This is a genomic window from Yersinia sp. 1652 StPb PI, assembly GCF_041538345.1.
Taxonomy (GTDB): Bacteria; Pseudomonadota; Gammaproteobacteria; order Enterobacterales; family Enterobacteriaceae; genus Yersinia; species Yersinia enterocolitica_E.
In genome coordinates this window covers 2,358,424-2,473,766 of record NZ_JAULSM010000001.1, presented here as the reverse complement: position 1 = coordinate 2,473,766, position 115,343 = coordinate 2,358,424, and the positions used below count along the sequence as shown (strand labels likewise).

The window sequence follows — 115,343 nt, the reverse complement described above, 5'->3', positions numbered from 1 at the left end:
ATGTACAGCACTTTTGGCTTCGAGAAAATTGTGGTTAAGCTGTCTACCCGCCCTGAAAAACGGATTGGGAGTGATGATCTGTGGACTCGTGCCGAAGATGATTTGGCCGCTGCGCTGACTGAAAATGGTATTCCATTTGATTATCAGCCGGGTGAGGGAGCGTTTTACGGTCCGAAAATTGAGTTTACCTTGCATGATTGTTTGGATCGCGCGTGGCAGTGTGGTACCGTACAGCTCGATTTCTCATTACCGGGCCGCTTAAGTGCGTCTTACATCGGCGAAAATAACGATCGTCAGGTGCCAGTAATGATTCACCGGGCTATTTTGGGGTCAATGGAGCGCTTCATCGGTATTTTAACCGAAGAGTATGCAGGCTTCTTCCCAACGTGGTTAGCTCCGGTACAAGTCGTGGTGATGAATATCACCGATAGTCAGTCTGATTATGTCCAACAAGTGACCAAAAAACTGCAAGATGCAGGGATTAGGGCAAAAGCGGACTTGAGAAATGAGAAGATTGGCTTTAAAATTCGTGAACATACGTTGCGTCGGGTTCCATATATGTTGGTCTGTGGCGATAAAGAGGTCGAATCAGGCAAAATTGCCGTTCGTACCCGCCGTGGTAAAGACTTAGGAAGCTTGGACGTCAACGTGGTCGTAGACCAGCTGCTAGCAGAAATTCGCAGCCGTAGTCTTCATCAACTGGAGGAATAAAGTATTAAAGGCGGAAAACGAGTTCAACCGGCGCGTCCTAATCGCATCAACAAAGAGATTCGCGCCACAGAAGTTCGCTTAACAGGCGTCGATGGTGAGCAGATTGGCATTGTCAGTCTGAATGAAGCTCTTGAAAAAGCTGAGGAAGCTGGTGTTGATTTAGTAGAAATCAGTCCGAATGCCGAGCCGCCGGTTTGCCGAATCATGGATTACGGCAAATTCCTCTATGAGAAGAGCAAGTCGACAAAAGAACAGAAGAAGAAGCAAAAAGTCATACAGGTCAAGGAAATCAAATTCCGTCCTGGTACCGATGATGGCGACTATCAGGTCAAACTACGCAACCTGATTCGCTTTCTGGAAGATGGCGATAAAGCCAAAATCACCCTGCGATTCCGTGGGCGTGAAATGGCGCACCAGCAGATCGGCATGGAAGTCCTTAACCGTGTCAAAAAAGATCTGACTGAAGATTCTGATTTGGCTGTCGTGGAGTCTTTCCCGACTCGTATCGAAGGCCGTCAGATGATCATGGTGCTCGCACCTAAGAAGAGACAGTAAGGCACTCAAGTAATAGGCCTCTTTCTGCTTGCAGAGTAGGGGTCTGTTCGCCTAGCTAGCTCGTTGTAATTAACAATGCGAAGTGGATATATTCAATGCCAAAAATTAAGACAGTACGCGGCGCCGCTAAGCGCTTTAAAAAAACCGGTGCCGGTGGTTTTAAGCGTAAGCATGCCAACCTGCGTCATATTTTGACCAAAAAAGCTACTAAGCGTAAACGTCATTTACGTCCAAAAGGCATGGTATCTAAGAACGATCTAGGTTTGGTCGTAGCATGTCTGCCATACGCATAAGTAATTTTGGTTTGAATTAAGACGATAGGAGAAGTAAATGGCTCGCGTAAAACGTGGTGTGGTAGCTCGTGCACGTCACAAAAAAATATTAAAGCAGGCGAAAGGTTACTACGGTGCCCGTTCGCGCGTTTATCGTGTTGCTTTCCAGGCAGTAATCAAGGCAGGCCAATACGCCTACCGTGACCGCCGTCAACGGAAGCGTCAATTCCGCCAACTGTGGATTGCACGTATCAACGCAGCTGCTCGTCAGAATGGTCTGTCTTACAGCCGTTTCATCAATGGTCTGAAAAAGGCTTCTGTTGAGATCGACCGTAAGATCCTGGCTGACATCGCAGTATTCGATAAAGTGGCATTCTCTGCACTGGTCGAAAAAGCGAAAGTAGCTCTGGCGTAAGTCAGAATTGAAGAGGGAGCTTGTCTCCCTCTTTTAATCTTTATCTTCTTGGTAAGAAGGTTTTTTGTATGATACACGCAGTTAATTTTCGCTTCTTTTTTTACTTTAGCGCCTGATTTCAGGAGGCTTGCGCGTAAGAATAGAAACGAAAAATAGCGCCTAAGCCTCCCATCGTGGAGGCTTTTTTGTTTTTACTCTACGGCACTTACCGTGACTAGAGTGCAGATATCACTAATAGTGATATCTTGCTGATTTTGTGTAAAAAATTTATTTCAGTTATCGGGGTTTAACTCATTATATATATCCAAAGTTATTGGAGTTGCAGGTAGGCAGCAAGCGAGTAAATCCCGATGAGCTTACATAGGTAAGTGATTCGGGTGAGTGAGCGTAGCTAACACTCCAGCAGCTTCAAGAACAAAGGATATAACTACAAGCGGGCCATACTGGCCAGAGGAAGAGAGAACAATGCCACATCTCGCAGAGCTGGTTGCCAAAGCTAAAGCAGCCGTAGAAGATGCCCAAGATGTTGCCGCGTTGGATTTGGTACGCGTCGAATATCTAGGTAAAAAAGGCCATTTGACCCTTCAAATGACATCACTGCGCGAGCTGCCAGCTGAAGAGCGCCCGGCAGCGGGGGCCGTTATCAATCAGGCCAAGCAGGAAGTACAAGAAGCGCTTAATGCACGCAAGGACAAGCTGGAATCAGCGGTCATGAATGCCCGATTGGCAGCCGAAACCATTGATGTCTCTCTACCGGGGCGTCGTATGGAAAATGGTGGGTTGCATCCGGTTACCCGCACTATCGATCGTATCGAAACGTTCTTTGGTGAGTTGGGCTTTTCCGTTGAGTCTGGCCCGGAAATTGAAGATGACTATCATAACTTCGATGCATTGAATATTCCGGCTCATCACCCAGCGCGTGCTGACCACGACACCTTCTGGTTTGATACTACCCGGTTGCTGCGCACGCAGACCTCGGGCGTGCAAATTCGCACCATGAAAACCCAGCAGCCACCTATTCGAATTATCGTGCCGGGCCGTGTGTATCGTAATGATTACGACCAAACGCACACTCCAATGTTCCATCAAATGGAAGGGCTGATTGTTGACCGTGATATCAGCTTCACCAATTTGAAAGGCACCTTGCATGACTTCTTGCGTAATTTCTTCGAAGAAGATTTGCAAATTCGTTTCCGCCCTTCCTATTTTCCGTTTACCGAACCGTCCGCTGAAGTGGATGTGATGGGTAAAAATGGTAAATGGCTTGAAGTGCTTGGTTGCGGCATGGTGCATCCAAATGTATTGCGAAACGTCGGTATTGATCCTGATATTTATTCAGGTTTTGCATTCGGTATGGGGATGGAACGCTTAACTATGTTGCGTTACGGCGTCACCGATTTGCGGGCATTCTTCGAAAATGATCTGCGTTTCCTCAAACAGTTTAAGTAAGGCGGGAATATCTCATGAAATTCAGTGAACTTTGGTTACGCGAATGGGTAAACCCAGCCATTAGTAGTGATGACCTGGCCCATCAAATCACTATGGCCGGTTTAGAAGTTGATGGTGTAGATGCGGTTGCGGGCGAATTCAATGGTGTCGTTGTCGGTCATGTTGTCGAATGTGGCCAACATCCCAACGCCGATAAACTGCGGGTGACCAAAATTGATGTAGGCGGTGACCGCTTATTGGATATCGTGTGTGGTGCACCGAACTGTCGTCAGGGCTTGAAAGTCGCTGTTGCGACTGTTGGTGCTGTGCTGCCGGGCGATTTCAAAATCAAAGCTGCCAAACTGCGTGGTGAACCATCAGAAGGCATGCTGTGCTCTTTCTCTGAGCTGGCTATTTCAGAAGATAGTGACGGTATTATTGAACTGCCTGCTGACGCGCCTATTGGTGTCGATCTGCGTGAATATCTGCATCTGGACGATAAAACCATTGAAATCAGTGTGACACCAAACCGTGCCGATTGCTTGGGCATTATTGGTGTCGCGCGCGATGTGGCGGTTGTGAATCAATTGCCATTAATCGAACCGGATATGAGTCCTGTTGCGGCTTCCATTTCAGATACATTCCCAATCCATGTAGAAGCTCCGCAGGCTTGTCCGCGCTATCTGGGCCGAGTAGTTAAAGGGATTAACGTTAAGGCTGCAACACCATTGTGGATGCGAGAGAAACTGCGCCGCTGTGGTATTCGTTCGATTGATCCGGTGGTAGACGTTACTAACTTTGTGTTGCTGGAGTTAGGCCAGCCAATGCATGCGTTTGATCTGGACCGTATTGAAGGCGGGATTATTGTTCGCCTGGCGGCTGAAGGTGAAGAATTAACACTGCTGGATGGCACAAAAGCCAAATTGAATGCAGATACGCTGGTCATTGCTGATCAGCATAAGCCGTTGGCGATGGCCGGTATCTTTGGTGGTGAACATTCAGGTGTTAACGAAGCAACCCGCAATGTCTTGCTGGAATCCGCTTTCTTCAATCCATTATCAATTACTGGTCGTGCGCGTCGCCACGGTTTGCATACCGATGCATCTCACCGCTATGAGCGTGGTGTCGACCCTGCGTTACAGCATAAAGCGATTGAGCGTGCGACACGTCTGCTAATTGATATCTGTGGTGGTGAAGCGGGGCCGGTAATTGACGTGACCGCGGCCGCAGAATTACCAAAATGCGCCACCATCACGCTACACCGTGAGAAATTGGATCGGTTGATTGGTCATCATGTCCCTTCACCGCAGGTGAGTGACATTCTGCGCCGGCTCGGTTGTCAGGTGACTGAACTCGGTTCTGATTGGCGGGCAGTAGCGCCAAGCTGGCGTTTCGATATGGAAATCGAAGAAGATCTGGTGGAAGAAGTTGCCCGCATCTACGGTTATAACAATATCCCGGATGTGCCTATCAAAGCTGATTTGGTGATGACCAAACATCGCGAAGCTGATTTATCATTGAAGCGTGTAAAAACCGCTTTAGTCGATCGCGGCTATCAGGAAGCAATTACTTACAGTTTTGTTGACCCGAAAGTACAAGCACTTCTGCACCCACAGCAAGACGCATTAATTTTGCCAAGCCCTATCTCGATTGAGATGTCTGCGATGCGCTTATCATTGTTGACAGGTTTACTGTCAGCAGTGGTTTATAACCAGAATCGCCAGCAATCTCGCTTGCGTTTATTTGAAAGTGGGTTACGCTTTGTACCTGATAGTACAGCAGATCTCGGGGTTAGACAGGATGTAATGCTAGCCGGTGTCATTGCTGGCCACCGTTTTGAAGAGCATTGGGATCTGGCGCGTCAGCCAATCGACTTCTATGATTTGAAAGGTGATCTGGAAGCAATTCTGGAACTTACCGGCAAATTATCTGATGTTCAGTTCCGTGCACAAGCACATCCTGCACTGCATCCAGGGCAGAGTGCGGCAATTTATTTAGCAGGGGAACACATTGGTTTCATTGGTGTAGTTCATCCTGAGTTGGAACGTAAGCTGAGTCTAAATGGTCGGACTGTGGTGTTTGAAGTGCAGTGGAACAAGCTCGCAGACCGCGCTGTGCCTCAGGCCAGCGAGATTTCACGCTTCCCAGCAAACCGTCGTGACATCGCCGTTGTGGTGGCCGAAAACGTCCCCGCAGAAGATATTTTGGCGGAGTGTAAGAAAGTTGGCGCAAATCAGGTAGTTGGCGTAAACTTGTTTGATGTGTACCGTGGCAAGGGCGTAGCAGAGGGCTATAAGAGTCTGGCTATTAGTCTGGTGTTGCAGGATACCGCACGTACACTGGAAGAAGAGGAGATCGCCGCTACCGTTGCAAGATGTGTAGAGGCGTTAAAACAGCGATTCCAAGCATCCTTGAGGGATTGAACCTATGGCGCTTACTAAAGCTGAAATGTCAGAACATCTGTTTGAAAAGCTAGGGCTTAGCAAACGTGATGCCAAAGATCTGGTTGAGTTATTCTTTGAGGAAGTACGTCGTGCTCTCGAGAATGGCGAACAGGTCAAACTGTCTGGCTTTGGCAATTTTGATCTGCGAGACAAGAACCAACGTCCGGGCCGTAATCCGAAGACGGGTGAGGACATTCCTATTACGGCGCGCCGTGTGGTGACTTTCCGTCCAGGGCAAAAGCTAAAAAGCCGGGTAGAGAGTGCTACTCCAAAAGAGTAAGTATTTCCCCAAACAAAAGGCCGCGCAAGCGGCCTTTTTCTTGCCTGTACCTCATTGAGAATCATCGATTTTATTTTATAAGTGCCCACATCATGATCGCAGGTTGGGGCCATTTCCCTTTATTTGTTTTCTACCTTAGCCTTAAGGTGGGATCACTGAAACCAATGGGGTTGATTGGCAATGGAATTTTCAGCATTTAGTTTGTCTAGTCTACAACCGTTGCCAAAGCATTAATCTAGAGTAGGATTTGTCATGTTTCTGCTAATGTTCGGTGGAGTGGCACCATTCATTCTATAACATTTTTTTTAATTAAATTGTAAGGGCTATATTAATCATTAAGTGATAATTAATTTTTGCATCCAAATCAGATTGGGCGTGATTATATTTTCATGAAATACTTAAGTTAGCACTCAATATATTTTCTAAATAAATTAGACTATTCTTATTGAATGCCAGTTTTATACTTGTTTTTTAGGATGTAATCTAACGCAACTGATGGTTGTCATAATGCATCCTTGGGCCGCCACCGCCACCGCCACCGCCACCGCCACCGCCACCGCCACCGCCACCGCCACCGCCATGCGGTGGGAATATACAGCAAGCTGATAATGTAGTGCTTAATAAGAGTACTATTGTCATTAACGTTATACGTTGCATTTTATTTGTCTCATCTTTTATTATCGGGCTAAGCTGGGATTATAATTCAATACAATAAATGTCACTGTCAGATAAACGTTAAGATATGTTAGGAGTGGTGGTAAATGAAAATGTCTGACTTGTAAGGACTGTATGTATTGCGTAAGTAAGATGAAATGAAAATGAAAAGAGCGGATTGTCTGATAGATGGTTTTTATTTTCGCTGATATAAATTTAATAACTGTTAAATGATATATTCGGATGTATATGAAAAGATATCTGCTATTACTTGGGGTGTTGGCATTAATGCCATCGTTTGCACAGGCAGACGTATCACTTGACATCAATATACCCGGAGTCAGCTTACATCTAGGTGATCAGGACAACCGTGGCTATTACTGGGATGGTTATGATTGGCGTCCGCCACAGTGGTGGCATGAACATCGTGGTGGCCATATTGGTGATCGCAATGACCGTGGCTATTATTGGGACGGGGGGCGTTGGCAACATCCACAACCGCAGGATGGCCATAACCCGTTCCGTGGGCAGCAAGGTAGTCAACGCCATAATGAACGCAGCGATTACGGTAATTCGCCACAGCACAATAATGGCAGTGAGAATAATGGGCGCGGCCAGCCAGTGAATAATAGCCGACAGGGTAGTGGTGCTAAGCAAGGTGGGCCAAATAATAACGATAATCATGATGGTCAGCCACTCTACCCATCGCAAAATAAGGGCCATCGTTGACAGTAAGTAACCGATGAATGCAGGCTTTGTCGCTAAAATCATCGACAGAGTTTGCGTTCTCAGCCATAAAAAAGTCTTATTCTTCATGCAAAACTTCCCCTTATCGCGTTAACCCCCTACTATCTGTAGCCTAGCTATGGGTATCAGCCCCTAATATTTATGAGACATCTTCAGGTTAATCCTGAGGCAGCGACCGAGGATGTAATGCAGACCAGTCAGTTATTTACTGCGCTTCAACAGCGGCAACAACAACGTGATCACCGTTACCTCAAGGGATTGGTGGTGATACTTTTTTTTGCGCTGGTAGTCAGCTTGTGTGCTGGAGATGCGTGGATTTGGCCCACTCAGTGGTTCGGTGAAAGCGGGCAATTATTCGTCTGGCAGTTGCGCTTGCCCCGAGCCTTAGCCGTAATGATGGTTGGTGCAAGTCTTGCTGTTGCGGGTGCTGTAATGCAGGCATTGTTTGAAAATCCATTAGCCGAACCCGGTCTGTTGGGGGTGGCGAATGGTGCAGGTGTTGCATTAGTTATGGCGGTCTTGTTAGGGCACGGGTTATTACCGATCTGGTTTTTAAGTGGCTGTGCTATTGCTGGAGCCTTACTTATGACGGTGCTGCTGTTAGGTTTCGCTCGCCGGCGTTTGTTGACTAACGCTCGTCTGTTACTGGTTGGTGTTGCATTGGGGATCGTTTGCAGCGCGGTGATGACATGGGCTGTTTATTTCAGTACCAGCTTGGATTTACGCCAGTTGATGTATTGGATGATGGGGGGATTCAGCGGCATAGATTGGCGACAGCAGGGATTGGTCGTAGCATTGGTGCCGATCGTGGTATGGCTTTGTTGCCAGGGGCGAGTGCTCAATTTTATGTCATTGGGTGAGCAGCAAGCCAGGCAGTTGGGGATCCCACTCCATTTATGGCGGAATTTATTAGTACTGGCTATAGGATTGCTGGTAGGTATTAGTGTTGCTCTGGCTGGTGTTATCAGCTTTATTGGCCTGGTTATTCCCCATATCTTGCGATTGACCGGTTTAACTGACCAACGCCATCTGCTAAGCGGATGTGCACTAGCTGGCGCTGGAATACTGTTGTTTGCGGATGTTATCGCACGTATCGCTCTATTTTCGGCTGAGCTGCCCATTGGTGTGGTGACCGCAACGTTGGGTTCGCCATTATTTATCTGGTTGCTGACACGAGTGAAAAGTGTAAAGTGATCTGCCTTACACCTATTGATACTCTTGTAAGTTCATCTGTATATCATCGCTGAATAAGGATCCTTCCTGATGAGTAATCCAATTTATTCCATTCCTGTTAAAACCATTGAAAGTGAATCTATTCTGCTGGAAAAGTATAAAGGCTCAGTGCTGTTGGTGGTTAATGTGGCTTCTCAGTGTGGTCTGACTAAGCAGTATGAAGGGCTTGAAAACCTCTATAAAACATATCATCAGCAAGGTTTTGAAGTCTTAGGTTTTCCGAGTAATGAATTTGCGGGGCAGGAGCCTGGCAGTGATGAAGAGATCCAAGCTTTCTGCCGTGGCACATTTGGGGTTGAATTTCCGATGTTTAGTAAAATTGAGGTTAATGGCCCGCAACGGCACCCTTTGTACCAGCAATTGATTGCGGCTAAGCCTGTCGCAATAAAACCGGAAGGGAGCGAATTTTATCAACGGTTAGCCAGTAAGGGGCGTGAGCCAAAGCAACCGGGTGATATTCTGTGGAATTTTGAGAAATTCCTGGTTAGTCGTGAGGGCGAAGTCCTTGAGCGTTTTGCTCCCGATATGGCACCAGAAGATTCGATTCTAATCAGTGCAATTACTCAAGCGTTAGCCACCAAATAATTTACCGACAACAGGTTTATTTTGATGCTTTTGCAACTCAGCAATGTCCATGTCGAAACCCGCCTTGCGCCTTTTTCTGCCCAGGTGGCTGCTGGGTTGCAAATTCATTTGATAGGTCCAAATGGTGCCGGGAAAAGTACTCTGTTGGCCGCTCTGGCAGGCTTGTTGCCTGCTCGTGGTGATATTTTACTGGCCGGGCAACCACTGCCCATCTATGCAGGGCACGACTTGGCCCGTTCACGAGCCTATCTAAGTCAACAGCAATCGGCTCTGACTCTAATGCCGGTTTTCCAATATCTGGCTCTGTATCAGCCAGCCGGTGCCGCTTTGGATGCTGTAGCGGCAACGATTGGTTATCTCTGTAAAAAATTACGATTAACCGATAAATTGCCAAGAATGTTATCGCAACTTTCAGGCGGCGAGTGGCAGCGTGTTCGGCTCGCGGCGGTATTCTTGCAAGTTTGGCCGGATATCAACGCTGACAGCAAGCTGTTATTACTTGATGAACCCTATACCGGGCTTGATGTGGCGCAAAAAGTGGCACTTGATAGTCTGCTTGCTGAGTTTTGTGCGGCTGGGCGCAGTGCTATCATTAGTGCTCATGACCTTAACCATACCTTGCAACAGGCTGATCAGGTTTGGTTAATGTCTAAAGGGGACGTGCTTGCACAGGGTGGGGCTAAACAGGTAATGGAGGCAGATATTTTATCTGATGTGTTCGAAGTGGAGTTTCAAATACATAGTTTTGATGGCCAGAATTGGATTATTACAAAAAGCATATGATGCTTACATTTAGCTACTAAGTTTATTGGTAGTATAAAATTAATAACCTGTATTTATAATTTGCATTAATATTTATTATGACGCCTATTTTTCTTTTTCTCCGCAGATAAAATCTATTAAATCATTGTGATGAAACATCCCACAGTGTTTTATGTTAGTTGTTTGATTTTTCTATGAAAACTAATTCCTTTCTTCGTGACATACCCTTTCTGAATATATCAGCAAAAAAACGCTATCTTAAGGTTTATTTAAGGTTAATGGACTAGAGTTGACCCTAGCAGACCACCGGTTTATCTGATGGGCGTTTAGTTTTCGTTAACTTAAGTGAGCATATAGTTGCCGACAGCTCTGGTGTCCTAAGGGATTATTCAATGCAGAATTTTTTGCCATTTTCACGTCCGTCAATCGGTACGGACGAAATTAATGCGGTCATAAATGTATTAGGCTCAGGTTGGATAACCACCGGCCCACAGAATCAACAGTTAGAAACTGATTTTTGTAAGGCATTTGGTTGCAAGCATGCTATTGCTGTCAGTTCGGCCACTGCGGGAATGCATATCACCTTGATGGCCTTGGGTATTGGCCCAGGAGATGAAGTTATTACCCCGTCTCAAACGTGGGTTTCTACTCTTAATATGATTGTGTTGCTGGGCGCTGAGCCGGTAATGATTGATGTTGATCGCGACACTTTAATGGTAAATGCTGCGGATGTTGCAGCAGCTATCACCGCAAAAACCAAAGCCATTATCCCGGTACATTATGCCGGCGCTCCCTGTGATCTTGATGCTTTGCGTTTAATTGCTCAGCATCAAGGTATCCCATTGATTGAAGATGCGGCCCATGCTGCTGGCACCCGCTATGGTAATCAATGGATTGGCGAGAAGGGCACCGCTATTTTCTCTTTCCATGCCATTAAAAACATGACTTGTGCTGAAGGCGGCTTAATTGCTACTGATGATGATGAGCTAGCCGACAAAGTACGGCAACTTAAGTTTCATGGCCTGGGTGTGGATGCCTTTGATCGACAGCGACAAGGGCGTAGCCCACAGGCCGAAGTCATAGTGCCTGGTTATAAATATAACTTATCTGATATTCACGCAGCGATTGCGGTAGTGCAACTCAGGCGTTTACCTGAAATCAATGCTCGTCGCCAGGAATTAGTTGCCCGCTACTATAAGGCATTGAACGATTCCCCCTTGCAACCCCTGGCGGTTCCCGACTATGCCCATCTCCATGCATGGCATCTGTTTATGGTGCGTGTTGATGAAGGTCGCTGCGCAATGAGTCGCGACTCACTGATGGAGCGGTTGAAAGAGTCAGGAATTGGTACTGGTCTGCATTTTCGTGCCGCCCATACTCAAAAGTATTATCGCGAACGCTATCCACAGTTGCACTTACCCAATACCGAGTGGAATTCCGCCAGATTATGCACATTGCCCCTTTTCCCCGACATGCTAGACAGTGATGTTGACCGGGTAGTTGATGCATTGGCAACTATTATAGGGCCGCACCGTGTTACAAAATGAGCAAATCAAAAAAGTATCAATAGTTATCCCTGTTTATAACGAGCAAGAGAGCTTGCCGGCATTAATAGAGAGGACGTCGGCTGCCTGTAAGTTACTCACCCAACCTTATGAAATTATTCTGGTTGATGACGGGAGTAGTGATAGTTCTGCTGAAATTTTGACAACAGCGGCGAACGTACCTGAAAACCACATAATCGCAGTTTTGCTAAATCGTAATTATGGCCAACATTCAGCCATTATGGCTGGATTCAATCAGGTTAGTGGTGATTTGGTCATTACACTTGATGCTGATCTGCAAAACCCGCCGGAGGAAATCCCACGGCTGGTCAGTGTGGCAGAAGAGGGCTACGACGTCGTCGGGACTGTGCGCGCTAATCGGCAAGATTCGCTGTTTCGTAAAACAGCCTCCCGTTTGATTAATCTGATGATTCAACGTGCTACAGGTAAATCTATGGGTGACTATGGCTGCATGTTACGAGCCTACCGCCGTCATATCGTAGAAGCAATGTTACACTGTCACGAACGCAGTACCTTTATTCCCATTCTGGCAAACACCTTTGCCCGCCGTACCACTGAAATTACAGTTCATCATGCTGAGCGCGAATTCGGTGACTCAAAATACAGCCTGATGAAGCTCATTAATCTCATGTATGACTTGATAACTTGCCTGACAACGACCCCATTACGTCTGTTAAGCCTGGTGGGCAGTGTCATTGCACTTTCTGGTTTTACTCTTGCTGTGCTGTTAGTGGTTTTGCGTTTGGTATTTGGCCCGGAATGGGCAGGCGGCGGTGTCTTTACGCTCTTTGCCGTGTTGTTCATGTTCATCGGTGCCCAATTCGTTGGTATGGGGCTACTCGGTGAATACATCGGTCGAATTTATAACGATGTGCGCGCGCGCCCACGTTATTTCATACAGAAAGTGGTCGGGACAGAGCATACCGACAATAATCAGGAAGTAGAAAAATGAAAGCGATTGTATTTGCCTATCATGATATTGGCTGTGTAGGTCTAAAAGCACTAGTAGCAGCAGGTTACGATATTCAGGCAGTATTTACCCATACTGACGATCCTAATGAGAATCGTTTTTTCTCTTCAGTGGCCCGGGTTGCTGCTGATTTAGAACTTCCTGTATTTGCACCGGATGATGCCAATCATCCGTTATGGGTTGAGCGTATTAAGCAATTACAGCCGGATATTATTTTCTCTTTCTATTATCGCAATATGCTGTGTGATGAAATTTTGTCGTTAGCACCGCAAGGAGGGTTCAATTTACACGGCTCCTTGTTGCCGAAATACCGTGGGCGTGCTCCGATTAACTGGGCGCTGGTTAATGGGGAGACCGAAACAGGTGTAACCTTGCACCAAATGGTAAAAAAAGCTGATGCAGGCCCAATTGTGGGCCAACACAAAGTTACCATCAGCGATACAGATACTGCATTGACATTACATGCAAAAATGCGTGAAGCGTCGCAAGAGTTGTTACGTGATTTATTGCCAAAAATGAAGTGTTCTTCACTGCATCTGACACCACAAAAAGAAGCCGATGCCAGCTATTTTGGCCGACGAACTGCTGCTGATGGAGAGGTCAATTGGCAAAAGTCAGCATCAGATATCAATAATTTAGTTCGTGCCGTGACGGAGCCTTATCCCGGTGCATTCAGCTATCTTGGACAGCGTAAACTCATCATCTGGCGTGCGCGACCGCTGAAGATGGCACACGGAAAGTTACCCGGCACCATACTCTCAATTTCACCTTTAGTTGTCGCCTGCGGTGAAGGTGCGCTGGAGATTGTTACTGGTCAGGGAGACGCGGGTTTGTATGTTCAGGGCAGCCGATTAGCCCAAGAAATGGGCATTGTCACGGATGTGCGTTTAGCTAACAGACCAAGCAATGCTTTGAAAAGACGTACTCGTGTACTGATCCTTGGTGTGAACGGCTTCATTGGTAATCACTTAACCGAACGCTTGTTGCGTGATGACCGTTACGAAGTCTATGGTTTGGATATTGGTTCTGATGCTATTAGTCGTTTCTTGGATAACCCTTTCTTCCATTTCGTGGAAGGCGACATCAGTATTCATTCCGAATGGATCGAATATCATATTAAAAAATGTGATGTCATTTTGCCGCTGGTGGCTATTGCGACGCCAATTGAATATACCCGCAATCCACTGCGTGTTTTCGAATTAGATTTTGAAGAAAATTTAAAGATTGTTCGCGATTGCGTTAAATACAATAAACGTATTGTCTTCCCATCCACTTCTGAAGTTTATGGTATGTGTGATGACAAAGAGTTTGACGAGGACAGTTCGCGACTGATTGTTGGGCCAATTAACAAACAACGCTGGATATATTCGGTATCCAAACAATTATTGGATCGTGTTATCTGGGCTTATGGTGCGAAAGAAAACCTCAGATTCACATTGTTCCGCCCATTTAACTGGATGGGGCCACGTTTGGATAACCTTGACGCTGCTCGTATTGGCAGTTCCCGCGCCATTACACAATTGATATTAAATCTGGTTGAAGGCTCTCCTATTCAACTGGTTGATGGTGGCGCGCAAAAACGCTGTTTTACTGATATTCATGATGGCATTGAAGCGCTATTTCGCATTATTGAGAACAATGATGGCTGCTGTGATGGTCAGATAATCAATATTGGTAACCCGACGAATGAGGCCAGTATTCGCGAATTAGCGCAAATGCTGCTGAGTAGTTTTGAAAAACATCAATTACGTGGTCACTTCCCACCATTTGCTGGCTTTAAAGATATCGAAAGCAGTGCCTATTATGGTAAAGGCTATCAGGATGTCGAATATCGCACCCCCAGCATCACGAATGCGCGACGTATTTTACATTGGCAGCCAGAAATCGCTTTGCAGCAAACTGTCAGCGAAACCTTGGATTTCTTCCTTCGTGGTGCTGTACTGGAACTGGGTGAAACCCAAAAGGATGAGCATTATCTATGAAGCAAGTTGGACTAAGAATTGATGTGGATACCTACCGTGGAACAAAAGAAGGTGTGCCATCATTACTTGCTGTATTGGAACAGTATGATATCAGCGCCAGCTTTTTCTTCAGTGTTGGCCCAGATAATATGGGGCGTCACTTGTGGCGTCTTTTCCGACCTCGTTTCTTGTGGAAGATGTTGCGTTCTAATGCCGCTTCGCTTTATGGCTGGGATATCTTACTGGCCGGAACCGCCTGGCCGGGTAAAAAAATCGGTAAAGACCTTGGCTCATTAATGAAAGCCACGTTACAAGCAGGGCATGAGGTTGGTTTGCATGCATGGGATCATCAAGGCTGGCAAGCTAAGGTTGCATCGTGGTCAACACAACAGCTAACTGAGCAGGTTCAATGGGGTGTGGATGCATTACAGAACAGCATTGGGCAGCCGGTAACTTGTTCCGCGGCTGCCGGCTGGCGTGCAGACTCGCGGGTGTTAGCCATCAAGCAACCGTTCGCTTTTCGTTATAACAGTGATTGTCGTGGTACTCATCCTTTCCGCCCCCTATTACCTGATGGCAGTCTTGGCAGTGTACAAATTCCTGTTACGTTGCCAACGTACGATGAAGTCGTAGGGAGTGAAGTGCGGGCTGAGGATTTTAATAATTTCATCATTGAAGCTATTTTGCGTGATAGAGGTGTCTCGGTTTATACCATTCATGCTGAAGTTGAAGGGATGTCTCAGGCAGTAATGTTTGAGCAATTATTAGTCCAGGCCAAAAAACAAGGTATCCAGTTTTGCCCGCTTCGAGAGTTATTACCCGATGATTTAGATTTATTGCCGATAGGGACCGTCGAGCGTACCACCTTTCCTGGCCGAGAGGGTTGGTTAGGGTGTCAGACAAAAATTAAGGATGTCGGATGAAACTGTTAAAAGGAGGCGGGGCAGCACTGTTGGCGTTGTTTTTTGCTTTGCTATACCTATTGCCAATCAATAGTCGTTTACTGTGGCAACCTGACGAAACTCGCTACGCTGAGATTAGCCGGGAAATGTTGCAACGTGGTGATTGGGTTGTGCCGCATTTTCTGGGGATCCGCTATTTCGAAAAGCCTATCGCTGGATATTGGTTTAATAATATTAGCCAGTGGATATTTGGCGACACTAATTTTGCCGTCCGATTTGGTTCCATTTTTAGTACCGCGCTAAGTGCAATATTAGTCTATTGGTTAGCGACTTTATTGTGGCGTAATCGCTCCACATCGGTACTGGCGACATTAATTTATCTCTCCATGTTGTTGGTATTTAGTATCGGCTCCTATGCGGTATTGGACCCGATGATTTCATTATGGCTGACCGCTTCAATGGTCTGTTTTTATCTCACATTGCAGGCCGAAACCTTGGCGCAGAAGGTGGGGGCTTACCTTTTGCTCGGCCTTGCTTGTGGCATGGGCTTTATGACCAAAGGTTTTCTGGCGTTGGCCGTGCCGGTTATTTCGGTATTGCCTATTGTCATACAGCAAAAGCGAATAAAAGAACTCATCATTTTTGGCCCGATAGCGATATTGGGTGCGGTAATCTTGAGCTTGCCGTGGGCATTGGCCATCGCGCAACGTGAACCCGATTTCTGGCATTACTTCTTTTGGGTTGAACATATTCAGAGATTCGCTGAAAAAGATGCTCAACATAAAGCCCCCATTTGGTATTACCTGCCTATTCTTTGCATCGGTGTATTGCCGTGGTTGGGGTTATTACCGGGAGCGTTACTTAAAGGGTGGCGTGAACGGGTGGCAAAACCAGAGCTGTTCTTTTTGCTCAGTTGGGTCGTCATGCCGTTGTTATTCTTCAGTGTGGCTAAAGGAAAACTCCCAACGTATATCTTGCCATGTATGGCTCCACTATCTTTACTGATGGCGGCATATGCAACAGATTGCGCCAGTAACATGCGTATGCGCGCGCTGAAAATAAATGGTGCAATAAATCTTATTTTTGGATTAGTTTGCGCGCTGGCGGTGTTAGTTATTGGTTTGAATTTGGTAGGGCACTTGGTCGCCTATGGGCCACACGAGCAGCAGAAAGTAGTGTTGGGGATAGTCGCCTTTACTGGATGGGGGTTGGTGGGGCTGATTACATTGTATAATAACGCCCGTTATTGGCGTTGGGCTGCCGCCTGTCCATTATTGTTGGTTTTGCTGGTGGGTTACCTGATTCCTCAACAGGTTATTGATTCCAAACAGCCGCAAAATTTTATTCAGAATAATTTTGATGCGTTGAGCAGCAGTCGCTATGTGCTTACCGACAGTGCGGGGGTAGCGGCAGGGTTAGCGTGGCAACTGAAACGTAGCGATATACTGATGTTCAGCGAAAAGGGCGAGCTGTCTTATGGGCTGAACTATGCTGACAGCAAAGATAAATACATTAGCAATAAAGATTTTAGTGAATGGTTGGCTCATGCAAGGCAGCAAGGTGACGTGTCGTTAGTTGTGCAATTATCTCGCGGTGAGGACATCTCTGCCCATTATCCGGTAGCCGACAAGGTTAATTTAATGAATCGTTTGGCACTTTTGTGGTACCAAAAGACACCATGACAAATTATTTGCTATTGATAGTTGTCAGTTTATTGACCTGTGCGGGGCAACTGTGTCAGAAGCAAGCTGCACAATGCTGGGGGCAATCTGGTGAAAAACGGCTTGCGCCAACACTGCGTTGGCTTGCTATCGCAGTGATATTGCTGGGCTTAGGAATGGTGCTGTGGTTACGTTTATTGCAACATCTGCCTTTGAGTGTGGCTTACCCGCTATTAAGCTTTAACTTTGTGTTGGTGACCTTGGCCGCGCAGTTGTTTTATGGAGAAAAGACAACTTCTCGCCATTGGTTGGGTGTTGCCGCCATTATGTTTGGCATCCTTTTGATTAGTTGGCATTTATGAAAGGTTACCTGTGGGGAATAGGCAGTGTGGTGTTGGTGACCATGGCCCAACTCATGTTGAAGTGGGGGATGATGCATACCCCATTAATATCGTTGGCAGATATTAATGGTCAGTTTTTAGCACATCATCTGACACAATTAATGGCGGTAACTTTCGGGCTAGCCGGCTATGCAGTATCTATGTTGTGCTGGTTTTTTGCCTTAAGGTATTTGCCACTCAATCGAGCCTATCCATTACTGAGTCTTAGTTATGCGCTCGTCTATTTAGCCGCTGTATTGTTACCCTGGTTCAATGAGTCGGCGACGTTATTAAAAACGTTAGGGGCGGGGTTTATCCTACTGGGGATATGGCTGATTCACACCAAACCCATAAAAAGTGATTAAATCTATTATCTCATTCATATAACTTGTTTTTTCCAGACTCGATAGCTAAATTAGCTCTACTGGTACCTCTTGCTGGCCAGATATAGCGCCGAATAGCTTGCTGTGCGGTGGATTGGCTAAGCCTTACCCTGGTGATATCTCGATGCGGATGCGTTTCTGGATCTTTTTGGTCAGTATGATTCTTGCTGGTTGTAGCAGCCATGCTCCAACACCGAGTGGTCACTTATCAGATTCTATTGTGGTAGTTGCTAAACTGAATGAACAACTGCGTCAATGGGAAGGAACGCCATACCGTAATGGTGGGCTGGATCAAAGTGGGGTTGATTGTTCAGGGTTTGTTTACCGCACATTCCGTGATCGTTTTGATATGCAATTACCCCGAACAACAGCAGCGCAGACCACCTTAGGCACTAAAGTCTCTCGTGATGAACTCATGCCTGGCGACTTGGTGTTTTTCAAAACTGGCAGTGGACAAAATGGGTTGCATGTCGGTATTTACGATACTAATGATGAATTTATTCATGCCTCAACGAGTAAAGGTGTGATCCGTTCATCGCTAGAAAATGTTTATTGGAAACGTGTGTACTGGCAAGCGCGTCGCATTTGATGCATTTTCGATATAGTTATTAATCAATACAGAATGAATCCTCGAACCTAAAGATATCGGCGTTGGTTATGTTATCTTAATAGCTGCTTATTTTGGTTCGGAGCCGCGTTTATGTCATCCCTTCGCTTACTCATTTCTGATTCTTATGACCCCTGGTTTAATCTGGCGGTAGAAGAGTGCATTTTCCGTCAGATGTCCCCGGATCAGCGAGTGTTATTTTTGTGGCGTAATGCTGACACCGTGGTGATAGGCCGCGCTCAGAATCCATGGAAAGAGTGTAATACGCGCCAAATGGAGCAAGATGGCGTGAAGCTGGCTCGGCGCAGCAGCGGCGGCGGGGCGGTATTTCATGATTTGGGCAATACCTGTTTCACCTTTATGGCGGGTAAACCTGAATATGATAAAACGGTCTCCACTCAAATTATTCTTACTGCGTTAGCCTCGCTCGGAATTCAGGCCACCGCTTCAGGTCGTAATGATTTGGTGGTTAAGAACGGTGATGATGAGCGCAAAGTTTCGGGCTCGGCGTATAAAGAGACCAAAGATCGTGGTTTTCATCATGGCACATTGTTATTGAGTGCGGATCTGAGTCGTTTGGCCGATTACCTTAATCCTGATCCGAAAAAATTGCAGGCCAAAGGGATTACATCAGTGCGCTCCCGAGTCACCAATCTGGTGGAGCTATTACCGGGAATTGAGCATCAACAGATTTGTGTCGCCATTGAGCAGGCTTTTTTCGATTATTATAATGAAAAGGTGCTGGCGGAAAGAATCTCCCCACAAGCATTGCCCGACCTACCTGGTTTTACCGAACAATTTGCTAAACAGAGTAGCTGGGAATGGAATTTCGGTCAGGCCCCCGCCTTTAGCCACTTAGTCGATACCCGTTTTATTTGGGGCGGAATTGAACTGCATTTTGATGTATTACAGGGTGCCATCGCTCGCTGCCAAATCTTTACGGATAGTTTGAATCCGGCTCCGCTGGAAGCTTTGGCTGCGCGGCTACAAGGGACGGTGTATCGTCCCGAGGCTATTAACGTTGTTTGTCAGCAATTAAGCGATGATTTTCCTGAGTCACACGCTGAGCTGTTGCAAGTTAGTCACTGGCTGGCTGAGGTATTACGCTGATGACCACTTTTAACTTTATTCCATCAGATAGCGCTTCAGAATCTGAGAATACGCCTCAATTTAATAATAGCTACGGGCAGCAATTGAGTGGTTTTTATACTCACTTGCAACCAACGCCGTTAAAGGGGGCACGCTTGCTGTACCACAGTTCCCCTTTAGCGCAGGAGCTTGGGCTGGATGAGCGTTGGTTTAGTTTGCCGAAAGCCAGCGTATGGGCAGGAGAGGCTTTGCTACCAGGTATGGAGCCGCTGGCACAAGTATATAGTGGCCACCAGTTCGGCGTATGGGCAGGGCAGCTCGGGGATGGCCGTGGGATTTTGCTCGGGGAACAACAACTCAGTGACGGCCGCAGTATGGATTGGCATTTGAAAGGCGCGGGGTTAACCCCTTATTCCCGCATGGGGGATGGGCGGGCCGTTTTGCGCTCAGTCGTCCGGGAGTTTTTAGCCTCCGAAGCATTGCACCATCTAGGAATACCTACCAGCCGTGCACTGACCATTGTTACCAGCGAACATCCTGTTTATCGTGAGCAACCAGAACGTGGGGCGATGCTATTACGCGTGGCTGAAAGTCATGTTCGTTTTGGCCATTTCGAACACTTCTATTATCGACAGCAGCCTGCGCAGGTCAGACAGTTGGCTGATTATGTTATTGCTCGTCACTGGCCGCAATGGGCCGGTCAACCGGAAAGTTACCTGTTGTGGTTTACTGATGTGGTAAAACGCACGGCACGTTTAATCGCTCATTGGCAAACGGTCGGTTTTGCTCATGGTGTGATGAATACCGATAATATGTCGATTCTTGGTATTACCATGGACTATGGTCCATTTGGTTTTCTTGATGACTATGTACCGGGATATATTTGCAATCACTCTGATGGTCAGGGGCGTTATGCTTTCGATAATCAGCCAGCGGTCGCACTATGGAATCTGCATCGGTTGGGGCAGGCGTTGTCCGGCTTAATGTCGGTGGAGCAGCTACAGTTGGCACTAGGGGCTTATGAGCCAGAGTTAATGGCAGCTTATGGCCAACAGATGCGCGCTAAACTAGGTTTTGTCGAAAACAGCAGCCAGGATAACGAGTTACTGACAGGATTATTGAGTTTGATGATTCAAGAGGGGCGAGATTATACCCGCACATTCCGCTTGTTGAGCCAGGTTGAAATGCATTCGGCGCAATCGCCACTACGTGATGATTTTATCGATAGGGCCGGTTTTGACAGTTGGTACCACCATTATCGTACACGTTTGCAACAAGAGCCGATTGACGATGTTCAGCGTCAGCAATTGATGAAAGCGGTTAACCCGAAATATATATTGCGTAACTACCTGGCACAGCAAGTGATTGATCACGCTGAAAAGGATGATATTCAACCGCTACAGCGATTGCATCAGGCATTACAGCATCCTTTCGCAGAGCAACCTGAATTTGATGACTTGGCGGCATTACCCCCTGACTGGGGGAAACATCTGGAAATCTCCTGTTCCAGTTAGTTGCATATCCAACGTATTCAGTGACTCGGGTGAGTAACAGCCGCTAACTTAGCTGCGGCTTCAAGGATGAAAGGTATTGCAATCACTCCTACTCGTCGCTAACAGAAGACGCTTTTACCGGCTGGACTCCCCGGCACTCCGCAACTGTTGTAGAACTTGGGGTGTTTGCAGGCCAAAACTCAGTAATGCTCTATCATCAATTACCAGTAATCGTTGCTTTTTACCCGCAGGAGTCAGAGCTATTCCCGGTAAACGCCATATATTATCAATACCACCCAGTGATTTAACGCTATATGACGTAACAATCAGCAGGTCAGGAGCACTGGCGATAATCCCTTCTTGTGATAAAGGGCGATATCCGCTGAATTTTTGCATGGTGTTGTTCAGGCCTGAAAGGCGAAATAAGCTATCCGCAGCAGTATTTTTACCCGCAGCCAGCGGCGGTAACCCCGCGTGGCTTATGATAAATAGAACCTTTACCGACAATGGTGTGGAATCTATCATTGCTAGCTGTTGCTGGTAGTGATTGATCAGTTGTCGGCCTTTCTGTTGCTGATTAACTGCGCTGGCAATCAACTGAATTTTAGTTACCACTGTTTGTGGCGAACTGTCCGCGGGAATAAGTATGACCTTTACCCCATAGTCAGTGATTTGCTTTAGCGCTCGTGACGCTGAAGCCTGTTTACGACATAACACCAACGTAGGCTGTAACGCGAGAATGCCTTCGGCATTGAGTTGTCGCAAGTAACCCACGTCGGGTAAGGCTTTCAATTCACTGGGGTGTTGGCTGGCACTATCCCTGGCCACAATGTTGGCACCTACGCCTAATGCGTAGGTGATTTCAGAGATATCACTGCCGAGTGTGATAATGCGTTGGCTGGCAATGCCACTGATTGGAATTATAATGGCAATAAATATTAGCCATTTATTCATCAGCGGAGCCTATGGCAGTCAATTCGGCCAGTTGCTGATGCCAGTGGTGCTGCTCTGGTTGGCCTTCGCTACGTTGCCCAAATAGTTGCAGAATATGGTTACCTTGAGTATCCAGCAGCTCCAGACTTGAGATGTAACCCTCTTTGGTCGGTTTGCGGGTTACCCAACTTTCTGCAATGGCATTCTCATGCAGGTGCAAAGCAAAACGGCGGTTAAGCACACTCATCCAATGAGGCGGCGGTGTTTGCTTCCCCTGACAGGCAATGAATTGTTCTATCACGCCAGTGAAGATCTGCATACACCCGGTGTTACCGACAAAGATCATCACTTCATTCTGGCAAGCCTGTGCCGCATATAAAATTTGCCTTAATGCTTTATTATCAACCGGATAAGCCAGATCATCACCGACAGCCCGGAAGGCTTGCCGGCGGGTGATTTTATTGCGTTTGAGTAGCATAAAGAACCGATGGATATCGTTCATCTTGCGCCATTCATTATCTATCGCAGCGTTATCAATGACTGTCTCTTGAGTGAACGCTTTCTCTGTGGGGGAGAACACCAACCGCGCATTGGTTTCACAGCGATACTTTTCCACCAACTGCTGCCATGCGTTAAGGTCTGTTTCTTCGGTACAGTAGATTTGATGGATTGCCTTGCCTTGCAGATTACAGCAGTGAATACTCAATTGCTTACCCTGTGGTGTCTCCTCGCTCAGGCTAAAAATGCTGTCCCATTGACGGAAAAACAGCCTTAAATCCAGCGCGCGTGGATTAAGAACCAAACCCAGGTGACCGTGCAAGCGCAAATTCTGGTACTCACCCCAATGCTCATGTATTGCATAATCGTTACGGGTGATCGATTTAGTGACACCGACACTGGCTAACTCAGTCAGCAGTCTATCGGCACTGATATCCAGGCGTTGCGCATCCTGTCCTACCCGCGCATAAAATAGCTCGGCTTCACTGATATTCATCATACGAGCGATATCGTGTAGAGGCTTGCTGGGGTGTTGCTGCCGAGTGTTGAGATAGTGTTGGTAATGTGATATTTCCATGAGCCGCTTCCTTGTGATTACCACTGATAGCTGATTAATAGTTTGGCATTACGACCATCCTGCGGGATTGCTTGTGGTGAGTAGTGCACCTTATTGAATGCATTACCCAATACTGCGGTGGTGGTGAGGCCATTCAAGCTGCCAGCCCCATGGTAGCTTAGGTAAAAGTCATGGACCGCATAACCAGCTTGCGGTGCATAGGGACGGCGTGACGACGTTTTGGCATCGTTATTTTTCATAAACTTGGTATTTTCTGCCATTGTCAGGATCCAGCCAGTGCTAAAACCACTGTTGGCAATAGGGATATTAAGCCTGCTGGTGACGGTATCTGGATTGATACTGTTAATAAATTGGCGGGTGTCGAGATTAATAGCACGAGTGCGGTTATAGGCCAGCGTCCAGTCAATCCATTGATTCTGGTAATCCAATGACACATCCCAACCCCAGCTTTTACTGCGCGGGATATTGATGTAGCTGGAGCTCATCATATTGACATGACTGGTAATGCGGTCTTTAGCGTGGATATCAAAATAGCTGGCTTTAAATTTAACTGAATCGTTATCGGCGAATAGATTATCAAAATACACTCCGAACCCCGTTTCGCGGGTGACGTTGCTTTCTGGTCTTAAGTTTGGATTAGGGGACCAGTAATTAGAGAACCATCCGGCAGAGAAGTGTAGCGAGTTGTTATAAAGCTCAGTCAGCGTTGGGGTACGGAACGCCTGACTGTAAGCACCAAACAGCATCAACCAATCGGTTGGATCAATCGTAATTGCCCCCCGTGTTGACCAGTTTTTTGCCTCCTTATCAGCAAATCCTATGCGGCTGTTTTTATAACTGTCGAAGCGGCTGCCTACCAGCAAGGTAACGGGTAAATCACGCAGTGTAACTTCGTCTTGCAACCAACCGGAGGAGAATTTGATTTCAGCAGGGGGAAAATTACGAATAACGCCGGTTGGAACTTGCTCTTGATGGTAGGCTTCCACACCATAAGTGAACAAATGTGCGACTGGGCTGTAGGCAAATAGCTTACTGTTATTTTCCAGCTTTATGCCGTGGGTGATCTGTTTACGGCGGCCTGAACCCTCGCGATTGACGTCATCACTAATATTGATCTCGGAATAGTAGAGTTGGCTGGTGGCATCCAACCAATCAAGGTGTTGTGGTTGCAGGCGGTAGGTTAACTCGGCATCACGTTGCAGGGTGGAACGATTCATCATTGGACTTTTATTAAATTTTAAGTCAGGTGTACTAAGGTTAGCCATGCGCGGTTCTAGTGCCTGGTTATTGTAATAACGCAAGGCGGTGGTTAACGATTGGCTGTCAGAAAGATAGGCGGTGCCCTTAAACATCAAGCTGTTAATCGTTTCATCATTCGGCGCTTCATTACCGTTACCGTGGTAAATATTGCCGACCTTACGTTTACTTAGCGCGATAATGCCATCAAGACTCTCTGTACGGCCAAAAATGGACATCCCAGAGCCGATACTGTGATAACCCGTGGCACCATAACCGCTGACGCGGAAACCAAGATTTTGGCCCTCTGCCAGCAAATCGGCCGCATCAATGGTCTGGTAAGCAATCACCCCGCCCATGGCGCCACTGCCAAACCTTGATGTTGATGGGCTACGAATGACGCTGACCCGCTTTATCAGTGCCGGATCAAGGAAAGTACCACTGATATTGGCCCCCGTGATGCCCTGACGAATACCATCAATGAGCACCAGCACACCATACTGATCATAGCCTCTGATATTAACGTTCTGTCCATTGGTGCGCCCAACACCGCTAACACTCACACCGGGTACGTTTTGCAACATTTCTGCGGCGGAGGTGGCAGTTTGTTTGTCTGGTAATGCAGCATCAATGACGGTGACTGTGCCGGGGGGGGGGAAACTGTCAGTCGTCGGTTGATTTCCGGTAACAATAAGGGTGTGATTCTTACTGGCGGGTGCTGAATGGGCTGTCGCCAGTGGAGATAACGCCACTGTTATTGCCAGACTGCATAAAGATAAACGAAAGAAACGAAGCATGAGCAACTCTCCCTATGTTATTAAACATAATCAATAAGTTGCTGGCTGCCTTAGTGTTCAGTATGAGGTGGCTGGCGTAGTGGATTTTTTTTGCAAATAGCATTGAGTGACTAAAAATTATTTAGTCAGTATCAGTTTTCCTGCTTTGGTTTGGCGCAAATAATAGAGCTGCCCTTGGTGATTGATCACCACGACATCATGTTGACCAAGCAGTTGTCCGCTGTTGATACAGGATAATTGCAACACCGCAGGAAATGGGTCTGGTGTGCAATTTACGGCTTGAGTAGGATAGGTGCCCTTACGCATAAGAAGTATTCTTTAGAGTATCCAGTTAAGTGATAATTATTATCATCTTCATGTGTGGATAGTTTCAATAACAATCTCTATTACTTTTTATGTTAATTACTTTATTTTGCTTAGTAATTAATATGTTGGATAGATAGTTTAGAATTGATTGGTAGAGAAAGGGTTTGAGCGGTATGAGAGGGCGTAGAACATTTAATTCAGTGATAGAACAGAACCGCTATAGCGGTTAAACCATTCTATCACTGTGTGTTAATCAAAACCGACTGCTGACCGCGTCCGCTAACAAGCTCAATAATTGCTCAGTATCCGCCCAGTTTAGGCACGGGTCGGTGATGGACTGCCCGTAGGTCAAGGCTTGACCCGCAACAATTTTCTGCGAGCCCTCAATCAGGAAGCTTTCAGCCATCACACCGACAATAGCGCTAGAACCGTTACGGATTTGCTGCCCGATATCAGCGGCAACTTCCAACTGGCGGCGGTGCATTTTCTGACAATTACCATGGCTAAAATCGACCACCAGATGTTCCGGTAAATCGAATTCACGCAGGCTGTCACAGGCTGTGGCAATATCAGATGCACCATAATTAGGCTGCCGACCGCCACGCATAATAATGTGCCCATGCGGGTTGCCACTGGTTTGGTAAATCGTCATCTGGCCGTTTTTATCCGGGGATAAAAACATATGGCTGGCTTGCGCGGCACGGATAGCATCAATTGCAATGCGGGTATTGCCGTCAGTGCCATTTTTGAAACCCACCGGGCAGGAGAGGGCCGATGCCATTTCTCGATGAATCTGGCTTTCCGTGGTACGTGCGCCAATGGCCCCCCAACTGATCAGGTCGGCAATGTACTGACCTGTCACCATATCAAGGAATTCGGTGGCAGTAGGTAGACCTAGCTCATTAACTGCCAATAGCAGTTTGCGCGCCATCTCAATCCCACGATTGACCTGACATGAGCCATCCAACGCCGGGTCAGAAATCAACCCCTTCCAACCCACGACGGTGCGCGGTTTCTCGAAATAGGTGCGCATGACGACTTCCAGGCGATCCTGATAGCGCTCGCGTAATACATTCAGTCGGGTGGCGTAATCAATGGCGGCATCAAGGTCGTGAATCGAGCAGGGACCGACAACCACTAGCAAGCGGGAGTCTTCGCCGGTGAGGATCCTTTCAATTCGTTTACGTGACGCTGTCACGTTATCGGCAATGCTGGCGGAAATCGGTAATTTTTCCGCCAGTTGTTGTGGCGTGATTAAGCTATCGATGCGCGCAGTCCGCAGTTCATCTGTTTTATGCATGGAAATTCTCTAAATCTGTTCTTCTCTGCGGCAGGAATACCGGGAAGTGATGGCGATCACAATAAACCAAAACTAAATGAATTCAACCGCCACGGCCTTGATTCATACAATTTGTGATGAAATAAACTGTAAATAATATCCCAGGCAAATATTCCATTAGAACATGCGGCGACTCATGCCTAAAATATCCAGGATTTTGGTGGAGATTTCCTCAACGGAGTAGTTAGTGGAGTTCAGATAGCGAATCTGATTCTTGCGAAATAGCGCTTCTACTTCACCCACTTCTATTCGGCATTGGTGCAGCGAGGCATAACGGCTATTTTCACGCCGTTCTTCACGGATTGCCGCCAGCCGTTCAGGGTTAATTGTCAAACCAAACAGTTTTTGCTGAAAAGGTTTCAGCGCGGCGGGAAGTTGCAAATTGTCCATATCATCGGCGATAAATGGGTAGTTGGCAGCACGAATCCCAAATTGCATGGCTAAATAGAGGCTGGTTGGGGTTTTACCGCAACGGGAAACCCCCAATAGAATCACCTGTGCCTGGTCCAGATTGCGCAGAGAAATACCGTCATCATGGGCCAGGGCGTAGTCGATAGCCGCAATCCGCGCATCGTATTTGCCCAAATTGCTTTCAGTAAGACCGTGGGTTCGGTTGAGCACCGGCTGGGGGGCAACCCCCAGTTCGCCCTGTAGTGGGGCAACCAGTGCTTGCACAATATCCTGACAAAATCCTTCACTGTGCTGAATGAGTTCACGCACTTCCGCACTGATTATCGAATAGAAAACCAGCGGTCTAACGCCAGTGTCTTGATATATCTGATTAATCTTCTGGCAAACCTCTTGCGCACGCGCAGCACTTTCGACAAACGGCAGCGTAAAGGTAGTGGCTTTAACAGGGAACTGCGACAAGACAGCATGACCGAGCACTTCTGCGGTGATGGCGGTACCATCCGAAATATAAAACACACTTCTCTCCACGCTGACTCCTGAGTATTTTTCTGATCGGATTTTCGCACTGATAAATGAGCATCTGGTGACAAGTTTAGCCTAATCAGTGTGCCTGATTCGGCCTATCGGTAAAGCGTTTGCTGTCAGAATCGCCTGAAAATAACTTTTCTTGTTGGGTTGATCGATTCACCTGTCCATGGACTATGGATCATTGTGCTAGTCTGAAACAGCTGATTCGTCAGCCGTGATACTTCCGTCTGTACCCTACTGACCGTCCATAATTAATAGACAATGTAAAAAGGATTGTTTCGATGTCCAACAATGGCCTAAATCTGTGCAATGTGCTTTGGTACAATCAGCTTGGCATGAACGATGTTGAGCGGGTAGGCGGCAAGAATGCCTCCCTGGGTGAAATGATAACCAATCTTTCAGACCTGGGTGTTTCGGTACCTAATGGTTTTGCTACCACAGCTCAAGCATTTAACGAATTTCTGGAGCAAAGCGGTGTTAACCAACGCATTTATCAATTGTTGGATCAGACCAATGTTGATGATATTGCAGCATTAGCCAAAGCGGGCGCGCAGATTCGTCAATGGGTGGTTGAGACGCCGTTCCATCCCGAGTTTGAACAGGCTATTCATGAAGCCTACCAACAATTAGCTGACGGTGAGCCAGAGGCTTCTTTTGCCGTGCGTTCATCGGCTACTGCCGAAGATATGCCAGATGCCTCCTTTGCCGGCCAGCAGGAAACCTTCTTGAATGTGCAGGGGATTGATGCGGTGATGGTTGCTATCAAGCACGTATTTGCCTCACTGTTCAATGATCGCGCTATTTCCTATCGTGTGCATCAAGGCTACGACCACCGTGGGGTGGCGCTGTCTGCTGGTGTACAACGGATGGTGCGCTCTGATCTCGCTTCGGCGGGCGTGATGTTTACTATTGATACTGAATCAGGCTTCGATCAGGTGGTTTTTATCACCGCAGCTTATGGTTTAGGCGAAATGGTGGTGCAAGGGGCGGTGAACCCGGATGAGTTTTATGTCCATAAGCCAACATTGCGTAATGGCAAACCCGCGATAGTACGCCGCACTATGGGTTCGAAAAAAATTCGCATGATCTATGCCGAAAGCCAGGAGCATGGCAAACAGGTGCAGATTGAAGATGTGCCAGAAGCACAACGCAATCGTTTCGCTCTCAGTGATGAAGAGGTGCAAGCGCTGGCGCATCAGGCACTATCAATCGAAAAGCATTATGGCCGCCCGATGGACATTGAGTGGGCCAAAGATGGTCATACCGGTAAGCTGTTTATCGTGCAAGCTCGCCCGGAAACAGTACGTTCCAACGAGCAAGTTATGGAGCGTTATCTGCTGAATGCCCAAAGTGAGGTGTTGGTGGAGGGGCGTGCCATTGGTCATCGTATTGGTGCGGGGCCGGTTAAGGTGATTAATGATATCAGCGAGATGGACCGAATTCAGGCCGGTGATGTACTGGTAACCGACATGACGGACCCTGACTGGGAACCGATCATGAAAAAAGCATCAGCGATTGTGACCAACCGTGGCGGGCGTACCTGCCATGCGGCAATCATCGCTCGTGAGCTGGGGATCCCAGCCGTTGTGGGTTGTGGTAATGCCACTGATATTTTGAGAGAAGGGCAAAAGGTTACGGTTTCCTGTGCTGAAGGGGATACGGGCTATGTTTATCAAGAGTTGCTCGATTTCTCGATTCAGAGCTCACAAGTTACTGAACTGCCTAATTTGCCGTTGAAAATAATGATGAACGTTGGCAATCCAGACCGAGCCTTCGACTTTGCCCGTCTCCCTAATGACGGCGTTGGCTTGGCGCGCCTGGAATTTATCATCAACCGCATGATTGGTGTGCATCCTAAAGCATTGCTGGAATTCGATAGCCAGGAGCCTGCAATTCAGGCGGAAATCAAAGCCTTGATGAAGGGTTATGACGATCCGGTCGAGTTTTACGTTGGTCGCTTGACCGAAGGGATCTCTACCCTGGGTGCCGCTTTCTGGCCGAAACGTGTGATTGTGCGCTTGTCGGATTTTAAATCTAACGAATACGCCAATCTGGTTGGCGGAGAAGCTTATGAGCCACATGAAGAGAATCCGATGTTAGGTTTCCGTGGGGCGGGTCGTTATGTCGCAGACAGCTTCCGTGATTGTTTCGCACTGGAGTGTGAGGCGGTTAAGCGGGTGCGGAATGTGATGGGGTTGACTAACGTCGAAGTCATGGTGCCTTTCGTACGTACAGTGGCTCAGGCAGAGGCGGTGGTGGCAGAACTGGCAAGACAAGGGCTGAAACGTGGTGAGAATGGCCTGAAGCTTATTATGATGTGCGAAATCCCGTCCAATGCATTGCTGGCGGATCAATTCCTAGAGCATTTTGATGGCTTCTCTATCGGCTCCAATGATATGACTCAGTTAACATTGGGTCTGGATCGCGACTCCGGTGTGGTTTCTGAACTGTTTGATGAGCGCAATGAAGCCGTTAAGGCGTTGCTGTCGATGGCCATTCAGGCGGCGAAACGTCAAGGCAAGTATGTGGGGATTTGTGGTCAGGGTCCGTCAGACCATGAGGATTTTGCTTTATGGCTGATGGAGCAGGGGATTGACAGCTTGTCCCTTAACCCAGACACCGTAGTACAAACGTGGGTCAGTTTGGCGCAACATACTAAGCATTGATTGGACTCGGGTTATACCGATAGAGAGACATTTAATTATCCGCAGCTTAGGTTGCGGATTTTTTGCAATAATAAGTAAAAAAAAAGCCCGTCTAAGATGACAGGCAAAGACTACACACAGCAATACGTGTATTCGATTACAGATATTTAAATAAGTCATTTGAAGATGAATTATTTAAATGCCTTGGGGAAAGCACTTTCTAATAATAATATTAAGTAAATTCCGTGGCTTAGTCATTAAGAATCTTCTGAATATAATAGGTTAAATAAATGTTTTTATAGGATTAATTTCATATAGTTATTAATAATCATTCTATTTAATAACTAATGAAATACAGGTTGAGAATAGAAATAGAGGAATTAAAACGGTTGTTCTTAATTGTTAATAGCGAATGTCGCTGGATAATAGGGGTTCGGCAGCATAACTACCAAACCCCGGTAAGTGCTAAAGCTCTTCTAAATGCTTGGCAACTTCCTTCATACTCTCTTCAGGCTCCGGTGCTTCATTGACCCAGGCAGAAGTCAGGCGATAGGAGATGGCTAACACCACCGGCCCAATAAACAAGCCAATCATGCCGAATGACAACAAGCCACCAATCACCCCGGACAGGATGAGAATCATCGGCATATCGGCTTCCATACGGATAAGGTAGGGGCGCAAAACGTTATCCATAGTACCAACGATACAGCTCCAAACCAGCAGTGCCGTACCCCAGGTGGTATCACCGGTCCAATACAACCAGATAATCGCCGGGACCAGTATCAACAGTGGCCCAAGTTGAGCTACGCAGCAGATAAACATTAATACGGTAAACAGTGTGGCGTATTGAATGCCCGCAATCGCCAGCCCAATCCCGCCCAGCACTGCCTGTACCAGTGCGGTGACCACGACCCCCAATGCGACGGCCCGGATAGCTTTAGCGGCCAGCACCACGACGGCATCGCCACGTTTATCGGCAGCGCGCACCGCAAAATGGCGGATACCCAGCCCGACTTGCTCACCATGGAAATAGAGTAAAACACTGAATAGCACCATCAGCGCCAGATGAATCAAAAAATAACCGACATGGGCGGCTTGAGCTACCAGCCAGGTCGCGGCCGCACCAATATAGGGTTGAACTTTGGCGATCATCGCATTGCCACCACCGGCAACCAATGTATGCCAACTACTATAGAGTTTGTTCCCCACCATTGGGATCGATTGCAACCAGGTCATATCCGGCATGCGCACATTAGACGGGCTGGATGCCCACTGGATAAGCGGGCCGCTGTTTTCCACCAGGCTGCTGACCAGTAGGGCTATCGGGATGACAAACAGCAACACCAGCAGCAGAGTCATGACAATAGCAGCCAGCCAGCGCTTACCCCAAAGTAGCCTTTGCAGCCTAATCAGCAGTGGCCAGGTCGCAATGACTACCATGCCCGCCCAGGCAAAACCCATAATAAAAGGCTGTACCACCCAGAAACTGGCGATAATCATTATCATAATGAATATCACCCCAAACATCAGTTTAGGTAAATCGAAACGGCGCTGCTGCGGGTAATTCATCAATGGGTTCTCACATCGAAAGTCATGGCAAGGTGGCCATCGCACTGTTTTTTAGGCACTCATTAGATTTTGAACTAATTAAGCATCTGTACTAATCATGGTGTATTTTTTAATGTTTTAACAGACAACGCCGGATTTTACTGCTGTGATTTGTTAAAAAATAGCATTAGCTTGGACATAACAAAACACCGACCGCAACCAAGGTGCTGAAACAATGTTCTTTCGGCGTGGTGCGACTATTATTTATACAATATATAATTTTGATACTTAATGATTTATTGCCGCATTTATCCTCGGCAGATACGCATCACTTTCTCATCATTCTGAATTGACATAAATTATTCGACAAAGAGGATTGCTAGCAGATAATCTCTTGGCGGAACCACAAACATACCTATTAGATAGGGTCACACTAATGATCCCACAGATTTCTCAGGCACCGGGTGTCATCCAGTTGGTGCTGGATTTTTTGGATGCTTTGAAGCAAAACGGATTCACCGGCGATACCGCCACTAATTATGCCGATCGCCTGACCATGGCAACGGACAACAGCATTTACCAACTGCTACCCGACGCCGTGGTTTTTCCTCGTTCGACTGCGGATGTTGCCTTGATTGGCCGTCTGGCTGGCCTGGAGAGTTTTAAATCCCTGGTATTTACGCCGCGCGGCGGCGGGACTGGCACCAATGGCCAGGCACTGAACAGTGGCATTGTGGTGGATATGTCGCGCCATATGAACCGTATTCTGGAGATTAATCCCGAACAGGGTTGGGTGCGGGTTGAAGCGGGGGTGATTAAAGATCAGCTCAATCAATATTTGCGGCCATTCGGCTACTTCTTTTCGCCCGAGTTATCGACCAGTAACCGCGCTACGTTGGGTGGAATGATCAATACCGATGCTTCCGGTCAGGGGTCGCTAGTGTATGGCAAAACGTCCGACCATGTGTTGGGGCTACGTGCCATATTGCTGGGTGGAACCCTGCTCGATACCCGCGCCATGCCGACGGCATTGGCACAAACGATTGCGCAGGAGGACTCTGTAACCGGCCGTATTTATCATACGGTGCTGCATCACTGCCGTGAGCAGCGCGCGCTGATTCTGGAGAAATTCCCGCAATTAAACCGTTTCCTGACCGGGTATGATTTACGTCATGTTTTCAGCGATGACCTGCAAACCTTTGACCTGACAAGAATTTTAACCGGTGCAGAAGGCACTCTGGCCTTCATTACTGAAGCGACACTGGATATAACGCCGCTGCCTAAAGTTCGCCGTCTGGTGAATGTAAAGTATGACTCCTTCGATTCCGCTCTGCGTAATGCCCCGTTTATGGTGGAAGCCAAAGCGCTGTCAGTGGAAACCGTGGACTCTAAAGTTCTTAATCTGGCCAAAGAAGATATTGTCTGGCACTCAGTAAAAGAGTTGATTACCGATATCCCTGATAAAGAGATGCTGGGGTTGAATATCGTTGAGTTTGCCGGTGATGATAAGGCACTGATCGATAGTCAAATGGAGGCACTTTGTCAGCGCTTGGATGACCTGATGTCTGCTCAGCAAGGCGGCGTTATTGGTTACCAGATTTGCAGTGAGTTAGCGGGTATTGAGCGCATCTATGGTATGCGCAAAAAAGCGGTTGGCTTGTTAGGCAACAGTAAAGGCCAGGCTAAGCCCATTCCGTTTGCGGAAGATACCTGTGTACCACCACAACATTTGGCCGATTATATTGTCGAGTTCCGCCAACTGCTTGATAGCCACAATTTGAGCTACGGCATGTTTGGCCACGTGGATGCGGGGGTATTACATGTACGCCCAGCGCTGGATATGTGCGATCCACAGCAAGAAATGCTGATGAAACAGATATCTGACCAAGTGGTGCAACTGACGGCGCGCTATGGCGGCTTGCTATGGGGCGAACACGGTAAGGGTTTCCGTGCAGAATACAGCCCTGACTTCTTTGGTGAAGTGCTTTACCACGAGTTGCGGCGCATTAAATCCGTTTTCGATCCTGATAATCGCTTAAATCCGGGGAAAATATGCTCACCGTTGGGCAGTGATGCGCCAATGATGAAAGTGGATACCTCAGATAAACGCGGTACCTTGGACCGGCGTATTCCGTTAGCAGTAAGAACCTCATTCCGTGGTGCGATGGAATGTAATGGTAACGGTCTGTGCTTTAACTTTGATGCACGTAGCCCGATGTGCCCGTCGATGAAGATTACCGGTGACCGTATTCATTCACCAAAAGGCCGGGCAACGCTGGTGCGAGAATGGTTACGGCTGTTATCTGAGCAAGGGGTTGACCCCATTGCACTAGAGAAAGGGCTGGCGACCAAACGCCCCAGCCTGCGTAGTTTGATTGAGAAAACCCGTAATACCTGGGCTGCCAGTCTGGGGGATTATGATTTCTCACATGAAGTCAAAGAGGCGATGTCAGGTTGTCTGGCATGCAAAGCTTGCTCGACGCAGTGCCCGATAAAAATTGATGTACCGGGCTTCCGCTCCCGCTTCCTACAGTTGTATCACACCCGTTATCATCGCCCACTGCGTGACTATGTGGTGGCTGGAGTAGAGAGTTATGCGCCGTTAATGGCCAAAACCCCAAAAGTGTTTAACTTTTTCCTTAAACAGCCGTGGGTCAGGGAGCTAAGCCGGAAGAGTATTGGTATGGTGGACTTGCCGATGCTTTCTAGCCCAACGTTGAAGCAATCATTATCCGGCCATTATGCCAGTACTATGACCCTGGAGCAGTTGGAGAAACTGTCTGAGTCAGAGCGCCGCCAGCATGTGCTGATCGTGCAGGATCCCTTCACCAGTTACTACGACGCTCAGGTGGTGGCGGATTTTGTTCGCTTGGTCGAAAAACTGGGCTTCAATCCCGTGCTGTTGCCATTCTCACCCAACGGTAAAGCGCAGCACATTAAAGGTTTCCTGCAACGTTTTGCTAAAACGGCGCGTAAGACGGCAGATTTTCTTAATCGCATTTCGTTACTGGGGATGCCGATGGTTGGGGTTGATCCGGCGCTGGTTCTTTGTTATCGCGATGAATATAAAGAGATTCTTGGTGATACGCGCGGTGACTTTGCGGTGCAATTGGTGCACGAATGGCTACAAGTGGCCCTGGCTGACCTGCCAGAGCAGCAGATGAGTGGCGAATCCTGGTACCTGTTTGGACATTGCACCGAAACCACGGCACTACCTGCCAGCAGCCAGCACTGGGCAGCAATATTCTCCCGTTATGGTGCCAAACTGGAAAACATCAGTGTCGGGTGTTGTGGCATGGCCGGAACTTATGGTCATGAAGCGAAGAACATCGATAACTCGTTGGGTATTTACGCGTTATCCTGGCAACAGGCGTTACAAAAGTTACCGGGTAAACGTTGTTTAGCCACAGGTTACTCTTGCCGGAGTCAGGTTAAACGTATTGAAGGCAATGGACTGAGACATCCGTTACAAGCTTTGCTTGAGCTGGTTTAACCTGCGAGCTGAGTATGCTATTTACTTGGTGCTACTTGCCGCCGCCTCGCAGAGGCAAAGCCCAAGGATGGGCTGAGTAATCAGAACAGCTATTACTGCTGTAATTTCAACAACCAAGGGGAAAAGATGCTGTGGAAACGCACCGCAACGCTGGAACAGTTAAACCAGCAATGCCAGGGCTGTATGGTTGGGCATTTGGGCATTGAGTTTACCCGCCTCTCTGATAACGAAATAGAAGCCACGATGCCAGTAGACCAGCGGACAACTCAACCTTTCGGTTTACTTCATGGTGGTGCGTCGGTGGTGCTGGCGGAGTCGCTCGGTTCGATGGCCGGATATCTGTGTACCACCGAAGGCCAGCAAGTCGTGGGGTTGGAGATTAATGCTAACCACCTGAAAGCAGTACGTTCCGGGAAAGTACGGGGTTGCTGTCGGGCCATTCATATCGGCCGCAGCCATCAGGTGTGGCAGATTGAGGTTTTTGATGAAGAAGACCATCTGTGTTGTACCTCGCGTTTAACCGTCGCCGTGTTGTCCCGATAAGGTCATTCCCCGCCAAATTACACGTGATTAGACTACTCAGGGCCAGCCAACGGCTCTGAGTGACTTCAACAGCTCATGGCACTTGCTGCTGCTCCCTTCAGACTGTTTCATTTATCCGATAAATGCGGCGAATCTCTATGATAGGTTTCCCCTGTGGGGGTTTTCAGCTAAAGTTAAAACAGAAATAGGTATTTTTTATGAATGTTTTAAATACTCAGCGGCTGACTGCGATTAGCCCTTGATATAGTAAGGGAATTTAGCGTCGCCGGGGAATTTATTCATTTATTTCAGGGTGATAAAAGTGCATTTTTTCCTCCAGACCTCTTCGGCCATCGCAGCATGCTTACTCGTTGCCGCCTCATTCGAGGTTCAAACGGCACTTTTCTTAATATCCCTGCAAAACAAACGGTTGAAGTGATAATTATTATCACTACCATTGTGAATAATCTGTGTTGATTCTTCAATAATCAGCCAGCAAATTGTTAACCTGAAAAGATCAACCTAATGGGTGATTGCGAAATATAAGGTAGGGCATATGCAACAGGAATCAGTCGGGACATTTTCACTCGACGAGAATGTCTGGCAGGGTGTGACGATAACAGAGAGCGCTGCCGCACAAATTACACGGCTCATGCAGCAAGATCCGCAAATTAAAGGATTGCAGCTTGGCGTGAAACAATCCGGTTGTGCGGGGTTTGCTTATGTAATGGATATGGCTAAAGAGCCCGCCAGCGACGCTCTGGTTTTCGAACAGGGCAGTGCCAAACTCTACGTACCGTTAAAAGCGATGCCGTTTATCGATGGCACCGAGGTGGATTATGTCCGCGAAGGGCTAAACCAGATTTTTAAATTTAATAATCCTAAAGCTCAGCATTCCTGCGGGTGTGGCGAGAGTTTTGGCGTTTGAGCGATGTAAACGAAATGACACGAAGCAATGTAGAGGTTCCAGATGATGTGCAGGCTTGGGTCAGCGATGGTCGTTACAAAGAAGGCTTTTTTACCCAGCTTGCGACTGATCAGTTAGCGAAAGGCCTTAGTGAAGATGTCATTCGCGCCATCTCAGCGAAACGTAATGAGCCTGAATGGATGCTGGAGTTTCGTCTTGGTGCTTATCGTAGTTGGCTCGAAATGGAAGAGCCTCACTGGCTGAAAGCCAATTATAAAAGTCTGGATTATCAGGATTACAGTTATTACTCCGCCCCATCCTGTGGCAGTTGTGATGACAGTTGTGATTCGCAACCCGGTGCAGTGCAGCAATCGTCTGCGGACAGTGCGGCACCACGTGATCTGTCTGAACAGGCGATGAATGAGTACCTCACCGCAGAGGTCGAATCTGCCTTTGCCCAGCTAGGGGTTCCGGTACGCGAAGGGGCCGAGGTAGCAGTAGACGCTATTTTTGACTCGGTTTCGGTTGCGACTACCTATCGTGGGAAATTAGCCGAACAAGGGATTATTTTCTGCTCATTTAGCGAAGCCATTCAGGAATACCCGGATTTGGTACGTAAATATCTGGGGTCGGTGGTACCGGCTAAAGATAACTTTTTTGCCGCGTTAAATGCGGCGGTGGCCTCTGATGGCACTTTTGTTTATGTGCCAAAAGGTGTGCGCTGTCCGATGGAGCTATCCACCTATTTCCGTATTAATGCGGCTAAAACAGGGCAGTTTGAACGCACCATTCTGATTGCTGACGAAGACAGTTATGTCAGCTATATCGAAGGGTGCTCAGCGCCAGTGCGAGACAGCTACCAGCTACACGCTGCGGTCGTTGAAGTCATTTTGCACAAAAATGCTGAAGTGAAATACTCAACGGTGCAGAACTGGTTCGCCGGTGCTGATAGCACTGGCGGTATTCTTAACTTCGTGACCAAACGTGCGCTGTGTGAAGGTGCGGGTTCAAAAATGTCATGGACTCAATCTGAGACTGGCTCCGCTATTACCTGGAAATATCCAAGCGTTATTTTACAGGGTGATAACTCAATCGGTGAGTTCTTCTCGGTGGCACTAACGAATGGCCACCAGCAAGCCGATACCGGTACCAAGATGATTCATATTGGCAAAAACACCAAATCAACAATTATTGCCAAAGGGATCTCTGCTGGGCATAGCCAGAACACCTACCGTGGTTTGGTGAAAATCCTGCCCGGTGCGGATAACGCACGTAACTTCACGCAATGTGATTCGATGTTGATTGGGCCGGACTCCGGTGCGCATACCTTCCCGTATGTGGAAGTGCGCAATAACTCAGCCCAATTGGAACACGAAGCGACAACATCAAAAATTGGCGATGACCAACTGTTTTATTGCTTGCAGCGTGGCATCAGTGAAGATGATGCCATCTCAATGATTGTTAACGGATTCTGTAAAGATGTGTTCTCCGAACTGCCACTGGAGTTTGCCGTCGAAGCACAGAAACTGTTAGCCATCAGTCTGGAACACAGTGTCGGTTAAGTGTGAGTTGAAACACGCATTCGCAGAGTTTTGCGCTCTGGCGCACCAAGGAACCCTATGTTAAGCATTAAGAATTTAAAAGTCAGTGTTGAAGGTAATGAAATCCTCAAAGGTTTGGATCTGGAGATCAAACCCGGTGAAGTGCACGCCATCATGGGGCCAAACGGCTCAGGGAAAAGTACATTATCTGCCGCGTTGGCGGGGCGTGAAGAGTATGAGGTGACCGAGGGGCATATAACCTTTAAAGGGAAAGACCTGCTGGAGTTGGACCCAGAGGATCGCGCGGGTGAAGGCGTATTTTTGGCTTTTCAGTACCCGGTGGAAATTCCGGGTGTCAGTAACCATTTCTTCTTGCAAACTGCCGTCAATGCGGTGCGTAAATATCGCCAGCAAGAGCCATTGGACCGCTTTGATTTCGCTGATTTTATTGAAGAAAAAATTGAGTTACTGAAGATGCCGGCTGATTTGTTGACCCGTTCGGTTAATGTGGGCTTCTCCGGCGGCGAAAAGAAACGTAACGATATTCTGCAAATGGCGGCACTGGAACCCTCGTTATGTATTCTGGATGAAACCGACTCTGGGCTGGATATTGATGCGCTGAAAATTGTCGCTAACGGGGTTAACTCGCTACGTAACGAAAACCGTGCATTTATTATTGTGACTCACTATCAGCGTATCCTTGATTATGTAAAACCCGACTTTGTGCATGTGCTGTATCAGGGGCGGATCATTAAGTCAGGTGATTTCACATTGGTAAAACAGTTGGAGGAGCAAGGCTATGGCTGGCTTACCGACCAACAGTAAAATGCTGGAACAGCAGCATCTGCAACAAAAACAGCGTGCTGATGCGCTCAAGCACTTCGGTCAACTGTTTAATCAGCGCCAGAGTGGCCATTCAACACAGGCTAGTGCGCACTGGCAACAGGTGTTGCAGTTGGGCTTCCCGAGCTTTAAACATGAAGACTGGAAATACACGCCACTGGAACGTTTGCTGGTCAATAATTTCAGTTTCGCCAGCCCTGCGCAGGTGACGGCTAGCCAACGCGATGAACTGTCGTTGGTGCAAGATGCTCATCGTTTAGTCTTTATTGATGGCCGATATGCACCTGAACTCAGTGATATTGAGTGTGGCCCTTATCAACTGACCAACCTGAGTGGAAATACGCAGTTTCCTCCGGCGATCCAATCTGAGGTGTTTTTGCATCTGACGGAAAGTCTGGCGCAGGAAAGTCTGCATATCCGATTGCCGGTGGGGAAACACAGTGAGAAGCCGCTTTATCTGCTGCATATCAGCTCAGGCAATGATTCTGACGTGGTGAATACCAGTCACTACCGACACCATCTGGTGATTGAAGCTAATGCACAGGCTGAAGTGATTGAACATTTCGTTAGTCTGAGTGAGCACCCTCACTTTACCGGCGCACGGCTTACCATTGCGGTAGGTGATAACGCTGAACTGCGCCATTGTAAATTGGCATTTGAAACCCCTCACAGCTATCACTTTGCCCATAATGATCTGGTATTAAGTCGTGATGCGCGGGCGCGTAGTTATAGTTTCCTGCTGGGTGCCGGGTTGACCCGTCATAATACCAGCGCCCAGTTGAACGGCGAAGGTGCCACGTTATCTATTAATAGCTTGCTGCTCCCGATAGGGCGCGAAATCTGCGATACCCGCAGCTATCTGGAGCACAACAAGGGTTATTGTGAAAGCCGCCAGTTACACAAAACCATTGTGCGTGAACGGGGTAAAGCTATCTTTAACGGCATGATTAAAGTGGCTCAACATGCATTAAAAACTGACGGCCAGATGACCAACAATAATTTACTGTTGAGTAAATTGGCTGAAGTTGATACCAAGCCACAGTTAGAAATTTATGCCGATGATGTGAAATGCAGTCATGGTGCGACGGTTGGGCGCATTGATGCAGAACAGCTTTTTTATCTGCAATCGCGCGGGATTAATCAGGCTGATGCGCAACAGATGATTATTTTTGCCTTTGCCGCCGAATTGACGGAAGCCATTCACAGCGACGCCATTCGCAAAGTGGTGCTGGCGCGGATTGCTGAGCGCTTAGCCGGAGAATCGCTATGAGTTTCCCTATCGAACAGGTCAGAGCTGATTTTCCACTGCTGAGCCGTCAGGTTAACGGCCAGCCGCTGGCCTATCTGGACAGCGCCGCCAGCGCACAGAAGCCACAAGTGGTCATCGACAGGGAGCTTAACTTTTATCGTGAGGGTTATGCCGCAGTCCATCGTGGTATCCATACCCTAAGTAGCGAAGCGACCCAACAGATGGAAGCGGTGCGCAGCCAGGTTGCAGGTTTTATTAATGCCGCCTCGGCTGAAGAGATTGTTTTTGTTAAAGGGACCACCGAGGCCATCAACCTGGTGGCTAACAGTTATGGCCGTCATTTCCTGAGCGCCGGTGACAGCATCATCATCACTGAGATGGAGCATCACGCCAATATTGTGCCGTGGCAGATGTTAGCAACTGACTTGGGTGTTGAAATTCGTATCTGGCCGCTGACGGCGACCGGGGAACTTGAGTTAGCGGCATTGGCGGACTTAATTGATGACACCACCCGGTTGTTGGCGATGACTCAGGTTTCCAACGTATTGGGGACCGTGAATCCCATACAGCAGATTGTTGCTCAGGCTAAAGCTGCTGGTCTGGTGGTGCTGGTGGATGGTGCGCAGGCTATCATGCATCAATCGATAGATGTGCAGGCATTGGATTGTGATTTTTATGTCTTCTCCGGCCATAAACTTTATGGACCGTCGGGCATTGGTATTTTATACGGCAAGAGTGAACTGCTACAACACATGCCACCATGGGAAGGGGGCGGTTCGATGATCAAAACCGTTAGCCTGACGCAAGGTACCACTTTTGCTGATGCGCCGTGGCGTTTCGAGGCCGGTTCACCCAATACCGCAGGCATTATGGGACTGGGTGCGGCTATCAGTTATGTTACTGATCTTGGACTTGCGCAGATCCAGCACTATGAGCAGTCGCTGATGCAGTATGCCTTGAAACAACTGGGTCAGGTAAACAGCCTGACACTTTATGGCCCGCAAGCCCGTGCCGGGGTTATCGCGTTTAATTTAGGGGTGCACCACGCGTATGATGTTGGCAGTTTCCTTGACCAATACGGTATCGCGATTCGTACTGGTCATCATTGTGCCATGCCTCTGATGGCGTTCTACCAGGTCCCGAGTATGTGTCGTGCCTCATTAGCACTTTATAATACCCGTGAGGAAGTCGATCGCTTGGTGGCAGGGCTACAGCGCATTGAAAAATTACTAGGTTGAGTGCTATTAATAAGCGCCGTACCTAAAATCAACTATTACCACATTATTGATGCCGTAGGATGAAGCTCATTAATGCCAATGAGCTTACACGTTCGTGTAATTTGGCGGGGCAGTGGGTCTTAATCTCCTGCGACATCAAGTACAAAGGGTATCAGGAAGCACGCTATGGCTGTTTTGCCAGATAAAGATAAATTGATTCGTAACTTTTCCCGTTGTTTGAATTGGGAAGAAAAGTATCTGTATGTGATCGAGTTAGGTGGGCAGTTGGCAGCGTTAACGGAACAACAGCGCCAGCCGGAGAATCTTATTTCCGGTTGCCAAAGCCAGGTGTGGATTGCCATGACAACCTCTGATGAGGGCCAGGTGGTTTTTGCCGGTGACAGTGATGCGGCTATCGTTAAAGGGTTGGTCGCGGTGGTGTTTATCCTTTATCAAGGTTTAACGCCACAACAGATAATCGAATTGGATGTTCGGCCATTTTTTGCCGACTTAGCCCTGAGTCAGCACCTGACACCATCGCGTTCGCAAGGTCTGGAAGCGATGATCCGTGCTATTCGCATTAAAGCGGTAAGTTTAAAAGCTCACTAATTCATGCCAACATTTTGTGCTTTATTCCTCGGTGGCTGACCATTTTTGCGTCATGGGTCACAGTCTTAAAATGGTGGAATTTCAGCAGGTTAAATCGGCTTTCTTGCTGGATAAAGCATAATAAATTACTTTGTAACACCTTGATTTCTAGAGATATAAATTGCCTTTATAATAATGGCTGTTACTATATGTTGGCCTTATAATTGGCTGCTAGAATTAACGTAGATATACCCGTCATCTTTCAAACTGCTGGTGTGTTGGCTGCTCTCATCCCCCCGAATCACTTACTTGCGTAAGCTCAGCGGGATTCATTTGTTTGCCGCCTTCCTGCAACTTGAAATCTATCGGGTATAGCCGTGTAAACCGAATTTGAAGAAGTGATGTAGGAACTAAGCATGAAACGTGCATTAACTTTGATTGGTATGTTATTCGCAACTTGTATGGCGGGAAGTATCACCGCTGCCAATGCGACCGAGTATCCTCTACCGCCAGCCAATAGCCGTCTGATTGGTGAAAATACTACCTATACCGTTCCAAACGATGGCCGTCCGCTTGAGGCTATTGCTGCCGATTATAAAATCGGTTTGCTGGGGATGCTCGAAGCCAACCCAGGTGCTGACCCGTATTTGCCGTTACCGGGTTCAGTATTAACTATCCCGACCCAGATGTTGCTGCCTGATACCCCACGTGAAGGTATCGTCATCAACCTGGCTGAGCTGCGTCTTTATTACTACCCTAAAGGCCAGAACAAGGTCATCGTATATCCTATCGGTATCGGCCAGTTAGGGCGTAATACTCCGACGATGACGACGTCTGTTAGCCAGAAGATCCCGAATCCGACCTGGACACCGACTGCGAACATCCGTAAGCACTACCTGGCACAAGGCGTTACCTTGCCATCAGTTGTTCCCGCAGGGCCGGAAAACCCAATGGGCCTGTTTGCTATGCGTCTGTCAGCCGGCGGCGGTGAGTACTTGATCCACGGTACTAATGCCAACTTTGGTATCGGTATGCGTGTCAGCTCCGGGTGTATCCGTTTACGTCCTGATGATATCAAGGCACTGTTCAGCTCAGTACCTAAAGGTACTCGCGTACAGATAGTCAACGAACCGGTTAAATATTCCGTAGAACCTGATGGTAAACGTTATGTGGAAGTTCATCAGCCGTTGTCCCGTGTAGACAGTGATGACCCACAAACGATGCCAATTGCGATTAGCAGCAGCCTACTGAAGTTTATGAGTGACAGCCAGACTGATGCTCAAGTGGTCCAGGACGCGATTGTACGCCGCGCTGGTATGCCAGTCATCGTAACGGTAGGTGAGACTGCCCCTGTAGAGGCTCCGGCCGCTGTAGCGCCTCAGGGCGAGCAACAGGCACAACCGCAGACAGAAGAGCAGCAACCGGCTGATGAAGTCGCACCTAAGCTGGTTCAGCCAGGTCCGGTCTACTCCGCCGCTAATTAAGTTTTAGATGCACCTTTGCCATGGCAACTTATCCGTCGTGGCAAAGCGTGTAGCAGCAACCGCAGGATGATATGGCGAGTAGTAGCAAAGGAAGGTCGATATCAAGGAAGGTAACGTCAGGGATTCATTTTAGCGGGGTAAAAAAAATGGCGCACAATGTGCGCCATTTTTCATTTTCAGGAAGTAATATTACTTCTTGTAAGCGTGAGCTTGGTTGTCCAGACGTTGGTTAGCACGTGCTGCATCGTCTTTAGCTGCTTGAACGTCAGAACGGATTGCGTTCACGTCGTTGCTCAGTTGGTCAACTTTAGCGTTCAGAGTTTGAACGTCAGAAGACAGTTGGTCGATTTTAGCATTGCTTGAACAACCAGCCAGCATAGTTGAAGCCAGGATTACCGCGCCCAGTACAAGTTTAGTACGATTCATTATTAACACCCTCTAGATTAAGTTAATCTCCATGTAGCGTTACAAGTATTACACAAAGTTTTTTCGAAAGAGAATAAATTTTTAGTGTTAGAGGGGTTTATTTTGATCGTTCGCTCAAAGAAGCACCTTGTTTTAAAAAAAAGTTAAAAAAACGAGGCAAAACAGCCGGATTCTATGGGATAAGTCTTATTTGAAAAAATGGCTTTAACGCAGTTGGGATAAAGCAGATTTTTCAGAAAGTTTATTTGGACGGTTTAAAAAAGGAAACGCCGCTATTGAAAGCGGCGTTTTTAATTATCATCCGAGAGGACGTGTTGGGATTATAACACGTGCACCGAAGCAGTATTGGTGGTACCACTTGCCACCAGAGCACCAGAAACCATAACCACAACTTCGCCTTTCAGTGCCAGACCGCTGGCCAAAGCAGCTTCTTTACCGATGCGGTAGAAATCATCAGTTGAAGCGATCTTATCGACCAGTTGAGTCACCACGCCTTTAGTCAGAATAAGCTGACGTGCGGTGGTTTCATTGGTGGTCAATGCCAGAATGGTGGCGGTAGGGAAGTATTTACGCACTGATTTTGCTGATTTACCGCCGCCAGTGGCAACGATAATCAGTTTTGCTTCCAGCTTTTCTGCTGTTTCTACCGCGCCACGGCAAACGGCTTCGGTGATACGCATTTTACGATTATCATTCAGCGTATCAATGCGGCTAGGCATAATTCGGTCTGTACGCTCACAGATGGTCGCCATGATGGTGACAGACTCTAATGGGTACTTACCCTTGGCGCTTTCACCCGACAGCATCACGGCGTCTGTACCGTCCAGAATGGCGTTAGCAACGTCGCCAGCTTCTGCACGGGTAGGGCGTGGGTTTTTGATCATTGAATCGAGCATTTGCGTTGCAGTGATAACAACTTTGCGAGCGCGGTTACATTTCTCAATCATCATCTTCTGCGCGAAGATAACTTCTTCAACCGGGATCTCAACACCCAGGTCACCACGGGCAACCATGATACCGTCAGATGCTTCCAGGATTTCGTCGAAGTTATTCAGACCTTCCTGGTTTTCGATTTTAGAGATGATTTGGATATGCTCGCCACCGTGCGCTTTCAGGTGTTCGCGAATTTCCAGCACGTCTGAACGTTTACGGATAAACGAGGCTGCAACGAAGTCCACACCTTGCTCACAACCAAAGATCAGGTCAGCTTTATCTTTTTCAGCCAATGCAGGTAGCTGGATAGAAACGCCTGGCAGGTTAACGCCTTTGTTTTCACCCAGATCACCGTTGTTCAGTACTTTACATACCACGGTGCTTTCAGTGACTTCAGTCACTTCCATGCCGATCAGACCATCGTCAACCAGCACGGTATTACCAATTTTCAGGTCAGCAGCAAAACCGGGATAAGTCACAGCAACGATATTGTCGTTACCGATAACACTTTGATCCGTGGTAAAGGTGAAAGTTTGACCGGCAACCAGGGCTGCATCTTTGCCGCCTTCCAGTTTCATGGTGCGGATTTCAGGGCCTTTGGTGTCCAGCAGGATGCCAGCTTTGTGGCCGGTTTTTGCCATGACAGCACGAATATTCTTAATACGTTGACCATGTTCTTCATAGTCACCATGAGAAAAGTTCAAACGCATAACGTTCATGCCGGCATCAAGCAGTTTTGTCAGCATTTCTTCAGATTCGGTTTTGGGACCGATAGTACAAACAATTTTAGTCTTTTTGTCGTTCATGTTCATGAGGATTTTTCTACAAGTTGTGATGGATTAAAAACGAAAGTTCCGTTAATGAGATCAACGGAGTGGGATCTGATTAGTGTCTGGTGTAGCGAAACGTTACAAAGAAGCAAAACATTACTAAGGATAGATGACAGTTGCGGAAGTTGAGCGGAAAACTTTAGCACGAGGCTAACCGCATGATCGGTATACGATGGCGTAAATGTGAGTTGTATTTTTTTAGCGTATCGGCAGATCAAGATGCTGAAACCATTCAACTGAAACGACGGTTCGTATTATAAGCGGTAAGTAACGGGAAATGAAATAGAAAACAGAAACTCATTGCCGTTTTTTATAAAAAGGGGGAATTAGTCGCGCAAGTATTGCGAATATTTCTTAGTTTGTTGCGCAACTGGTGTGATTTTTAACATTTTTAGCCAATCCAGGGTTGAAAAACAAGCAGGAGGTGGCAGGGCGATTGGTTGATATTTATTGCTTTATCTCGGTTATATATTGCAGGAGATAGGGGGGTAAAAGAGTATTGGGAAGATTAAGAAAACAGAGAGTAAACCGCAAATGCAGAGTGGTGCGTTCTAATGGACTCGAACCATCGACCCCCACCATGTCAAGGTGGTGCTCTAACCAACTGAGCTAAGAACGCATCTAAAGATGATAAACCTGTTGCCAGAGTGGTGCGTCCGAATGGACTCGAACCATCGACCCCCACCATGTCAAGGTGGTGCTCTAACCAACTGAGCTACGGACGCACATTACCCGACTGACTTGACGCTACAGTGTTACCAACTGCAACGACTACTACCCTGGCGACTGAACTAACAAAATATTTAACGCAAGCTACATGCAATAAATTTGGTGCGTCCGAATGGACTCGAACCATCGACCCCCACCATGTCAAGGTGGTGCTCTAACCAACTGAGCTACGGACGCATCCTCTTTTATTACTCACCATCAATGCTGACAGCGGGGACGAATATTAACGAGCTGCCCGTCTGCTGGCAAGGGGAAAAACACAATATTCACCGCAAACTCACGTAATTGCTGCGCTTTTGCCCATTGCGCTGTTTTTTTCTCCATCTCGGTGTTTTACGCAGTCGCGACTTGCCAATATGAATTCTGCCCGTAAAGCCAGAGACTATCGGTACTAATGCGCCGCCTTTTGCAGGATAAATGCTGCTGGTTGTTTTTGTAACCAGCGGATGCGCAGTGCCATTAAAATCGCCGCAGAAGTTAAGCCAATAACGAACCCAATCCAGAAACCACTTGGCCCCATGGCGGGCACGATATAATCGGTCAGCCCCAGCACGTAACCACTCGGTAACCCCAGTAACCAATAGGCAGTAAAGGTAATAAAGAAGATCGAACGTGTATCCTTATAACCACGTAGCACACCGCTACCGATCACTTGAATCGCATCCGATAGCTGGTAAATAGCGGCCAGCAACATCAAGTGCGAGGCCATCATTACCACTGCCGGTGTTTTGTTGTACAGCAAGGCAATATGCTCGCGGAAAATAACGGTAAATACCGCAGTGACACAGGCCAGCATTAAACCCACGGCAATACTGGTATAAGCGGCCACTCTCGCTTGTTCTACCGAGCCTTGACCGAGGCGGAAACCAACACGAATGGTAGCTGCTACGCTCAGCGACATCGGTAACATAAACATTAATGAACTAAAGTTGAGCGCAATTTGGTGCCCGGCAACAGCGACAATGCCCAGGGGCGAAACCAGTAAGGCGACAACCGCGAACAGCGTCACTTCAAAGAAGAGTGCCAGAGCAACCGGCAGGCCAAGGCCACCCAAGCGTTTCATTACTTGCCAGTCCGGTGCGGCGAACCCTTTCTCCAGTTTGATATCTTGCTGTGAACGAGCGCGGGTGACATACCAGCGCATCATCAGGAACATCACCCAGTAGACTGTGCCTGTTGCCACCCCGCACCCGACGCCACCCAATGCCGGAGCACCGAATTTCCCGTAGATGAAAATATAGTTAACCGGAATATTCACGAGCAAACCAATAAAGCCGATAACCATCCCCGGCTTGGTTTTGGATAAACCTTCACATTGATTACGTAGCACCTGGAAGAAGAGATAGCCCGGCGCACCCCACATAATGGCATGCAGGAAGCCAACGGCTTTATCTGCTAGCACGGGGTCAATATTATGCATTTGCATAATAACGTGGTCGCTATTATATAGAACAAACATAATTAGCAGTGAAACGCAAAGCGCCAACCAAAACCCTTGCCTGACTTGATGGGCAATTTGATTGCGACGCCCGGAACCGTTGAGCTGTGCAACTGTCGGGGTTAGTGCCAACAACAAACCATGGCCAAATAAAATAGCCGGTAACCAGATAGAAGTACCTACCGCCACGGCAGCCATATCAGTAGCACTGACAGAACCGGCCATAATGGTGTCAACCACGCCCATGGCGGTTTGAGATAATTGCGCGATGACAACGGGAATAGCGAGAGCCAATAAGCTACGCGCTTCGACGATATACTTCTGCACGTATGCACCTTTCTCTACCCGTCGCCCTTCAATATACAGGGGTGTTGGCTGCCCTTGCTCACTCCAGACACTTAGTTATCTAAGCTGCTGGAGGTTCACGCGGTTGCCGCCTACCTGTATCTCGAAGTAACTTGGGTATAACCTAGTTATGATTTCAATAACGACTATTTATCGCGCCATGGGCGATAAATAAAATAGCGGAAAAACAATAAAGGATTGTACCTGCTCATCGCGCTTAAGCAATCTTTGTTACTAATTATCAGCTAAATACCTCTTATCTGTTTTTTTAGTGTAAGTGGTTTGGTTTTCCTTATCTTCTGAGGCAAAATCAAGGCAAAGAAACTTTCTTTCTATAGATAAGAGGCATGGCGTATGTTTACCGGTATTGTTCAAGGCACCGCGCCGGTGGTTGCCATCGAAGAAAAATCAAATTTCCGCACCCATGTAGTCGACATGCCAGCGGAGATGTTGCCTGAATTAGCGTTAGGCGCTTCTGTTGCCCACAATGGTTGCTGTCTGACAGTCACCGCCGTTGAGGGTAATCGGGTTAGCTTTGATTTAATGAAGGAGACACTGCGTATTACCAATTTGGGCGATATTAAGGTTGGTGATAGCGTTAATTTGGAACGTGCGGCTAAATTCAGTGATGAAATCGGTGGACATCTCATGTCCGGCCATATTATTTGTACTGCTGAGATTACCAAAATATACACATCAGAAAATAATCGTCAGATCTGGTTTCGTATGCCCAGCTTTGATTTAATGAAGTATGTGTTACACAAAGGTTTTATCGGTATTGATGGTATCAGCCTAACTATTGGTGAGGTTGTGGGGAACCGCTTCTGTGTACATCTGATACCAGAAACACTGTCGCGGACCACATTAGGTAAAAAGCGTTTGGGACATCGGGTAAATATCGAGATCGATCCACAAACCCAGGCGGTGGTGGACACGGTTGAGCGGGTATTGGCTCAGCGGGAAACTGTATCCGCTACGCCGGTAGTTGATAAGGTCACTCGCGGATAAATGTGGGCTTAACGTAAATAGGATAGGACAGGCAGTTCACCTGTCCTCTTTTAAGTATTAACGCGGCACGCGAATCCCACCCTCGACCCCATTAGGGCTGAATAATACTTGCCACAGTTGGATGTCTCTGGCGCGGAAAGCACCCGCACAGGCATTGAGATAATAGCTAAACATCCGCTCAAATCGTGACGAGTAATTCGCAGCCAGGCTCGGCCACGCGGTTTGAAAACGTTCATACCACGCCATCAGGGTGCGATCATAATCAGCGCCAAAATTGTGCCAATCTTCCATAATAAAATAAGGCTCACTGGCGTTAGCAATATGTTTTACTGACGGCAGGCAGCCATTAGGGAAGATATATTTATTAATCCACGGATCGATACTCAGATCGGTACGATTAGCACCGATGGTGTGCAGTAAAAACAGGCCATCTGGCTTCAAATTGCGGTTTACGACATCAAAATAGGTGTGATAGTTCTTTGGCCCGACATGCTCGAACATACCGACAGAAACGATACGATCGAACTGTTCGTTCAGATCACGGTAGTCTTGCAATAAAATAGTGACGTCTAAGCCTTCACAGCGTTTTTGTGCCAGTTTTTGTTGTTCAGCCGAAATGGTCACACCGGAAACGGCGACCCCGTAATGCCGGGCGGCATAGGCGGCGAGGCCCCCCCAGCCACAACCGATATCGAGCAATGTCATGCCCGGAGCCAATTGAAGTTTTTCGCAGATCATCCGCAGTTTATTTTCCTGCGCTTGCTCAAGGGTCGTGGCATCTTTCCAGTAAGCGCATGAGTATTGCATATTCGAATCGAGCATTAGGCTAAACAGATCATTACCCAGATCGTAATGTTCTTTGCCAACAATCCAGGCTCTTTTCTTTGATTGCAAATTAATAATACGCGCAGCAGCAATGCGTAAAGTATCTTTGAGATGGTGTGGAAGTTGATTTTCCAGGCCAGCCCTGAGAACCCGTTGGAAAAAGATATCCAAGCGGTCACATTCCCACCAGCCGTCCATATAACTCTCACCTAATGCCAAAGATCCTTCTTGAAGTATTCGTTTGAAAAAGTCTGGGTTATTGACTCGAATGTCGAAAGGGCGTGAGCCATTGATTTCAATATCAGCCCGATTCAGCATTTCTTGTACAATGCGAAACCAAGGGGTTTCTTGAATACTCTGGTCTTCTATACAGGATGAACTCATAGCTTCTCCATCACTTTCTTCTGACTTATGACCCGCGATACATGCAGATTCATACCAATAAGGTTGTCGTGACCTTGGTGTCTAATATCCATAACGGACAGAGGAAGATTAAGAAGAAACCCTAATAAAGATTGATTTAGGGTAACTCATCCATAAGCGTAAATGTGACGCAATCCACGCGCACAGAAAGTACTTAAGATAATGCTTTTTTTTAATGATATCGTAATTGGTTAAATCGAGTATAGGCTTGCCGGGAGGCTTTCTCAATAATAAATCACACCCGGCTCACGTGTTCCTTAGTGACTATTTCTATTGGAAATTAATTCACTCCGACCTTGACGCTACCGCTGTGTTAGCGGCTCTCGTTACTTAGCCCATCCTTGGATCTCGCCTCTATCAGGCCGCCGCTTGCAGCGTTCAAATCGATTTCCGACCCGAATCGTTCCTTATCCAGGCTCATCGTGGTTCATTCGCTTGTTGCTTTGCTGTGACACCGATGACGTTGGGCATCGAATTAGTATCATTTTTTTCTTTTCGCAATGCGTAGCAATGAATGCCATATCCTAAAAACGCCAGCACCACGGTCGACAACATCACGGTCACTGTTGCCAGCAATGGCTGGCTGATATAGGCCGATACCAACATACTGGCAACAAAACATAACCCGAGTTGAAGCGTATTTTGCAGCGCGGCTGCTTTACCGGTGTTCGCTGGAAAAGGCATTAATGCATTCGCTACGATAATAGGGTAGCAGGCACCATTCACCAGCGCCATTATGCAGAAGGGAATAAGTAAGGTCAGCAGCGTCGGCGTGGTTAACGTTGCTATCAGATAAAGTGCAATCATGCTGATTGCATATCCCGCCAACAGCCACGGCAGCAAGGTATTGCCCTTGATCCGGGAAAGAGCACTGCGACAACCAAATCCACCTAACAGGAAGGCCAGGGTCTGGGGGACATAACTTAATCCGATGACATTCGGGCTATAGCCCATATCACCCAGAATAAAAGGTGAACCGGTTAACCAGGCAAAGAAACCGGCACTACAGGCAGCAAACATCATTACGTTGCCACTGAATGTTGCCGACTTAAGCAACTGCCAGAAACTGATGTTGGTGCTACTGCGTGCCGCATTATCTTGTGCGGTTTTTTTGCGTTCGTTCAACCGCGCCGTTGGGATCAATAGCAGCAACGTAACGGCCAGTAGCACTACAAAAATTGAACGCCAACTGAAGTGGTTTAATAACCAGGCACCCAGCAGCGGAGCTAACGCGGGAGAGAGTGCTACGAGCGGCATAATGGTGGCAAACACGCGATTGGCCTTGCCATCGCGATAACGGTCTACCACTAACGCCTGCCAACTTACAGCAGCAGAACACACCCCTACCGCCTGAATAAAGCGGAGGACCAATAATTGTGTCGCATTTTCAACCCATAAGATCCCCAGACAACCGATGGCAAATAACGCCAAACCGGCTAACAGTACCGGTTTACGGCCTAACTTATCCGATACGGGTCCCCAGATAAGCTGAGCGATAGCAAAACCGGCGAGGAAGATACTTAAGCTGGCACTGATGGCGCCGGCAGACGTTTGAAGCTCTTGTTGCATTGCGCCAAAAGCGGGCAGATACATGTCAGTGGCCAAATAGCCCAACATACTCAGACCGGCCAGATAGAACATAAAACCAGACGACGTTTTCATTCTTTATTTCTCTTTATATCCTTGGTCCTTGAAACCGCAGAGGTGTTAGCAGCGGCTCCAATGACGTTGGCTAAATTATAATTTTTGCAGGCAAAACTTCTGTTATAGAAAATTAATTGCGGAGGGCATTCTATCCGCTGCGATATTCTGTTGTGAAACGGTAATATTTGCACCATGCTGTTAAAAAATTTGATAACAAATTGGTGATGTAAAAAGGTGACAAACCATGTGGTCTGAATATTCACTGGATGTGGTGGACGCAGTAGCCCGTACTGGGAGTTTCAGTGCTGCTGCTCAAGAATTGCACCGCGTACCGTCTGCGATTAGTTATACGGTGCGCCAATTGGAAGAGTGGCTGGCCGTTCCGCTGTTTGAACGACGTCATCGCGATGTGGAATTAACCGAAGCTGGCGTGGTTTTTATTAAAGATGCGCGAGATGTTATCAAAAAAATGAATGACACACGCCGTCAGTGTCAACAGGTGGCGAATGGTTGGCGTGGGCAGTTAAATATAGTGATAGATAAAATTGTTAAACCACAGCGTAGTCGCCGCTTAGTGTTGGATTTTTATCGACATTTTCCTGATATTGAACTGCGGGTACGCTATGAAGTATTCAACGGTGTGTGGGATGCGCTGGTGGATGGACAGGCGGAAATGGCCATTGGTGCGACCCGCGCGATCCCGGTTGGTGGGCGGTTCATCTTTCGCGACATGGGCTTTTTAAGCTGGCATTGTGTAGTGAGTGTCGATCATCCTTTAGCCCAATTAACCGAGCCACTTAGCGATAATCAGTTACGGCCTTATCCCTCACTTTGCCTGGAAGATACCGCTCGTAATTTACCTAAACGTGACACCTGGACTTTAGCAAACCAGCAGCGATTGGTCGCCCCGGACTGGGCAACGGGAATCGATTGCTTGTGTGCAGGATTGTGCATCGGGATGGTGCCGGCACACATGGTATCGCCGTTGATTGAGCAAGGGAAGCTAGCGGCACTGACGCTGGCTGAACCGTTGCCCGATAGTCCATGTTGCTTGACCTGGGAGCAGAACAACCATTCACCAGCATTGGCCTGGCTGCTGGAATATCTAGGTGACAGTGTCACACTTAATGCCGAATGGTTGAAAGATGACAGTGAGTTATCAATCAATGACTGAGAATTAATGAGGCAAGATTAGCCGCCGGTAGAGCTAAACACTACCGGCAGGAGAGGATTAACGGCGATAATCGAGGAACGGACCATCAGCGACAGAACGACGCTCAATCAGTTTAGGGTGTACCTCAATGGTCTGCGAATCTTCACGTTTGCTGACAATACGGTCAAGTAACATGGCAAAGGCCGTTTCGCCCAGGCGCTCTTTGGGCTGGTGAATAGTGGTTAGCGCCGGCGAGAAATAGCGCGCATTACGCACATTATCATACCCGATCACCGAAATATCTTGTGGTACCCGTAGGCCCAACTCATCAGCAGCACATATCGCGCCCATGGCCATAATATCGCCGCCACAGAACACCGCCGTTGGGCGATGTTTTTGTGTCAGGATTTGATGCATCGCTTTATAACCGGATTCCGGTTCAAAATCCCCTTGGACTACCCACTCATCACGCAGGGTAATATTTGCTTCTTCTAGTGCTTTCAGGAACCCCTGGTGGCGGCCACCACCGGTATTACGGGCTAACTGGCCGGGGATAGCCCCAATGTCACGATGACCGCGCTCAATCAGGTAACGGCCCGCCAAATAGCCACCTTCAAAGGCGTTATCAATAATCGAGTCAGTAAAATCACCCCGAGCGGTTCCCCAATCCATGACGACCATTGGGATATTGCGATATTCTTCCAACATCCCGAGTAGCTGCTCAGGATATTCTGAACACATCACCAGCAACCCATCGACACGTTTTTGTGCCAACATCGCCAGATAAGCTTTTTGCTTGTCCAGATTATTATGAGAATTACATAAAATCAGGGTATAACCTTTGCTATAACAACTATTTTCGACCGCTTCGATCACTTCGGCAAAATAGGGCGCTTCGCTGGATGTTGCCAGTAAACCAATTGATTTAGTGTGATTAACTTTCAAACTGCGGGCTACAGCGCTGGGTGAATAATGCAGTTCTTTAATGGCAGCCCACACCGCAGCCTTGGTATTCTCGGCGACGAAACGAGTTTTGTTGATAACGTGCGAAACGGTGGTGGTGGACACACCCGCGTGTTTGGCCACATCTTTAATCGTTGCCATAAAAAGAATGACTCCTAAGCTTACCGGTTACAGTAGGGTAAGTATTATGTTAATCGTTTGCCTGCATAACCCGAAAACCGCTCAGACAAAAACACGATATTAGGCTGGGAAGTTAAATCAGCTGATTGTCTGAGAGTATTTATTGGACGTTATTAGTCGGTATGCAGTTATGAACTGCGAATTTTGGCTGATCTGGAGGAAAAGTGAAAGGGGTAATCAAAGTTATAAAGTGCGTAATGAGCACAAGATTTTTTTTCTGAACTGTGGGAAAATAATTTAACACACTAACTATGTGCCTTTTCTCTACTACAAACTAACCGGCTAAGGAGTTTTTATGGATACCAATCTGAAAATGTCGCTGATTACGACTGTTGGTGCGCTGGCGATGATTATTGTCTTTAGCTTCGTGGCGGTAATGAATTAATTAAACCGCTTGCCGGTGTGAAGTGATAAGTAGGGCGGGTTAACCCCGCCCTTAATTATTTTTACGCGTAATGCGACGATGGATTGTCACTCTTCTTGCCGTATCAGGCTAAATTTTTCTCAACGAAAGACCAGTTAACCAGTGCCCAGAAGTTTTCCAGGTATTTTGGCCGCGCATTGCGGTAATCAATATAGTAAGCATGTTCCCACACATCTACGGTTAACACCGGTTTATCGTTGGTGGTCAGTGGAGTTGCTGCATTAGACGTACTGACAATCGCCAGTGTGCCATCTGCTTTTTTAACCAGCCAGGTCCAGCCCGCACCAAAGTTTTTTACTGCCGCATCAGTAAATTGCGCTTTAAATTCAGCAAAAGAACCAAATGATTGATTAATGGCATCGGCAACTTTGCCCGTAGGTTCGCCGCCGCCGTTAGGTGACAGGCAGTGCCAGTAGAAGGTGTGGTTCCAGACTTGGGCCGCATTATTAAAGATCCCGCCATTAGAGGTTTTTACAATCTCTTCCAGCGTCTTACCCGCAAACTCAGTGTCTTTAATCAAGTTATTGAGATTAACCACATAGGTGTTGTGATGCTTGCCGTAGTGGTATTCCAGCGTTTCAGCTGAGATGTGGGGCTCTAGCGCATTTTGCGCATAGGGTAATGCCGGTAATTCAAAAGACATAGCTCTCTCCTTTCGGGGTTGCTCAGGGTGTTTGCTCCTCAAATCACATCAATTGCCACGGGCAGTGAGGTGGCGAAGAGCGGTTAAAGCTTAATTGTTGTATTTTTGTTGTGGGTATTAATCTTAACAACTTTCAACAAGAATGACAGATATAACCACACTGTTTGATGGGCGATTGTATCAACGTTATGCAATGGGGATAACAAGTGCAGGGGCGTTATTGTGCCATCAGCACCCGGTGGTGAGACCACCGGGCGCAGACTGAAGTCTTAGCGGATGGTTTTCGGGGTGACCACACGGCGTGCGCCAACGTAATGATCCTGCCAGTAGTCATTGTCCAGCATACTGATACGAATTTCTTCGCCAGTGCGTGGGGACTGAATGAACTTACCGTTACCCAGATAGACGCCTACATGGTCGGCGACGCCACGGTTGGCAATATTGAAGAACACTAAATCCCCACTCTCCAGCTCAGCGCGTTTGACGGGGGCGGCGTCACGCAAGTGATACATCTCGTTCGCGGTACGCGGCATTTTTATTCTGATCACGTCTTTATAGGCGTAATAGATAAGCCCGCTGCAATCAAATCCGGTATTAGGAGAGGTGCCACCCCAACGATAAGGTTTACCGACTTGCTTCATCAGTTTGCTCATCGCGGTCTGTTTGGCGTGTTGATAGCGTTTTTTATGCGCTGGACTGAGCTTGATTTTACTATTGGCGACTAATTCGGTAGCCGCTTTGCCTTGGCTTTTATTTCTGTGTCGGCCATAAGCGACTTTTTCTGTTTTTTTATCTGCGGCCACTTTTTTATTGGCTGCAGTTTTAATATTGGTTTTTTTCGGATTGCTGGTTTTTTTTGTAGCGATTTTACTGACTTCCTGCGTTTTCTTTTTAATGGTTTTAGTCGTGCCGGCGGCAATTTTCTTTTTATCGCTGCTGGTTGCTGTTTTATTGGTAGTCACTTTGTTGGTAGGGGTTTTATTGCTGGCTACTTTTACTTTTTTGGTACTTTTATCTGCTTTACGTTTTTTACGATCATCAGGGCTGGCCTGGCTGACCTGTCCTTTCTTCTGCTCAGCAGACACATGAGCCTGCGGCGACGCATGCGCCAGATTTAAAAATAGCTGGGTAAACAGCAGCACAAACAGCGTAAATATTAAACGCATAATAACGCTACCAACCTTGCCCTGAGATGAATATGAAGAGTCACAGTATTGCCGAAACTCACGATATAAAAAAGCAGAGAGCGACAGGATCTTAATCGATATTGTGAGAAAACATTAATGGCTTAGATATTGTCGCTTTTTCACACGTCTAATGGACTTAAATCAACCATACGTCAACGAGTTATCTCTTTCCTACTTGAAGCCGCAGGGCAATCCCATAAAGAAGATAATAGTGAAGTGATGGGATCAAAAATGTTATTCTAAATGCACATATTTGTAGCTGACAATATAACCATTCGTCCATGGAGTAAAGCCCCTGCAAAAGATGGCGTTTTATTCCAGTGGTAACAGTCGCTACAATAGGCCGGACGCAATAATAAAACAGCCCTAATGGATAGGTTCTAAGTATTGTAGCCACTATATGGCTTGAGGAAGCAAGAAATGACGACGATTGATAAAATCCAGCGCCAGATAGCAGAAAACCCAATCCTGCTTTATATGAAGGGTTCACCAAAGTTACCTAACTGCGGTTTCTCGGCTCAGGCTGTGCAGGCGCTGTCTGCCTGTGGCGAACGCTTTGCTTATGTTGATATCCTGCAAAACCCGGATATTCGTGCGGAACTGCCAAAATATGCTAACTGGCCAACCTTCCCACAATTGTGGGTTGATGGTGAATTGGTCGGCGGTTGTGACATTCTGATGGAAATGTATCAGCGTGGCGAACTACAACAGTTGTTGAAAGAAACCGCTGACAAATACCGTGCACAAGAAGAAAAGCCTGCCGCAGAATAGGGCATGTGTGTTTTCGGTGACAAAAATAAAAAGGTGGCCTTTGAGCCACCTTTTTTTGAACGTAAAATTGTTGCGTCTTCTCTCATGAACAATCTTCTCTCATGAACACTGCGCTATTCGGATTCCCCCGCCGGTATAGGCCAGCCACCCAGTTTTTTCCAGCGGTTAACCAGTTCACAGAATAATTTTGCCGTTTGCATGGTGTCATACAATGCGGAGTGCGCCTGACTACTATCAAACGGAATACCTGCCGTCAGGCAGGCTTTCGCCAGCACAGTTTGCCCTAGCACCAGCCCACTGAGCGCCGCAGTATCAAAGGTTGCAAATGGGTGGAACGGGTTACGTTTCAAACTGGCGCGTTCAGCAGCAGCCATCACGAAGCTGTGATCAAAATTGGCGTTGTGTGCCACGATAATAGCTCGGTTACAGCCTTGATCTTTCAGCCCTTTACGCACGGCTTTAAAGATGGCATGCAAAGCATCGTATTCACTCACAGCACCACGCAAAGGGTTGGTCGGGTCAATGCCATTAAATGCCAGTGCTTCTGGTTGCAGATTGGCACCCTCAAAGGGTTCTACATGGAAATGCAGCGTTTCATCGGGTAATAACCAACCATCCTTGTTCATCTGCAAGGTCACGGCAGCAATTTCTAATAATGCATCGGTTTGCGCATTAAAACCGGCGGTTTCCACATCAATTACAACGGGGTAATACCCACGAAAACGGCCACTTAGGGCGTTAAGATCACTTTTATCTGCCATCAGTTTCTTATCTTCATCGAATTCAGCGCGCATTATGTCAAATTTTAGCGCGGGATGCAGGGGGATATCGCGATGAGAAAAAAGGCACCTTAGGTGCCTTTGCGCTAATCAGTTGCCAAGGCCGTGTCCGGCGCTCTTATTCTCGATTAACTCGATTTTGTAACCGTCGGGATCTTCGACAAAAGCAATAATAGTATTACCGCCTTTTACCGGGCCGGCTTCACGGGTCACATTCCCACCAGCCTGACGAATTTGATCGCAGGTAGTGGCAACATCATCCACGCCCAGCGCCAGGTGACCAAATGCAGTCCCCATGTCGTAACTGCTCACGTCCCAGTTATAGGTCAGTTCAATCACTGAACCTTCACTTTCATCGCTATAACCGACGAAAGCCAGCGAGTATTTATACTCCGTGTTTTCGCTGGTACGCAGTAAACGCATCCCTAATACCTTGGTGTAAAAATCGATAGAGCGTTGCAGGTCACCAACGCGGATCATGGTATGGAGTAAGCGCTTCATAATACCTCTTTATAATCAACAGTTTAAAGTTTTAAAATCATTATAAATCAAAACTGATATATAATCATATAGTAATATCATCCCGCTCACTACCATGACTCTTCTGATATTTGGTTATCATTATGGCGGGATTGTCCCTGGAAAGGGGGGAATAAATTGACTTTTTTGTGACATTATGTCAGTACACTATTCTGATTCGGTAAAATATCTGTATTATCCCATGGTTAGTCGTAGGAATTTTATGGATATTATTCTTATGGATGAATCATTAAATGGACCCTTTAGTTGTAGCGATAGCAGAAGCGTTATTTAATTTATTGGTAAGCTTATTTTCTTTTTTATTTTCGATAATACTCTTCGTGGTTGAAGCAATCTATTCTTTAAGCTACGGTGCTAAATGGATACGTATATTAATCACAGTAGGCGTATTGAGTGTTATTGCGGGTAGTATCGTGTTTTTTGCCATGATATGAAGATCAATTTAATCGACTCTCCCGCTATGCGTTCTTGTGGTTAGTCATCTGCATGTTAAATAATATCATTAAAAAACAATCTGTTAATTTATAGTTGAGTGTCGGGGAGTACCGTCACTTCTGAAATATCAGTTTGATGCCTAGCAGCGCCATGACCAAACCACCAATACGGTCAAAATATATTTTGAAACGCATATAATAGTTTCTTGGTACCGGGGCGGACAGGACACAAGCGACGATTGCGTACCAAATGAGGTCAATCAAGAATGCCAGAACAGGTAACACAATATACATCCAGCCCACGATATTCTGAGTAAGGATTGCGGCAAATATGCCGCCAAAAACCAGTGCTGTATTAGGATTACTAATTTGTGTAATAAGCCCGATATAAAATGAACGAGACAGACTTGTTTGTCCGCCAACCTCGGGTTCAAATTTTATTGCTTTTTTAGGCGCGAAAAACATTTTAAAGGCTAAATAAATGAGATAAAAACCGCCGCCGATTTTAAGTGACATATATAGCCAAGGTACGGTGAGTAGCAAAGATTGCAAACCAAGCAGAGCGACCAAGGCAAAGAATGCACACCCGGTGCCCATGCCTAAAGCAACGGCTAAAGCATTTTTAAGTGAGGATGACATTGCCGTTCGCGCAACAAGGATGAAACTCGGCCCTGGAGACATAGCCCCTAAAGCTATCACTCCACTGATGGTTAAAACAGCAATAATAGCACTGTCCATGTTATCCTCCCTGTAAGTATTCCTCTGTTTCTACTCGTCATTTTTTACAAAATCAATGGCTTTATCTTGTTTCCAAAGAATTCGAAATGAATCACTAAATACTCAAGTCGATAGGGGGTTGTATTACATCATCCGTAGTGGGGGCGATTGCGCCATTCTTTGTGTTATCTCACCTGTAGCCATAAACAAAACAGCCAGTCAGAGGGTTAATCTAACTGGCTGTTATTTAATGATTTAATTTACGGGCGAATCACAGAGTTGGGTAGTCGGTATAACCTTTTGCGCCACCGCCATAGAAGGTATCACCATCTGGTTCATTCAACGGAGCCTGTTGTTGCAGGCGGGTTACCAGATCCGGGTTAGAAATATAGCTACGGCCAAAGGCGACAGCATCAATAAACCCTTTATCAATGAGCTCTTCAGCTTTTTCAGCCGTGTATGCACCGGCACCCACAATCACACCTTTGAATTTGGCGCGCACGGCATCACGGAATGCGTCGGAGTAAGGCTTACCACCCGCCCAGTCGGGTTCTGACATGTGCAGATAAGCAATATGACGTTTGTTCAACTCGTCAATGAGGTACAACGCAGCCTCTTCCTGATCCTCGCCATTATCCAAGCCGTTGAATGGCCCCAATGGTGAAATACGAATACCAATATGTTCAGCGCCCCATTCGGCTACTGTTGCATCAACCACTTCCAATGTCAGACGGGTACGGTTTTCAATACTACCACCGTATTGGTCGGTACGTTGATTGGATGCCGGAGACATAAATTGATGCAGCAGGTAGCCGTGGGCTGCATGCAATTCAATATAGTCAAAGCCAGCTTCACGGGCATTCGCTGTTGCCTGGCGGAAATCATTAATGATGCCAGGGATCTCTTCTGTTTCCAGGGCGCGTGGGGTGGAGCAGGGAACGCGTACCCAGGCTCCCGTTTCATCGCGCACGGTGGTGCGGGTATCCGCGGCAATGGCTGAAGGTGCTACCGGCGCTTGCTGACCTGGCTGCAAACTGTTGTGCGAGATACGGCCGACATGCCATAACTGTACAGCAATATGTCCACCGTCTTCATGCACCGCCTGCGTGATTTTTTTCCATGCGTTTAACTGTTCCTGAGTGTGTAACCCTGGAGCACCCGCATAGCCTTTCGCCTGGAAAGAAATCTGGGTGGCTTCGGTAATAATCAAACCGGCGCTGGCCCGTTGACGGTAATATTCAGCCATCAGAGGAGTTGGAATATCACCTGGCTCAATGCTGCGCAAGCGCGTTAGCGGAGCCATAAATACGCGGTTTGGCAATGTGAGCGCGCCAACTTTCAAAGGGGAGAACAGTTTAGCAGTCTTCATGGTGCGTCCTATATTAATAGACCAGTCAACTAGCAACTGGGTAAATTCTGAAAAACAAAAGTGTTAGCTTCAGAATCATTGGATTATGGGGTTGGTTGTAGAATCAGTTCGATACTTTCTAGCGCACAGGTCAGCGGAGCAACCGATCGTTTCACTTTAGCCCGCAGTGAAGCACCGAGCCACAAGGCATACAGTGTTTCAGCGGTTGCCGCCGGTGAGAGCGTAATGCGCAGCGAGCCTTCAGCAATACCGGCTTCAATGGCATCTTGCAACCGACCAATCACACGGGCAGTGCCGATATCCAATGCATGGCGCATAGGTTCGGATAAGTCACTTACCTCTGCTGATAGTTTCACCGCCAGACAAGCATTGTGGCATTCACTGCCACAATAGTTAGCAATAGCTTGAGCAAAATAGTGCAACAAATGGTGGCGCATATCACCTTGTGAATGGGTGAGCAGGCTTTCCATTTCAGCGTCGTAACGATCAAAATAACGCTGTAGCATCGCTTCACCAAAAACTTCCTTAGAACGGAAATAGTGATAAAACGAGCCTTTCGGTATGCCTGCCGTGGTCAGTAACAGGCTGAGACCCATACCATTAAAGCCAAGACGCAGGCTAAGGCTCTCACCGGTTGCTAACAGATGTTCACGGGTGTCTATGTGTGTGTGCTGTATTTTGTTCATGTCGCAAAGCGTAATAGACCAATCGGTCTAGGTCAAGAAAAAAATGCCAGCGGAGGGAAACGCTGGCATCAAACTCACTATCAGGTATTAACTCTTTACGGACTTTTTTGACTGATTCTTTCGCCCTGGGTTCGGCATTTCTGTAGTAAATCTAGTTCTGATTGGTATTCACTGGTTTGAATATTCATCATGCCCAATAAGGTATGGAACAGATTATCTTGTGATATTTCATCATGTTGTGCACTGGATGATAAGCACTGACGGTCAATGCCATAGTTTTTTGTATATTCAGGTGATAGCCACATTAGAAATGGTATATGTGTCTGCTGACTTGGGGCGAACATATAAGGGGTACCGTGCAAATACATACCATTTTCGCCTAATGACTCACCGTGATCAGAGAGATAGACCAGCGCAGTGTTAAAGTTATTATTGTGTTGTTGCAATAACTTAATGGTGTTACCCAACATCGCATCGGTATAAAGAATAGAGTTATCGTAGGTATTTACCAATTCCTGTGGGGTGCAATCCTGAATTTGGTTGCTATCACAGGTAGGGGAAAACTGGCGAATCTCTGGGGTTGAGCGGCGATAATAAGCCGGCCCGTGGCTGCCCATTTGGTGTAAGACAATGACACCGTCACCTTGTAGCCCATTAATATAATTATCTAATTTATACAATAATGCGTTATCTAAACAGACCCCGTTCTCGCAATCGGCGGTGAGCTGCAATTGGGTAACATCCTGATGTGGAATGCGATCGCAGGCACCTTTACAACCCCCGTCATTTTCGCGCCATAAGACATTCAAGCCAGCGTGGGCAAGAATATCCATTAAGCCCTCCTGATGACTGGCGAGGGTGGCATCATAATTTTTGCGCGCCATATTCGAGAACATACAAGGTACCGACACCGCAGTTTCAGTCCCGCAGGATGATGCTTTGCTGAAATAGGTAACATCTTGTTTTTTTAGGTTCGGGTTGGTTTCTCGCCCATAACCGCCCAAGGAGAAATTCTCTGCACGGGCAGTTTCACCAACCACGAGAATGACCAGCGTTTTCTTTTGTTGCCCACTAATCAATGGGCCTTTATGGGCATCTTCACCGAGTGTTACCAGTGGCAGATTACGGGTGAAATATTTGTGTTTAGTGAATTGAAAACTGCCACTGACAAAGTTGGATGGGGTTAACATTTTAACGATGTTTTTATTATTACGAATCAACGATGCATAATCTTTATAAAACAGGGCAGCAACCAACAGAATAATTACTGCTGATATCAAAATATTTGCTGCGCGCAGCCCCAACATATACCACCATGGGCGGCTGACCCGAATACGGGCAAAGCAGACCAGGGTCGCAGGAATAATACCCGCCACCAGTAGCCATAGGGCCATACGGGGAGTGAAAAGAGCGGCCGCCTCTTGTGAGTTGGTTTCAAAGGCATTTTGCATCATATTGGCGTCAATGACGGCACCATAACTAAACATAAAATAGTTTGCCGCCGCGCTGCCCAACAGCAATAGAATAATGATTGGCTTATGCAGAAAGGGCACAGCTAACAGGCTAAATATGATGTTCAGTGCGCAAAATATCACCACCGGAATTGTCGCGGCGAAGAAGTAACTGTCACTGCTGTCAAAATGGATCAGCGACCAGGCTTTCGCAATAAACAGTGCGTTATGACCCAGAGTGAAAAAGAGTGCACTGGCCAGGATAAAACTCAGACTGTTACACTGTAACTTATATCGAACATTCATTGTGAAAATGGAATCCTACAGTTCACTAATTACCTGAATGGTATCGAATGAAACTTAAGATAACCTTAGCGGTTAAGGGCCGCGCCTCGGCGCTGATAGCGGATTTTTACAACCGTAAACAAATTGGACTTGCCAGCTGCGGTGAAGCAGTCTTCAATTAAGGTATCAGCCGCAGGAGGCAGCGTGTCTCAGCAACTTGAGTTTTTCGACATTCCCAGTCCGTGCCGTGGCATCTGCCAAACAGATGACCGTGGCTTTTGCCGTGGCTGCCTGCGTAGCAGGGATGAGCGCTTTAATTGGATGAAAATGAGTGACCCGCAGAAACGGGATGTATTGCGTTTATGCCGCCAACGTCTACTGCGCTTGCAGCGTGGTAACAAACAAGTCGATGAGCCGTTACCAGAACAACCTTCCTTATTCTAATTCGCGCTTAATCGGTCTTAAACTTTACCATTTCTGGCTATTTTACCGCTAAGCCCCCGTTTGACCTTGAATTGATGGTTCAGGGAGGATTTAACCTTACCGCCGGTTGTGTATGCTTATAGGTAGATAAACAGATGAGGTAGCTAATAATGGATACACGTAGCCAACTGGCTCCGCTTGGACCTGAATTTTCACGTATGATTTGCGGTTATTGGCGGCTGATGGAATGGGGCATGACGCCTGAGCAGTTGTTGGTTTTTATCGAGCAACACATTGAGTTGGGTATTACTACGGCGGATCATGCTGATATTTACGGCGGTTATCAGTGTGAACAAGCATTTGGCCAGGCCTTACGGCTTAAACCGTCCTTGCGTGACCAACTGGAGCTGGTGAGTAAATGTGGCATTGCCACCACGGCTAAACCGGAACATGCGTTGGGGCACTACATTACGGATAGTTTACATATCATTGCAAGTGCTGAGCAATCATTGGCCCATTTGCACACTGATTATCTTGATTTACTGCTGATTCACCGACCGGACCCGTTGATGGATGCCGATGAGGTGGCAGAAGCCTTCACCCAACTGCACAAAAGCGGCAAAGTAAAATATTTCGGTGTGTCAAACTTTACCCCTGCGCAATTCAATTTACTGCAATCACGCCTGCCATTCTCGCTGGTCACGAATCAGGTAGAGATTTCGCCGCTGCATCAGCCTGCTATTGTCGATGGTACGCTCGATGCCTGCCAGCAACTGCGTATCAAACCCATGGCATGGTCTTGTCTCGGTGGCGGTAGGTTGTTCAGCGACCCGGAGTACCAGGCATTACGTGATGAGTTGCAGGCGGTAGCTGACGAAATCGGTGCAGCAAGCATTGAGCAAGTGGTTTATGCCTGGGTGCTACGTTTGCCGTCAGCACCGCTGCCGATTATTGGCTCTGGCAAGATAGAGCGGGTTAAAGCCGCATGGGCATCACTCTCCTTGACGATGACGCGCCAGCAGTGGTTCCGCATTCGTCGTGCTGCACTGGGTTATGACGTGCCTTAAGCTTCTTTTCTGCGCCAGTAAGCCTCAGGCTGGCGCAGTTTTGTTTTCCTCGGCAGGAGGGGCCAGTTGCAGTTGTGTCAGTGAGCAATATAATCGCCAAATCAGCCCCGCCAGTTCCCGCCCAGAGGCATCGGGGTATTGAGCCAAAATAGCACTCATTCGTTGTAACTCCTGCAATGTTGCGAGTAACGAACTGGGTTGCACACCTTTTTCGGTCATACACCCCTTCAGGCAGTGAATACAAACGTCCCGTACTGCTGACAAGGGTGCAGAGGTGGTTTGCCAATCACGTAATTGCCAGACCACATGGCTACAATTGAGCAATACCATCCCCCAACGCAGCAGCCACAGGCGAGCTGACTGATCTTTACTGAGATTGAGTTGGTTAATTCGATGGTAAATCAGTGATTCGAATTGATTCTGGTTCTGTTGTGGATGGCTACTGATCTGATCAATGAAATCGCGGCGGAGCATCCGAATGATACGTCGACTTTTGCGTTTATCAGAACTGGGGCGCAATAGCTGAAAAGCAACACCTGCTAACATTACGCCGACTAATTTACCAATATTATCATTAAGGAACTCTTGATAATCATAGCTCGGCGGGTTGGTTACACTTAGGAAAGAACCCATAAAGACAATCAATTGTCCCCACAATGAAGCATAGACCGGATGCTGTAGTTTCATCATCTGCATGGTGATTAAAATGGGGAACAGTACGGCAGCAAATTGCCAGAAATCATCAATCTGTACCATCACACCAAACTTAAGAATAAAGCAGCCGATAGAAAGCAGAACAATGGCTTTCAATAGTGTAGCAATACTGTCGGTTGGCGACGGGGTTGCGGAGTAGAGCACGCAACTTACCGCGGCCAATGCCAGTGCAGCACTGCCCGAACTCCACTGCGTATTTATCCAAAATGCACAACCAATAACAATACACACGAAGGTTCGCAGCCCGTTATAGGCGGCCTCATAAGTATCGGTATGGCGAGCCAGCGCGGTTACTGGTGGCGGTTGTGGCAGGTCGCTGGCCGATTCTTTATCCAACTGTGTCAGCCAACGATTCACTTGCAAATATAACCAACAAAAATGCTGTAATCGTAACCAGAAGGCGCGGTGTCGATAGTCGAACTCATCATGCGGGGCGATTTGTTTCAGTATTTTGGCCAACTGATATTTATCGCAATCGGGTCGCTGTAGTGTTTGTAGCAACTGTGATAGCACTGGTGTCAGGTTCTCCGGTGGCGTTGGCCAGTTAAGCAACATGCGCCGTAAACTGGTAATTACACTGGTTATACGTAATTGACGATGCAAAATAAAATTCAAGACGTTATTTTGCCGCCGCAAGCGGTAATGGCTCCAAAAGGCCTGGATCCGCAGTACATTCATGGTCAGAATCTGGCCAATTACCCCTTCATGTGAGGCACGTAGCTGGGGGTTATGATCGGTTTGCCACAATAACTCGGCATGTTCCAGTAAGCGAGATTGCATGCGGCGCAGTGAGGTCAGTAATGCTTCGCCGTCGGAGGTGCTCGGCATCAGCATCATCATCAGGCCACCACAAAGAATACCGGTAATCACTTCACACACTCGGGCTTGCGCGATATCAAAAATTTGCTGGGTGCCAGCGGTGTTGACCGTAGAAAAGGCAATAATTGCGGTGGTATAACCGGCTAACGCAAACGCATAAGAAACATTATTTTGATAGTGATTGGAGACAAAAGTACAAAGGGCAATCCAGGCTGCAATTGCAAAGGTAAACAGCCAGGGGTCATTCAGGCAATGGCCGGCAATTACCACGGATGCGGCCGCCCCCAGTAAGCTGCCGATGATGCGACCAATACTTTTGCTAATGACCCCGCCGACGGTGGGGAAACTCACCACTGCAGCGGAGGTCATTGCCCAGTAAGGCTCATCTAAATTCAGCGCAAAGGCAATCCACAGTGATAAGCACATTGCCAATGAATTACGCAATGCATAACGCCACTGACCGGCATTGGCTTTACCCCATGGGGTCTGGTGCCACAGGGGGAAGGAAATACGCATCGTTTAGTCAACCAGTGAAATAGTGCAGGTGGTGCCTGCAATAAGGGTGACATCGGCTGGGACATCCAGCAGTTTGATTCTTACCGGAACCCGTTGGGCCAGCCGTACCCAAGGAACATTAGGTTTTACATCTACCAATAAGTCACCGCTGCTATCAACACTTTGGTCATAAATAGCACGACCAATACTTTCGACTACGCCGCGTAAAGGAATGTTGCCATTATACAAAACAATCTTGGCTTTATTACCTTCTCTAATATGTTTCAACTTGGTTTCTTCGAAATAGCCCATCACATAGAATGAATTGGTATCGATTAGCGCGACTAATGGTATGCCGGCGGTAGCATAGTTACCCACCCGTGTTTGCAAGTTGGTTATATAACCATCGGTCGGCGCATAAATACGGGTTTTGCTGAGATTCCATTTCGCTTGTTCGACATTCGCCACCGCGCCCTGGTAGGCCGCTTTCATGCTATCGGCGGTTAAGTTGGCAATGTCGAGATCTTCACCAGAAATGATGTTTTTCGGTAAATTTCGCCGACGTTCTGCTTCATGATTCGCTTTAGCCAGGTCAGCTTGCGCCTTCACTAAAGCGGCTTGCGCGTTATCCAGTGCCAGTTGGTAGGGTTGTGGGTCAATCACAAATAATAAGCTACCCGAGCTTACCAACTGGTTATCATGAACTACTATTTTAACCAGTCGGCCCGACACTTCCGGGGTGATGCTGACCAATTCAGCCCGGACTTTACCATCGCGAGTCCAGGGTGATTGCATGTAGTAGTTCCACATCCACCAACCCGCACAAAGTGCGAGAGCGAAGACAATGACAGAGGAGAAATATTTAAGAGACTGATGATTCATATCAATTTACCAACTGGCTAATATCCATAAAGAAACGCTGACCGCAATGACAAAAATTGACAGATCCATTAATATTGGATGCCAGATGTCACCAGAGTAGATCCAATTCCGTAGGACATGATGGATCAATAGCCAAAACACCAAACCTAGCATAACCGCCTTAAACATCGGCGGGAAATAGATTGAGGCACCTATAACCAAGTCTGTAAGAGGTGCGTTTATGGGTAACACTGATACATACATAAGGTTAATCCTTAATAGGTATTTTTAGCCAAAACATCATTTTTTCTAAAGGATTCGCCGTATTTATTGCTATTACCCTAGCATCGACGGTATATATACATTTGTGTTTTTAATGTTAATTACCCAAAATAGACGGGACTCTGGGAGTTATGCTAGCACGCTAATTAAAAGGAGGGGCAATTGGAATCGACATTAGGATCTGATTTAGCACGATTAGTTCGCGCTTGGCGCGCGCTTATCGACCATCGGTTGAAGCCGCTGGAGTTAACTCAAACGCATTGGGTTACCTTGCATAACATTAATCGTTTACCGCCTGAACAGTCACAAATTCAACTGGCAAAAGCGATTGGTATCGAACAACCATCATTGGTTAGAACCTTAGATCAACTGGAGGAGAAAGGTTTAATCACACGGCATACCTGCGCAAATGATCGTCGTGCGAAGAGGATAAAACTGACGGAGCAGTCTTCACCGATAATAGATACGGTTGATGGAGTCATATGTTCCACCCGTAAAGAAATTCTTGGGGGGATTTCAACAGATGAGATTGAATTGCTATCTGGTCTGATTAATAAGCTTGAGAGCAATATTAACCAATTACAAAGCAAGTAATAATAAAGATTTACGACTCTATTCACAGCAGAAAGAAATATTTTAGTAAAACAAGCCAGAGTTCATTACGAACTCTGGCTTTTACCTGAAGACAGTAATAGCAGAGTTATTAGCGTGGGCTAACGGTAACGGTGCTACCACTGCTCGCTAGCATCACGCGCTGACCGACGCTAAAGCGAGTTGGGCCTTGTTTTTGCACCACCAGAATGGTTGTGCCGTCATCTTTACGGACTTCAAGTTGCACGCCGTCGGTGCGGTTCATTGCGCCCTGAACACCTTGCCCTGCCATACCACCCGCAACAGCACCTGCTGCAGTTGCCAGGCTACGACCAGTGCCACCACCAACAGTATTACCAAGGAAACCACCCAGGACTGCACCGCCAATGGCACCCATAACATTGTTTTCATCGCCACCCTGAATAGTGACTGGGCGTACGGATAGTAGGGTACCGTAAGTCACAGTTTGTACTTGTCGGGCTTCGGATGCGCTGAAGACATCACCGGACAGGGTGCTATTATTGGCACAACCGGTCAGAGTAACCGCAGCGATAGCAACGGCGATTAGTGGCTTGATCATAAAAACTCCTATTAAAAATGCACAACCGTATTACGGTTCAGTATGCCAGGGATATCCAAATCCAGTCCATTGATGGCCCAGTATTTGCACAAGGCCGATATTTGCACAAAGTATGGCTTACCCAAATGTTTATTTCACTACTTACTTATTTTAACTTTCTGCTTAATTTTTCGACCACCATCGATGGGTACGCAGCTTAGCGGTTTATACTTCAACGAATATTAAACGGCAGTTTAACTTTCTTAAAGTAAGAAATATCACTGCGATAAATGAAAATGTCAGTAAGAGTGACTTTTATGTGACCTTTCCTACAAATAAAAAGTAGCGTTTAGGACAGGCTCCTATAGCGGTATACACTTTAAAAAGTATATCTTTTCAGGGTGTTAATTTTATTATTCTGACTTGGCTTGTGGAAAGTCTTATTGCTATTTTGTCCCTGAATGAGGGAATAAGGTCATTGCTATGAAATCAGGCCGTTTTATTGGAGTGATGTCAGGAACCAGTCTGGATGGGATTGATGTGGTGTTAGCTGCCATTGATGAGCGTATGGTAGCCCAGCAGGCCAGCTATAGTCATCCAATGCCGCTACAGCTGAAAAAAGATATCCTCGGCATGTGTCAGGGCCAGTCTACGACCTTGTCCGCAGTGGGTAAGCTTGATGCCCAACTGGGTATCTTGTTTGCGCAAGCGGTGCAGGGCTTACTGGCAAAAGAAGGCCTTAGCGCACAGGACATTACCGCCATTGGCTGTCATGGGCAAACGGTGTGGCATGAACCGCTCGGTGAACCGGCGTTTACAATACAATTAGGTGATAATAATCGTATTGCAGCGTTGACAAACATTGCTACTGTTGGGGATTTCCGCCGCCGTGATATGGCTTATGGCGGGCAAGGTGCACCTTTGGTGCCCGCTTTCCACCATGCTTTACTAGCCCATGCCACCGAGCGGCGCATGATACTGAACATTGGCGGTATTGCTAATTTATCTATGCTATTACCCGATTTGCCGGTGCGGGGGTTTGATACCGGGCCTGGCAATATGTTGATGGATGCCTGGATCTGGCGTAATCGTGCCTTACCCTATGATAAAGATGCGTGCTGGGCACTGTCGGGGCAAGTTAATCAACCGCTGCTTGAGCTGATGTTCAGTGATCCCTATTTTGCCAAGCCTGCCCCAAAAAGTACCGGGCGCGAATATTTCAATGCCGGGTGGTTGGATAAGCAATTGGCGAAGGTGCCGGGGCTGAAACCGGAAGATATTCAAGCAACGTTGGCAGAGTTAACTGCGCTATCAATCGCCGAACAGGTGCAGTTGGCGGGGGGCTGTGAGCGGCTGTTGGTGTGTGGCGGCGGGGCGCGTAACCCGTTGCTGATGTCACGGATGTCAACCTTGTTACCGGGGACGGAGGTGTGCGTAACTGACAATTTTGGTGTGAGTGGCGACGATATGGAGGCTCTGGCGTTTGCCTGGCTGGCATTTCGGACGTTGTCCGGTAAATCGGGTAATTTGCCATCGGTGACCGGAGCCAGTTGCGAAACCATTTTAGGAGCAGTCTATCCTGTATCGTCACGCTGAGGGTGTTAAGCTGCCATAGGGTACGGTGCCATATTCCATCAACGAGGACGACATAATGAAACACTTATTTGTTGCAACTTCAGTATTTGGCGTAACAGCAGTATTGATGTTGGCAGGATGCAGTCTGGTTCAACCTAAAAGTGAAACGTTGCATTATCAGTGTGGCACAACCCGGCTGACCGTTGCTCAGGACAACCGCCAAGATAAAGTCAATTTGGTGTTAGATGGTGAACAGTTGACCTTACCTCAGGTGCGTGCAGCTTCCGGCACTAAATATAGCGACGGCCACTATAGCTTCTGGTCGAAAGGAAATAGTGCTTTTGTTGAGCGTGATGGAAAAGTCATTATCAATGACTGTGTTTTGATCAAGTAATCAGGCCGTTGTCTGCTCTGAGTGATTGTGATTCTTGCTCTGCAAGGGCAGAATAATAGTCACTGCTTTCCTGCGCGTTACAGAGCTTATATGACTGACAAGAATGAATTTGATGTTGCAGATCTACGTCGTGAATATATTCGCGGCGGTTTGCGTCGCAGTGATTTAACCGAAAACCCACTGGACTTATTTGAACGTTGGTTAAAACAGGCCTGTGAAGCGCGTTTGCCTGATCCAACAGCTATGTGTGTGGCTACGGTAGCTGCCGATGGCCAACCTTATCAGCGCATTGTGCTGCTGAAGCATTATGATGATCAGGGTATGGTGTTCTATACCAATTTGGGCAGCCGCAAAGCGCAGCAACTGGCTGAAAATCCACATATTAGTCTGTTGTTCCCTTGGCATATGTTAGACCGGCAAGTCATTTTCCTCGGAACCGCAGAACGGCTTTCAACCCTTGAAGTGCTGAAGTATTTCAGTTCCCGCCCGAAAGATAGCCAGATTGGTGCCTGGGTTTCCCAACAATCATCGCGTATTTCTGCTCGTGGTGTATTGGAAAGTAAGTTCCTCGAGTTAAAGCAAAAATTCCAGCATGGTGACGTGCCGTTACCCAGTTTTTGGGGCGGATTCCGCGTTAAGTTTGACTCTGTGGAGTTTTGGCAGGGCGGTGAGCATCGCTTGCATGACCGTTTTATTTATCAACGGCAAGCTGATGCATGGAAAATTGACCGTTTAGCTCCTTGAGAACGATGAAATAATTGTGGTTAAGCCTAGCGCTCGTGTGACGGGCGCTTTATTCTATACCCTTCGTACTTGAAGCCGCAGGGGTGTTTTTACGTTCGTTACTCGGCCCACCCCTGAGTCTCGCCTCTGCGAGGCCACGGCAAGCAGATTTGTCACCCGAATCGCTTATTTCTTATTTGAGTAAGCTCAGTGGGATTTATTTGCTTGCTGCCTGGCTGCAACACCAAGTTCTTTGGGTATAAATCCTCTTTTCCTGGTAAAAGATAATTTTTGTAAAAGACAATTTTTTGTGAAAAACAATGGAGTCGTTGATGACCAGCAGCAACCTGATTAAACAATTGCAAGAGCGGGGCCTCGTTGCCCAGGTTACGGATGAAGACGCGTTAGCAGAGAGACTGGCGCAAGGGCCAATTTCACTGTATTGCGGTTTCGATCCTACCGCAGACAGCTTGCATTTGGGTCATCTGGTTCCGTTGTTGTGCCTGAAGCGTTTCCAACTGGCTGGGCATCGTCCCGTGGCGCTGGTCGGTGGCGCTACCGGTATGATTGGTGATCCAAGTTTCAAGGCCAGCGAACGCAAATTGAATACGGAAGATACGGTTAACGAATGGGTGGAGAAAATCCGCCGTCAGGTTTCGCCATTCCTCGATTTTGATTGCGGTGAAAACAGTGCTATTGCGGCCAATAACTACGATTGGTTTGGTGGCATGAATGTGCTGACCTTCCTGCGTGATATTGGCAAGCACTTCTCTGTTAATCAGATGATCAATAAGGAAGCGGTTAAGCAACGCCTGAATCGCGATGACAGTGGGATTTCGTTTACTGAGTTTTCCTATAACCTGTTACAAGCTTATGATTTCGCTTGCCTGAATAAAGCTCACGGTGTGGCGCTGCAAATCGGCGGCTCTGATCAGTGGGGTAATATTACCTCTGGTATTGATTTGACACGTCGCCTCCATCAGCAGCAAGTTTATGGCCTGACCGTGCCATTAATTACTAAAGCTGACGGCACTAAATTTGGTAAAACCGAAGGTGGTGCGGTATGGCTTGATCCGAAGAAGACCAGCCCTTACAAATTCTACCAGTTCTGGATTAACACCGCAGATGCCGATGTTTATCGTTTCCTGAAGTTCTTTACTTTCATGAGTATGGAAGAAATTAACGCGCTGGAAGAAGAAGATAAAAACAGCGGCAAAGCGCCACGTGCGCAGTATGTTCTGGCCGAAAATGTCACCGGCATGGTCCATGGTGCAGAAGGCCTTGCTGCCGCCAAACGTATTACCGCGAGCTTATTCTCCGGTGATTTAAATGAGATGACCGAAGCCGACTTTGCTCAGTTGGCACAAGATGGCATGCCGACAATTGAACTGGGCCGCGATGCTGATTTACAACAGGCATTGGTTAATGCTGAGTTGGTCCCTTCTCGTGGGCAGGCGCGTACTATGATTGGTTCTAATGCTGTCGCCATTAATGGTGAAAAGCAGGCAGACCCAGAATACATCTTTACCGATGCTGATCGCCTGTTTGGGCGCTATACCTTATTGCGTCGTGGCAAAAAACATTATTGCCTGATTAGCTGGCTATAAGAATGAAATAAGATAAGGGGCCGAAATGCCCCTTATTTTTTGGCTAATGTTTTGTTAGCTGATGTTTTATTCCGGTCAGCGCTGTATTACAAAGTGGGCATGGGTGCCCTTAACTTTAGGCCGTTCCAATGAAAAATATACTTTCGATTCAGTCTCACGTTGTTTTTGGCCATGCGGGTAATAGTGCTGCTGAATTTCCTATGCGCCGAATGGGGGTCAATGTTTGGCCGCTGAATACCGTCCAGTTTTCCAACCATACGCAATATGGTCACTGGACCGGTTGTGTGATGCCCGCCAGCCATTTGACTGAGATAGTACAAGGCATTGCCGATATTGATCGGCTGAAAGATTGTGATGCGGTATTAAGTGGTTATATCGGTTCACCCGAACAGGGCGGTCATATTCTGGCTGCGGTTGCACGCGTAAAACAAGCCAATCCGAATGCCTGGTATTTTTGTGATCCGGTCATGGGGCATCCAGAGAAGGGCTGTATCGTCGCCCCAGGGGTGGCAGAGTTCTTCTGTAAAGAAGCCTTGCCTGCCAGCGATATCATTGCACCGAACCTGCTTGAACTGGAGCAGCTTAGTGGTGTGCGGGTTGAAAGTGTCGAACAGGCCGTTAAGGTTGCTCGTGATCTGTGCGCCCAAGGGCCAAAAGTTGTGTTAGTTAAGCACCTAAGCCGCGCCGGTTATCATGCTGACTGCTTTGAAATGTTATTAGTCACGGCCGATGAGGCATGGCATATCAGTCGTCCGCTGGTGGACTTTGGTGCCCGCCAACCGGTCGGTGTGGGTGATTTGACCAGTGGTTTATTGCTGGTGAACTTGCTGAAAGGTGAAGCACTGGATAAGGCACTGGAGCATGTTACTGCCGCTGTATATGAAGTGATGCTGAAAACTCAGGAGATGGGTGAGTATGAACTTCAGGTTGTCGCCGCTCAGGATGGAATTGTTAATCCCGTCAGTAAATTCTCTGCCATCAAGTTATAATCCCTGCTATACAGTGCCCCTTAATGGAGGGGCACTCTAATTAATCAAATGACTTATTTCTTAACGTCTTCTGCGGCTAATGCGGCTTTAACGGCTGGGCGTTCTGCTACACGGCCCATATATTTATCCAAATTACTGCGCTGGGTAATATCAAGTTTCAGCGCACTCGCCCAACGAGTGACAGTAAATAAATAGGCATCAGCCACGCTGAATTTTTTGCCTAACAGATAATCGTGTTGTGCTAATACGCTGTCTACATAACTGAATTGTTTATTCAGCCGCTCACGTGCGATCGTTTTATAGTCATCCGGTGTTTTCGGGTTAAACAGTGGGCTGAAACCTTTATGTAATTCAGTCGCAATGAAGTTTAGCCACTCAATGGCATGATAGCGGGAAAGAGTCCCTGATGGGGCAATCAGGTGGCGGTCTGGCACCATATCTGCCAGATATTGCACGATAGCAACACCCTCAGTGAGCAGGCTGCCATCATCCAGTACCAAGGCGGGTACCTGTCCTTTTGGGCTGATGCTTAAATAGTCTTCACCCGTTTCAGTTATTTTGGCCACCAGATCGACACTCTCAATACTAAAATCTAACCCTGCTTCACGTAATACAATATGTGGAGACAGAGAGCAGGCACCGGGTTTATAGAACAATTTCATCACAAACTCCTTAATCGATCACTGAAAGAAAAAAGCTTCCTTAATCCTAAGGCAGGCGGGGGAAAAATGCTGCTAGCGGTGTAATATAATTGTGCGGGAAATAAAATTAGTCGCAGAAATAAAGTGTTGTCCTACAGCAGTGAGTATCCACCGCTGTAGGTAATCCCTGTCTGTTATTATCAGGCAGTGGAAATCAGTTACCGTGGTGGGCGAGTGCTGATCGATGCGGACCAGCTAAAAGTGGTAGTACTTGGTGCGGTTTTTTTGGTTTTTCTTTCTACGCGGGTTAACTTGGCGACTTGTTCCCGAGCGTTCATGATTTTATCTATTGCTTCTTCTCTTACTTTATTCTGTTCTGAATTGGTTAAAGCCCTTCCTAAATTTATTCTGGCTCTATCGAGTTGCGTTTTGACGTCACGTTGCTCACTTTCGGTCATTTCTTTTAATGTTAGCCTTTTCATTTTTTTCGCCTTGTTTGCATCAGTCTTACTCAGTGTACAACCTTATCCTGCGTGTGGATGTAAGAGATTGCGATCTGGGCGACATTAATCACCATAAAAGCCTGATATTAGCCCCAGTCAAAGCTAATAAAGCGAGAACCAACGGAGTAACAGCCACCGCTCTCTGTACATGTTATCAGGAGCGGTGTTAACGAAGGGAATGTTTGGAGGTCATAATAGCCGTGAACCGTAACCCCACAGCAATACAGTCAGACCAAGGAGTAACTCTAATACCAGCACGCCGATGGCAAATGTGGAACCGGAGAAAATAAAACCTTCTTGTCGGTCAATATTTAAGAAGGTGGGGATCGCCAAATACATCAGGTAGCCTGCATAGCAGAGTGCAATGATGCCAACCAATAAGCACAACCAGATAATCGGGTAGAGGGCAACCACGCCACCTAAAAACATGGGCGTTGCGGCATAACCGGCGAATAAGGTACAGCTTTGCCAACTGGGCCGGCTTTCATAGCGGCGGGCCATCCAATAAATCACTCGTCCCATGAGAGCTACCGCCGCCAAAATCAAAACATAGAAAATAATGGCAAAATAGAGTGCGGTAAGGGGCGCCAGTTGTATTATCTGACCATCACCAAAGTTCCAGCCCACTTGTGTGGTGCCGATAAACGCGCAAATCACGGGAATGGCAGCCATTAAAAGGACGTGATGGGCATACAGGTGGCGGACACTTTCCCCCTCGCGTTTAATTTGCTGCAATTCCTGACTAGGACGGGTCAGAAGCCCCCATACATGGTTTATCATAAATCACCTCCTGGCCGGTTATTGACCGCAAATAACAGACGGGTTTCATTCTGATATCGCTCAAAATGGGGTTAACGCTGTGCGGTCTGTTATCAGTATAGTTTATTTTTTGCGCACAAATAATGTGACGAAGTTATCATTGATAAGGCGAGTGATATTCATCATCTCAGTAAATGTTTAAGATGAATCAGTGAATTAATCAGGTATTTTTAAACAGGAGCCGTTTATGGGTATTCAGGGAAATGATAGTCGAATTGACAACATAGAGTTTGCCGTCGGTGATATTGCCCGCTCGAAGGATTTCTATGGCAAGGTATTCAATTGGCGCTTTACTGACTATGGCCCAGGATATTGTGAGTTTACCGATGGCCGACTGACCGGCGGCTTCACCACCCTGAGTGACGTTCAGCCCAACGGTGGGCCGTTAATCATTCTGTATGCTGATGATCTTGAACAGACGCAAAAACGGTTGGAAGAAGCGGGAGCCTCTATTGTGCTGGCGATATTTACTTTCCCCGGCGGGCGTCGTTTCCACTTTACCGACCCGGATGGCTATCAGTTGGCGGTATGGTCTGATAATAAGTATTGAATTTAGGACTTATTCTCGCCAAACGACAGGCTGTCTGAGTTTTACGTGGGAGTTGGCAGGATAAAGCACCTGGCACGCGTGCTTTATCCTGCCGGGTAATTATGCGGCGGTTACTGGGGGCGCTTTATTACTCTCTGTTGGTGCGAGAGTCATGCGATACAGTTTTGGTGCGGTGAGCATCATCAATACTGCGATAATGGCAGTGACAATACCAATCTGCATAAATACATGGCTATAGATTGCCAGTGATGCATGGGCATCAGTAATATCACTTGGCACCGCAGTTAATGCTGCAACTTTACCGGCGATCAGGGCTGCTGCTGCCGTCGTCAGGAACCATGAACCCATGATGAAGCCCATCAAGCGCTGAGGTACCAACTGCGCAACCATCGCCAGGCCCAGGCCCGAAATCATCAGTTCCCCGATACTTTGCAATGCGTAGCTCAGGATCAACCAGTTAACGGACACAATACCATGTTCGTTGGCGAAGCTGGCACCCCATGGTAGAACCAGGAAGGCCGCAGAGCAGAGCACCATACCGAAAGCAAACTTGTGTGGCATTGGCAGGCGGTCACCCATCTTATTATAGATAGCCGCCAGTATTGGGCTGGCTACCATGATCCAGAACGGGTTCAGCGCCTGATACTGTTCTGGTTCGAAGGTAATACCAAAGATTGAATGCTCAACGTTATGAATAGCAAAGAAGTTCAGCGACGTTGGCATTTGGCTATACAGCACAAAGAACACCACCGCTTCCAGCATCAGTAAGAATGCCACAATCATTCGGCGGCGGGCAGTGCCATGCAGAGAAAAGGTCTCTTTGGCAAAGATACAGATGATGCCCAGAGATACTAATGCCAACGCCCAACGTGCCACTATTTGGTTATGCAGCAACCAGCTTGACAGCGTGACCAGTGCAACCACACCCACCAATACCATCAGTAACTTTTTAATCTGTAGTGGTGCAAAGTCAGGTTTTGAACCTTGATTTTTTACCCATTTACGGCAGAACCAGAAGTTTACCAAGGTGATCAACATACCCACTACGCTCAGTGAGAATGCGACGCTCCAGCCATACTTCGCCGCTAACCATGGGGTGGCCAGCATAGAGAAGAATGAACCGATATTGACGGACATGTAGTACATGGTGAATGCGCCGTCTAAACGCGGATCATCTTTGTTATAGCATGTTGACAGCAGAGAGGAGGGGTTGGCTTTGAACAAACCATTACCAACCGCAATGGTCGCCATACCCAGATAAACCCAGAAAATGTCATGGCCCGAGTAGGCAATCATGGCATAACCGACTGCCAGCGTTAATGCACCAAGCACGATGACACGTTTGGCACCGAGCACCTTATCGCCTAACCAGCCACCGATGGCCACAAAGCCATAGACCAGTGCACTGAAGGATGAGAACAAGGTGATGGAGTCGGCTTCGCTCATCCCGAGCATTTTTACCAGATAGACGGCCATGATCCCTTGCAGGCCGTAATAACCAAAGCGCTCCCAAAGCTCGATAGAGAAGATCAGGTAAAATGCTTTTGGTTGTTTGAAAGCATTCATACTGATGCTTTCGGGTTGCTCACTGTTGGGTGGCTGTTGACTGTTGTTTGCTGTTGACACGGGGACCTCTGTTTTTCACTACCGACCATAAATGGTGGGAGAGACAAAAGTGAATGCGCGAACTGGCATCCTTTTGCATTGTTATAAGATGTTTAGCGGCGGTTAATGTTCACTATCTTTGTCAACGAGACAAGGCTTTTGCAATATTCTGTTACATATATCTCAGGCAGGGCTATGCGACCATGTTACAAATGTTATGCAGTATTAACGTTTATGTTTTAGCTGTTTGACGATTTTTTGTTTTGATTAAAAGCTGAACTGATTTTATTTGGTGATATATTCTGCTATTTGATTGGTTAATGGTTTATATGGTCATATGTGAGTGAATAAACAATTCAATATTGTGGTTATTGTGAATAATCTGAAATTATCCAAATTTCGTTCAAATGTTAATCAGTAAAATGCCTGAGTTGAAAGATGAAATGGGATCTGGATCAGATAGCTGTGTAAATTTTTCGCGCGAAAAAGGCTAGCACGGCAAAACATGCCACAAAGGGACGATGGTATACTGGATAGAATCATGACAATCTGAGTATCTGTATGGATATCAAGCAACTGGTCTATCTCTGTAATCTGGAGCGCGAGCGCCATTTTGGTCGTGCGGCTGAGGCCAGCTTTGTCAGTCAGCCAACATTGTCGATGCGTCTGAAAAACCTGGAGCGGGAACTGGGGGTGGCACTGATAAACCGGGGTAATAATTTCGAAGGATTTACCGCCGAAGGTGAGCGCGTATTAGCTTGGGCCAGAGAGATTGTCTCTGTCTATCAAGGGCTAAAGTTAGAGGTGGAGTCCCTTAAACATGGTTTAAACGGGACGCTGCGTATTGGTGTAGTACCACAATGCAGTATCTCGTTGGCACTATTACTTAAAAGTGCCAGTGAACGCTATCCCCACCTGGATTACCGTGTTTCAGTGTTAAGTGCTGACCAATTACTGGAAGCTTTAACCGGTCACTCGGTCGATGTGGGAATTGGTTTTTTTGAATTGACCACCTTGAATGAGCTGCATTTTCAGGTACAACCGCTAGTTGACGGGGGCATTGACCTGGTGTTTCACCCCGGACATTTCCCTGATTTGATCGGGACTGAGCCGCTGGCATTGGCCCAAGTGGCACAACTGCCGCTCTGCCTGGCTGAACCCAGCCGTTACTTCCGCCGTTATCTGGATAACAGTTTTCGTGATGCCGGTCTGTCGCTGCATGTGCGGCTGGAAAGCACTTCTATCTTTCAGTTATTACAAGGCATCTTTGTCGGTTTAGGTTGTGGCTTGTTCCCACAGGGCAGTCTACTTGAGGATATGTCACCTGACCTGCAACGGCGGCCGGTGGATATTGTGAAGATGAGTCGGCATGCTGCTGTCGTGGTGGCTGAACCAGGGCGAGTTACACCGCTGGCCCAGCACTTTTTTGATGTCGCTAAAGCGTGGTTGGCTACCCACTAAAACACTGCAATCCGCAATTGTGGGTGAGTATCAAACAGCTTGCCCCAGCGTTTGTCTTAACCGGTTGGTCCATCCGGCTGCGGCGGTGTCGAAGATGATACTTACCAGTTGCTGATTACTGACACCCAGAGCTAACAATGGACTGATATGTTGATGACTAAAGCGTTCTGGCGCGCGAGTCAGCTCGGCTGCGGCATAGATAAGCCAGTGGATAATCTGCTCATCAGATTGAGTCGCCAAAGCGTTATCAATGCCCGCGTCAAGTGCCGTTATCAATGTGGTGTTAGGGGTTAATTGCTGCAATTGGTGTTTATGGATAGCCAGACAGTAGCGACTGCCATTGATGCGCGCAGTCACCAACGCCACCAATGCCAGCCAATCAGGTGGCAGCAACGGAGGATAATGTTGCCGGGTGATAATGGTGCGGTACGCGAGCAGACTTTGTTGATGATGTTGCAGCAACTCACTGAGGGTTATCTCTGTTTCATCTGACGATGGCTCAGATGAAATGATCTCTGAGGGTAACCAACCTTGCCATTGCGCTACAGATGACGCTATCAAGCCTGCGGGAGCATCTTCCATGCGCGGAAAACCGGGCAATATTACCGTAGGATATCCAGCGAGTGCACCAAGGGCTGCCACTACTCTGGCTTGATAACTAACAAAACCAATAATCTGCGATAAAACGATAATATCTGTAGCGGTTAAACCTACATCAGCGAGTTGTTGCAAAGCATGCTTATCAATTAATGTCGGCTGACTGGCCAGTTGACGGGCATATTGGGTTATCTGTGTCAGTCGCATATTACTTTCCCGCGATGCGTCCGGGCTGGAAAGTGGCGTCAGGCGGGCGGCATAATGGCTGCACAACCGTTGAACCCCGGTAACTTGTGCCACCGTCAGCGCGGTACTTAAGCGGTCATACAGTGAAAATGTGTGGTCTCGGTTCAGCTCGACAGTGAGCGGGAAAAGTGCCTGATACATTGCATCTGAGGCAGACAAAATCGCGGCATGCTGGCGTAACGGGTCATCTAATCGGGCGGGAATAGTGTCGGCTAAGCCAAGCAAAAAGATACCCTGTTCAATGCTGTTCTCATTTGTCAGCAGATTATCGCCATTACAACTATTAGCACTGTAACTCTCGTCGGTGACGGGGGCGGCGTAGATCTCCGGGTTACCGCTGCGTTGAGTTTCATGATACCAATGGGCATTATCCTGTTGTCGAAATTGCACCATGATGACCTCCGTTAGGGACAGCAACGCGCCCAGGTTAACGATAAAGAGGTTGTAAGCACCGTTTGGCTATAAACCGGGAGCGAGTCAGTGACAAGGGTAGGTAGTGCGGTATCGGACCGGGAGCATAGCAAAGTAGTCGGTATCAACATCGGCAAGATATCCTGTTGTTTTATGGAATGAACACAGTGGATATCATTACTGATTGAGTTTGCGAGATAAAATAATGTTAAACCATAATCCATAACTAAAAGTAATAACATATTATTATATATAACAAAAATGTTGTTACGTTAGCGAATAAATGACTAAAGAAGCAGGAAAAAATCCGCGCTGAGGTGAGCGCGGAATGGGGCATCGTGGCGGTAAATGGTAGGGCAGAAAACCCGCTTAGAAATGGCCTGAGTCCCGCCGCCAGGCATCGGCGGTTAAAGCTTCACCAAAGTGGCTGGAAATCAGCCGCTTAGTCAGATCGTGCAGCGGGGATGCCAGTACCTCGGCCGTGCTACCACGCTCCACCACTTCCCCTTCATGCATCACAATCACCTGATCGCTGATATGTTTCATCATGCCTAAGTGCTGGGTGACATAAATATAAGATATGCCATGTTTTTCCTGTAATTCCAGCATCAGATTAATAATCTGTGAGCGCATGGACATATCCAAAGACGCCAGTGCTTCATCGGCAACAATCACTTTAGGTTGCAGGATAAGTGCCCGTGCCAGTGCGATACGCTGCTTCTGGCCGGACGCCAACATATGCGGATAATAGTTAGCGTGATCGGGCAGTAATCCCACTTGCCGCAAGGTCTGATAGATTCGTTGCTCACGAGCCACCGAGTCTAAATCAGTGTTCAATTTCAGTGGCGCATCCAACAACTGGCCGATGCGCTGACGCGGGTTAAGTGAGGTGCTCGGATCCTGAAAAATCATACGGATACGTTGGCTGCGGTAAGCATAATCACCGTAGGACAGGCGATGATCGTCAATCAGCAATTCACCATCAGTTGGTTCAATCATGCCCGACAGCATTTTTGCCAAGGTGGATTTACCGGAACCGTTCTCACCAATCACCGCCAGGGTCTGGCCTTCGCGTAAAGTAAAACTGACCGATTTGACCGCTTCCACATGCTGACGACGAAATAGCCCGGTGCGGTAGCGGAAGGTTTTGCTCAGATTACGGACTTCGAGCAGAGTCTCTGCCATTATTGCTCCTCCAGATTTAAGGGGAAGTGGCAGGCAAAGGCGTGGTTTTTTACCAGCCGCAAGCGCGGTGTTTCAATACAGGTTTTTTGCGCATAAGGGCAGCGAGGCCCAAGGCGACAGCCAACGGGCAAATGCTCCAGTGATGGAATAGCCCCAGGCAAGGTATTTAAGCGACTTTTATGTGGCAGGGAGCGGCCAAAATCGGGCATGGCACGGATCAGCGCCTGAGTATAAGGGTGGTGGGGCGCGGCCAGCAGGTCTTCGCAAACGGCACTTTCCACAGTTTGGCCGCAATACAGCACGTTAACCCGATTCGCCCATTTACTCATCATCTGCAAGTCATGGCTTATCAGCAAAATAGTGGTGTTGTTATTCTGATTAAGTCGTGCCAGCAGACGGAAAATTTGTGCCTGAGTGGTGGGTTCCATGGCATTGGTGGGTTCATCGGCGATAAGCAGCCGAGGTTGATTAGCCAGTGCAATGGCAATCATCACCTTTTGGCATTCACCTTCAGTCAGCTCATAGGGATAACTGCGCATAATATCTGTGTGATCTTTAATCCCTACACGGTGCAGCAGCTCAATTGCCCGCCGTTTGCGCCAATGAAAACGTTGCCACCAGCGACCTTTATAGGTCCAGCCCGGTATCGCTTGTATCAATTGCCGACCAATATTTTCTGAGGGATCCAGACAGGATTGCGGTTCCTGAAAAATCATCGAGATATTATGGCCGATCACCTTGCGTCGTTCGCGTGGGGTCAATTGCAACAGATCGATATCGTCAAAACGAAAACGGTCAGCGGTAATGCGCCAGTTATCTTTACTGACCCCACAGATAGCTTTGGCGATTAAACTCTTACCGGAACCGGATTCACCCACCAGGCCACGGACTTCACCCTCAGTCAGGGTAATACTGATGCGATCAACCGCTTTGACCATCCCTTCAGAGGTCATAAATTCAATGGTGAGGTTACGAATATCAAGTAACGGCATTATTCCACCCCCGCATTAATTGCCCGGCGCATACCGTCACCCAACAGGTTAACGAGCAGTACGCTGACTAAAATCGCGCCACCCGGCAACATCACGGTCCACGGGGCGACATAGACTAAATCAAGTGAGTCCCCCAGCATCGCCCCCCATTCCGGTGAGGGCAATTGCGCGCCTAAATCCAAAAAGCCCAACGCCGCAATATCCAAAATTGCCATTGATAGTGCCCGGGTAAATTCAGTGACCAAAACAGCGGCAATATTGGGGAAAATAGCATAAGCCAGAATATGAGGGGTGGAAGCCCCGTCCAAACGGGCGGCAATAACATACTCTTTATCTAACTCATCATGTACGGCGCTATAAATGGTTCGCACCATTCGGGGTAGCAGTGCCAGCCAAACCGCGAACATGGCATGTTCTAAACTCGGCCCGACAAAAGCGACCACAATGATGGCCAGCAGCAGCGACGGAATAGAGAGCAGGGTATCCAGCACATGATTAAGAATAGCGGAGCGAAAGCCGTGAGTGATACCGGCAAATACACCAAGGATCACGCCACACAGCGCCGCAGCCAGTGTGACTAACAGTGCCGAGCCATAAGTCGATGCGGTTCCCGCCAATAATCGGCTTAAAATATCGCGGCCGAGATCATCAGTGCCAAGGAAGAACGAAACGTTACCATAGCGCGACCAGGAAGGCGGGAGCAGTTGGTAGCCCAAAAACTGTTGGTCAAGGGCATAGGGTGCCAGTGTATTGCCCAACACACAAAGCACCAAGAGGGCGAGTACGCCGTAGAAGCCCACCATTGCCAAGGCATCGCCATAGAAAAGCCGCCAGGTATACAGCAACGGGCTGGGCATTTTCTTCTCACGGTAGACATTATCGAAGGGCATACCATTCCTTATGCTTTAGCGGTGTCATCATTGCACCCAGAATATCTGACAGGACGTTAATGACGATAACCAACGACCCGACCACCATTACCCCCGCAGAAATGGCGGCGTAATCCTGCTGGCGAATGGCGTTTATCAACCAACGGCCCAATCCCGGCCAGTTAAACACCACTTCGGTTATCATCGCTAATGTCAGCATGGTGGAAAACTGTAACCCCAGTTTTGGAATGATGGGCGGCAATGCATTATGCAGCACATGGCGGCGAATAATGGTAAAGCGTGATAGGCCGCGAGTGGCGGCGGCTTTAATGTAGTTTTGCCCGATAACATCATCGGTACTGGTGCGCATCAGGCGAATGACTTCGGTCGTTGGGGCCACCGCCAGTGCGGTGATGGGCAGGATCATATGCTGCACAGCACTGAGCATCATCTCTTTGCGATACGGCGAAGGTGATAGCCATGCATCGACCAGAGCCAAACCAGTGACCGGTTTCACTTGATATAACAGGTCAAAACGACCAGAAACCGGCAGCCAACCTAAATGCAGTGAAAAGAACAACATCAACAGCAGCGCCAACCAGAATACAGGAATTGAGAAACCAAGTAATGCGACAGAACTGATGGCGATATCAGCCCATTTCCCGCGCATCACACCGGCAATAATCCCCAGCGGAATACCAACAAATAGAGCCAGGGTAAAGGCCAGCACACATAATTCCATAGTGGCGGGGAAGGCTTCACGCAATTGCTCGCTAATAGGTTGACCATTGATGCTAGAAACCCCGAAGTCCCACTGAAACAGGCTACTGAAATAGAAGCGGTAAGCATCCATTAAGGATGCGCCATTTAACGGCGCATGAGGGGTAAAGTAGCTCAGGCTAAAACTGACCAGTGACAACATAAACAACGTTATCACTAATAGTAATAAGCGGCGTAAGGTGAAGATAATCATGGTTTTTTGCCCTCATTGCTCTCACGGAACACGCCAGCAAAAGAAGAATTGCCAAACGGGCTTAATACCAAACCTTTAATATCATAACGGTATGCCTGTAACCGTAATGAAGATGCTAATGGCAACAGTGGCAATTGTTGCTCCAAAATACGCTGAGCTTGCTGATAATATTCAATACGCGCGGATAATTGCTGGGAACGTAATGCTTTTTGCAGCAATTCATCAAACGCCGGATCACACCAATGAGCATAGTTTGTTTGCGAACGAATTGCCGCACAGCTTAATAGCGGGCGGAAGAAACTGTCCGGGTCATTACTGTCTGTCGACCACCCCGTCAGCGTCAGGTCGTGATTCATCTCCATCAGCCGCGCCTCTTGGAATCGGCCTTCGACCGGCACGATATTGACCGTAATCCCCACCTGAGCCAAATCAGCCTGAATCAGTTCCGCCGTCTTTAATGGGCTGGGATTATAAGATTGCGAGGCGGTCGGCACCCATAGATTGAGTTGTAAATTAGTCAATCCAAGCTGTTTTAGAATCTCTTTAGCTTTTTCTGGATTATATTCGGTTACCTGGGCCTGATTGTCGTATGCCCATGATGCACGAGGTAAAATAGACGCCGCGGTCTCAGCGGTACCGTAATAGATTGACTGCATTAATCGCTGGTTGTTAATCGATAATGCGATCGCCTGCCGCACCCGCTGATCGTTGAGTGGTGGCTTACGGGTATTGAATGCCAAATAAGCTACGTTCATCCCCGGGCGCAGTGTCAGGCGCAGGCGAGGGTCATCTCGTAAAATGGATAATTGGCTGGCCGCAGGATAGGCCAACACATCACACTCGCCGGTCAGTAGTTTGGATAAGCGGCCAGTACCACCCGCACCCAGATCGATAACCACCTGCGGCATGCGCGGTAAACCTTTCCAATAATCACTGTTACGGAACAGACGAATGTATTGCCCGGAGCGATATTCGTTCAACAAGAAGGGACCGGTCCCCACAGGCTCACGATCGATCTGCTCTTGTCGGCCTTTTTGGGTCAACACGTCGGCGTACTCGGCAGAGAGTACTGGTGCATAATGGGTAGCCAGATGCCAAAGGAAGGAGGCATCTGGAGCCTTCAGCTTAAATTCAACCGTATAATCATCCAGTTTTTTGACACTTTGCACTGCGTCGGCAAATTGTAAACTGTCGAAGTAAGGGTACTCGCCACCATTGACATTGTGGTAGGGGTGTTGTGAGTCAAATACCCGCTGAAAACTGAATATCACATCATCTGCGTTCATCATCCGGGTTGGGGTAAACCAATCGGTGGTCTGGAAGGGGACGTCTTTACGTAAATGAAAACGATACGTCGCGCCGTTATCCAACACTTGCCAACTTTCAGCTAATTCAGGGATTAAACGGTAGGTATACGGGTCAACGTCCAGCAGGCGGTCGTAAAGTTGTGCTGCCAGGGTATCGATGGTCAATCCGCTACTGGCCATCTGCGGATTAAAGGTATTGAGTATCCCGCTGACACAATAGACGAAGCCACGTTGGCGGATATCCGGCAGCGGTTGAGCAGGTTGAGGGGCCGGGGCGGGTTGCGCCAGCGCTGATGTCGCAAGGCAAGACAACGACAGCAAGCAAATAAGTAAAGCACGCATAAACGCTTCGCAGTAAGTAAGCAATACTCTTAGTGTACCGTAATCTGACACTCCCCCCAATCCATTGAGTAAAACAACTGCACTGTCTGCTGGTTGTTGCAGCAATCGAGGTGAATAAACAGCAAATTGTTGTTTATACGCGAAGATGTAGTGAGAGCAATGGGGGGCAGCGGCGGTGTTCGATGCTGTAATTGAGTATAATTCCATCATAATCAGTGCGGGAATGAGAAAAATTCTCAACAAAGTGTTTGCAAGTGCTATTGATAACCATTATCATCATTTTGCTCTTCGAGATAAGGCCAGTAGCTTCTGGTTTTAGACAGGAAAGCACGACATTGCTCACATTGCTTCCAGTGTTTTTTAAGCCAGCTCGGGTGCTGGCTTTTTTTTTGCCTGCCGCTATTAATTTCCTTTCATATATTATGGGTATCGATGCCCGATTAAACGTTTCATTTTAAGTTATATTTATCATTTATGTGACCAGATTTTTTGAGCTATAACATCAATAGGCCAATTGCTATAGTCATGCATGGATGAATTAATAATACATTACATCTGTATATATTGCTGAGGCTATTATGATAAAATTCAGCGTGATAATTTCACTTTTAATTTTTAGTGTGATTAATATCAATGGATGGGCTAAACCACCGGATATCCTTTGGCGTGTTGATACACGAGATTATGGCGAGATATTCAACAACGGTTTTTATTCATCTGGCACTAATGATGATATTATTGAGCATCTGAGTGGCAGAAGTTGCCGTAGTGCTGAAAGTGATTATGGCGATAGTGCATTTATTTCCACAACATCAAATAGACGATTTGCTTACGAATATGCTGAACGTATTTTACGGCATATGGAAGAACGCGGAGAGAGCAATTTTCAAGTAAATATTTATCAGATTAGGGCGACAACCAGTATATATAGCGCTGAACAAACACTGGATTACTTATTATTACGCCATGGGATTGATCTTCATGGTGAGATTCTGCGGGTTATTCGTTATACCGCTCATTTATCTGAATGGATGGCGCACCGAAGAATAGAACCTGCTCAAATATCTACAGTAACGCAATATTATCTATTTCGGGGAAGTGTCCACACTAATGGACCATTACTTAACCCGCGTTTTAGACAAACGCGTTCTAGTGCGAATAATCAACCGTATGACAGCGCTTACTTTACCAGACCGACCTTAAGGCTAGCGCGTATTTGGATGATGAGGTCGGGTATTAGACCGATGATCAGTGCCTGCTTTGGTCTGGACATGGAACACTCTGAGTTTAAACGGACTCTGGTTTTGAATAATATCAAAACAAAGGGAATGTTTAAATTTGTTGTCCTTCTTTGAATATGGGATATCTATAATGAGATTACATATTAAATTAATGCTGTTGTTTTTTATCTTATTTCATGGTGCTGCATTCCCAGAAACTGAAATGAAAAAACAGTGTGAAAAAGATGGCGGTACCATGATATATAACAAGTCAATACAAGGTTACAATACCAGCATAATGTGGCGTCCGTCGGAATCAACAAATAGTACTTTTAATGCTATTGGCGTGAAAATAGAGGACGGGTGGTATGGCACTATTGCCGAGGATAGAATTAATGGCAACTCTTCTCTGGGCTTATCAAATTTTGCGCAAGCCGCTTATTTAATTGGCATGCCAGTGAATGCTTGTGTAAAGGATAAATACTTGCGAGGATTAGAAGGTGTTAATTAAATACCGATCAGGTCTGTATATTTACATAAACCTGATCGGGCCTGAATAGGGCGACTATTCCTGATCATTGTCATTTGTTAATATGGCATGCTTTTTTAGCATGCCACGTAATTGATGATAGGTTAATCCTAATAAGTCTGCCGCTCGTCGTTGATTAAAACGTGCTTGCTCTAAGGCTAATTTGAGCATCTGATGTTCACTGTTATACAACCACAGTTTAAGATCGATGGGTAACGCCGGTAGGAGGGATAATTCGTCAGTGGTAGCTTCGCTATAATTGGAAAGCTGATTATCAGTGTTCGGGCGCACAGCAAAAGGATTGATAATAATATTATCCAATGGCTGACTACTGCTGCCATGGCGATAGACTGAGCGCTCAACCACATTCTTTAACTCACGGACATTCCCCGGCCAACGGTATTGCAGTAATTGCGCTTTTGCCGCAGAGGTGAAGCCCGGAAACAGTGGTAAACCTAACTCTCGGCACATCTGGATGGCAAAGTGTTCAGCGAGTAACATGATATCTTGCTGGCGTTCACGTAGCGGCGGTAGTTGCACCACATCAAAGGCGAGCCGGTCCAGCAGGTCGGCGCGGAACTTGCCCGCCTGCGCTAACGCGGGCAAATTGTCATTAGTAGCACAAACCAATCGTACATCCACTTGTAGTGGCTGACTGCCGCCAACGCGCTCCAGATGACCATACTCAATCACGCGCAGTAACTTTTCCTGTACTAGCATGGGGGCTGTTGCCAGTTCATCCAAAAAGAGGGTACCCCCATCCGCGCGTTCAAAACGCCCTAAATGGCGCTTCTGAGCACCGGTAAACGCTCCCGCTTCATGACCAAACAATTCTGAATCGAGTAAGTTTTCATTCAACGCGGCACAGTTAAGTGAAATGAACGGCCCCTGCCAACGGTTTGATAAATAATGCAACCGATGAGCAATCAGCTCTTTACCGGTACCTCGCTCACCAATCACCAATACCGGCTTATTCAGCTTTGCCAGCCCGGAAACTTGCTCCAGCACTTCAACAAAAGAGTTTGCTTCGCCTAACAGGTTTTCTAATTGCTCGCTCATGATGAAATTCGCCAATAGTTGGTTAAAACACTCACTTTACATTCTATCTTAATTTAAGCAGAAAATGTTTTTTTGTTATTTTTCAACTTATTAAAACTCATGAAAAGTTGGCACGACTCTTGATAATAGTTATTCCACAAGAGTTAGGCGAATGGATGCAACCAGACGCCGCTATTTCAGAAAGCCATTAAGTCAAAGAGGACATACATTATGGGTATTTTTTCACGCTTTGCCGATATCGTGAATGCCAACATCAATACATTGCTGGATAAAGCGGAAGATCCACAAAAATTAGTACGCCTGATGATTCAGGAAATGGAAGATACACTCGTCGAAATTCGTTCAACATCTGCCCGCGCATTAGCTGAGAAAAAACAGTTGTTGCGCCGCATCGATCACAGCGCAAGTCAGCAGCAAGAGTGGCAGGAGAAAGCCGAGCTGGCACTGCGTAAAGATAAAGAAGATTTAGCCCGCGCAGCACTGATTGAAAAACAAAAAGTTATTGCACTGATTGATACACTGACCCGTGAAGTGGCTACAGTGGAAGAAACACTGAGCCGCATGAAGCATGAAATTAGCGAGTTGGAAAGTAAGCTAACTGAAACCCGCGCCAGACAACAGGCGCTGACCCTGCGCCATCAGGCTGCTGCGTCATCTCGCGATGTGCGCCGCCAGCTCGATAGTGGGAAACTCGACGAAGCTATGGCACGTTTTGAGCAATTCGAGCGGCGTATTGACCATATGGAAGCTGAGGCTGAAACTGTGGGGGTCGGCAAACAAAAGTCGCTGGAAAGCCAGTTTGCTGAACTGAAAGCAGATGATGAAATCAGTAACCAGTTGGCCGCCCTGAAAGCGAAAATGAATTCGGCTGAGTAATGGTCTTGATCCATTTGCGTAAGCCCTATCTTTTGCTCTGTTTTATCGCTTTAGTGGCGAAAATATATCGAGCGGGCCGTAAGCAATAAAGCGGCCTGCCATAATTAAAATGCGGATACCCGCCAGATGATTAAGGGGAACGAATGAGTATCCTGTTTCTTGCCATACCACTGACCATTTTTGTGCTGTTTGTCGCACCTATTTGGTTATGGCTGCATTACAGCAATCGCCAGCAAAGTGGCGCTCAGCTTAGTCATCAGGATATGCAGCGCCTATCACAGTTAACTGATGATGCTCGCCGGATGCGGGAACGGATTCAAACATTAGAAGAAATTCTTGATGCGCAACATCCGAACTGGAGGCAGTCATAATGGGCGATGTTTTTAAAAATAATATGTTAAGTGGCAAAAAACTGTACCGGGTGCCAGAAGAGGGGATGATCAAAGGGGTGTGTGCTGGTCTGGCCCACTATTTTGATATTCCAGTACGATTGATTCGGGTGATGGTGGTGTTATCCCTGTTCTTTGGTTTGTTTGTTTTCACTATCGCGGCCTATATCGTACTGACTTTTATACTGGAACCGGTCCCCGCAGCCAGTTTTAATGGGCAGCATGAAGCAACGCCTCGTCAGCTTCTGGATCAACTAGAGTTTGAGTTGGGCGCCGGGGAGCAGCGTTTGCGCCAGGTAGAGCGCTATGTCACCTCTGAGACTTTTGGTGTCCAGAGCCGTTTTCGCCAGTTGTAGTGTTACCAATTATTGCAGCCGGGAATGTTGCCCATAGATGTTACTTACCTATCCATATAGCCTGCCGGAGGGCAAAAGATGAACAATAATCCCGCCCGTTCACGTGCAGGTGTAGTATTAACGTCACTGGTTAAAATTATCTTTACTGTTGCATTGGCCTATGGCCCGGCCAGTGCGGCTGGCTTGATAGTAAAGAGTGTGAGCCGCAAGCCCCTGCGTTGGTTGCTGCTGATGCTGCTAGAGCCAATGTTAAAACGCGCAATGCAGGCAGCTGCTGGCCAATTTGCCAAGGAGAAGCATGAAACGACTGCAAAATGAGATTACGTCTTTGGTTAATCGTGGGATGGATCGCCATCTCCGCTTAGCAGTAACCGGCTTGAGCCGCAGCGGGAAAACTGCCTTTATTACTTCGTTAGTGAATCAATTACTTCATGTCCACAGCGGTGCACGTTTGCCGCTGTTTTCGGCTGTGCGCGAAGAGCGGCTACTGGGTGTAAAACGGGTGCCGCAGCGTGATTTGGGTATTCAACGTTTTACCTATGATGAAGGATTGGCGTCTTTATATGGCACACCGCCAAACTGGCCAACTCCAACCCGTGGCGTCAGTGAAATTCGCTTAGCATTGCGCTTTCGTTCTGGTGATTCGCTTTTGCGCCACTTTAAAGAGACATCGACACTTTATTTGGAGATTGTCGATTATCCCGGTGAATGGTTACTGGACCTGCCTATGTTGGAACAGGACTATTTAAGCTGGTCCCGCCAGATGGCGGGCCTACTACAAGGGGATCGCGCACAGTGGGCCAAACCTTGGCTAACATTGTGTCAGCAGTGTGATCCGTTAGCACCGGCAGACGAAAACCAGCTAGCGGCCATTGCACAGGCTTATACCGATTATCTTATTCGCTGCAAGAATGAAGGCCTGCATTTCATTCAACCCGGGCGGTTTGTCCTGCCTGGTGATATGGCTGGTGCGCCTGCACTACAGTTTTTCCCGTGGCCGGAAGTGAATGAACTGAGTGAATCACGGCTGGCGCAGGCGGATAAACATTCCAATTTGGGTATGTTACGCACCCGTTTTAGCTATTACTGCAACTCGGTGGTGAAAGGTTTTTATAAAGAGCATTTTGTCCGATTTGATCGACAAATTGTGCTGGTGGATTGTTTGCAACCCTTGAACAGCGGGCCGCAGGCATTTAACGATATGCGCCTGGCTCTGACCCAATTAATGCAGAGTTTCCATTACGGAAAACGAACATTATTCCGTCGCTTATTCTCGCCGTGTATCGATAAGCTGATGTTTGCGGCGACTAAAGCGGATCACGTGACGGCGGATCAACACGCGAATCTGGTATCGTTACTCCAGCAATTGGTGCAGGAAGCCTGGCAAAATGCTGCTTTCGAAGGGATCAGTATGGATTGTGTTGGGCTAGCATCGGTACAGGCGACAGAAAGTGGCATAGTCGAACATCAGGGGCAAAAAATCCCTGCATTGCGTGGCCATCGCCTGCTGGATGGTGTACCGCTGACGGTATTCCCGGGGGATGTCCCGGCGCGTTTGCCTGGTCCGGCATTCTGGCAGCAACAGGGTTTTCATTTTGATGAATTTCGCCCACAAGCGGTGAATGTTGATAGCCCATTGCCCCATATTCGGCTGGATGCAGTGATGGAGTTCTTATTGGGAGATAAGTTGCGATGAGTGAGCCGTTGAAACCACGGATAGATTTTGAACAGCCTTTGCAGCCTCTTGATGAGCCAGTATTAAAAGCAGCACAGGCTTTTGATCAACAAACCGCGCAGAACTTCTACCCTGCGGCACCTGAACTAGACGCTGAAGATGAAGAAGGGCGGGTGGAAGGGTTGGTGAATGCTGCGCTGAAACCCAAACGCAGTCTGTGGCGCAAAATGGTGACGGCCGGACTGGCACTCTTTGGTGTCAGTGTGATTGCCCAGTCAGTGCAATGGGTTAATCAGGCTTGGCAGCAACAGGATTGGATAGCACTGGGGGCAACGACTGCCGGTGGGCTGATTGTGGTAGCTGGGGTCGGTTCGGTGTTGACCGAGTGGCGGCGTCTATACCGTTTACGCCAGCGGGCACAAGAGCGCGATGTCGCACGCGAACTTTTGGTGAGTCACGGTATCGGGCAAGGGCGCGCCTTTTGTGAAAAACTGGCGCGTCAGGCCGGATTGGAGCAAGGGCATCCGGCACTGCAACGTTGGCAGGCGTCACTGCATGAGACTCATAACGATCGAGAAGTGGTTGAGTTATATGCCAAACTGGTACAGCCAGCACTGGATAATCAGGCACGGGCAGAAATTAGCCGCTACGCTGCTGAATCAGCATTAATGATTGCGGTCAGTCCTCTGGCGTTGGTGGATATGGCCTTTATCGCCTGGCGTAATATTCGTCTGATTAATCGTATTGCCGCTCTGTATGGTATCGAATTGGGATATTTCAGCCGAATTCGGTTATTCCGCTTAGTGTTACTGAACATTGCCTTTGCCGGGGCTTCCGAATTGGTACGAGAAGTGGGTATGGATTGGTTGTCACAGGATTTGGCCGCTCGTTTATCGGCTCGTGCGGCGCAAGGGATCGGGGCGGGGCTACTGACCGCCCGACTGGGTATCAAAGCGATGGAGCTATGTCGCCCGTTGCCGTGGCTGGATGGTGATAAACCTAAACTGGGAGATTTTCGCCGCCAGTTGATTAGCCAATTGAAAAATACGCTGCCGAAAAAAGACAAAGCTAAACCGTAGTCAGTTGGCTATTTCAATCGCGGATCGAAGGCGAAGGAGAGTGTTTTGGCGGTACTCAAACAGGCCTGAAAATCTTTGTGGCGTGGGTTGACCAGCATATTGTGTTCTGATGGCACCAGTGTGGACGGGACCAGTAATCCAATTGATGATTCTGATGCCAACCACTCGGTGCCGATATCCATCGTAGCGGCAGGTGCGGGGTCGTTACGCCAGTCAATGGGCCAATCCTGTGGCTGTAACAGCATGATATTGCTATCATCAATCTCAATTTGAAATAATTCAAACTCACTGAGTGTTGAGCTGTCTTGAATATGCACCAGTGTTTCCAGCATTGCCAGTGACACACTACTGGCTAAATAGATGGCAGCGTGGCCTTTATGATTCCAGCGGCCGCCATAGATTTCAGCGCCATAGCCGGTCCAGGTTGAAGCAAGATAACGGCGCATCACAATGCGATAGAGCATCATAAGTATTGCCCCGTCGGGTTGCCAGTAATTGTGAACTTATCCATGTCATCTTCCCTATAGAACTTTTATCCTTCCTGGCACTCAGCTATGAAAATACACCGTGTTCCAGCCGGCCAATTAAATCACAGATTTCTAGCGCGCCGGTTTCGGTCTCCAGCAGTGAGTCAGGGCTGCGATGCCCAAGCCCCTTAATTGGCGTCGACATCCAGACGATGGCTTTGCCTTTATCACCACCAAATAGATCAACGGCGGCATCCATTACTCGCACGAAACGCGCAATTCGCTCGCTCTCTTCCGGGGTAAAACGGCCATCATGGGTGCGTCTACGGGTTAGACTACGGCTGGGAATACCGGTAGCACGCAATACTTCAGATTTAGGTATGGACGCCCAGAGATGGATGCTGTCGATGACATCGACAGAAAAACCCAATTTGATGCTATCCACCAATACCGTGCCACGACTGGCCGGCAAACCAATTTCACGCCAGAGCGCCCCTGCCTTGGCTGTGGGGGTAGGCTGATAAGCTCTCATGTAACCTCCTCGGTCATATGGCTACCTCTACTATAGCCAGTTGGCCGATGGAATGCAAAGTGTCACCTCACCTTGACGAAGGGACTGATACAGTCAGGCATTATATTATTCTGAATTATTCTTATAAAAACTAATAACTCGCTAGATGTATGGCGCGCAGGCGCTGAAAATCTTACCTTGCTAGCATTGGTCGGGAAAAAAATCAGCAAAAACCCGATTCCTGTCAACTTTTGCTGACAGACTGCTTCATCAGCAAGGGGGGACAGGGTATTATCATAAGCAGAGACTCCGCACCTGCACTATATAAGGTCGATACTGATGCGCTTGGAAGTTTTTTGTGAAGACCGACTCGGTCTCACCAGAGAGTTACTTGATCTCTTGGTTTTACGCAGCATTGATTTACGGGGGATCGAAATTGATCCGATAGGGCGTATTTACCTGAACTTTTCTCAACTGGATTTCAGTGTATTCAGTGCCTTAATGATGGATATTCGACGTATCGAGGGGGTAACAGACGTTCGAACCGTCTCCTTTATGCCATCAGAACGTGAACACCGCTCGCTGCGAGCGTTACTTGAATCGATGCCAGAACCGGTATTCTCCATTGATTTAAGAGGTAATCTTGAGTTAGCGAACCCTGCGGCCCGTGAGCTTTTCTCCCTTCATGAGGAGCGTATTCGCCACAAAACTGCCGGCAGTCTACTCGGGGGATATAACTTTGCTCGTTGGTTTGAAGGGGGGGAGACCGCGCCTCATACCGAACGGGTGTTGATCAACAATCAGGATTACCTGATGGAGATAACTCCCATCGAGCTTGAAGACGAGCATCAGCAGAACCAAACAGTGGGTGCAGTGGTGATGTTAAAATCCACGGCGCGCATGGGTAAACAGTTACAAATCTTATCAGTTAACGATGATACTGAATTTAAACAGATTGTTGCCACCAGCGTTAAGATGCGCCAAGTGCTTGAGCAAGCCCGTAAGTTGGCGATGCTGGATGCCCCCTTGCTATTGGTTGGTGATACCGGTACCGGTAAAGATCTCTTGGCTCACGCCTGTCACTTGCGTAGCCCGCGCGGGAAAATGCCTTTCCTTGGCCTTAATTGTGCTTCAATGCCGGACGATGTGGTAGAAAGCGAGCTATTCGGCTATGCAGCCGGGGCTTACCCGAATGCCATCGAAGGTAAAAAAGGCTTCTTTGAGCAGGCGAATGGTGGCTCGGTGCTACTGGATGAAATCGGCGAAATGTCGCCACGCATGCAAATCAAACTGTTGCGATTCCTAAACGATGGTACCTTCCGCCGTGTCGGGGAAGAACATGAAGTGCATGTTGATGTTCGGGTTATTTGCGCCACGCAAAAGAACCTGGTGGAGTTGGTTCAGCGTGGTGAGTTTCGTGAAGATCTCTATTATCGCCTTAATGTGCTGACTATCACCTTGCCACCATTGCGTGAGCGTCAGGCTGATATCATGCCACTGACCGAATTGTTCGTTGCCCGCTTTTCGGACGAACAAGGCGTGCCACGGCCGAAGTTGGCTCCTGAACTGAGCAGTTTTCTGACTAATTATGGTTGGCCCGGCAATGTGCGGCAGTTGAAAAATGCCATTTATCGCGCCCTGACCCAATTGGACGGTTTCGAACTGCGGCCCCAGGACATTATCTTGCCGGAGTTTGAAGTTGAAGCCGTACTGGGGGACGAAGTGCTTGATGGTTCGCTTGATGACATCAGCAAACGCTTTGAACGCTCAGTGCTGACCCGTCTTTACCGTAATTATCCCAGTACACGTAAATTGGCCAAGCGCCTTGGCGTCTCGCATACCGCGATTGCCAACAAGTTGCGCGAATATGGTTTAAGCAGTAAGCGGCCAGTCAGTGATGACAGCGAAGAGGAGTAAGCAACAGAGTAATGTGTTGCTATAAATGGATAGTATTAAAAACGGATTGTAATAAAAAACGGCTGTACCCAGATGGGCCAGCCGTTTTGAGTTAATGCTCCGGTTTAGTTAAACCGAAGTTAACCAGTTATTTCAGTGCTGCCAGCGCGGCATCATAGTTTGGTTCAGTGGTGATTTCGTTAACCAGTTCGCTGTAGATAACGTTATCTTGCCCATCCAAAACCACCACAGCACGCGCAGTCAAACCAGCCAATGGGCCTTCGGTAATGGCCACACCATAAGCTTGTTTGAAATCGGCGCCACGCAGCGTTGATAAGGTCGTTACGTTGCTCAGGCCTTCAGCACCGCAAAAGCGTGATTGAGCAAATGGCAGGTCAGAGGAGATACAAAGAACGACAGTGTTCTCAAGTTCGCCAGCCAATTGATTGAATTTACGTACCGATGCCGCACAAACGCCGGTATCAATACTTGGGAAGATATTCAGGACTTTACGTTTGCCAATGAAGCTGCTCAGGGCAACATCAGATAAATCTTTCGCAACCAAAGTAAAGTCTTTTGCTTTATCGCCAGCTTGTGGCAGTTGACCTGCAACAGTCACTGGATTGCCTTGAAAATGTACGGTCTGTGTCATTATTTGATCCCTTTTACAGATGTGTAACACGAAGTTCAGTTTAAGGTAACAATGGCGGCTTGGATATGAGAAATTTGCTAAATAATTGAGATTTTGCTTACGTTAGGTTCTAACGTCTGATACTCAAGCCCGAATTCTGCCAAGGAGCCATAATTGAGAACAATGCGTTTCTACCCTGAGGCATGGCCTTTACATTCTGCGTTTGTTATTTCCCGTGGTAGCCGTACAGAAGCCAAAGTGGTGGTCGTCGAGATTGAAGAGGACGGCATCCTGGCTTGCGGCGAATGTACGCCATATCCACATTATGGTGAAAGTGAATCATCGGTCATGGCACAGCTAGCTTTGGTTGTGAATGCCATAGAAGGTGGCATTTCACGGCAGGCTTTACAGCAGCTATTACCCGCAGGGGCGGCCAGGAATGCGGTAGATTGTGCACTGTGGCAGTTGGAATGTTTACAGAACCGACAAAGTTTGTGGCACATGAGCCAGACAACGGCTATTCCCCATATTTCAATGGCTCAAACAGTCAGTATCGGCACGCCAGAAGCGATGGCGTACAGTGCCAGTGCATTGGCACATCTTGGCGCCAGATTGTTGAAAATAAAACTTGATGACCATCTTATTGCTGAGCGTTTAGTGGCGATCCGCAGTGCTGCGCCAGAAGTGACCTTAATCGTGGATGCCAATGAATCCTGGCAAACCGAAGGGCTGGTTGCCCGTTGCCAGTTACTGGCAGATTTAGGTGTGGCGATGCTGGAACAGCCGCTACCGGCCGGTGAAGATGATAGTTTGCAGAATTTTATTCATCCGTTGCCGATTTGTGCTGACGAAAGCTGCCATACGCGGGCGGATTTAGCCGGACTGGTTGGCCGCTATGACATGGTAAACATTAAACTGGACAAAAGTGGCGGGTTAACCGAAGCGTTATTGCTAGCCGAGCAGGCAAAATCACAGGGATTTGCCATTATGCTCGGTTGCATGTTGTGTACTTCCCGCGCCATACGAGCGGCCTTGCCACTGGCACCGGGCGCGCGGTTTGTTGATCTCGACGGCCCGACATGGTTGGAACAGGACATTGAAGATGGACTGCACTTCTCTACGGGGGCGATTGATTTGTCGGTTTAATCCGCCAACGTAAGTAAATCCACCAACGCAGCCAGATAACATTCACTGGCTGCATCGGCGGAAATCGGCGGTAATTCTGCGGTGATACACGGCAAATTGCGATCAGCGCACCAGCTACCAAATGACCCCGGTGTGGCGTAACCGACACTGTTAACGAGCGGTAATGCGAAATTGGCTGCCAACCGAGCCCCTAGCACAGAGTTACCAGGGTCTTCAATGCAGGCCAGCGGCTCATGGAATGAGACGACCCAGCGGGGAGCAAGTTGCTCAATCAAGGCGCATAAAGCTTGTGTTTCTGGTTCTGAACCTGCGTGTTCGCCTGTCAATAACCGGACATCACGTGCATCAGCGGCACTGTTCCAGCGATAAACCGTCTCGCCTGGTTGCCAGTTTTTTGCCGGGAAATTGCGATTAAGATCAACACCATTGGCATTAGCACGTAACCCTAATTGGCAACCATCCGGGTTCACTGCTAATACCACATGATGGTGCTGTTGTTCCGGGGCAATAGTGCGTAACGCGCAGGAAAGGGCAACAATGGCCGCACTTTCATCGCCATGGGTGCCGGCGATAATCAATCCGGTGTTAACAGATGACGTGGGGGCAGGGAAGTAAAGCAGCGGTGCACCCAGCAGCGATTGGCCGTAGTGTTGGCCTAAGGTGAGCAAATTTCCTCGTGCTGAACGAGGTCGATATTGAGTCATAATGTTCTCTGTTATCCTGAACATATTTATAATACTTTCAACATAGCATTTAATATTATTTCTTTGAATCAATAAGTTATTTTTGATGCTGATGGCAATGGTTCAGAGAACCATAAAGGCTAACGTCAGTCGCTGATTGTATTGTTGAATGCAGTTTACTTTTGATGTTGCCGTGGTGAGCTATATTTTATCATCGTCAGTATAGGGTTTAATCTGCTAGTTTATATCGACAACGTGTTGAGTTGATGTTGAAGCTTTACTGTTTGATTTACTTTAAATAAATAGATCCAGAAATAATGATGGGTTAAATTTACACACACAGTAACCCCAAGGTCATGGCTGAATATTGCCTGCATAGAATATGTTGGTACGCGCTGTGAGTAGTTAACGTTATGAGCAGTCAGGGGCTGCTTTCGCTGACATGGACAACAACGATAAGGTTATCGATTATGCGCTATTTCCGTTATGCATTGTGTGCCGCATTAGTGGGCACCGCGTTGGGCGCAGCAAATGCTGCTGATGTTCCTGCGGGTACCGTATTGGCAGAAAAACAAGAAATCGTTCGTCATATTAAAGATGAGCCAGCCTCCCTTGATCCGATGAAAGCCGTGGGGCTAATCGAGGCTCAGGTCGCGCGTGACCTGTTTGAAGGCTTAGTGAATCAGGATGCTCAGGGCCAAATAATTCCCGGAGTGGCATTAAGCTGGCAAACAACAGATAACCAAACCTATATATTTACCTTACGTAAAGACGCTAAATGGTCTAACGGCTCACCGGTCACTGCACAGGACTTTGTTTACAGCTGGCGTCGATTAGTTGACCCTAAAAGTTTATCTCCTTTTGCCTGGTTCGCTGAATTAGCGGGGATGGAGAATGCACAGCAAATTATTTCAGGGAAAATGTCACCAGACACGCTAGGGGTGAGTGCTATTAATAATCACACCTTAAAAGTCAAACTCAGTAAACCGGTACCTTATTTCCCAAGTCTGACAGCAAATTTCAGTTTATTCCCGGTTCCCCAGTCTGTTGTTGAACAATATGGTAATGATTGGACCAAAGTCGGTAATCTGGTAGGCAACGGTGCATTTAAATTACAAGATAGAGTCGTCAATGAAAAATTGGTATTGGTACCAAATGAACACTATTGGGACCATGCGCATACGGTGCTGACCAAAGTAACGTTTATTCCAATTAATCAGGAAGCAAATGCCACTAAACGTTATCGTGCGGGTGATATTGATATTACAGAATCATTTCCGAAAAATTTATATCAGAAGTTGCTAAAAGATATTCCTGACCAGGTTTATACGCCTGATCAGCTAGGAACCTATTATTACGCCTTTAATACGCAACGTGCACCAACCAATGATATTCGCGTACGTAAAGCATTGTCTTATGCGATAGATCGTAAAATCATTGCTGAAAAAGTATTAGGTACTGGAGAGAAGCCAGCTTATCACTTTACGCCTGATGTTACTGCCGGCTACCATCCGGTTGCAAATTTATTGCAGCAGCAAGATCAGGATGAATTGAACGCACAAGCCAAAGCATTGCTGCATGCTGCGGGCTATGGTCCTGATAAGCCGTTAACATTATCCCTCTTGTATAATACCTCTGATAATAATCAGAAATTAGCCATTGCCATTGCTTCTATGTGGAAGAAAACATTGGGTGTGGATGTCAAAATGATTAACCAGGAATGGAAGACATATATTGACAGCCGTAACACCGGTAATTTTGATGTGGTTCGTGCGTCATGGGTCGGTGACTATAATGAGCCGTCTACCTTCCTGTCACTGCTGACATCCACACACAGCGGAAATATCGCCAAATTTAATAGTGTAGATTATGATAAGTTACTCAATGAAGCGGGTAAACAGACCAATGCTAAAGCACTGAGTGATGATTATAATAAAGCTGAACAGATTATTGCCGAGCAAGTACCTATCGCACCTATATATCAATTTACCAATGGTCGTTTAATTAAGCCGTGGGTGAAAGGTTATCCAATCACTAACCCTGAGGATGTGGCATACAGTCAGACGATGTATATCATCAAACACTAAAGTCGGTGTATTTCTGACAGTTAGGCCGCCAGTATTAATTGGCGGCTTTTTCTATTTTTTTAATTTGCTCTCAGTGGTGATGAGATAATTAAATCTATCTGGTCACTTTATGTTTAGATTATTTTACTACATTTAACATTGCGTTTTGTTAGTGTCAGACGATTCTGTTATGGCTGCGGCGAGCTATCCTGGTTCACCACCTTTAAAGATCGGGTGGCTAGCGCTACACTGAGCTAATTGCATGATAAATTCCGAAATAGAGGATGTTGTTGTGGATGTAGTCGAAGGGAAAGCACTTCAAGTCTCTGATGCGGTTTATGCCTATCAACTCGATGGTAAAGGGGGGGTGACGTCAATAAGTGTTGATGCCGTCGCCACCGCGGGGCAGCCTTGCTGGTTGCATCTGGATTATACCTATCCGCAAAGTGCAGCCTGGCTGCAAAATACACCATTACTGCCAGAGGTGGTCCGTGATGGCCTGGCGGGGGAGAGTGTGCGTCCTAAGGTCACCCGGCTGGGTGATGGCACAATGATAACCTTGCGTGGTATTAACTTTAACACCGATGCCCGTCCCGATCAGTTAGTGACGATTAGGGTCTATATCACGGATAAATTGATCGTCTCAACTCGCCATCGTAAGGTTTACTCCATCGATGATGTATTAAATGATTTACAAAGCGGCACCGGCCCGACAGACAGTGGTAATTGGCTGGTGGAGATTGTCGATGGCCTGACCGACCATACCAGTGAGTTTATCGAAGACTTACACGACAAAATTATCGATCTTGAAGATGATTTACTGGAGCAAAAAATCCCCCAGCGTGGGCAAATGGCATTATTACGCAAGCAGCTAATTGTGTTACGCCGCTATATGGCACCACAGCGCGATGTATTCTCTCGATTAGCTAGTGAGCGTTTGCCCTGGATGAATGATGATGATCGGCGTCGAATGCAGGAAATCTCAGAACGTCTGGGCCGTGGATTAGAGGATTTAGATTCAAGCATCGCCCGCACGGCAGTGCTGTCTGATGAAATTAGTTCATTAATGGCTGATGCGATGAACCGGCGGACCTATACCATGTCGCTTTTGGCAATGGTCTTTTTACCGACGACCTTTTTGACCGGTTTGTTTGGGGTCAACCTTGGTGGGATCCCCGGTAACACCGACTCTTTTGGTTTTGCAACTTTTTGCATGATGTTGGTGGCTTTGGTATTAGGTGTTGCCTGGTGGTTAAAGCGCAGTAAATGGCTCTAATAATGAAGCGGCAGGCGTGTAAAAGAGTGTGCCAGAGATAGGGTTAATCACTGCAAAATTGAGCCACATCAAGATTTGATGGTAATGACTCAGGCATTATCACTGTGCAGGTGAATGCAACGTCAAGCGATGGGCGTTGCGCTCCATATTTGTAATACTTTTATTTTGAATTACTGCATAGCACATAATTGTTACGATGCCGATGTTGTCTCAACATCGGCATTTTTTTTATGCATTTTTAGCCAGATATTTAATTCCTTTCAACCTGCTCAGGGTCGCTGCAATTTCTACTGTTTCATGGATGCATAAACTTACGTATAATAACGCTTTACTTTTTCACTCGGAATTAGTCGCTCTGAACGTTATTAGAGACCTGATAAGTATTTATGAATCAAGAAGATACAAGAAAAGAAACCCTTGAGTTCAATAAACTCCAGAAGCGCATTCGGAGAAATGTCGGCAATGCTATCACCGATTACAACATGATCGAAGATAATGACGTTGTAATGGCATGCATGAGTGGTGGGAAGGACTCGTTTGCAATGTTGGACATCCTACTCGGCCTACAAAAGGTTGCGCCGATCAAGTTCGATGTTATTGCGGTAAATTTAGACCAAAAACAACCCGGTTTTCCTGAACATATTCTGCCTGAGTATCTTGAAAGCCTTAATATCCCTTATTATATTGTGGATAAAGATACTTATTCGGTTGTTAAAGAGAAAATACCTGAAGGTAAAACAACCTGCGGGCTATGTTCTCGTCTACGCAGAGGAACATTGTATTCATTTGCGGAGAAGATTGGCGCTACAAAAATCGCGCTCGGTCACCATATGGATGACATTGTTGAAACGCTATTTTTGAATATTTTCCATGGTGCACGCATGAAAGCGATGCCGCCAAAATTACGTTCTGACGATGGACGTAATATTGTTATCAGGCCGCTGGCATATTGCCGCGAGAAAGACCTGATTAAGTATTCTGAGTATAAAACTTTTCCAATAATTCCATGTAACCTGTGTGGTTCGCAGGAGAATTTGCAGCGCCAGGCGATTAAAACCATGCTAAGCGAATGGGATAAAAAAGATCCGGGCCGGGTTGAGAGTGTATTTAAGTCAATACAAAACGTAAGCCCAAGCCAGTTAGCTGACCGTAACCTTTTTGATTTCGTCAACCTGCCGTTAGATCGTGAAGGGGATAGGGAAGAGTACGCGTTTAGTGAAGCAACGGTTTCTTCTACCAATATCAATAACGCCCTGTATATAGATGTAACCAATCTCTGATTTTATTTATCTATTAAGTTAACGCGGTAATATCACCTTTGACCCATTCTGCTATTCCCCCATTGATTTATGGGGGAATACTCAGTACGAGAAAAACAATAGAATAGGGTGCCCCCAGAATCAAAACCCGCAGTACAACGCCCCGAATGAGGCGTTGTTATCCTGCTGATAAACGATGTTGATACTGAGTGGACTTATCCCTCAGAGGCGGTTTTTTCTGTTTTCCCTGCCAGTAAGCTCAGGAAGTCGTAGCGTTTTTTCAAGTCTTTCTCCGCCGCCGCGTACAACTGTGCCGCCACCTCCGGCTCTTGGGTATTGAGTCGGCGGAAACGTTGCTCATTCAGCAGTGTGGTGGTCAGGTCACTGCTTGGTGGGCGGGAGTCCAATGCCAAGGCCGCTTTGCCTTCGTCAGTGCGGCGTGGGTCAAAGCGGTATAGCGGCCAGAAACCGGTGGCGGTTAATTGCTTCATCTGATCATGGCTGTAGGCCAAATCATAACCATGCTCCTCACACGGACTGTAAGCGATAATCAGCGATGGGCCAGGATAGGCTTCCGCTTCTTGAATGGCTTTTACCGTCTGATTGAGCTGCGCTCCCAGCGAAATCTGCGCAACATAGACATGGCCATACATCATCATACTGACGCCTAAGTCTTTGCGCGCCTTACGTTTGCCATGCTCACCAAATTTAGTGACCGCCCCGAGCGGGGTCGCTTTAGATTGCTGGCCGCCGGTGTTGGAGTAACACTGGGTATCGAGCACCAGCACATTGACGTTTTCTGTTAGGCTCAATACATGGTCAAGTCCACCAAAACCAATGTCATATGCCCAGCCATCGCCACCAATCAACCAGATGGATTTATCGACTAAATAATCCGCATCCGTTGCCAATTGTTGAGCATCATTGCCTGGGATGTCACGCAATAGCTGACGCAATTGAGAGACTTGCTCACGGCGTACTTCTGGCGTGGCATCCTGAAGTATTAACTGATCGACCAGCTCTTGCGGCAACTGTGGTGCCAGTTGGTTGATTAGGCGGGTTACCCGCTGACGATGCTGATCGACGGTGAGGCGGAAGCCCAGACCGAACTCGGCATTATCTTCGAACAGTGAGTTAGCCCATGCCGGACCACGGCCATCGGCGTTGGTGGTATAAGGCGTGGTAGGTAGATTGCCGCCATAGATTGATGAGCAACCGGTGGCGTTGGCAATTAACAGACGATCGCCATATAACTGGGTCAACAGCTTAATATACGGTGTTTCGCCACAACCCGAACAGGCTCCAGAGTATTCAAACAGCGGGGAAATCAATTGTGACGTACGGATATCAATACGTTCCATTTGGGTTTTATCGATTTCCGGCAATTTGAGGAAGAAGTCATAGTGCGTTTTTTCTTCCACCAGGTGCTCCAGCCGTGGTTGCATGTTGATGGCTTTGATTTCAGGATTCTGGCGATCTTTGGCCGGACAGACTTCATAGCACAGGTTACATCCGGTGCAATCTTCCGGCGCAACTTGTAACACATACTTCTGCCCACGCATATCACGGGCTTTGACATCGAGTGACTGCAAGCTGTCAGGTGCACCAGACATAGCCTCTGGCGGTACCACTTTGGCACGGATTGCTGAGTGCGGGCAGGCGGCAACGCAGTGGTTGCACTGGGTACAGAGATCGGGCTGCCAGATAGGAATATTTTCTGCAATATTGCGTTTTTCCCACTGGGTCGTACCCACCGGCCAGGTTCCATCAGGCGGGAAGGCCGACACCGGCAGCGCGTCACCCAAACCAGCCAGCATGGTTGCGGTAACTGTTTTGACGAAATCAGGTGCCTGATCGGAGACGATCGGTGGCCGCATCGGGCTGTTTTCATTAATCGGTTGTAGCGGGATTTCAATCAGTGCATCAAGGGTGGCATCCAGTGCCTGCCAGTTGCGCGTGACAATTTCTGGCCCTTTATTGCTGTAGCTACCATCAATCGCGGCCCGCAACTGCTGTTGCGCCATCGCAGTGGGTAAAATCTGTGTCAGATGGAAGAACGCCATCTGCATCACGGTATTAATACGAGCGCCCAGTTTGCATTCACGGGCAATTTTGGCTGCATTGATCACAAACAGCCGTGCATTGCGCTGGTGTAATACGGCTTGCACTTCTTGTGGTAGGCGAGACCACATTTCGTCTGCACTGAATGGGGTATTAATCAGGAAGATACCACCCGGTTTCAGCCGTTCGGCCATTTGGTAAATATCAATAAACTGCAACTGGTGGCAACCGACAAAATCGGCGTGGCTGACCAGATAGGCGGAATTGATCGGCGTTTCACTGACGCGCAAGTGCGAGACCGTCAGGCCACCCGCTTTTTTCGAGTCATAAACAAAATAACCCTGTGCATACAGTGAGGTACTGTTGCCGATTATCTTGATGTTGTTTTTAGTGGCAGAGACCGAACCATCACTGCCCAGGCCATAGAACAGCGCCTCCAGTGTGGCGCGTTGTTCTATCTTTTCATCAGTCAATGGTAATGACAGGCCAGTAACATCATCAAAAATCCCTACGGTGAAACGTGGACGAGGCAGATCTAATGTCAACTCTTTGAAAATGGCGAGAGCACAATCAGGGCCAAACTCCTTGGAAGACAAACCATAACGACCACCAATCACTTTCGGTAATGTGGCGCGTTCGCCACGGCTATAGGCTTCAGCCAATGCGGTCATCACATCAAGATAGAGTGGCTCGGCCAGTGCACCCGGTTCTTTGGTGCGATCCAACACGGCTACTTTTATTACTGATTGGGGTAAGACACTCAACAGTTGCGCCGCAGAGAAAGGGCGGAATAGACGCACTTTAAGCACGCCGACTTTTTCGCCGCGCGTCAACAAAGTATCGATCACTTCTTCGCAGGTGCCGATAGCGGAACCCATTAAGATAATGACACGCTCCGCCTGTGGGTGGCCGTAATATTCAAATGGTTTATATTCGCGCCCAGTGGCCGCGGCAAAAGCGGCCATGGCATCAGCAACATGCTGATAGGTGTTGTTATACCAAGGGTTGGTCGCTTCGCGCGACTGGAAATAGGTATCAGGGTTGGCAGAGGTACCGCGCACAACCGGACTCTCCGGTGACAGCGCTCGGCTGCGGTGGTCATCTATCCCTTTTTGCGGCAATAATTGGCGTAGCGTGTCATCATCGAGTGGCACAATTTTATTGATTTCATGTGAGGTGCGAAAACCATCAAAGAAATGAATAAATGGAATGCGACTATTGAGCGTCGCTACTTGTGAAATCAGGGCGAAATCCTGCGCTTCTTGTACACTGCTGGCGCACAGCATGGCACAACCGGTCTGGCGCACGGCCATAACATCGGAGTGATCACCAAAAATGGATAAGGCATGAGTCGCAATGGTTCGGGCTGCAACATGCAGTACGAAAGGGGTCAGTTCACCCGCTAACTTATACAACGTGGGGATCATCAACAGCAATCCCTGCGAAGAGGTAAAGGAGGTCGACAGCGCGCCAGTTTGTAGTGCGCCATGCACAGTGGCAATGGCGCCGCCTTCTGACTGCATTTCAACCACGCGGGGAACGTCTCCCCAAATATTGACTTTACCATCACCTGACCATGCATCAGCAAGCTCTGCCATGGTAGAACTGGGTGTAATAGGGTAGATAGCAATAACTTCGCTGGCGCGATAGGCCACAGAAGCTACTGCACTGTTACCGTCAGTAGTAATCATTAATTTATACCTTCACATTGCTTGTCACGCAGAGACCAAAGTAGTAATGGGTGCCTCTGACGGTTAACGAATTATTTGAACTAATACTGAAATTCTAGCAGAGTGCATTTTTGTCAGTTATCGAATTTGTGTGGCTGGGGGGCTAAATGCTTTCAGTTAAAATGCAGAAAATAAGCCAGTAACGCTGGCAAAGCTTATATAGATGTTATTCGGATAATAATTATTACAATTAGAAAACTATTTATTGCGCTGCTCAGATATCGCTTGGCGAAGCAATACCTATGGGTGCTTTTGTAAAATAATTGTGAAACTGAATTAGATTTAATGAACATTTAATATGGGACGGGCATAATGTTGACCCAATACTGAAATGAGAAAATGATGATGAGCGGTTTCATGTATTTAATGATGGCAATTGTTGCCGAAGTAGTGGCGACTACGATGCTGAAAGCATCTGATGGGTTTACCCGATTGGTACCCTCAATTGTGGTGGTTATTGGCTACGGTGTTGCATTTTGGGGGCTTTCGCAGGTGGTTAAAACCATGCCATTGGGTATCGCTTATGCCATCTGGTCAGGGTTGGGTATTGTTTTGGTGTCGATCGCCGCTACCTTTATGTACCAACAAAAACTTGATTGGGCAGCCATTGCCGGGATGACGCTAATCATTGCGGGGGTTATGGTGATTAATCTGCTGTCTAAGACACCCATGCATTAATCACGCCTGTAGGATACAGGCGGAACTCATCTATTAGCGCGTTATCGTGGTGGGGCGGGATAACACGCTAATGGGTGAGGGTCGGTGTCACTGAAACGTAGGACAACGTCCTTTTCAACTATTTAATGTCTAATTGATGTATGCCATCAATAGCCAATAACGTCTCATAAAACTGATCGAGACTTTTTCTAGGTGACAAGGTCACTTCCATGGTCAGTTCACAACCGGCATTCTTCTCTTCACGTTTTTGTACCACTGACAGGTTAATTGGCCGCAGTCGCAGTTTTTGCAGTGCGGCCAGAATAAGTGGCACACTCTCGGGTAACAGTTTGATCGAGACATAATGGTGCTGGCCAAGCAGGCGATTACTCAATTGGCGGAAGATCTCCAGTACCACCAGTGTCATCAGCGTGCCATAGATGCCAATTTCATACAGGCCGCTACCAATCACCAGGCCGATAGCCGCTGTTACCCACATACCGGCTGCGGTTGTTAGGCCTTTAACCATCTGCTTTTGAATCATAATCGTCCCGGCCCCCAGGAACCCCATGCCGCTGACAACCTGTGCTGCGACTCGACTAGGGTCAAAACTGACGTGTTCCAGTGTCAGTAAATCCTCGAAACCGTATTTTGAAACAATCATAAACATGGCACTGCCGATGCCAACCAGGATATGAGTGCGCAATCCTGCTTCTTTTGACCGCAATTGACGTTCAATACCTATTAACCCACCCAGCAATCCGGCAAGGGCTATTCGTAGCAGTAAATCAGTGATCATAGTTATTCCCGTTTTATTTTTATCCAAATCGTAGGTAACTGATTCTCTATCTAATTAGTCTCGGTTTGGTTATTTCGCCAAATTTTTAACAGCAAACTACCTTGATAATTCGGCTATTCACCTTGTTACAGGTTAAGTTTAATTATCGAATTTGCGCTTATTTATGTTGTGTTTTAATTATAACAGATATTATATAAGCCAATTAGCGTAGACGAAATTGCATTAAACAATAGATTTATGCCTTTCTCATGCCGGAGCAGAAGAATGAAAGTATTATCAATGTTTGTGGGTGGCGCTGTGTTCTTTTTGGCCGCCTGTAGCAGCAATGACCCAACGGATACAGCTTTAAATAATGTTGATGCCTATGAACCCGTGCAACAAGCCACCAGCGCCAGTGTCCACCATAATATTAATATGGCCAATCCGGCGGCAGTCAATTGTGCCAATGCCGGTGGTGTATTAACCATTGCCAAACAACTCAATGGTGGCAGCGTAGGGATGTGTCAGTTACCCGATGGTAAACGTTGTGAAGAATGGGCGTTAATGCGCGGCGCTTGTCCGGCACGTTGATACCCGCCATCTTTCAAGTATCAGGTGTATTGGCTACTTCTGTTTGCCACCTGCCTGTGCTCGAAATCTATTGGGTATCCCATGCTGCCGCTTGTTAAACGTATAAATAATCAGGCGGTAATAATATTCGGGCAGGGTTCACCCTTTTTCAACTGGGCAATATTCTGCATTGTGGTGGCCGAAATACTGGTCAGCGCCTCTTCGGTCAGAAACGCCTGATGCCCGGTAAATAACACGTTATGACAAGAAGATAAACGGCGGAAAACATCATCTTGAATCACGTCGTTGGATTTGTCTTCAAAGAACAGGTCACGTTCATTTTCATACACATCCATGCCGAGCGAACCTATTTTTTGCTGTTTCAGGGCATCAATGGCTGCGGTAGAGTCAATCAGACCACCCCTACTGGTGTTGATGATCATTACACCGTTTTTCATTTGATCAAATGATTGTTTATTAAGCAGATGATGGTTTTCCGGTGTCATCGGGCAATGCAAGGAAATAACGTCAGATTCGGCATATAACGTTTTGAGATCGACATATTCAGCACCCAGTTCCAGAGCTTGCGCACTTGGATAGGGGTCAAAAGCGAGCAGACGCATACCAAAACCCTTCAGAATGCGCATGGTTGCCACACCAATTTTACCGGTACCGATAATCCCGGCAGTGCGGTTATGCATATTGAAGCCGATCAGCCCTTCCAGCGAGAAGTTGGCATCGCGGGTGCGCTGATAAGCACGATGAATTCGGCGGTTAAGGCTCATCATCATACCCACAGCATGTTCAGCGACCGCCTCAGGTGAATAGGCAGGGACACGAACTACCTGAATTCCCAGTTCTTTCGCGGCTTCCAGATCCACATTATTGAAACCAGCGCAACGCAACGCCAGAATCTCGACGCCGACACTTTTCAGTTCTTCTAATGTCGCACGACAACCATCATCGTTGACGAAAAGACAGACCGCATCACAGCCAGCAGCCATTTTTGCTGTTTTTGGCGTTAACAGAAAATCGAAAAACTCTAATTCAAAGCCAAAATCTTTGTTGACCAATTCGAGGTATTTACGGTCATACTGTTTAGTACTGTAAACGGCTAATTTCATCGCGATATCTCCGCTAAAATATTGTGATCAATCTAACAGATTCGAATAAATCATACAATTTGCCACAATAATAAGTTAAATAGAGCACTTGTAACTTTTTCATGCCAAAGAGATAAGGTTTTTATGCCAACTTTCAATGGCAACAGTTTTGTCTGAGTTGCAAGGGTAGCGTTATCTATTATGGTATCTTGCGGTGATTTGATTAAAGCACACCGTAAGTCTGGTTGGGGATAAAACAAGGCGAGTCATGGCTAAATGCGCAAAAATAGTGGGTTGGTTGTTATTAATCAGCGCAATTTCTCTGATGGCATTATGGAAAACCCTGCCACAGTGGTTACCCAAAGTGGCACATTATTGGTTACCTGTTGGGAGTCAGATAACGCTGGCTACGCCACCGGTATGGCGTGACGGCGCACTGCGTATCAAGCAATTGCGCTATTCGATACAAGACTGCACCCTCGCTAATATGAATCAATTGAGTGTCGGCTACCATCAGGGGCGCTGGCAACTTGCGGCCGGTAATGTTGCGTTGGATACCGCCTGTTTGAGTCAATTACCGACTAATGGCGACAGCGCACCACTGAATTTAGCTTACTGGCAACAGCAGTTATCGGTGCTGGATCTGGATATCAGTAATTTGCAGATTACGCCCTGGCAGCAATATGCCGGTAAACTGACCCTCACCTCGCCCGATAAGCTTAAATTGATTCAAGAGTTACGTTATCAAGGGCCGCAACTGAGCTTTGCCGCGACCCTTGATCAGGATCAACAACTGAGTTTGCATCAATTCTCTATTGCGGTTCCTGGTACCCCGCAGCCTTTCGAACTCAGTGGCAAAATAAAGATTCCTTTGTCACTGGATGATTGGCCGGAACAGGGTGAATTACAGGGGATGCTAACCACCGGTTATCTGTCTAAACCACTGCTTCTAAACTTGAGCTGGCAACAGCAGCAAGGTGTGCTGACGCTCACTGAGCGTGGCGATGATGTGCCGCTCGCACGGTTGCCATGGCGTGTTGCGGTAAACCAAATTCAGCTAGTTAACGGACAGTGGCAATGGCCATACGCGCAGCAACCATTAAGTGGCGGTATTAACCTGACGTTACATGACTGGGACCAAGGGTTGGATCAGACCTCAGTTGACGCGCGAATTAATGTGATTACCTCTGGGCAGAGCGGTAAGGGGAATGCCGTGTTGACCCTCGGGCCGGGTAATCTGAGCATGATAAACAGCGATTTAAAATTCCAACTCAGTGGTCAGGCTAATCTGGAGAAAATGGTGCTTAATGCCACCATTCCAGGGCTGCTCAGTGGTTCGGTGTTGAACCCAACGTGGGTGCTGCACCCAGGGGCGTTACTGCGCGCGCATGGCAATGTGACGCCTGAATTGCGGATAAGAGATGCTCGCTGGCCATTGGCTGGTGTCAAGGTCACGGCTGCCGGGGTTAGCGGGCGTCTACAAGCCATCGTTGATGCACAAGACAGCTATTGGGGAAATTTCAACCTGCATTTGGATGGTCAGGCGCAAGAGTTTTGGCCGGACAAAGGTTATTGGCAGTGGCGTTACTGGGGCAATGGTCACCTGCCGCCACTGGCTGCTCGCTGGGATATGGCGGGCAAGGGGAGTTGGCGCGATACATTAATCACCGTTGACCAGCTCTCGACTGGTTTTGATCGGTTGCAATATGGTCTGGTTAAGGTTGAGGCACCAAGACTGACATTGGTGAAGCCACTCACCTGGCAGCGCGATAACCATCACCCAGCCTTTATTGCCGGTTTTGCGTTAGGGGCGAAAAAAGTGTCGTTCAGCGACGGGGGCGGTTATCTACCTCCCGCTGAATTATCTTTGCAACTCAATGGTCGGGAACCAAACAGCTTTCTGTGGCAGGGGCAATTGCAGGCGCAGCCGATCGGGCCGATCCCACTGCGCGGCCGCTGGGATGGCGAGCGGTTACGGGGTGAGGGCTGGTGGCCGAAACAATCGTTAACCGTATTCCAGCCGCTTATCGCATCAGAATTAGGCATCAAACTGCGTGATGGAGAGCTGTATGCTCAGGCGGCCTTTTCGGCAGCCCGAGAACAAGGCTTTACCGCCGGTGGTCACTGGGTGGTGAACAATGGCGGGATGTGGCTGAAAGACGGCGAAATGAGCGGGTTAGATTTTGTTATGTCGTATCGCTTGCAGAATCACCACTGGCAGTTGGGCGCGAAAGACCCGGTGATGTTGCGTATCGCCTCAATAAGCAACTTGTTTGAAATGCAGAATATTACTGCTGATTTACAAGGTACTTATCCCTATTCTGATGATGCACCGTTAACTTTGAGTAACGTCGGTATGGACATTCTTAACGGCCATCTGAGTTTGTCCGCGTTACGCTTACCGCAACACGACGCCGCCGTGCTGAAATTAACTGCCATTGACTTGAGTGAGCTATTTACGGTGCTACAACCGAAACAGTTTGCGATGTCGGGGAAGGTCAACGGGGAATTGCCTCTTTATCTCAATAACCCACAGTGGTTGGTGCGTAATGGTTGGATTGCTAACGATGGCAGGGTGACATTGCGCCTCGATCAAGATCTGGCCAATTCAATCGGTGATAGTAACTTTGTCGCCGGTGCCGCGATTGATTGGTTACGCTATATGGAGATTTATCAATCTTATGCCAAAGTGGATCTGGATAATTTGGGGCAATTGACATTACGCTCGAAGATTCATGGTGTGAATACGCAAAAAAACTCAAAGCGTGAGATAGTATTGAATTATCAGCATCAGGAAAATGTGTTCCAACTCTGGCGTAGCCTGCGTTTTGGTGACAATTTACAAGAGTGGCTACAACAGACGCTTTCTTTACAACCAACAGTGATACCGGCGAGGACGAAGGAATGAAGATCTTGACAGGGGAACGTGTGGCAATAGCTTTGGGTGTTTTGATGCTCAGTGGCTGTTTACGCCTTGAGGTAGCGACACCGGAAAAACCGATCACTATCAATATGAACGTCAAGATTGAGCATGAAATCCAGATAAAAGTTGATAAAGATGTGGAAAACTTGCTTAAAAATCAATCCAATCTATTTTAAGGAGCCACGATGAAAAAGCAAAATTCAGGCTGGATTGGTGGCAGACTAAGGCTGATTCGAGTGATGTTGGGGTGGACGATATTGAGTGGCAGTTTGCTGTTCAGCGCCATGGCTTTCGCCCTGACAGTGGAACAGGCAAAGCAGCAAGGGCGGGTTGGCGAAACCCTAAGTGGTTATTTGGCTCCGGTCAAAAAAGATCCTGAGACACTGGCGTTGGTAGAGCAAATCAATATTGCCAGAACAGAGAAATATCAGGAAGTGGCGCAGAAAAACCATATTTCAACTGAAGATGTTGCCAAGCTGGCAGGGCAAAAGTTAGTTAACCGTGCGGCTGCCGGTGAATATGTGCGCGGTATTAATGGCCAGTGGATGCAGCGCTAATTGTTGCGATGATGGTATCAATGACGCTATGGAAAACGCCCGTCTCAGCACGGGCGTTTTTTATGTCTAAACTTCGGGTTGCTGAAATATTGATTTCGACGGTATTGGCCTCAGCTTAAAAATAACCCGCTAGCGCTCAGGGTGTAAACTGGCCGTAGCAGGATGCCCCGCGAGGCTATCGAGTGATTCTTTGCGATAATAGGTATCTGCATGCCCTGGTTGCTCAACTTTAACAATCAGGGTCAGCACAGCAGCAATCAGATACAGCGCAGTATAAACCCACACCACGCCAACAATATCGAAG

General features: G+C 47.5%; 108 protein-coding genes, 3 tRNA genes, 1 other RNA gene and 1 other annotated feature (2 of these 113 only partly in view). Of the genes, 63 read left to right on the top strand and 49 right to left on the bottom strand.

Features of this window, described 5'->3' with window-relative positions; translation table 11 throughout:
* The 7 genes from thrS to ihfA form a co-directional block, all read left to right on the top strand.
* Positions 1-711 carry the 3' portion of a threonine--tRNA ligase gene (gene thrS / locus Q2T71_RS11380; protein WP_083158695.1) on the top strand. 1,218 nt of this gene lie to the left of the window's left edge, so 711 of the gene's 1,929 nt are visible here — the last part of the coding sequence; its start codon lies beyond the left edge, outside the window; the stop codon is at positions 709-711.
* Between the two features lie 3 nt (positions 712-714).
* Positions 715-1,266: a translation initiation factor IF-3 gene (gene infC, locus Q2T71_RS11375; protein ID WP_011816226.1), complete on the top strand. Its 552-nt coding sequence runs from the start codon at positions 715-717 to the stop codon at positions 1,264-1,266.
* A 95-nt stretch (positions 1,267-1,361) separates the two neighbouring features.
* Complete coding sequence (gene rpmI, locus Q2T71_RS11370; RefSeq protein WP_004713020.1) at positions 1,362-1,559, top strand: 50S ribosomal protein L35; 198 nt, start codon at positions 1,362-1,364, stop codon at positions 1,557-1,559.
* Between the two features lie 37 nt (positions 1,560-1,596).
* Positions 1,597-1,953 (top strand): 50S ribosomal protein L20, encoded by a 357-nt coding sequence (gene rplT, locus Q2T71_RS11365; protein ID WP_004706556.1) that lies wholly within the window; start codon positions 1,597-1,599, stop codon positions 1,951-1,953.
* A gap of 67 nt (positions 1,954-2,020) precedes the next feature.
* Positions 2,021-2,143: a sequence feature (Phe leader region), on the top strand.
* Positions 2,144-2,418: 275 nt separating this feature from the next.
* A complete protein-coding gene (gene pheS / locus Q2T71_RS11360; RefSeq protein WP_372559147.1) occupies positions 2,419-3,402 on the top strand; it encodes a phenylalanine--tRNA ligase subunit alpha in 984 nt (327 codons plus the stop codon).
* Between the two features lie 14 nt (positions 3,403-3,416).
* The gene (gene pheT, locus Q2T71_RS11355; RefSeq protein ID WP_372559146.1) at positions 3,417-5,804 is read left to right on the top strand and encodes a phenylalanine--tRNA ligase subunit beta; all 2,388 of its coding nucleotides are present in this window, start codon (positions 3,417-3,419) and stop codon (positions 5,802-5,804) included.
* Between the two features lie 4 nt (positions 5,805-5,808).
* Positions 5,809-6,105 carry an integration host factor subunit alpha gene (ihfA, locus tag Q2T71_RS11350; RefSeq protein WP_002211830.1) on the top strand — a complete coding sequence of 99 codons (297 nt, stop codon included), beginning with the start codon at positions 5,809-5,811 and terminating at the stop codon, positions 6,103-6,105.
* 483 nt (positions 6,106-6,588) lie between these two features.
* Here ihfA and Q2T71_RS11345 read toward each other — a convergent pair whose 3' ends face one another.
* On the bottom strand, positions 6,589-6,762 hold the full coding sequence (locus Q2T71_RS11345; RefSeq protein ID WP_372559145.1) for a hypothetical protein: 174 nt from the start codon (positions 6,760-6,762) through the stop codon (positions 6,589-6,591).
* Between the two features lie 246 nt (positions 6,763-7,008).
* Between Q2T71_RS11345 and Q2T71_RS11340 the strand changes: the two genes are divergently transcribed.
* From Q2T71_RS11340 to Q2T71_RS11275, 14 genes are all read left to right on the top strand, one after another.
* The gene (locus tag Q2T71_RS11340) at positions 7,009-7,488 is read left to right on the top strand and encodes a DUF2502 domain-containing protein (RefSeq protein WP_372559144.1); all 480 of its coding nucleotides are present in this window, start codon (positions 7,009-7,011) and stop codon (positions 7,486-7,488) included.
* A gap of 204 nt (positions 7,489-7,692) precedes the next feature.
* Positions 7,693-8,700, top strand: a complete 1,008-nt coding sequence (gene btuC / locus Q2T71_RS11335) for a vitamin B12 ABC transporter permease BtuC (protein WP_083158699.1) — start codon at positions 7,693-7,695, stop codon at positions 8,698-8,700.
* A gap of 69 nt (positions 8,701-8,769) precedes the next feature.
* The gene (locus Q2T71_RS11330; RefSeq protein WP_372559143.1) at positions 8,770-9,324 is read left to right on the top strand and encodes a glutathione peroxidase; all 555 of its coding nucleotides are present in this window, start codon (positions 8,770-8,772) and stop codon (positions 9,322-9,324) included.
* A 24-nt stretch (positions 9,325-9,348) separates the two neighbouring features.
* Complete coding sequence (gene btuD, locus Q2T71_RS11325) at positions 9,349-10,107, top strand: vitamin B12 ABC transporter ATP-binding protein BtuD (RefSeq protein WP_193784652.1); 759 nt, start codon at positions 9,349-9,351, stop codon at positions 10,105-10,107.
* A gap of 371 nt (positions 10,108-10,478) precedes the next feature.
* The gene (arnB, locus tag Q2T71_RS11320; protein WP_372559142.1) at positions 10,479-11,633 is read left to right on the top strand and encodes a UDP-4-amino-4-deoxy-L-arabinose aminotransferase; all 1,155 of its coding nucleotides are present in this window, start codon (positions 10,479-10,481) and stop codon (positions 11,631-11,633) included.
* Entirely contained in the window at positions 11,620-12,603 is a 984-nt protein-coding gene (gene arnC, locus Q2T71_RS11315; protein ID WP_372559141.1) for an undecaprenyl-phosphate 4-deoxy-4-formamido-L-arabinose transferase, read from the top strand. The genes arnB and arnC overlap by 14 nt, the downstream gene beginning before the upstream one ends.
* Entirely contained in the window at positions 12,600-14,603 is a 2,004-nt protein-coding gene (gene arnA / locus Q2T71_RS11310; protein ID WP_372559140.1) for a bifunctional UDP-4-amino-4-deoxy-L-arabinose formyltransferase/UDP-glucuronic acid oxidase ArnA, read from the top strand. The genes arnC and arnA overlap by 4 nt, the downstream gene beginning before the upstream one ends.
* The gene (gene arnD / locus Q2T71_RS11305; protein WP_372559139.1) at positions 14,600-15,505 is read left to right on the top strand and encodes a 4-deoxy-4-formamido-L-arabinose-phosphoundecaprenol deformylase; all 906 of its coding nucleotides are present in this window, start codon (positions 14,600-14,602) and stop codon (positions 15,503-15,505) included. The genes arnA and arnD overlap by 4 nt, the downstream gene beginning before the upstream one ends.
* Complete coding sequence (arnT, locus tag Q2T71_RS11300) at positions 15,502-17,166, top strand: lipid IV(A) 4-amino-4-deoxy-L-arabinosyltransferase (protein WP_372559138.1); 1,665 nt, start codon at positions 15,502-15,504, stop codon at positions 17,164-17,166. Before arnD ends, arnT begins: the two co-directional genes overlap by 4 nt.
* Positions 17,163-17,507 (top strand): 4-amino-4-deoxy-L-arabinose-phosphoundecaprenol flippase subunit ArnE, encoded by a 345-nt coding sequence (arnE, locus tag Q2T71_RS11295; protein WP_083158706.1) that lies wholly within the window; start codon positions 17,163-17,165, stop codon positions 17,505-17,507. The genes arnT and arnE overlap by 4 nt, the downstream gene beginning before the upstream one ends.
* Positions 17,504-17,890, top strand: coding sequence for a 4-amino-4-deoxy-L-arabinose-phosphoundecaprenol flippase subunit ArnF (arnF, locus tag Q2T71_RS11290; protein ID WP_372559137.1), 387 nt, complete (start codon positions 17,504-17,506; stop codon positions 17,888-17,890). The genes arnE and arnF overlap by 4 nt, the downstream gene beginning before the upstream one ends.
* A gap of 142 nt (positions 17,891-18,032) precedes the next feature.
* On the top strand, positions 18,033-18,497 hold the full coding sequence (locus Q2T71_RS11285; protein ID WP_083158708.1) for an NlpC/P60 family protein: 465 nt from the start codon (positions 18,033-18,035) through the stop codon (positions 18,495-18,497).
* Positions 18,498-18,608: 111 nt separating this feature from the next.
* Entirely contained in the window at positions 18,609-19,625 is a 1,017-nt protein-coding gene (locus tag Q2T71_RS11280; RefSeq protein WP_372559136.1) for a lipoate--protein ligase A, read from the top strand.
* Positions 19,625-21,118: a protein adenylyltransferase SelO gene (locus Q2T71_RS11275; protein WP_372559135.1), complete on the top strand. Its 1,494-nt coding sequence runs from the start codon at positions 19,625-19,627 to the stop codon at positions 21,116-21,118. Before Q2T71_RS11280 ends, Q2T71_RS11275 begins: the two co-directional genes overlap by 1 nt.
* Positions 21,119-21,232: 114 nt before the next feature.
* Here the strand turns inward: Q2T71_RS11275 and Q2T71_RS11270 are convergent, their stop codons facing one another.
* From Q2T71_RS11270 to Q2T71_RS11245, 6 genes are all read right to left on the bottom strand, one after another.
* Positions 21,233-22,051, bottom strand: a complete 819-nt coding sequence (locus Q2T71_RS11270; protein WP_372559134.1) for a hemin ABC transporter substrate-binding protein — start codon at positions 22,049-22,051, stop codon at positions 21,233-21,235.
* The gene (locus tag Q2T71_RS11265; protein WP_372559133.1) at positions 22,044-23,105 is read right to left on the bottom strand and encodes a hemin-degrading factor; all 1,062 of its coding nucleotides are present in this window, start codon (positions 23,103-23,105) and stop codon (positions 22,044-22,046) included. Before Q2T71_RS11265 ends, Q2T71_RS11270 begins: the two co-directional genes overlap by 8 nt.
* A 17-nt stretch (positions 23,106-23,122) precedes the next feature.
* Positions 23,123-25,138: a TonB-dependent hemoglobin/transferrin/lactoferrin family receptor gene (locus Q2T71_RS11260; RefSeq protein ID WP_372559132.1), complete on the bottom strand. Its 2,016-nt coding sequence runs from the start codon at positions 25,136-25,138 to the stop codon at positions 23,123-23,125.
* Positions 25,139-25,255: 117 nt separating this feature from the next.
* Positions 25,256-25,444, bottom strand: a complete 189-nt coding sequence (gene hemP, locus Q2T71_RS11255) for a hemin uptake protein HemP (protein WP_372559131.1) — start codon at positions 25,442-25,444, stop codon at positions 25,256-25,258.
* A gap of 253 nt (positions 25,445-25,697) precedes the next feature.
* Positions 25,698-26,744 carry a 3-deoxy-7-phosphoheptulonate synthase gene (locus Q2T71_RS11250; RefSeq protein WP_372559130.1) on the bottom strand — a complete coding sequence of 349 codons (1,047 nt, stop codon included), beginning with the start codon at positions 26,742-26,744 and terminating at the stop codon, positions 25,698-25,700.
* 156 nt (positions 26,745-26,900) lie between these two features.
* Complete coding sequence (locus Q2T71_RS11245) at positions 26,901-27,722, bottom strand: pyruvate, water dikinase regulatory protein (protein ID WP_083158716.1); 822 nt, start codon at positions 27,720-27,722, stop codon at positions 26,901-26,903.
* A gap of 281 nt (positions 27,723-28,003) precedes the next feature.
* On the opposite strand from Q2T71_RS11245, the gene ppsA reads away from it, so the two are divergent.
* Positions 28,004-30,388, top strand: a complete 2,385-nt coding sequence (ppsA, locus tag Q2T71_RS11240; protein ID WP_372559129.1) for a phosphoenolpyruvate synthase — start codon at positions 28,004-28,006, stop codon at positions 30,386-30,388.
* Positions 30,389-30,463: 75 nt separating this feature from the next.
* On the opposite strand, the gene rprA is transcribed toward ppsA, so the two are convergent.
* Positions 30,464-30,568, bottom strand: an RNA gene (gene rprA, locus Q2T71_RS11235) — antisense sRNA RprA.
* A gap of 264 nt (positions 30,569-30,832) precedes the next feature.
* Positions 30,833-31,936 (bottom strand): AI-2E family transporter YdiK, encoded by a 1,104-nt coding sequence (gene ydiK / locus Q2T71_RS11230; protein WP_083158718.1) that lies wholly within the window; start codon positions 31,934-31,936, stop codon positions 30,833-30,835.
* A gap of 415 nt (positions 31,937-32,351) precedes the next feature.
* Between ydiK and Q2T71_RS11225 the strand changes: the two genes are divergently transcribed.
* The 9 genes from Q2T71_RS11225 (at position 32,352) to Q2T71_RS11185 (ending at position 43,759) form a co-directional block, all read left to right on the top strand.
* Positions 32,352-35,408: an FAD-binding and (Fe-S)-binding domain-containing protein gene (locus Q2T71_RS11225; RefSeq protein WP_372559128.1), complete on the top strand. Its 3,057-nt coding sequence runs from the start codon at positions 32,352-32,354 to the stop codon at positions 35,406-35,408.
* A gap of 126 nt (positions 35,409-35,534) precedes the next feature.
* On the top strand, positions 35,535-35,951 hold the full coding sequence (locus Q2T71_RS11220; RefSeq protein ID WP_083158721.1) for a hotdog fold thioesterase: 417 nt from the start codon (positions 35,535-35,537) through the stop codon (positions 35,949-35,951).
* A 535-nt stretch (positions 35,952-36,486) separates the two neighbouring features.
* Positions 36,487-36,858 (top strand): Fe-S cluster assembly scaffold SufA, encoded by a 372-nt coding sequence (gene sufA / locus Q2T71_RS11215; RefSeq protein ID WP_083158723.1) that lies wholly within the window; start codon positions 36,487-36,489, stop codon positions 36,856-36,858.
* 14 nt (positions 36,859-36,872) lie between these two features.
* Positions 36,873-38,399, top strand: a complete 1,527-nt coding sequence (gene sufB, locus Q2T71_RS11210; RefSeq protein ID WP_372559127.1) for a Fe-S cluster assembly protein SufB — start codon at positions 36,873-36,875, stop codon at positions 38,397-38,399.
* A gap of 57 nt (positions 38,400-38,456) precedes the next feature.
* Positions 38,457-39,203 (top strand): Fe-S cluster assembly ATPase SufC, encoded by a 747-nt coding sequence (gene sufC / locus Q2T71_RS11205; RefSeq protein ID WP_083158725.1) that lies wholly within the window; start codon positions 38,457-38,459, stop codon positions 39,201-39,203.
* On the top strand, positions 39,178-40,491 hold the full coding sequence (gene sufD / locus Q2T71_RS11200; RefSeq protein ID WP_372559126.1) for a Fe-S cluster assembly protein SufD: 1,314 nt from the start codon (positions 39,178-39,180) through the stop codon (positions 40,489-40,491). Before sufC ends, sufD begins: the two co-directional genes overlap by 26 nt.
* Positions 40,488-41,708 (top strand): cysteine desulfurase SufS, encoded by a 1,221-nt coding sequence (gene sufS / locus Q2T71_RS11195; protein WP_372559125.1) that lies wholly within the window; start codon positions 40,488-40,490, stop codon positions 41,706-41,708. The genes sufD and sufS overlap by 4 nt, the downstream gene beginning before the upstream one ends.
* A 165-nt stretch (positions 41,709-41,873) precedes the next feature.
* Complete coding sequence (gene sufE, locus Q2T71_RS11190) at positions 41,874-42,296, top strand: cysteine desulfuration protein SufE (RefSeq protein ID WP_372559124.1); 423 nt, start codon at positions 41,874-41,876, stop codon at positions 42,294-42,296.
* A gap of 395 nt (positions 42,297-42,691) precedes the next feature.
* Positions 42,692-43,759 carry a L,D-transpeptidase family protein gene (locus tag Q2T71_RS11185; RefSeq protein ID WP_372559123.1) on the top strand — a complete coding sequence of 356 codons (1,068 nt, stop codon included), beginning with the start codon at positions 42,692-42,694 and terminating at the stop codon, positions 43,757-43,759.
* A 189-nt stretch (positions 43,760-43,948) separates the two neighbouring features.
* On the opposite strand, the gene Q2T71_RS11180 is transcribed toward Q2T71_RS11185, so the two are convergent.
* The 6 genes from Q2T71_RS11180 to Q2T71_RS11155 form a co-directional block, all read right to left on the bottom strand.
* Positions 43,949-44,185, bottom strand: coding sequence for a major outer membrane lipoprotein (locus tag Q2T71_RS11180; RefSeq protein WP_005165631.1), 237 nt, complete (start codon positions 44,183-44,185; stop codon positions 43,949-43,951).
* A gap of 320 nt (positions 44,186-44,505) precedes the next feature.
* On the bottom strand, positions 44,506-45,924 hold the full coding sequence (gene pykF / locus Q2T71_RS11175) for a pyruvate kinase PykF (protein ID WP_372559909.1): 1,419 nt from the start codon (positions 45,922-45,924) through the stop codon (positions 44,506-44,508).
* Positions 45,925-46,490: 566 nt separating this feature from the next.
* Positions 46,491-46,567, bottom strand: a tRNA-Val gene (locus tag Q2T71_RS11170).
* Between the two features lie 29 nt (positions 46,568-46,596).
* Positions 46,597-46,673: transfer RNA gene (locus Q2T71_RS11165), tRNA-Val, on the bottom strand.
* A gap of 104 nt (positions 46,674-46,777) precedes the next feature.
* Positions 46,778-46,854: transfer RNA gene (locus Q2T71_RS11160), tRNA-Val, on the bottom strand.
* 214 nt (positions 46,855-47,068) lie between these two features.
* Positions 47,069-48,442 carry an MATE family efflux transporter gene (locus Q2T71_RS11155; protein WP_372559122.1) on the bottom strand — a complete coding sequence of 458 codons (1,374 nt, stop codon included), beginning with the start codon at positions 48,440-48,442 and terminating at the stop codon, positions 47,069-47,071.
* Between the two features lie 372 nt (positions 48,443-48,814).
* Between Q2T71_RS11155 and Q2T71_RS11150 the strand changes: the two genes are divergently transcribed.
* On the top strand, positions 48,815-49,468 hold the full coding sequence (locus Q2T71_RS11150) for a riboflavin synthase subunit alpha (protein WP_372559121.1): 654 nt from the start codon (positions 48,815-48,817) through the stop codon (positions 49,466-49,468).
* A 57-nt stretch (positions 49,469-49,525) separates the two neighbouring features.
* On the opposite strand, the gene cfa is transcribed toward Q2T71_RS11150, so the two are convergent.
* Together cfa and punC are read right to left on the bottom strand one after the other, a co-directional pair.
* Positions 49,526-50,677 (bottom strand): cyclopropane fatty acyl phospholipid synthase, encoded by a 1,152-nt coding sequence (gene cfa / locus Q2T71_RS11145; RefSeq protein ID WP_372559120.1) that lies wholly within the window; start codon positions 50,675-50,677, stop codon positions 49,526-49,528.
* 456 nt (positions 50,678-51,133) lie between these two features.
* Entirely contained in the window at positions 51,134-52,378 is a 1,245-nt protein-coding gene (gene punC / locus Q2T71_RS11140; RefSeq protein WP_372559119.1) for a purine nucleoside transporter PunC, read from the bottom strand.
* 226 nt (positions 52,379-52,604) lie between these two features.
* Here punC and punR point away from each other — a divergent pair, with 226 nt between their 5' ends.
* Positions 52,605-53,534: a DNA-binding transcriptional activator PunR gene (punR, locus tag Q2T71_RS11135; RefSeq protein ID WP_372559118.1), complete on the top strand. Its 930-nt coding sequence runs from the start codon at positions 52,605-52,607 to the stop codon at positions 53,532-53,534.
* A gap of 57 nt (positions 53,535-53,591) precedes the next feature.
* Here punR and purR read toward each other — a convergent pair whose 3' ends face one another.
* The gene (gene purR / locus Q2T71_RS11130) at positions 53,592-54,617 is read right to left on the bottom strand and encodes an HTH-type transcriptional repressor PurR (RefSeq protein WP_083158735.1); all 1,026 of its coding nucleotides are present in this window, start codon (positions 54,615-54,617) and stop codon (positions 53,592-53,594) included.
* A gap of 334 nt (positions 54,618-54,951) precedes the next feature.
* Here purR and Q2T71_RS11125 point away from each other — a divergent pair, with 334 nt between their 5' ends.
* The gene (locus tag Q2T71_RS11125) at positions 54,952-55,041 is read left to right on the top strand and encodes a YnhF family membrane protein (protein WP_019079325.1); all 90 of its coding nucleotides are present in this window, start codon (positions 54,952-54,954) and stop codon (positions 55,039-55,041) included.
* A gap of 103 nt (positions 55,042-55,144) precedes the next feature.
* On the opposite strand, the gene sodB is transcribed toward Q2T71_RS11125, so the two are convergent.
* Positions 55,145-55,723 (bottom strand): superoxide dismutase [Fe], encoded by a 579-nt coding sequence (sodB, locus tag Q2T71_RS11120; protein WP_372559117.1) that lies wholly within the window; start codon positions 55,721-55,723, stop codon positions 55,145-55,147.
* 269 nt (positions 55,724-55,992) lie between these two features.
* On the bottom strand, positions 55,993-56,889 hold the full coding sequence (locus Q2T71_RS11115) for a C40 family peptidase (protein ID WP_372559116.1): 897 nt from the start codon (positions 56,887-56,889) through the stop codon (positions 55,993-55,995).
* Positions 56,890-57,330: 441 nt separating this feature from the next.
* Here Q2T71_RS11115 and Q2T71_RS11110 point away from each other — a divergent pair, with 441 nt between their 5' ends.
* A complete protein-coding gene (locus Q2T71_RS11110) occupies positions 57,331-57,681 on the top strand; it encodes a Grx4 family monothiol glutaredoxin (RefSeq protein ID WP_083158738.1) in 351 nt (116 codons plus the stop codon).
* A 113-nt stretch (positions 57,682-57,794) separates the two neighbouring features.
* Here the strand turns inward: Q2T71_RS11110 and rnt are convergent, their stop codons facing one another.
* The 6 genes from rnt to eptA all read right to left on the bottom strand — a co-directional run bounded on the left by rnt (position 57,795) and on the right by eptA (position 63,963).
* The gene (gene rnt / locus Q2T71_RS11105) at positions 57,795-58,475 is read right to left on the bottom strand and encodes a ribonuclease T (protein WP_193784653.1); all 681 of its coding nucleotides are present in this window, start codon (positions 58,473-58,475) and stop codon (positions 57,795-57,797) included.
* A gap of 75 nt (positions 58,476-58,550) precedes the next feature.
* A complete protein-coding gene (gene gloA / locus Q2T71_RS11100; protein WP_372559115.1) occupies positions 58,551-58,961 on the bottom strand; it encodes a lactoylglutathione lyase in 411 nt (136 codons plus the stop codon).
* A gap of 587 nt (positions 58,962-59,548) precedes the next feature.
* The gene (locus Q2T71_RS11095; protein ID WP_372559114.1) at positions 59,549-60,172 is read right to left on the bottom strand and encodes a LysE family translocator; all 624 of its coding nucleotides are present in this window, start codon (positions 60,170-60,172) and stop codon (positions 59,549-59,551) included.
* 250 nt (positions 60,173-60,422) lie between these two features.
* On the bottom strand, positions 60,423-61,520 hold the full coding sequence (locus tag Q2T71_RS11090; protein ID WP_083158740.1) for an alkene reductase: 1,098 nt from the start codon (positions 61,518-61,520) through the stop codon (positions 60,423-60,425).
* A gap of 83 nt (positions 61,521-61,603) precedes the next feature.
* The gene (locus Q2T71_RS11085) at positions 61,604-62,206 is read right to left on the bottom strand and encodes a TetR/AcrR family transcriptional regulator (protein ID WP_083158741.1); all 603 of its coding nucleotides are present in this window, start codon (positions 62,204-62,206) and stop codon (positions 61,604-61,606) included.
* Positions 62,207-62,301: 95 nt separating this feature from the next.
* Entirely contained in the window at positions 62,302-63,963 is a 1,662-nt protein-coding gene (gene eptA, locus Q2T71_RS11080; RefSeq protein WP_372559113.1) for a phosphoethanolamine transferase EptA, read from the bottom strand.
* Between the two features lie 183 nt (positions 63,964-64,146).
* On the opposite strand from eptA, the gene Q2T71_RS11075 reads away from it, so the two are divergent.
* Positions 64,147-64,386 (top strand): DUF1289 domain-containing protein, encoded by a 240-nt coding sequence (locus Q2T71_RS11075; RefSeq protein WP_372559112.1) that lies wholly within the window; start codon positions 64,147-64,149, stop codon positions 64,384-64,386.
* 149 nt (positions 64,387-64,535) lie between these two features.
* Entirely contained in the window at positions 64,536-65,432 is an 897-nt protein-coding gene (locus Q2T71_RS11070) for an aldo/keto reductase family oxidoreductase (protein ID WP_372559111.1), read from the top strand.
* Positions 65,433-65,456: 24 nt separating this feature from the next.
* Here the strand turns inward: Q2T71_RS11070 and Q2T71_RS11065 are convergent, their stop codons facing one another.
* From Q2T71_RS11065 to Q2T71_RS11055, 3 genes are read right to left on the bottom strand one after another with little or no spacing between them, the layout of a single operon-like run.
* Positions 65,457-67,481 carry an FUSC family protein gene (locus Q2T71_RS11065; protein ID WP_372559110.1) on the bottom strand — a complete coding sequence of 675 codons (2,025 nt, stop codon included), beginning with the start codon at positions 67,479-67,481 and terminating at the stop codon, positions 65,457-65,459.
* 3 nt (positions 67,482-67,484) lie between these two features.
* A complete protein-coding gene (locus tag Q2T71_RS11060; protein WP_372559109.1) occupies positions 67,485-68,342 on the bottom strand; it encodes an efflux RND transporter periplasmic adaptor subunit in 858 nt (285 codons plus the stop codon).
* A 6-nt stretch (positions 68,343-68,348) separates the two neighbouring features.
* On the bottom strand, positions 68,349-68,585 hold the full coding sequence (locus tag Q2T71_RS11055) for a DUF1656 domain-containing protein (protein WP_083158747.1): 237 nt from the start codon (positions 68,583-68,585) through the stop codon (positions 68,349-68,351).
* A 180-nt stretch (positions 68,586-68,765) separates the two neighbouring features.
* Here Q2T71_RS11055 and slyA point away from each other — a divergent pair, with 180 nt between their 5' ends.
* A complete protein-coding gene (slyA, locus tag Q2T71_RS11050; RefSeq protein WP_083158748.1) occupies positions 68,766-69,197 on the top strand; it encodes a transcriptional regulator SlyA in 432 nt (143 codons plus the stop codon).
* A gap of 109 nt (positions 69,198-69,306) precedes the next feature.
* Here slyA and Q2T71_RS11045 read toward each other — a convergent pair whose 3' ends face one another.
* A complete protein-coding gene (locus Q2T71_RS11045; protein ID WP_083158749.1) occupies positions 69,307-69,774 on the bottom strand; it encodes a glycine zipper 2TM domain-containing protein in 468 nt (155 codons plus the stop codon).
* 462 nt (positions 69,775-70,236) lie between these two features.
* Here Q2T71_RS11045 and anmK point away from each other — a divergent pair, with 462 nt between their 5' ends.
* The 5 genes from anmK (at position 70,237) to pdxY (ending at position 75,041) form a co-directional block, all read left to right on the top strand.
* Positions 70,237-71,349, top strand: coding sequence for an anhydro-N-acetylmuramic acid kinase (anmK, locus tag Q2T71_RS11040; RefSeq protein ID WP_083158750.1), 1,113 nt, complete (start codon positions 70,237-70,239; stop codon positions 71,347-71,349).
* A gap of 55 nt (positions 71,350-71,404) precedes the next feature.
* Entirely contained in the window at positions 71,405-71,722 is a 318-nt protein-coding gene (locus tag Q2T71_RS11035; RefSeq protein ID WP_372559108.1) for an MliC family protein, read from the top strand.
* Between the two features lie 90 nt (positions 71,723-71,812).
* The gene (pdxH, locus tag Q2T71_RS11030) at positions 71,813-72,466 is read left to right on the top strand and encodes a pyridoxamine 5'-phosphate oxidase (RefSeq protein ID WP_372559107.1); all 654 of its coding nucleotides are present in this window, start codon (positions 71,813-71,815) and stop codon (positions 72,464-72,466) included.
* Between the two features lie 311 nt (positions 72,467-72,777).
* Positions 72,778-74,052 carry a tyrosine--tRNA ligase gene (tyrS, locus tag Q2T71_RS11025; protein ID WP_372559106.1) on the top strand — a complete coding sequence of 425 codons (1,275 nt, stop codon included), beginning with the start codon at positions 72,778-72,780 and terminating at the stop codon, positions 74,050-74,052.
* A 128-nt stretch (positions 74,053-74,180) separates the two neighbouring features.
* Positions 74,181-75,041 (top strand): pyridoxal kinase PdxY, encoded by an 861-nt coding sequence (gene pdxY, locus Q2T71_RS11020; RefSeq protein WP_372559105.1) that lies wholly within the window; start codon positions 74,181-74,183, stop codon positions 75,039-75,041.
* 53 nt (positions 75,042-75,094) lie between these two features.
* On the opposite strand, the gene gstA is transcribed toward pdxY, so the two are convergent.
* From gstA to Q2T71_RS11005, 3 genes are all read right to left on the bottom strand, one after another.
* Complete coding sequence (gene gstA / locus Q2T71_RS11015; protein WP_083158755.1) at positions 75,095-75,703, bottom strand: glutathione transferase GstA; 609 nt, start codon at positions 75,701-75,703, stop codon at positions 75,095-75,097.
* Between the two features lie 197 nt (positions 75,704-75,900).
* Positions 75,901-76,164, bottom strand: a complete 264-nt coding sequence (locus Q2T71_RS11010) for a DUF3811 domain-containing protein (RefSeq protein WP_005184457.1) — start codon at positions 76,162-76,164, stop codon at positions 75,901-75,903.
* Between the two features lie 210 nt (positions 76,165-76,374).
* Positions 76,375-76,965: a Yip1 family protein gene (locus tag Q2T71_RS11005; RefSeq protein WP_372559104.1), complete on the bottom strand. Its 591-nt coding sequence runs from the start codon at positions 76,963-76,965 to the stop codon at positions 76,375-76,377.
* Positions 76,966-77,191: 226 nt separating this feature from the next.
* Between Q2T71_RS11005 and Q2T71_RS11000 the strand changes: the two genes are divergently transcribed.
* A complete protein-coding gene (locus tag Q2T71_RS11000; RefSeq protein ID WP_372559103.1) occupies positions 77,192-77,554 on the top strand; it encodes a VOC family protein in 363 nt (120 codons plus the stop codon).
* Between the two features lie 99 nt (positions 77,555-77,653).
* On the opposite strand, the gene dtpA is transcribed toward Q2T71_RS11000, so the two are convergent.
* Positions 77,654-79,180: a dipeptide/tripeptide permease DtpA gene (dtpA, locus tag Q2T71_RS10995; protein WP_372559102.1), complete on the bottom strand. Its 1,527-nt coding sequence runs from the start codon at positions 79,178-79,180 to the stop codon at positions 77,654-77,656.
* Positions 79,181-79,720: 540 nt separating this feature from the next.
* Here dtpA and Q2T71_RS10990 point away from each other — a divergent pair.
* The gene (locus Q2T71_RS10990) at positions 79,721-80,620 is read left to right on the top strand and encodes a LysR family transcriptional regulator (RefSeq protein WP_372559101.1); all 900 of its coding nucleotides are present in this window, start codon (positions 79,721-79,723) and stop codon (positions 80,618-80,620) included.
* 30 nt (positions 80,621-80,650) lie between these two features.
* Here Q2T71_RS10990 and Q2T71_RS10985 read toward each other — a convergent pair whose 3' ends face one another.
* The 6 genes from Q2T71_RS10985 to sapA form a co-directional block, all read right to left on the bottom strand.
* Entirely contained in the window at positions 80,651-81,856 is a 1,206-nt protein-coding gene (locus Q2T71_RS10985) for a CMD domain-containing protein (protein WP_372559100.1), read from the bottom strand.
* 387 nt (positions 81,857-82,243) lie between these two features.
* Complete coding sequence (gene sapF / locus Q2T71_RS10980; protein WP_372559099.1) at positions 82,244-83,059, bottom strand: putrescine export ABC transporter ATP-binding protein SapF; 816 nt, start codon at positions 83,057-83,059, stop codon at positions 82,244-82,246.
* Entirely contained in the window at positions 83,059-84,051 is a 993-nt protein-coding gene (gene sapD, locus Q2T71_RS10975) for a putrescine export ABC transporter ATP-binding protein SapD (protein WP_372559098.1), read from the bottom strand. The genes sapF and sapD overlap by 1 nt, the downstream gene beginning before the upstream one ends.
* A complete protein-coding gene (gene sapC / locus Q2T71_RS10970; RefSeq protein ID WP_372559097.1) occupies positions 84,051-84,941 on the bottom strand; it encodes a putrescine export ABC transporter permease SapC in 891 nt (296 codons plus the stop codon). Before sapC ends, sapD begins: the two co-directional genes overlap by 1 nt.
* Positions 84,928-85,893, bottom strand: a complete 966-nt coding sequence (gene sapB, locus Q2T71_RS10965; RefSeq protein ID WP_372559096.1) for a putrescine export ABC transporter permease SapB — start codon at positions 85,891-85,893, stop codon at positions 84,928-84,930. Before sapB ends, sapC begins: the two co-directional genes overlap by 14 nt.
* Positions 85,890-87,542, bottom strand: a complete 1,653-nt coding sequence (gene sapA, locus Q2T71_RS10960) for an ABC transporter substrate-binding protein SapA (RefSeq protein WP_372559908.1) — start codon at positions 87,540-87,542, stop codon at positions 85,890-85,892. Before sapA ends, sapB begins: the two co-directional genes overlap by 4 nt.
* 578 nt (positions 87,543-88,120) lie before the next feature.
* Between sapA and ytxA the strand changes: the two genes are divergently transcribed.
* Both ytxA and ytxB read left to right on the top strand, forming a co-directional pair.
* Positions 88,121-88,897 (top strand): putative AB5 enterotoxin ADP-ribosylating subunit YtxA, encoded by a 777-nt coding sequence (gene ytxA / locus Q2T71_RS10955; protein WP_372559095.1) that lies wholly within the window; start codon positions 88,121-88,123, stop codon positions 88,895-88,897.
* Positions 88,898-88,934: 37 nt separating this feature from the next.
* Complete coding sequence (gene ytxB / locus Q2T71_RS10950; protein ID WP_372559907.1) at positions 88,935-89,273, top strand: putative AB5 enterotoxin binding subunit YtxB; 339 nt, start codon at positions 88,935-88,937, stop codon at positions 89,271-89,273.
* A gap of 54 nt (positions 89,274-89,327) precedes the next feature.
* Here ytxB and pspF read toward each other — a convergent pair whose 3' ends face one another.
* Positions 89,328-90,350, bottom strand: coding sequence for a phage shock protein operon transcriptional activator (gene pspF, locus Q2T71_RS10945; protein WP_372559094.1), 1,023 nt, complete (start codon positions 90,348-90,350; stop codon positions 89,328-89,330).
* Between the two features lie 210 nt (positions 90,351-90,560).
* On the opposite strand from pspF, the gene pspA reads away from it, so the two are divergent.
* The 6 genes from pspA to Q2T71_RS10915 all read left to right on the top strand — a co-directional run bounded on the left by pspA (position 90,561) and on the right by Q2T71_RS10915 (position 94,725).
* Complete coding sequence (pspA, locus tag Q2T71_RS10940; RefSeq protein ID WP_372559093.1) at positions 90,561-91,226, top strand: phage shock protein PspA; 666 nt, start codon at positions 90,561-90,563, stop codon at positions 91,224-91,226.
* Positions 91,227-91,369: 143 nt separating this feature from the next.
* Positions 91,370-91,597, top strand: coding sequence for an envelope stress response membrane protein PspB (gene pspB, locus Q2T71_RS10935; protein WP_032906081.1), 228 nt, complete (start codon positions 91,370-91,372; stop codon positions 91,595-91,597).
* Entirely contained in the window at positions 91,597-91,971 is a 375-nt protein-coding gene (pspC, locus tag Q2T71_RS10930) for an envelope stress response membrane protein PspC (RefSeq protein ID WP_193784654.1), read from the top strand. Before pspB ends, pspC begins: the two co-directional genes overlap by 1 nt.
* A 78-nt stretch (positions 91,972-92,049) precedes the next feature.
* Positions 92,050-92,289 (top strand): phage shock protein PspD, encoded by a 240-nt coding sequence (gene pspD / locus Q2T71_RS10925; RefSeq protein WP_083158769.1) that lies wholly within the window; start codon positions 92,050-92,052, stop codon positions 92,287-92,289.
* Positions 92,270-93,667 carry a YcjX family protein gene (locus tag Q2T71_RS10920; RefSeq protein ID WP_083158770.1) on the top strand — a complete coding sequence of 466 codons (1,398 nt, stop codon included), beginning with the start codon at positions 92,270-92,272 and terminating at the stop codon, positions 93,665-93,667. The genes pspD and Q2T71_RS10920 overlap by 20 nt, the downstream gene beginning before the upstream one ends.
* Positions 93,664-94,725, top strand: a complete 1,062-nt coding sequence (locus Q2T71_RS10915) for a TIGR01620 family protein (RefSeq protein WP_372559092.1) — start codon at positions 93,664-93,666, stop codon at positions 94,723-94,725. Before Q2T71_RS10920 ends, Q2T71_RS10915 begins: the two co-directional genes overlap by 4 nt.
* An 8-nt stretch (positions 94,726-94,733) precedes the next feature.
* On the opposite strand, the gene Q2T71_RS10910 is transcribed toward Q2T71_RS10915, so the two are convergent.
* Both Q2T71_RS10910 and Q2T71_RS10905 read right to left on the bottom strand, forming a co-directional pair.
* Positions 94,734-95,192 (bottom strand): RES family NAD+ phosphorylase, encoded by a 459-nt coding sequence (locus Q2T71_RS10910; protein WP_372559091.1) that lies wholly within the window; start codon positions 95,190-95,192, stop codon positions 94,734-94,736.
* Positions 95,193-95,277: 85 nt separating this feature from the next.
* Positions 95,278-95,724 (bottom strand): DUF2384 domain-containing protein, encoded by a 447-nt coding sequence (locus Q2T71_RS10905; protein ID WP_372559090.1) that lies wholly within the window; start codon positions 95,722-95,724, stop codon positions 95,278-95,280.
* A gap of 318 nt (positions 95,725-96,042) precedes the next feature.
* Here Q2T71_RS10905 and tyrR point away from each other — a divergent pair, with 318 nt between their 5' ends.
* Positions 96,043-97,620 carry a transcriptional regulator TyrR gene (tyrR, locus tag Q2T71_RS10900; protein WP_372559089.1) on the top strand — a complete coding sequence of 526 codons (1,578 nt, stop codon included), beginning with the start codon at positions 96,043-96,045 and terminating at the stop codon, positions 97,618-97,620.
* A gap of 127 nt (positions 97,621-97,747) precedes the next feature.
* Here the strand turns inward: tyrR and tpx are convergent, their stop codons facing one another.
* Positions 97,748-98,251 carry a thiol peroxidase gene (tpx, locus tag Q2T71_RS10895; protein WP_083158775.1) on the bottom strand — a complete coding sequence of 168 codons (504 nt, stop codon included), beginning with the start codon at positions 98,249-98,251 and terminating at the stop codon, positions 97,748-97,750.
* A 153-nt stretch (positions 98,252-98,404) separates the two neighbouring features.
* Here tpx and ycjG point away from each other — a divergent pair, with 153 nt between their 5' ends.
* Positions 98,405-99,376 carry an L-Ala-D/L-Glu epimerase gene (ycjG, locus tag Q2T71_RS10890; protein WP_372559088.1) on the top strand — a complete coding sequence of 324 codons (972 nt, stop codon included), beginning with the start codon at positions 98,405-98,407 and terminating at the stop codon, positions 99,374-99,376.
* Here ycjG and mpaA read toward each other — a convergent pair.
* Positions 99,373-100,080, bottom strand: coding sequence for a murein tripeptide amidase MpaA (mpaA, locus tag Q2T71_RS10885; protein WP_372559087.1), 708 nt, complete (start codon positions 100,078-100,080; stop codon positions 99,373-99,375). The genes ycjG and mpaA overlap by 4 nt on opposite strands.
* A 449-nt stretch (positions 100,081-100,529) precedes the next feature.
* On the opposite strand from mpaA, the gene Q2T71_RS10880 reads away from it, so the two are divergent.
* The 3 genes from Q2T71_RS10880 to ttcA all read left to right on the top strand — a co-directional run bounded on the left by Q2T71_RS10880 (position 100,530) and on the right by ttcA (position 104,681).
* Complete coding sequence (locus Q2T71_RS10880) at positions 100,530-102,146, top strand: ABC transporter substrate-binding protein (protein WP_083158778.1); 1,617 nt, start codon at positions 100,530-100,532, stop codon at positions 102,144-102,146.
* Between the two features lie 271 nt (positions 102,147-102,417).
* The gene (gene zntB, locus Q2T71_RS10875) at positions 102,418-103,401 is read left to right on the top strand and encodes a zinc transporter ZntB (RefSeq protein WP_372559086.1); all 984 of its coding nucleotides are present in this window, start codon (positions 102,418-102,420) and stop codon (positions 103,399-103,401) included.
* Positions 103,402-103,787: 386 nt separating this feature from the next.
* Positions 103,788-104,681 (top strand): tRNA 2-thiocytidine(32) synthetase TtcA, encoded by an 894-nt coding sequence (gene ttcA, locus Q2T71_RS10870; RefSeq protein WP_372559085.1) that lies wholly within the window; start codon positions 103,788-103,790, stop codon positions 104,679-104,681.
* 194 nt (positions 104,682-104,875) lie between these two features.
* On the opposite strand, the gene nifJ is transcribed toward ttcA, so the two are convergent.
* Positions 104,876-108,412 carry a pyruvate:ferredoxin (flavodoxin) oxidoreductase gene (nifJ, locus tag Q2T71_RS10865; RefSeq protein ID WP_372559084.1) on the bottom strand — a complete coding sequence of 1,179 codons (3,537 nt, stop codon included), beginning with the start codon at positions 108,410-108,412 and terminating at the stop codon, positions 104,876-104,878.
* Positions 108,413-108,796: 384 nt separating this feature from the next.
* Between nifJ and Q2T71_RS10860 the strand changes: the two genes are divergently transcribed.
* A complete protein-coding gene (locus Q2T71_RS10860; RefSeq protein ID WP_372559906.1) occupies positions 108,797-109,129 on the top strand; it encodes a multidrug efflux SMR transporter in 333 nt (110 codons plus the stop codon).
* 118 nt (positions 109,130-109,247) lie between these two features.
* Here the strand turns inward: Q2T71_RS10860 and Q2T71_RS10855 are convergent, their stop codons facing one another.
* Positions 109,248-109,907 carry an MgtC/SapB family protein gene (locus Q2T71_RS10855; protein WP_372559083.1) on the bottom strand — a complete coding sequence of 220 codons (660 nt, stop codon included), beginning with the start codon at positions 109,905-109,907 and terminating at the stop codon, positions 109,248-109,250.
* Between the two features lie 264 nt (positions 109,908-110,171).
* Between Q2T71_RS10855 and Q2T71_RS10850 the strand changes: the two genes are divergently transcribed.
* A complete protein-coding gene (locus Q2T71_RS10850; protein ID WP_083158783.1) occupies positions 110,172-110,477 on the top strand; it encodes a DUF333 domain-containing protein in 306 nt (101 codons plus the stop codon).
* Positions 110,478-110,587: 110 nt separating this feature from the next.
* Here Q2T71_RS10850 and Q2T71_RS10845 read toward each other — a convergent pair whose 3' ends face one another.
* The gene (locus Q2T71_RS10845; RefSeq protein ID WP_083158784.1) at positions 110,588-111,580 is read right to left on the bottom strand and encodes a 2-hydroxyacid dehydrogenase; all 993 of its coding nucleotides are present in this window, start codon (positions 111,578-111,580) and stop codon (positions 110,588-110,590) included.
* 247 nt (positions 111,581-111,827) lie between these two features.
* Here Q2T71_RS10845 and Q2T71_RS10840 point away from each other — a divergent pair, with 247 nt between their 5' ends.
* From Q2T71_RS10840 to Q2T71_RS10830, 3 genes are read left to right on the top strand one after another with little or no spacing between them, the layout of a single operon-like run.
* Positions 111,828-114,467 carry a YdbH family protein gene (locus Q2T71_RS10840; RefSeq protein ID WP_372559082.1) on the top strand — a complete coding sequence of 880 codons (2,640 nt, stop codon included), beginning with the start codon at positions 111,828-111,830 and terminating at the stop codon, positions 114,465-114,467.
* Entirely contained in the window at positions 114,464-114,658 is a 195-nt protein-coding gene (locus Q2T71_RS10835) for a YnbE family lipoprotein (RefSeq protein WP_372559081.1), read from the top strand. Before Q2T71_RS10840 ends, Q2T71_RS10835 begins: the two co-directional genes overlap by 4 nt.
* Before the next feature lie 9 nt (positions 114,659-114,667).
* Positions 114,668-115,039, top strand: coding sequence for a YdbL family protein (locus tag Q2T71_RS10830; protein WP_083158786.1), 372 nt, complete (start codon positions 114,668-114,670; stop codon positions 115,037-115,039).
* Positions 115,040-115,168: 129 nt separating this feature from the next.
* On the opposite strand, the gene Q2T71_RS10825 is transcribed toward Q2T71_RS10830, so the two are convergent.
* Positions 115,169-115,343, bottom strand: partial view of an MFS transporter gene (locus tag Q2T71_RS10825; protein ID WP_372559080.1) — the end only. 1,139 nt of this gene lie beyond the right edge of the window; only the last 175 of its 1,314 coding nucleotides appear in the window; the start codon falls outside the window, past its right edge; its stop codon occupies positions 115,169-115,171.

Bases quoted from the DNA above. Each gene is read 5' to 3' on its own strand.
- rpmI (WP_004713020.1), top strand. From the start codon at position 1,362: ATGCCAAAAATTAAGACAGTACGCGGCGCCGCTAAGCGCTTTAAAAAA.
- rplT (WP_004706556.1), top strand. From the start codon at position 1,597: ATGGCTCGCGTAAAACGTGGTGTGGTAGCTCGTGCACGTCACAAAAAA.
- pheS (WP_372559147.1), top strand. From the start codon at position 2,419: ATGCCACATCTCGCAGAGCTGGTTGCCAAAGCTAAAGCAGCCGTAGAA.
- pheT (WP_372559146.1), top strand. From the start codon at position 3,417: ATGAAATTCAGTGAACTTTGGTTACGCGAATGGGTAAACCCAGCCATT.
- ihfA (WP_002211830.1), top strand. From the start codon at position 5,809: ATGGCGCTTACTAAAGCTGAAATGTCAGAACATCTGTTTGAAAAGCTA.
- Q2T71_RS11345 (WP_372559145.1), bottom strand. From the start codon at position 6,762: ATGCAACGTATAACGTTAATGACAATAGTACTCTTATTAAGCACTACA.
- Q2T71_RS11340 (WP_372559144.1), top strand. From the start codon at position 7,009: ATGAAAAGATATCTGCTATTACTTGGGGTGTTGGCATTAATGCCATCG.
- btuC (WP_083158699.1), top strand. From the start codon at position 7,693: ATGCAGACCAGTCAGTTATTTACTGCGCTTCAACAGCGGCAACAACAA.
- Q2T71_RS11330 (WP_372559143.1), top strand. From the start codon at position 8,770: ATGAGTAATCCAATTTATTCCATTCCTGTTAAAACCATTGAAAGTGAA.
- btuD (WP_193784652.1), top strand. From the start codon at position 9,349: ATGCTTTTGCAACTCAGCAATGTCCATGTCGAAACCCGCCTTGCGCCT.
- arnB (WP_372559142.1), top strand. From the start codon at position 10,479: ATGCAGAATTTTTTGCCATTTTCACGTCCGTCAATCGGTACGGACGAA.
- arnA (WP_372559140.1), top strand. From the start codon at position 12,600: ATGAAAGCGATTGTATTTGCCTATCATGATATTGGCTGTGTAGGTCTA.
- arnD (WP_372559139.1), top strand. From the start codon at position 14,600: ATGAAGCAAGTTGGACTAAGAATTGATGTGGATACCTACCGTGGAACA.
- arnT (WP_372559138.1), top strand. From the start codon at position 15,502: ATGAAACTGTTAAAAGGAGGCGGGGCAGCACTGTTGGCGTTGTTTTTT.
- arnE (WP_083158706.1), top strand. From the start codon at position 17,163: ATGACAAATTATTTGCTATTGATAGTTGTCAGTTTATTGACCTGTGCG.
- arnF (WP_372559137.1), top strand. From the start codon at position 17,504: ATGAAAGGTTACCTGTGGGGAATAGGCAGTGTGGTGTTGGTGACCATG.
- Q2T71_RS11285 (WP_083158708.1), top strand. From the start codon at position 18,033: ATGCGGATGCGTTTCTGGATCTTTTTGGTCAGTATGATTCTTGCTGGT.
- Q2T71_RS11280 (WP_372559136.1), top strand. From the start codon at position 18,609: ATGTCATCCCTTCGCTTACTCATTTCTGATTCTTATGACCCCTGGTTT.
- Q2T71_RS11275 (WP_372559135.1), top strand. From the start codon at position 19,625: ATGACCACTTTTAACTTTATTCCATCAGATAGCGCTTCAGAATCTGAG.
- Q2T71_RS11270 (WP_372559134.1), bottom strand. From the start codon at position 22,051: ATGAATAAATGGCTAATATTTATTGCCATTATAATTCCAATCAGTGGC.
- Q2T71_RS11265 (WP_372559133.1), bottom strand. From the start codon at position 23,105: ATGGAAATATCACATTACCAACACTATCTCAACACTCGGCAGCAACAC.
- Q2T71_RS11260 (WP_372559132.1), bottom strand. From the start codon at position 25,138: ATGCTTCGTTTCTTTCGTTTATCTTTATGCAGTCTGGCAATAACAGTG.
- hemP (WP_372559131.1), bottom strand. From the start codon at position 25,444: ATGCGTAAGGGCACCTATCCTACTCAAGCCGTAAATTGCACACCAGAC.
- Q2T71_RS11250 (WP_372559130.1), bottom strand. From the start codon at position 26,744: ATGCATAAAACAGATGAACTGCGGACTGCGCGCATCGATAGCTTAATC.
- ppsA (WP_372559129.1), top strand. From the start codon at position 28,004: ATGTCCAACAATGGCCTAAATCTGTGCAATGTGCTTTGGTACAATCAG.
- ydiK (WP_083158718.1), bottom strand. From the start codon at position 31,936: ATGAATTACCCGCAGCAGCGCCGTTTCGATTTACCTAAACTGATGTTT.
- Q2T71_RS11225 (WP_372559128.1), top strand. From the start codon at position 32,352: ATGATCCCACAGATTTCTCAGGCACCGGGTGTCATCCAGTTGGTGCTG.
- Q2T71_RS11220 (WP_083158721.1), top strand. From the start codon at position 35,535: ATGCTGTGGAAACGCACCGCAACGCTGGAACAGTTAAACCAGCAATGC.
- sufA (WP_083158723.1), top strand. From the start codon at position 36,487: ATGCAACAGGAATCAGTCGGGACATTTTCACTCGACGAGAATGTCTGG.
- sufB (WP_372559127.1), top strand. From the start codon at position 36,873: ATGACACGAAGCAATGTAGAGGTTCCAGATGATGTGCAGGCTTGGGTC.
- sufC (WP_083158725.1), top strand. From the start codon at position 38,457: ATGTTAAGCATTAAGAATTTAAAAGTCAGTGTTGAAGGTAATGAAATC.
- sufD (WP_372559126.1), top strand. From the start codon at position 39,178: ATGGCTGGCTTACCGACCAACAGTAAAATGCTGGAACAGCAGCATCTG.
- sufS (WP_372559125.1), top strand. From the start codon at position 40,488: ATGAGTTTCCCTATCGAACAGGTCAGAGCTGATTTTCCACTGCTGAGC.
- sufE (WP_372559124.1), top strand. From the start codon at position 41,874: ATGGCTGTTTTGCCAGATAAAGATAAATTGATTCGTAACTTTTCCCGT.
- Q2T71_RS11185 (WP_372559123.1), top strand. From the start codon at position 42,692: ATGAAACGTGCATTAACTTTGATTGGTATGTTATTCGCAACTTGTATG.
- Q2T71_RS11180 (WP_005165631.1), bottom strand. From the start codon at position 44,185: ATGAATCGTACTAAACTTGTACTGGGCGCGGTAATCCTGGCTTCAACT.
- pykF (WP_372559909.1), bottom strand. From the start codon at position 45,924: ATGAACGACAAAAAGACTAAAATTGTTTGTACTATCGGTCCCAAAACC.
- Q2T71_RS11150 (WP_372559121.1), top strand. From the start codon at position 48,815: ATGTTTACCGGTATTGTTCAAGGCACCGCGCCGGTGGTTGCCATCGAA.
- cfa (WP_372559120.1), bottom strand. From the start codon at position 50,677: ATGAGTTCATCCTGTATAGAAGACCAGAGTATTCAAGAAACCCCTTGG.
- punC (WP_372559119.1), bottom strand. From the start codon at position 52,378: ATGAAAACGTCGTCTGGTTTTATGTTCTATCTGGCCGGTCTGAGTATG.
- punR (WP_372559118.1), top strand. From the start codon at position 52,605: ATGTGGTCTGAATATTCACTGGATGTGGTGGACGCAGTAGCCCGTACT.
- purR (WP_083158735.1), bottom strand. From the start codon at position 54,617: ATGGCAACGATTAAAGATGTGGCCAAACACGCGGGTGTGTCCACCACC.
- Q2T71_RS11125 (WP_019079325.1), top strand. From the start codon at position 54,952: ATGGATACCAATCTGAAAATGTCGCTGATTACGACTGTTGGTGCGCTG.
- sodB (WP_372559117.1), bottom strand. From the start codon at position 55,723: ATGTCTTTTGAATTACCGGCATTACCCTATGCGCAAAATGCGCTAGAG.
- Q2T71_RS11115 (WP_372559116.1), bottom strand. From the start codon at position 56,889: ATGCGTTTAATATTTACGCTGTTTGTGCTGCTGTTTACCCAGCTATTT.
- Q2T71_RS11110 (WP_083158738.1), top strand. From the start codon at position 57,331: ATGACGACGATTGATAAAATCCAGCGCCAGATAGCAGAAAACCCAATC.
- rnt (WP_193784653.1), bottom strand. From the start codon at position 58,475: ATGCGCGCTGAATTCGATGAAGATAAGAAACTGATGGCAGATAAAAGT.
- gloA (WP_372559115.1), bottom strand. From the start codon at position 58,961: ATGAAGCGCTTACTCCATACCATGATCCGCGTTGGTGACCTGCAACGC.
- Q2T71_RS11095 (WP_372559114.1), bottom strand. From the start codon at position 60,172: ATGGACAGTGCTATTATTGCTGTTTTAACCATCAGTGGAGTGATAGCT.
- Q2T71_RS11090 (WP_083158740.1), bottom strand. From the start codon at position 61,520: ATGAAGACTGCTAAACTGTTCTCCCCTTTGAAAGTTGGCGCGCTCACA.
- Q2T71_RS11085 (WP_083158741.1), bottom strand. From the start codon at position 62,206: ATGAACAAAATACAGCACACACACATAGACACCCGTGAACATCTGTTA.
- eptA (WP_372559113.1), bottom strand. From the start codon at position 63,963: ATGAATGTTCGATATAAGTTACAGTGTAACAGTCTGAGTTTTATCCTG.
- Q2T71_RS11070 (WP_372559111.1), top strand. From the start codon at position 64,536: ATGGATACACGTAGCCAACTGGCTCCGCTTGGACCTGAATTTTCACGT.
- Q2T71_RS11065 (WP_372559110.1), bottom strand. From the start codon at position 67,481: ATGCGTATTTCCTTCCCCCTGTGGCACCAGACCCCATGGGGTAAAGCC.
- Q2T71_RS11060 (WP_372559109.1), bottom strand. From the start codon at position 68,342: ATGAATCATCAGTCTCTTAAATATTTCTCCTCTGTCATTGTCTTCGCT.
- Q2T71_RS11055 (WP_083158747.1), bottom strand. From the start codon at position 68,585: ATGTATGTATCAGTGTTACCCATAAACGCACCTCTTACAGACTTGGTT.
- Q2T71_RS11045 (WP_083158749.1), bottom strand. From the start codon at position 69,774: ATGATCAAGCCACTAATCGCCGTTGCTATCGCTGCGGTTACTCTGACC.
- anmK (WP_083158750.1), top strand. From the start codon at position 70,237: ATGAAATCAGGCCGTTTTATTGGAGTGATGTCAGGAACCAGTCTGGAT.
- Q2T71_RS11035 (WP_372559108.1), top strand. From the start codon at position 71,405: ATGAAACACTTATTTGTTGCAACTTCAGTATTTGGCGTAACAGCAGTA.
- pdxH (WP_372559107.1), top strand. From the start codon at position 71,813: ATGACTGACAAGAATGAATTTGATGTTGCAGATCTACGTCGTGAATAT.
- tyrS (WP_372559106.1), top strand. From the start codon at position 72,778: ATGACCAGCAGCAACCTGATTAAACAATTGCAAGAGCGGGGCCTCGTT.
- pdxY (WP_372559105.1), top strand. From the start codon at position 74,181: ATGAAAAATATACTTTCGATTCAGTCTCACGTTGTTTTTGGCCATGCG.
- gstA (WP_083158755.1), bottom strand. From the start codon at position 75,703: ATGAAATTGTTCTATAAACCCGGTGCCTGCTCTCTGTCTCCACATATT.
- Q2T71_RS11010 (WP_005184457.1), bottom strand. From the start codon at position 76,164: ATGAAAAGGCTAACATTAAAAGAAATGACCGAAAGTGAGCAACGTGAC.
- Q2T71_RS11005 (WP_372559104.1), bottom strand. From the start codon at position 76,965: ATGATAAACCATGTATGGGGGCTTCTGACCCGTCCTAGTCAGGAATTG.
- Q2T71_RS11000 (WP_372559103.1), top strand. From the start codon at position 77,192: ATGGGTATTCAGGGAAATGATAGTCGAATTGACAACATAGAGTTTGCC.
- Q2T71_RS10990 (WP_372559101.1), top strand. From the start codon at position 79,721: ATGGATATCAAGCAACTGGTCTATCTCTGTAATCTGGAGCGCGAGCGC.
- Q2T71_RS10985 (WP_372559100.1), bottom strand. From the start codon at position 81,856: ATGGTGCAATTTCGACAACAGGATAATGCCCATTGGTATCATGAAACT.
- sapF (WP_372559099.1), bottom strand. From the start codon at position 83,059: ATGGCAGAGACTCTGCTCGAAGTCCGTAATCTGAGCAAAACCTTCCGC.
- sapD (WP_372559098.1), bottom strand. From the start codon at position 84,051: ATGCCGTTACTTGATATTCGTAACCTCACCATTGAATTTATGACCTCT.
- sapC (WP_372559097.1), bottom strand. From the start codon at position 84,941: ATGCCCTTCGATAATGTCTACCGTGAGAAGAAAATGCCCAGCCCGTTG.
- sapB (WP_372559096.1), bottom strand. From the start codon at position 85,893: ATGATTATCTTCACCTTACGCCGCTTATTACTATTAGTGATAACGTTG.
- sapA (WP_372559908.1), bottom strand. From the start codon at position 87,542: ATGCGTGCTTTACTTATTTGCTTGCTGTCGTTGTCTTGCCTTGCGACA.
- ytxA (WP_372559095.1), top strand. From the start codon at position 88,121: ATGATAAAATTCAGCGTGATAATTTCACTTTTAATTTTTAGTGTGATT.
- ytxB (WP_372559907.1), top strand. From the start codon at position 88,935: ATGCTGTTGTTTTTTATCTTATTTCATGGTGCTGCATTCCCAGAAACT.
- pspF (WP_372559094.1), bottom strand. From the start codon at position 90,350: ATGAGCGAGCAATTAGAAAACCTGTTAGGCGAAGCAAACTCTTTTGTT.
- pspA (WP_372559093.1), top strand. From the start codon at position 90,561: ATGGGTATTTTTTCACGCTTTGCCGATATCGTGAATGCCAACATCAAT.
- pspB (WP_032906081.1), top strand. From the start codon at position 91,370: ATGAGTATCCTGTTTCTTGCCATACCACTGACCATTTTTGTGCTGTTT.
- pspC (WP_193784654.1), top strand. From the start codon at position 91,597: ATGGGCGATGTTTTTAAAAATAATATGTTAAGTGGCAAAAAACTGTAC.
- pspD (WP_083158769.1), top strand. From the start codon at position 92,050: ATGAACAATAATCCCGCCCGTTCACGTGCAGGTGTAGTATTAACGTCA.
- Q2T71_RS10920 (WP_083158770.1), top strand. From the start codon at position 92,270: ATGAAACGACTGCAAAATGAGATTACGTCTTTGGTTAATCGTGGGATG.
- Q2T71_RS10915 (WP_372559092.1), top strand. From the start codon at position 93,664: ATGAGTGAGCCGTTGAAACCACGGATAGATTTTGAACAGCCTTTGCAG.
- Q2T71_RS10910 (WP_372559091.1), bottom strand. From the start codon at position 95,192: ATGATGCTCTATCGCATTGTGATGCGCCGTTATCTTGCTTCAACCTGG.
- Q2T71_RS10905 (WP_372559090.1), bottom strand. From the start codon at position 95,724: ATGAGAGCTTATCAGCCTACCCCCACAGCCAAGGCAGGGGCGCTCTGG.
- tyrR (WP_372559089.1), top strand. From the start codon at position 96,043: ATGCGCTTGGAAGTTTTTTGTGAAGACCGACTCGGTCTCACCAGAGAG.
- tpx (WP_083158775.1), bottom strand. From the start codon at position 98,251: ATGACACAGACCGTACATTTTCAAGGCAATCCAGTGACTGTTGCAGGT.
- mpaA (WP_372559087.1), bottom strand. From the start codon at position 100,080: ATGACTCAATATCGACCTCGTTCAGCACGAGGAAATTTGCTCACCTTA.
- Q2T71_RS10880 (WP_083158778.1), top strand. From the start codon at position 100,530: ATGCGCTATTTCCGTTATGCATTGTGTGCCGCATTAGTGGGCACCGCG.
- ttcA (WP_372559085.1), top strand. From the start codon at position 103,788: ATGAATCAAGAAGATACAAGAAAAGAAACCCTTGAGTTCAATAAACTC.
- nifJ (WP_372559084.1), bottom strand. From the start codon at position 108,412: ATGATTACTACTGACGGTAACAGTGCAGTAGCTTCTGTGGCCTATCGC.
- Q2T71_RS10860 (WP_372559906.1), top strand. From the start codon at position 108,797: ATGAGCGGTTTCATGTATTTAATGATGGCAATTGTTGCCGAAGTAGTG.
- Q2T71_RS10855 (WP_372559083.1), bottom strand. From the start codon at position 109,907: ATGATCACTGATTTACTGCTACGAATAGCCCTTGCCGGATTGCTGGGT.
- Q2T71_RS10850 (WP_083158783.1), top strand. From the start codon at position 110,172: ATGAAAGTATTATCAATGTTTGTGGGTGGCGCTGTGTTCTTTTTGGCC.
- Q2T71_RS10845 (WP_083158784.1), bottom strand. From the start codon at position 111,580: ATGAAATTAGCCGTTTACAGTACTAAACAGTATGACCGTAAATACCTC.
- Q2T71_RS10840 (WP_372559082.1), top strand. From the start codon at position 111,828: ATGGCTAAATGCGCAAAAATAGTGGGTTGGTTGTTATTAATCAGCGCA.
- Q2T71_RS10835 (WP_372559081.1), top strand. From the start codon at position 114,464: ATGAAGATCTTGACAGGGGAACGTGTGGCAATAGCTTTGGGTGTTTTG.
- Q2T71_RS10830 (WP_083158786.1), top strand. From the start codon at position 114,668: ATGAAAAAGCAAAATTCAGGCTGGATTGGTGGCAGACTAAGGCTGATT.